The organism is [Clostridium] citroniae WAL-17108 (assembly GCF_000233455.1).
Lineage (GTDB): Bacteria > Bacillota > Clostridia > Lachnospirales > Lachnospiraceae > Enterocloster > Enterocloster citroniae.
The window spans coordinates 1,426,772-1,510,969 of sequence record NZ_JH376420.1 but is presented as its reverse complement, the minus strand read 5'-3'; the positions used below and the strand labels follow the sequence as shown (position 1 = coordinate 1,510,969).

General features: G+C 50.2%; 70 protein-coding genes, 1 other RNA gene, 2 pseudogenes and 1 riboswitch. Of the genes and pseudogenes, 56 read left to right on the top strand and 17 right to left on the bottom strand.

Features of this window, described 5'->3' with window-relative positions; genetic code table 11:
• Nucleotides 1-643: 643 nt before the first annotated feature.
• The 20 genes and pseudogenes from HMPREF9469_RS06795 (at nt 644) to HMPREF9469_RS33725 (ending at nt 23,872) form a co-directional block, all read left to right on the top strand.
• Complete coding sequence (locus HMPREF9469_RS06795) at nt 644-1,420, top strand: SDR family NAD(P)-dependent oxidoreductase (protein ID WP_007860373.1); 777 nt, start codon at nt 644-646, stop codon at nt 1,418-1,420.
• 27 nt (nt 1,421-1,447) lie between these two features.
• Nucleotides 1,448-2,878: an amidohydrolase family protein gene (locus HMPREF9469_RS06790; protein WP_007860372.1), complete on the top strand. Its 1,431-nt coding sequence runs from the start codon at nt 1,448-1,450 to the stop codon at nt 2,876-2,878.
• A gap of 27 nt (nt 2,879-2,905) precedes the next feature.
• A complete protein-coding gene (locus tag HMPREF9469_RS06785) occupies nt 2,906-4,099 on the top strand; it encodes an ABC transporter substrate-binding protein (RefSeq protein WP_007860371.1) in 1,194 nt (397 codons plus the stop codon).
• A gap of 67 nt (nt 4,100-4,166) precedes the next feature.
• Complete coding sequence (locus HMPREF9469_RS06780; RefSeq protein WP_007860370.1) at nt 4,167-5,042, top strand: branched-chain amino acid ABC transporter permease; 876 nt, start codon at nt 4,167-4,169, stop codon at nt 5,040-5,042.
• A gap of 13 nt (nt 5,043-5,055) precedes the next feature.
• Entirely contained in the window at nt 5,056-5,955 is a 900-nt protein-coding gene (locus HMPREF9469_RS06775) for a branched-chain amino acid ABC transporter permease (protein ID WP_007860369.1), read from the top strand.
• Between the two features lie 5 nt (nt 5,956-5,960).
• Nucleotides 5,961-6,740, top strand: a complete 780-nt coding sequence (locus tag HMPREF9469_RS06770) for an ABC transporter ATP-binding protein (RefSeq protein ID WP_007860367.1) — start codon at nt 5,961-5,963, stop codon at nt 6,738-6,740.
• A gap of 1 nt (nt 6,741) precedes the next feature.
• The gene (locus HMPREF9469_RS06765; RefSeq protein WP_007860356.1) at nt 6,742-7,440 is read left to right on the top strand and encodes an ABC transporter ATP-binding protein; all 699 of its coding nucleotides are present in this window, start codon (nt 6,742-6,744) and stop codon (nt 7,438-7,440) included.
• A 20-nt stretch (nt 7,441-7,460) separates the two neighbouring features.
• Nucleotides 7,461-8,222 carry an SDR family NAD(P)-dependent oxidoreductase gene (locus HMPREF9469_RS06760; RefSeq protein ID WP_007860354.1) on the top strand — a complete coding sequence of 254 codons (762 nt, stop codon included), beginning with the start codon at nt 7,461-7,463 and terminating at the stop codon, nt 8,220-8,222.
• On the top strand, nt 8,219-9,070 hold the full coding sequence (locus HMPREF9469_RS06755; RefSeq protein ID WP_007860352.1) for a polysaccharide deacetylase family protein: 852 nt from the start codon (nt 8,219-8,221) through the stop codon (nt 9,068-9,070). The genes HMPREF9469_RS06760 and HMPREF9469_RS06755 overlap by 4 nt, the downstream gene beginning before the upstream one ends.
• Nucleotides 9,063-9,887, top strand: a complete 825-nt coding sequence (locus tag HMPREF9469_RS06750; protein WP_007860350.1) for a polysaccharide deacetylase family protein — start codon at nt 9,063-9,065, stop codon at nt 9,885-9,887. The genes HMPREF9469_RS06755 and HMPREF9469_RS06750 overlap by 8 nt, the downstream gene beginning before the upstream one ends.
• A 15-nt stretch (nt 9,888-9,902) precedes the next feature.
• Nucleotides 9,903-11,213, top strand: a complete 1,311-nt coding sequence (locus HMPREF9469_RS06745; protein ID WP_007860348.1) for a hypothetical protein — start codon at nt 9,903-9,905, stop codon at nt 11,211-11,213.
• Between the two features lie 395 nt (nt 11,214-11,608).
• Nucleotides 11,609-14,167: pseudogene (locus HMPREF9469_RS33735) on the top strand (alpha/beta hydrolase domain-containing protein); the annotation flags it as partial.
• 228 nt (nt 14,168-14,395) lie between these two features.
• Nucleotides 14,396-16,648, top strand: a pseudogene (locus HMPREF9469_RS33730) (glycoside hydrolase family 3 protein); the annotation flags it as partial.
• Between the two features lie 781 nt (nt 16,649-17,429).
• The gene (locus tag HMPREF9469_RS06735; protein WP_040415104.1) at nt 17,430-18,383 is read left to right on the top strand and encodes a hypothetical protein; all 954 of its coding nucleotides are present in this window, start codon (nt 17,430-17,432) and stop codon (nt 18,381-18,383) included.
• 187 nt (nt 18,384-18,570) lie between these two features.
• A complete protein-coding gene (locus HMPREF9469_RS06730) occupies nt 18,571-19,263 on the top strand; it encodes a FadR/GntR family transcriptional regulator (protein WP_007860344.1) in 693 nt (230 codons plus the stop codon).
• Nucleotides 19,264-19,330: 67 nt separating this feature from the next.
• Nucleotides 19,331-20,515: a trans-sulfuration enzyme family protein gene (locus HMPREF9469_RS06725; RefSeq protein ID WP_007860343.1), complete on the top strand. Its 1,185-nt coding sequence runs from the start codon at nt 19,331-19,333 to the stop codon at nt 20,513-20,515.
• Nucleotides 20,516-20,548: 33 nt separating this feature from the next.
• The gene (locus tag HMPREF9469_RS06720) at nt 20,549-21,886 is read left to right on the top strand and encodes an ABC transporter substrate-binding protein (RefSeq protein WP_007860342.1); all 1,338 of its coding nucleotides are present in this window, start codon (nt 20,549-20,551) and stop codon (nt 21,884-21,886) included.
• Nucleotides 21,887-21,950: 64 nt separating this feature from the next.
• The gene (locus HMPREF9469_RS06715) at nt 21,951-22,856 is read left to right on the top strand and encodes a carbohydrate ABC transporter permease (protein ID WP_007860341.1); all 906 of its coding nucleotides are present in this window, start codon (nt 21,951-21,953) and stop codon (nt 22,854-22,856) included.
• A 3-nt stretch (nt 22,857-22,859) separates the two neighbouring features.
• Complete coding sequence (locus HMPREF9469_RS06710; RefSeq protein WP_007860339.1) at nt 22,860-23,702, top strand: carbohydrate ABC transporter permease; 843 nt, start codon at nt 22,860-22,862, stop codon at nt 23,700-23,702.
• Nucleotides 23,703-23,704: 2 nt separating this feature from the next.
• On the top strand, nt 23,705-23,872 hold the full coding sequence (locus HMPREF9469_RS33725) for a helix-turn-helix domain-containing protein (protein ID WP_270279788.1): 168 nt from the start codon (nt 23,705-23,707) through the stop codon (nt 23,870-23,872).
• A 124-nt stretch (nt 23,873-23,996) separates the two neighbouring features.
• Here the strand turns inward: HMPREF9469_RS33725 and ssrA are convergent.
• Nucleotides 23,997-24,336, bottom strand: a transfer-messenger RNA (tmRNA) gene (ssrA, locus tag HMPREF9469_RS31150).
• A 230-nt stretch (nt 24,337-24,566) separates the two neighbouring features.
• Here ssrA and HMPREF9469_RS06705 point away from each other — a divergent pair.
• Together HMPREF9469_RS06705 and HMPREF9469_RS06700 are read left to right on the top strand one after the other, a co-directional pair.
• Nucleotides 24,567-25,340 (top strand): SIMPL domain-containing protein, encoded by a 774-nt coding sequence (locus HMPREF9469_RS06705; protein ID WP_007860337.1) that lies wholly within the window; start codon nt 24,567-24,569, stop codon nt 25,338-25,340.
• 126 nt (nt 25,341-25,466) lie between these two features.
• Complete coding sequence (locus tag HMPREF9469_RS06700; protein ID WP_007860335.1) at nt 25,467-26,348, top strand: DMT family transporter; 882 nt, start codon at nt 25,467-25,469, stop codon at nt 26,346-26,348.
• Nucleotides 26,349-26,487: 139 nt separating this feature from the next.
• On the opposite strand, the gene HMPREF9469_RS06695 is transcribed toward HMPREF9469_RS06700, so the two are convergent.
• From HMPREF9469_RS06695 to HMPREF9469_RS06670, 6 genes are all read right to left on the bottom strand, one after another.
• On the bottom strand, nt 26,488-27,858 hold the full coding sequence (locus HMPREF9469_RS06695) for a uracil-xanthine permease family protein (RefSeq protein WP_007860333.1): 1,371 nt from the start codon (nt 27,856-27,858) through the stop codon (nt 26,488-26,490).
• A 20-nt stretch (nt 27,859-27,878) separates the two neighbouring features.
• Nucleotides 27,879-28,826, bottom strand: a complete 948-nt coding sequence (arcC, locus tag HMPREF9469_RS06690; RefSeq protein ID WP_007860331.1) for a carbamate kinase — start codon at nt 28,824-28,826, stop codon at nt 27,879-27,881.
• A gap of 139 nt (nt 28,827-28,965) precedes the next feature.
• On the bottom strand, nt 28,966-30,159 hold the full coding sequence (gene ygeW / locus HMPREF9469_RS06685) for a knotted carbamoyltransferase YgeW (RefSeq protein WP_007860330.1): 1,194 nt from the start codon (nt 30,157-30,159) through the stop codon (nt 28,966-28,968).
• A 288-nt stretch (nt 30,160-30,447) separates the two neighbouring features.
• Nucleotides 30,448-31,764 (bottom strand): YgeY family selenium metabolism-linked hydrolase, encoded by a 1,317-nt coding sequence (locus HMPREF9469_RS06680; RefSeq protein WP_007860326.1) that lies wholly within the window; start codon nt 31,762-31,764, stop codon nt 30,448-30,450.
• Nucleotides 31,765-31,873: 109 nt separating this feature from the next.
• Entirely contained in the window at nt 31,874-33,082 is a 1,209-nt protein-coding gene (dpaL, locus tag HMPREF9469_RS06675; protein WP_007860324.1) for a diaminopropionate ammonia-lyase, read from the bottom strand.
• 70 nt (nt 33,083-33,152) lie between these two features.
• Nucleotides 33,153-33,818, bottom strand: a complete 666-nt coding sequence (locus tag HMPREF9469_RS06670) for a helix-turn-helix transcriptional regulator (protein ID WP_040415099.1) — start codon at nt 33,816-33,818, stop codon at nt 33,153-33,155.
• Between the two features lie 326 nt (nt 33,819-34,144).
• Between HMPREF9469_RS06670 and ssnA the strand changes: the two genes are divergently transcribed.
• From ssnA to HMPREF9469_RS06625, 9 genes are all read left to right on the top strand, one after another.
• Nucleotides 34,145-35,476: a putative aminohydrolase SsnA gene (gene ssnA, locus HMPREF9469_RS06665; RefSeq protein WP_007860318.1), complete on the top strand. Its 1,332-nt coding sequence runs from the start codon at nt 34,145-34,147 to the stop codon at nt 35,474-35,476.
• Nucleotides 35,477-35,725: 249 nt separating this feature from the next.
• Entirely contained in the window at nt 35,726-38,710 is a 2,985-nt protein-coding gene (gene ygfK / locus HMPREF9469_RS06660) for a putative selenate reductase subunit YgfK (protein WP_007860317.1), read from the top strand.
• A 140-nt stretch (nt 38,711-38,850) separates the two neighbouring features.
• A complete protein-coding gene (locus HMPREF9469_RS06655) occupies nt 38,851-39,090 on the top strand; it encodes a putative Se/S carrier protein (RefSeq protein ID WP_007860316.1) in 240 nt (79 codons plus the stop codon).
• A gap of 37 nt (nt 39,091-39,127) precedes the next feature.
• Entirely contained in the window at nt 39,128-41,710 is a 2,583-nt protein-coding gene (gene xdh, locus HMPREF9469_RS06650) for a selenium-dependent xanthine dehydrogenase (protein WP_007860315.1), read from the top strand.
• A 98-nt stretch (nt 41,711-41,808) separates the two neighbouring features.
• Nucleotides 41,809-42,303: a GNAT family N-acetyltransferase gene (locus HMPREF9469_RS06645; protein WP_007860314.1), complete on the top strand. Its 495-nt coding sequence runs from the start codon at nt 41,809-41,811 to the stop codon at nt 42,301-42,303.
• Between the two features lie 34 nt (nt 42,304-42,337).
• Nucleotides 42,338-43,720: a dihydropyrimidinase gene (gene hydA / locus HMPREF9469_RS06640; protein ID WP_007860313.1), complete on the top strand. Its 1,383-nt coding sequence runs from the start codon at nt 42,338-42,340 to the stop codon at nt 43,718-43,720.
• A 162-nt stretch (nt 43,721-43,882) separates the two neighbouring features.
• Nucleotides 43,883-44,185, top strand: a complete 303-nt coding sequence (locus HMPREF9469_RS06635) for a metal-sensing transcriptional repressor (protein ID WP_007860312.1) — start codon at nt 43,883-43,885, stop codon at nt 44,183-44,185.
• 44 nt (nt 44,186-44,229) lie between these two features.
• Entirely contained in the window at nt 44,230-46,740 is a 2,511-nt protein-coding gene (locus HMPREF9469_RS06630) for a heavy metal translocating P-type ATPase (protein ID WP_007860310.1), read from the top strand.
• Nucleotides 46,741-46,929: 189 nt separating this feature from the next.
• Nucleotides 46,930-47,685 (top strand): EFR1 family ferrodoxin, encoded by a 756-nt coding sequence (locus tag HMPREF9469_RS06625; protein WP_007860303.1) that lies wholly within the window; start codon nt 46,930-46,932, stop codon nt 47,683-47,685.
• A gap of 80 nt (nt 47,686-47,765) precedes the next feature.
• Here HMPREF9469_RS06625 and HMPREF9469_RS06620 read toward each other — a convergent pair whose 3' ends face one another.
• Both HMPREF9469_RS06620 and dpsA read right to left on the bottom strand, forming a co-directional pair.
• Nucleotides 47,766-48,347: a dipicolinate synthase subunit B gene (locus HMPREF9469_RS06620; RefSeq protein ID WP_007860301.1), complete on the bottom strand. Its 582-nt coding sequence runs from the start codon at nt 48,345-48,347 to the stop codon at nt 47,766-47,768.
• A gap of 14 nt (nt 48,348-48,361) precedes the next feature.
• Nucleotides 48,362-49,189: a dipicolinate synthase subunit DpsA gene (gene dpsA / locus HMPREF9469_RS06615; protein WP_007860300.1), complete on the bottom strand. Its 828-nt coding sequence runs from the start codon at nt 49,187-49,189 to the stop codon at nt 48,362-48,364.
• 191 nt (nt 49,190-49,380) lie between these two features.
• Between dpsA and dapA the strand changes: the two genes are divergently transcribed.
• From dapA to HMPREF9469_RS06575, 8 genes are all read left to right on the top strand, one after another.
• The gene (dapA, locus tag HMPREF9469_RS06610) at nt 49,381-50,262 is read left to right on the top strand and encodes a 4-hydroxy-tetrahydrodipicolinate synthase (RefSeq protein WP_007860299.1); all 882 of its coding nucleotides are present in this window, start codon (nt 49,381-49,383) and stop codon (nt 50,260-50,262) included.
• Between the two features lie 227 nt (nt 50,263-50,489).
• Nucleotides 50,490-51,551: a YedE family putative selenium transporter gene (gene yedE, locus HMPREF9469_RS06605; protein WP_007860298.1), complete on the top strand. Its 1,062-nt coding sequence runs from the start codon at nt 50,490-50,492 to the stop codon at nt 51,549-51,551.
• 15 nt (nt 51,552-51,566) lie between these two features.
• The gene (locus HMPREF9469_RS06600; RefSeq protein ID WP_007860297.1) at nt 51,567-51,773 is read left to right on the top strand and encodes a sulfurtransferase TusA family protein; all 207 of its coding nucleotides are present in this window, start codon (nt 51,567-51,569) and stop codon (nt 51,771-51,773) included.
• A gap of 240 nt (nt 51,774-52,013) precedes the next feature.
• Nucleotides 52,014-52,400 carry a winged helix-turn-helix domain-containing protein gene (locus tag HMPREF9469_RS06595; protein WP_007860296.1) on the top strand — a complete coding sequence of 129 codons (387 nt, stop codon included), beginning with the start codon at nt 52,014-52,016 and terminating at the stop codon, nt 52,398-52,400.
• 41 nt (nt 52,401-52,441) lie between these two features.
• Nucleotides 52,442-53,467 (top strand): selenide, water dikinase SelD, encoded by a 1,026-nt coding sequence (gene selD / locus HMPREF9469_RS06590; protein ID WP_007860295.1) that lies wholly within the window; start codon nt 52,442-52,444, stop codon nt 53,465-53,467.
• Between the two features lie 98 nt (nt 53,468-53,565).
• A complete protein-coding gene (yedF, locus tag HMPREF9469_RS06585; protein WP_007860294.1) occupies nt 53,566-54,234 on the top strand; it encodes a sulfurtransferase-like selenium metabolism protein YedF in 669 nt (222 codons plus the stop codon).
• 51 nt (nt 54,235-54,285) lie between these two features.
• Entirely contained in the window at nt 54,286-55,113 is an 828-nt protein-coding gene (gene yqeB / locus HMPREF9469_RS06580) for a selenium-dependent molybdenum cofactor biosynthesis protein YqeB (RefSeq protein ID WP_040415661.1), read from the top strand.
• A 2-nt stretch (nt 55,114-55,115) separates the two neighbouring features.
• Complete coding sequence (locus HMPREF9469_RS06575) at nt 55,116-56,252, top strand: aminotransferase class V-fold PLP-dependent enzyme (RefSeq protein WP_007860292.1); 1,137 nt, start codon at nt 55,116-55,118, stop codon at nt 56,250-56,252.
• A 52-nt stretch (nt 56,253-56,304) separates the two neighbouring features.
• Here the strand turns inward: HMPREF9469_RS06575 and HMPREF9469_RS06570 are convergent, their stop codons facing one another.
• The gene (locus HMPREF9469_RS06570; RefSeq protein WP_007860291.1) at nt 56,305-56,595 is read right to left on the bottom strand and encodes a DUF2325 domain-containing protein; all 291 of its coding nucleotides are present in this window, start codon (nt 56,593-56,595) and stop codon (nt 56,305-56,307) included.
• A 321-nt stretch (nt 56,596-56,916) separates the two neighbouring features.
• On the opposite strand from HMPREF9469_RS06570, the gene HMPREF9469_RS06565 reads away from it, so the two are divergent.
• The 6 genes from HMPREF9469_RS06565 to HMPREF9469_RS06540 all read left to right on the top strand — a co-directional run bounded on the left by HMPREF9469_RS06565 (nt 56,917) and on the right by HMPREF9469_RS06540 (nt 62,719).
• Nucleotides 56,917-57,426, top strand: a complete 510-nt coding sequence (locus HMPREF9469_RS06565; protein ID WP_007860290.1) for a CarD family transcriptional regulator — start codon at nt 56,917-56,919, stop codon at nt 57,424-57,426.
• Between the two features lie 88 nt (nt 57,427-57,514).
• Nucleotides 57,515-58,210, top strand: a complete 696-nt coding sequence (locus tag HMPREF9469_RS06560; protein ID WP_007860288.1) for a YoaK family protein — start codon at nt 57,515-57,517, stop codon at nt 58,208-58,210.
• Between the two features lie 212 nt (nt 58,211-58,422).
• Nucleotides 58,423-59,289: an FAD binding domain-containing protein gene (locus HMPREF9469_RS06555; protein ID WP_007860287.1), complete on the top strand. Its 867-nt coding sequence runs from the start codon at nt 58,423-58,425 to the stop codon at nt 59,287-59,289.
• 13 nt (nt 59,290-59,302) lie between these two features.
• Nucleotides 59,303-59,794 carry a (2Fe-2S)-binding protein gene (locus HMPREF9469_RS06550; protein ID WP_007860286.1) on the top strand — a complete coding sequence of 164 codons (492 nt, stop codon included), beginning with the start codon at nt 59,303-59,305 and terminating at the stop codon, nt 59,792-59,794.
• Nucleotides 59,787-62,150, top strand: a complete 2,364-nt coding sequence (locus HMPREF9469_RS06545) for a xanthine dehydrogenase family protein molybdopterin-binding subunit (protein ID WP_007860285.1) — start codon at nt 59,787-59,789, stop codon at nt 62,148-62,150. Before HMPREF9469_RS06550 ends, HMPREF9469_RS06545 begins: the two co-directional genes overlap by 8 nt.
• A gap of 287 nt (nt 62,151-62,437) precedes the next feature.
• A complete protein-coding gene (locus tag HMPREF9469_RS06540; RefSeq protein WP_007860284.1) occupies nt 62,438-62,719 on the top strand; it encodes a hypothetical protein in 282 nt (93 codons plus the stop codon).
• Nucleotides 62,720-62,821: 102 nt separating this feature from the next.
• Here HMPREF9469_RS06540 and HMPREF9469_RS06535 read toward each other — a convergent pair whose 3' ends face one another.
• Nucleotides 62,822-63,352: a hypothetical protein gene (locus tag HMPREF9469_RS06535; protein ID WP_007860283.1), complete on the bottom strand. Its 531-nt coding sequence runs from the start codon at nt 63,350-63,352 to the stop codon at nt 62,822-62,824.
• Between the two features lie 319 nt (nt 63,353-63,671).
• Complete coding sequence (locus HMPREF9469_RS06530) at nt 63,672-64,559, bottom strand: TylF/MycF/NovP-related O-methyltransferase (protein WP_007860282.1); 888 nt, start codon at nt 64,557-64,559, stop codon at nt 63,672-63,674.
• A gap of 258 nt (nt 64,560-64,817) precedes the next feature.
• Between HMPREF9469_RS06530 and HMPREF9469_RS06525 the strand changes: the two genes are divergently transcribed.
• From HMPREF9469_RS06525 to HMPREF9469_RS06515, 3 genes are read left to right on the top strand one after another with little or no spacing between them, the layout of a single operon-like run.
• Nucleotides 64,818-65,333, top strand: coding sequence for a (2Fe-2S)-binding protein (locus tag HMPREF9469_RS06525; protein WP_007860281.1), 516 nt, complete (start codon nt 64,818-64,820; stop codon nt 65,331-65,333).
• Nucleotide 65,334: 1 nt separating this feature from the next.
• The gene (locus HMPREF9469_RS06520; RefSeq protein ID WP_007860280.1) at nt 65,335-67,611 is read left to right on the top strand and encodes a xanthine dehydrogenase family protein molybdopterin-binding subunit; all 2,277 of its coding nucleotides are present in this window, start codon (nt 65,335-65,337) and stop codon (nt 67,609-67,611) included.
• A 15-nt stretch (nt 67,612-67,626) separates the two neighbouring features.
• Nucleotides 67,627-70,035 (top strand): FAD-dependent oxidoreductase, encoded by a 2,409-nt coding sequence (locus HMPREF9469_RS06515; RefSeq protein WP_007860279.1) that lies wholly within the window; start codon nt 67,627-67,629, stop codon nt 70,033-70,035.
• Nucleotides 70,036-70,044: 9 nt separating this feature from the next.
• Here the strand turns inward: HMPREF9469_RS06515 and HMPREF9469_RS06510 are convergent, their stop codons facing one another.
• Nucleotides 70,045-70,380 carry a hypothetical protein gene (locus HMPREF9469_RS06510; RefSeq protein ID WP_007860278.1) on the bottom strand — a complete coding sequence of 112 codons (336 nt, stop codon included), beginning with the start codon at nt 70,378-70,380 and terminating at the stop codon, nt 70,045-70,047.
• 112 nt (nt 70,381-70,492) lie between these two features.
• Entirely contained in the window at nt 70,493-71,374 is an 882-nt protein-coding gene (locus tag HMPREF9469_RS06505) for a TylF/MycF/NovP-related O-methyltransferase (RefSeq protein WP_007860277.1), read from the bottom strand.
• Nucleotides 71,375-71,622: 248 nt separating this feature from the next.
• Between HMPREF9469_RS06505 and HMPREF9469_RS06500 the strand changes: the two genes are divergently transcribed.
• Complete coding sequence (locus HMPREF9469_RS06500; protein WP_007860276.1) at nt 71,623-72,333, top strand: Crp/Fnr family transcriptional regulator; 711 nt, start codon at nt 71,623-71,625, stop codon at nt 72,331-72,333.
• A 205-nt stretch (nt 72,334-72,538) separates the two neighbouring features.
• On the opposite strand, the gene HMPREF9469_RS06495 is transcribed toward HMPREF9469_RS06500, so the two are convergent.
• Nucleotides 72,539-74,422, bottom strand: coding sequence for a PEP/pyruvate-binding domain-containing protein (locus HMPREF9469_RS06495; RefSeq protein WP_007860275.1), 1,884 nt, complete (start codon nt 74,420-74,422; stop codon nt 72,539-72,541).
• Between the two features lie 178 nt (nt 74,423-74,600).
• Between HMPREF9469_RS06495 and HMPREF9469_RS06490 the strand changes: the two genes are divergently transcribed.
• Both HMPREF9469_RS06490 and HMPREF9469_RS06485 read left to right on the top strand, forming a co-directional pair.
• Complete coding sequence (locus HMPREF9469_RS06490; RefSeq protein ID WP_007860274.1) at nt 74,601-74,984, top strand: BlaI/MecI/CopY family transcriptional regulator; 384 nt, start codon at nt 74,601-74,603, stop codon at nt 74,982-74,984.
• A complete protein-coding gene (locus HMPREF9469_RS06485; protein WP_007860273.1) occupies nt 74,977-77,703 on the top strand; it encodes a M56 family metallopeptidase in 2,727 nt (908 codons plus the stop codon). Before HMPREF9469_RS06490 ends, HMPREF9469_RS06485 begins: the two co-directional genes overlap by 8 nt.
• Here the strand turns inward: HMPREF9469_RS06485 and HMPREF9469_RS06480 are convergent.
• Complete coding sequence (locus tag HMPREF9469_RS06480) at nt 77,675-79,117, bottom strand: alanine/glycine:cation symporter family protein (protein ID WP_007860272.1); 1,443 nt, start codon at nt 79,115-79,117, stop codon at nt 77,675-77,677. The two genes, HMPREF9469_RS06485 and HMPREF9469_RS06480, sit on opposite strands and share 29 nt — an antisense overlap.
• A gap of 146 nt (nt 79,118-79,263) precedes the next feature.
• A riboswitch (glycine riboswitch) is annotated at nt 79,264-79,361 on the bottom strand.
• 132 nt (nt 79,362-79,493) lie between these two features.
• Entirely contained in the window at nt 79,494-80,408 is a 915-nt protein-coding gene (locus tag HMPREF9469_RS06475; RefSeq protein WP_007860271.1) for a DMT family transporter, read from the bottom strand.
• Between the two features lie 102 nt (nt 80,409-80,510).
• Here HMPREF9469_RS06475 and HMPREF9469_RS06470 point away from each other — a divergent pair, with 102 nt between their 5' ends.
• From HMPREF9469_RS06470 to HMPREF9469_RS30575, 5 genes are all read left to right on the top strand, one after another.
• The gene (locus tag HMPREF9469_RS06470) at nt 80,511-81,173 is read left to right on the top strand and encodes a cyclic nucleotide-binding domain-containing protein (RefSeq protein WP_007860270.1); all 663 of its coding nucleotides are present in this window, start codon (nt 80,511-80,513) and stop codon (nt 81,171-81,173) included.
• A gap of 223 nt (nt 81,174-81,396) precedes the next feature.
• Nucleotides 81,397-81,936, top strand: a complete 540-nt coding sequence (locus HMPREF9469_RS06465; RefSeq protein WP_007860269.1) for a DUF4489 domain-containing protein — start codon at nt 81,397-81,399, stop codon at nt 81,934-81,936.
• Between the two features lie 29 nt (nt 81,937-81,965).
• Entirely contained in the window at nt 81,966-82,547 is a 582-nt protein-coding gene (locus HMPREF9469_RS06460; RefSeq protein ID WP_007860268.1) for a DUF4489 domain-containing protein, read from the top strand.
• A 24-nt stretch (nt 82,548-82,571) separates the two neighbouring features.
• Nucleotides 82,572-83,321: a hypothetical protein gene (locus HMPREF9469_RS06455; protein ID WP_007860267.1), complete on the top strand. Its 750-nt coding sequence runs from the start codon at nt 82,572-82,574 to the stop codon at nt 83,319-83,321.
• A gap of 292 nt (nt 83,322-83,613) precedes the next feature.
• Nucleotides 83,614-84,198, top strand: a 585-nt coding sequence (locus tag HMPREF9469_RS30575; RefSeq protein ID WP_007860266.1) for a collagen-like domain-containing protein, incomplete at its 3' end; no start/stop codon positions are given.

Sequence of the window (84,198 nt, the reverse complement as noted above, 5' to 3'; positions counted from 1 at the left end):
GAAAAACGGCATGTCAGAGATGGAGCGGGGCTGTTGTCAATAGAACCGTGGAATACCGAAGCAGGCGGCACGGCCGCCTGTGAGGATATGCCGCGAAAGTCTATTGACATAAGCCCACGGATTATCCTGTCCAGCAGAAAAGGGGCAACTGCACCCTTTTCCTGCCTTCCGGCGAGGATGGGTTCGGGCAAAGCCCGAAATCGGGTCAAGGGACGAGTCCCTTGTGGGGGTTGGGGCAAGGCCCCAAGATCTTAAAACCATTAATATCTGCAATTTTCAAGGTTCGGTTGAGCCTATTTTTTAGACTCCGTTTTTTCATAGATTACTTGACACTACCGTGTAATGGCGGTGTTGAAAAAACATCTGACGCAAGGGTGACCCCGGCGGACATTTTTGACAACTTTTTTTGTATTTTACAGACCGCGGTCTGCATAAAAGTGTATAAACAATACACGCAATGAATATATATACATCCCCCTCACCGTTAAAAATGCATAACAATTACATGTTTTTAACAGGTAAATTGAATAATATTAACACTACAGACTGAAATACAGGATTTTTATATAGTAATGTCCAGATAAAATCTGTTTTTTTTATTAAAATAATACTATCAAAATATCTAATTTGCAAGGAGAAAAATATGGAGACAAGGGTCATTGAACAAACTATGTATAATTATTTCAAGTTAGTGGGAAAAACAGCCATTGTCACTGGCGCTGGAAACGGCATTGGGAGAGGGATCGCAAAGGTTTTGGCCGGACTTGGGGTAAATGTGGTTGCATGTGATATTGAAAAAGAAAATGTGGAAGATGTTGTGGAGGAGATCACATCCCAGGGGCTTTTTGCAGTGGCTGTTTACTGTGATGTAAGAAAATATGAGGACATACAGAACGTGATCCGGACAGCTGTAGATACATACGGAACCGTGGATATCCTTGTAAATGACGCAGCCGGCTGCGGCGGAGGCGTGACCATTGACGATATTACGGAGGAGGAGTGGATGCGCCTGATCGAACTGAACCTGAACAGTGTTTACCGCTTCACCATGTCCGTCCTGCCATTGATGAGGGCGAAAAAAAGCGGAAAGATCGTAAATATCAGTTCAGGGGCAGGAATTGTAGGAGACTTTTCAGATCCCCATTATGCCGCGGCAAAGGGGGGAGTGATCGCATTTTCCAAGGAGATCGCCCATGAAGTTGCCAAGGACCATATTAATGTGAACTGCGTTGCACCCGGGTTGGTGGATACAAGGATGGCCAGGATCAGGCCATGGGAAGATGAGATCGCCGACACCCTTTGGCACAGGGTGGGACAGCCCGAGGACATAGCCTACGCTGTGGCATATATGGCATCGGCTGCCAGCGATTATTGTACCGGACAGGTACTTTCGCCCAACGGCGGCGCCTGGATGCAGTAAGCGGTCCGTTGACCGGGCAGGCGGAATATGACGGTAGACTATCTGTTTTACAATATGATCGTGCTGACCATGGCGGATCCGGCCGGATGCGGTATCATACCCAATGGCGCCGTGGCGGTAAAAGGGGACAGGATTGCCGGTGTTGGTGAGAACGGGGAACTGATAAAGCATTACTCAGCCCACCGGTATATAGACGGGCGGGGAAAACTTCTGATGCCGGGGCTGGTGGATGCACATATGCACACGGGTGTCAGCATTTATAAAGGATTTGCCCAGGATACGAAAAACTGGATGAGCGATTGCGTATTTCCGCTAAAGGGGGCCCTTTCAGCAGAATCCAGAAGGGCCGGTTCCATGGTCATGATAGCGGAGGCCATCAAGGCTGGCACCACAACAATGGTTGACAGCAATGAGGACATGCTTTTATTTGCGGATAACCATGTGCAGGCCGGAGTCAGGGCCCAATTGTCCCATACGGTCCATGGGCTGCCTCTTGGCCGGGCTGTGATTGGGGATGATGAGCTATATCCTCTGGAAGATGATTTGGAGCAGGAATCTCTAAAAAACTGCAGAACGCTGATCACAGAGTACCATGACAGCCATAATGGCCGCATTACCTGCGGATTATGTCCTCTGGGACTGGACCGTGTATCAAGGGAAACCCTACAGATTATGAAGGAAATGTCCGACAGGGAAGGGTTTCCCATTCATCTCCATCTGGCCTGCGGGGAGAGGGAGGTAAAGCAGATGCAGATGCGGTATGGAAAAAGGAGCATTTCCTTCCTCCATGAGCTGGGGCTGGTCAACCGCAGGCTGATCGCTGTTCACCTGTCAGTGGCGAGTGAAGATGAGATCCGGTTTCTGGCCGGACAGGGGGCAGGGATGGTGCTGTGTTCAGGAAGTGAGGCCATTGTGGACGGGAATGTTCCTCCTGCCTTTGAATTCAGCAGGTACAGCCCCCGCCTTGCCATTGGTTCAGACCAGACCTCAGGTGGTAATTCTTCCAATCTTTTTTATGAGATGAAGATCGGAGCCCTGCTCAATAAGTGCAGGTTTAAAGATCCCTCCCTGTTCCAGGCATGGAAGATGCTGAGGCTGGCTACCATAGACGGGGCAAGGGCAATGGGTATGGGCCATGTCATAGGATCCCTGGAGCCGGGAAAAAAGGCGGATATGATCATGTTGGATCTGGAAGTGCCCCAGATGACACCCCTTGTCTGGGATCCGGTGTCCAACCTGATTCCCAACCTGGTATATGCTGCCAACGGCAGCGAGGTACAGCTGTCCATGGTTGACGGAAGGATTATAATGGAGGACAGAATACTGTTAAGTATCGATGAAAAGAAGATTATACGGGAAGCGCAGCAGGAGGGAAGAAAACTCCTTGAACGGGCAGGTCATAAGCTTCTTGAGAAGAACAGCATGATACAAAAGCTGAAAAAGGAAAATAAATTGTAAGATGAGCAGAGAAAGGGCGGGGACAATATGAAAAAATTACTGAGTATTGGTTTGGCAGTCACAATGGCGGTTTCCCTTACCGCGTGCGGCGGAGAGAAAAAGGCAGCGTCCGGAGGCGCTGATGGGGAGACTATCCGTATCGGTGTGGTGTGTCCTCTCACAGGTGAGTCTTCATTATTTGGGGATGTTCTGTCACAGACCGTGCAGCTGCTGGCAAAACAAAAGAATGAGGCAGGCGGCCTGCTGGGCAAGCAGATTGAGATCATGGTCTATGATAACCGTGATGATGCGGTGGAGACCACCAATGCAGCGAGAAAGGCTATCCTTAACGATAAGGTGGTTGCTTTTATCGGAACGGATTCCTCCGCCACCACACTGGCGCTTGGGGAAGTGGCGGCTGAAAATGAGATTCCCTTTATTACCAGTATTGCCACAAACTCCAAGGTTACCACAACAGATGACGGGGAGGTGCGTCCATGGGCATTCAGGGCCTGTCTGTCCGATCCGCAGAGCGGTGCCATACTTGGGCAGTATGCGGTGAATGAATGCGGTTTTAAAAAGATTGCGGTCATCTATGAGATCGGAAGCGATTTTTCCATTGGAGTTACCAATGAATTTACCCAGACCGTGGAGAACACAGGCGGTGAGATCGTGACAAAGGAAGCGTATAACACAGGGGATGTGGATTACCGCGCCGTACTGACAAAGATCAAGAATTCAGGGGATTTTGACGCCCTGTATATTGCGGCGGGATATTATAAACAGATCGGTCTGATCGCCAACCAGGCAAGGGAGCTTGGGATCGAGCAGCCGTTCCTGACAACAGAGGGCGCCATGTCCAGCGATCTGTTTAACATTGCGTCCGATTCCGTGGAGGGCATGATCTATAACGTGGCAGTGGACACTGCATCTGATCATGTACATGGGCTGCTGGAAGATTTCCAGGCGGAATGGGGATATGATCCGAGCCTGAATGTAGGACCGGACTGTTATCTGGCATATGATGCGTTCCAGCTCCTTACCGGTGCGATCGAGAAGGCAGGGGAAGCTGATCCAGCCAAGATCAGGGACAGCCTGGAGAACACAACGGAACTTCAGGGATTGACCAGCTCCATCACATTTGATCCCAAGACCCATCTGGTATACCGCGAGGTTCCCATTTACCAGATTAAAGACGGCGGATTTACCAAACTTGGCCTTTTCTCACCGGCTATCCAGTGACAGGATCCCCATAACACCATGGCGCATGGCCCGTAGGCCGTGCGCCGTTTAGAAGGAGGTAACTTCCTTGTTTATACAGCAATTAGCCAATGGACTGTCAGTGGGAAGCGTATACGCGCTGATGGCAGTCGGATATGCCCTGATTTACAGCCTGCTGAACTTTACAAACTTTACCCATAGCATAACGGTTACGATTGGCGCATTTACCACATTCTTTTTTCTTACATATGCCATGCAGGATCTGCTGGCAGGAATTATCGCAGGAATCATAGCGGCAGCGCTTTTGGCAGCGGTGATTGAATTTGTCGCATACCGCCCTTTGCTTAAACGAAACGCAAGAAGGGTCTATCTGATGATCATCGGACTTGGGATCTCTGTGATGGGAGATAACCTGATCATCATTGCATTTTCTGGCAGGTTCAGAATATTTCCGGTGAATTTTCCCTCTGAAAGCATAAAGATCATGGGGGCCAATGTGGGTCTGGTGGACATGCTGATTTTTCTTGTAAGCATGATCTCACTTCTGGTAGTGGAATTGATCATACGCAAAACAAAGCTTGGGCTGGCCATAAGAAGCGCGGCCTTCAGCCTGGAGGCCACCTCTCTCATGGGAGTTGACACATTTAAGCTGATCCTCTCCATTTTTCTCATTGCAGGGAGCCTGGCCGGTGTTGCCGGTACCCTTTTGGGGGCCAAATATACGGCCTATCCTTCCCTGGGCACTTTTTATACAAACAAGGCCTTTATATGTGCGGTGTTCGGAGGACTGGGCAGCCTGCCGGGAGCAGTTGTGGGAGCGCTGGTGCTGGGGGTTTCGGAGGCAATGATATCCGCCTATGTGTCCACCTCGCTGAGAGACTTGTTTGCGTATTTTCTGCTAATAGTGATTTTGCTGATCCGTCCATCCGGGCTGATGGGCAAGTCCAGCGAAGATAAAGCATAAAGGAGGCGGAAAAGTGGAGTATTGGTTAGGTGTTGCGACATTAGTCGGTATCTATATGATCGCTGTTTTGGGCGTGTCAATTCTTTGCGGCTTCACGGGAATGTTCTCCATGGGACATGCCGGTTTTATGGCCATCGGGGCATATACTTCCGCCCTTCTGACAAAAAACTTTGACATGCCGGTTTTTCTGGGAGTGATCGCAGGCATGGTGACATCCTCTGTTATCGGAGCCATTATCAGTTATCCAACGCTGAAGCTTCGCGATGATTATTTTATCATTGTGACCCTTGGGATCGGAGAGGCGATCAAGCTGATCATCCAGAATGCGGCTTCCATAACAGGAGGGGCAAGAGGGCTGGCGGACATACCCAAGGGTTCTAATTTTGTAAATGTCTGGATCATAGTGGTGATCACAGTTATTGTTTTAAAATCATTTATCAATTCCCGCCACGGCAGGAACTGTGTTGCGGTCCGGGAGGAGGAGCTGGCCGCCCAGTCCGTGGGGATCAATGTATTCCAGTATAAGATGGAAGCCATGGTGATCAGCTGCGCGCTGTGCGGCTGTGCGGGAGCGCTTTTGGGGCATTACATGCATTATCTTCAGCCCAACATGTTTACAATGGTCAAGTCGGACGAGCTGGTGATCATGGTGATCCTGGGCGGAAGGGGAAGCCTTACCGGTACGATCCTGGCAGGTCTTCTGATGCTTCCGCTGCCGGAACTGCTGCGGTTTGGCTCTGCTGAGCAGTGGCGTATGGTGCTGTACGGATTCCTTGTGGTGATCGTGATCCTGTTCCGCCCGGCCGGCATCATGGGCACACGCGAACTGACCATGAATGATCTTAAATCGCTTGTTGGCTGGGTGAAAGGAAAATTCAGCAAAAACAGCCTGAAAATTTCAAGAAAGGAATAGGATCTATGGAGAATTGTGAGTATGCCTTGGAAATCCGGGATGTGAGCAAACGGTTTGGCGGAATCGTGGCAACCGACCATGTGAATATAAAGGTGAGGCAGGGACAGATCTTTGGTATCATCGGCCCCAACGGAGCCGGGAAGACCACTCTGTTTAATATGATCACAGGCGTTTACAAACCCACGGAAGGAGATGTAATGCTGTACGGCAGATCCATTGCCGGGAAGCTTCCCTATGAGATCGCCCGCAGCGGCATAGCCAGGACCTTTCAGAATATCCGCCTGTTTGGGGATTTAAGTGTGTATGAAAATGTACATATCGCTTATCAGAAAAACATGACCTATAATTTTTGGGAAGGCATTATAAAAAACAGGAAATACAAAGAGGAAGAAAGAATCTGCGCAAACCGGTGCGAGGAGACGTTAAAGGATATGGGGCTTTGGGAGATACGCGGCCATCTTGCAGGTAATCTGCCCTATGGTATGCAGAGAAGGCTGGAGATCGTGCGCGCCCTGGCCACATCGCCCAGGATCCTTTTGTTGGATGAGCCGGCGGCAGGTATGAATGAGGATGAATCAGCAGTACTTGCAGGCATCATCAGGGAGATAACCAGGAAAAATAAGGAGATCACCATACTGGTGATCGATCACCATATGGATGTGATCATGAGCGTATGTGATGAGATGACGGTTATCAATTTCGGCAGACAGCTGGCTACCGGGGGACCGGAGGAAATACAGGGTAACCAGGAAGTGATCGATGCGTACTTGGGAGTAGGTGACTAATATGTTGAAAATAGATAATCTCACATTCAGCTATGGAAAGATCCAGGCATTAAAGGGCGTCAGCTTTGAGGTGAAACAGGGAGAGATACTCTCCATTGTAGGGGCAAACGGCGCGGGCAAGTCAACGCTGCTAAAATGCATTGCCGGACTGCTGAAACCACAGGGCGGGCAGATTTCATATAACAGCGAACCCCTCCCAAGGTCTGCCAGCGCGGTTGTGGCAAAGGGAATTGCCCTGGTTCCGGAGGGAAGGTGGATCTTCCCCAACCTGACCGTGGAGGAAAACCTTCTCATGGGTGGATACCTGGTTAAAAACAGGAAAGAGGGACTGGAAAAGGCATACAGTATGTTTGGCAGGTTAAAGGAGCGGCACACACAGCGGGCCGGCACCATGTCAGGCGGGGAGCAGCAGATGCTGGCCATTGCCAGAGGACTTATGTCTAATCCTAAAGTACTTGTGTTAGATGAGCCGTCTTTGGGGCTGGCGCCCCTTATTGTAAATGAAGTGATTGAATATATTGATGAGATCAATAAGCAGGGGGTAACCATACTGCTGGTTGAGCAGAATGCCCGGAAAGCGTTAAAAATCGCTCATCATGCCTGTGTAATGGAACAGGGAAAAATCGTGCGTTATGGAACCGGAGATGAGATCGCCCGTGACGAGAGCGTGGTTGCGGCATATCTTGGCAGAAAAAAATAACAAAAAAGCGAGGGAATATAATGAAGGACTACTTAAAGATAGCGGGAAAGACAGCAATCGTGACTGGATCAGGCCGAGGCATAGGCCGCGGGGTGGCGGCAGGGCTGGCCTCCTATGGCGCAAAGGTTATGGTGGCGGATATCAATGACGAAAATGGCGTAAAGGTCAGGGATGAGATCATAGCAGAGGGAGGGGTTGCCGATTACTGCCACTGTGATGTGTGTAAGATCGGGGACATCAGGAATCTGGTGGCAAAGACTGCGGAGAAATTCGGCACCATTGATATTCTGGTCAATAATGCCGGAGGAGGAGAGCCGCCCTGTGATTTCTTTACCATCACAGACGAGCGCTGGGATCATTATATCAGATTTAACCTGTACAGCGCATTTTATATGATCAGGGAAGTGTTCCCCTATATGAAGGAACAAAAAAAGGGGAAAATTGTAAATATTAGCTCCGGCTATGCGATCGGAGGGGGAGATTTCTGCGCACACTATGCTTCCGCAAAGGCCGGTGTCATTGGCCTTACCACCTCCATTGCCAAAGAGGGAGCCCCTTACGGAATCAATGTAAATGTGATCCCTGTGCCCACAACAGATACGCCGGGGCTCAGGGAGGCTGATTTTGAGCTGGTAGGGGATGAGATTCCCCTGATTCCACTGGGACGGATCGCAGTGCCTGAGGATATTGCCAACACGGTGTTGTTCTTGGTGTCTGAATCCGCGGACTACGTGACAGGGCAGATTGTGGCTCCCAACGGAGGCAGGAGGATGCTGATATGATTTGGCCCAATGGTGCAAAATGTGCGTTTAATCTGGGCTTTGACCTGGATGGGGAAACCATCTGGCGCAACAAGGCCAGAAGGCTGCCGGGGGGCGCTGCATTTATCAAAGGGCCATCCATCGGGGCATATGGTCCTAATAAGGGAGCGGCCCGGATTTTGGAGATCCTGGAGGAGTTTCATTTGAAGGCCACCTGGTTCATTCCAGCGGTGATGATCGAGGAACACCCGGGGATTGTGGGGCAGATACTGGACAGGGGCCATGAGATATCGCATCACGGTCTGGACCACACGGGCAGATATGGGGACACGTTAACAGAACAGCAGGATACCATTGGAAGATGCCAGGACATTTTCCTGAAATATACCGGACGCAGGGCCTTTGGCATAAGACCTACCGGGACTCTGCTGCCGGAGACGGAAAAATGGCTTTACAATGGCGGCGGCTTTTTATATTCAAGTGCGGGAACCAGCGGAGAGGGCAGAGGATACTATTACGTTGATGGGGAGAAAACCGGTGGGATCAATGTGCCATGCCGGGATGAACAAATGGATGATTACGTGCAGACCGTGCTGCATTCCTATCCCGCAGTGCTGGAGGGGATGCCCAGGATCGCTTCCTATGACGTGGTTTATTCCAACTGGATCAGGGAAATAGAGGGCATGGTCAGATTCGGGACCACAGGTTCCTCCGCCTTTCATCCACAGATTGCCGGAACGCCGGGGAGGGCGGTCATGTTGGAACGGTTCTGCAGTTATTTGGCGGACAACCGGGATGTGTGGTGCGCCCCCTGCCTGGACATAGCAAAGTATCATAAAACAGCATTGGAGGTTGAACATCATGAGTGATCATACGAAGATCTGGCCTGAGGGCAAAAGCTGTGGGGTGATGGTCAGCGTGAACCTGGATGCGGAATTTTATGGAAGGATCTTTTATCCGGACGTGGATGTGGATGACGGGGACATCATGCGTCTGGGAAAAACAGGAATGGAATACGGACTTCCAAGGCTGCTGGATACATTGGAGCGTTTTGGTGTCAAGGCCACCTTTTTTATACCCGGAGCCGTTGGGGAGCGTTACCCGGAACAGGTAAAGGAGATTGCCCGCAGAGGGCATGAGATTGGATGTCATGGGGACCAGCATGAAATCCTGGGATGCCTTTCACGTGCCCAACAGGGCACGGTGCTGCAAAGGGCCGGAAAAAAGCTGGAAGCTTTGACAGGGAAACAGATCAAGGGATTCCGGATGCCTGAGGGGGAGATGAATGAGGATACCCTGATGGTTCTTAAGGAGTTGGGATACGAATACAGCAGTTCCCTTTCAGACAATGATATTCCTTATATCCACGGCTGCACCGGATTGGTTGAACTTCCCATTCACTGGGAGCTGTTTGACCTTCCCTATTTTACATTTGCATTTGATCCCCCCATTCCCCCCGGACAGGCCCGCTCCGCATCCATGGATGAGGTACTGAAAAACTGGATCTATGAGTGGGAAGGCGCCAGGCGCTGGGGAACGCTTATGAATATACAGTTGGATCCCCAGACGATCGGTGAACAGGGCCGTATTTTTATACTGGAAGAGCTTTTGAGCAGGATACAGAAGGAACCGGGAGCGTGGATCGCAACCGGGGAAATGATCGCATCCCACATGAGAACGATATGAGAAATGGAGGCTTTTATGTCTGAAGCAGCATTAAATGCAATGGCACAGCAGTATCTGGATCTTACACTGTGCAAAAGCAGATATGATGATATCGATATACAATGGTACACGGAAGGCCCCTTCTGGCGCAGGACCAGCATGCGGTTTTCCAGGGATTATAAGATCCTGCCGGATTATGAGATTGCTGATTTAAAACACGGAAAAACGCTGGAGGATATTCTGGATGAGTCCCAACACCTGGCGGAGAACCTGAAGCTGTTTGAAAAGACAGCCCCGCCGGAACAGCTGCAGCGAACAGGATACCTCATTGACCATGTGATTGCCTTGAACACCCGTACCCGGATGCTGATGGGGGAGAAAATGGGCTTTGATGAGATGACCGGCAGATTATACGACCTGGTGGCTCCGGAGTATGATTATCAAAAATTTGATGATATCCTGGACCGGATGGGTCAGGCGCTTCCGGGAGCGGGACCGGCCAGGGATAAGGTCCTGGAATTTAGAAAAAGGATCTCCATCCCCAGGGAGAGGATACTGGACGTAATGAAGAAAACCACCGGGGAATTTCATACCATGTCCATGAACAGGATGACCTTGACCGGAAACAGTATGCCCCGGGTAAGGGTGCGTGACTATCCAAATCCGGATATGGCGTTCCTGTCCATTCTGTTTGGCTATGATTATAACCACCTGGAATATGAGAGGAATTTTAACCTGAATTATCCATGGACGGTTGACAACGTTATTGAGTGTATCGGACATGAGATGGAGCCGGGCCATCTCACTTATTATGAGAAGCGCACCCAGACCTATATTGACACGTGCTGGCCGGAGATGGCGGTGGTACAGCAGTTCTCCTCTTCCTCCGCATTTACGGAAGGCTCTGCACGGTTTGTGATCTCCATGTGCTTTGACCACTCTGATACAAAGAAGACAGACTTTGAGAGGGAGGTTATCTTTGGCACGGCAGGGTTGGACAAAGCTCTGGCAGGATTAATGCCGCTGTGGCATGAGTACTGCGAGATCGCAGGCTATGGGAAACTGGAAGTCACACGAAACATCTGGGACCGGCGGTGGACAGAGCATGAAGCAGCGGAATTTCTGAGAAAATACGCGATTGTGGATAAGAATGCAGAAGATGACATTGTTAACCATCTGGCAGCGGATGATGGCCATTTTGTCGCCCATGACTATGCCCGTGATGTGGTAAAAGAGTATTTTAATCACATAACAAAGGATGTGGACGCCCAGTGGACGCTTTACGAGAAACTGTGCTGCGGGCATATGAGTATGAGGGGGATGGAGGATAAGACGTTGAGGGTATAGCAGGTAAATGAATGGAACGAAAAAGTAAGCGGACAACCACTGTGGTGGTCCGCTTATTTGAGTTTTAAAAGCAAAGGATATTTTCTGAGCCGTATGTTCCCTGGGTTCCGATACTTTCCGGTTTTGTTGTGACGGAAAATTATATAATGGTACGTATTAGAATAAATGCCTAATTAAATTCATAGTAATACGTAAAAAAAATACAAAAAGACAAAATAGTACTAGAAATGTTAAAAACTTACTATTTATTATGTATGAAAATCTTTATATAATATTTATAAATGTTAACATTTTGTTAATACGAGTATGGCCAGACCGTATTTTTATTTGTACTTCATTCCTTAATCGCGAAAAGGATGAAAAGCAAAGATTAAGAAAGGGGTAAGAAAAGGTTTATGAAAAAAAGATTAAAACCAGTTATGGCTTTAGTTCTTGCCGCTTCTATGATGGGATCAAGTCTAGGAGTAGGAAACAGTGTTGCAGCAGGGGGGGGGGGTATAAAACCCTTTAATTCTTACGCTGAAGAGATTGAAAGAGAAGAAGATAATACATCAGACACCGATAATCCAGAAACACCAGACACCGATAATTCAGAAACACCAGAAACAGATAACTCAGAAACACCAGAAACAGATAACCCGGAGACACCGGATACAGATAGTCCGGAGACGCCGGGCACGGATAATCCGGAGACACCGGACACGGAGAACCCGGAGACGCCGGACACGGATAATCCGGAGACGCCGGACACGGATAATCCGGAGACGCCGGACACGGATAATCCGGAGACGCCGGACACGGATAGCCCGGAGACGCCGGATACAGATAATTCGGAGACGCCGGACACGGATAGCCCGGAGACGCCGGATACCGATAACCCGGAAACACCGGACGCTGATGATCCGGACAAGTTAGAAGAGGAAACAGGAGAGAAAGATGCAATCAAGGGTGCAGGTGCATCTGCCTCTTTAAGCTTAAAGGAAGAAAAGACCGCTACTCCCAGCGAGGCCACAAAGGCTACTCCCAGTGAAGCCAGCCGTAATAATTCACTGGATGATGAGATGCTGGAAAGGGTAATTACTACATATAACAATACGCCTGCTTATGAGGAGATCGCTGAAACAGATGACAGTTTCATGTATCTAAGCCAGAAAAACGGAAGAACAAAGCAGGATATTGGTTTTACTGATAAATATAATTATAAAGAGACAGAGTATTTCCTGAAAGGAAAAGCGCATGTCTATGATCTGGAAGACGACCATAAAGTGGTGACTGCAACATCCAGCAATGCAACCAGACCAAAGGAGCAGGATTATGTAAACAGGGTATTTGTGTATATGCCGGAGGATCCAGCTGATTTTAACGGTGTGGTTTTTGTGGATATACTGAATGCCAGCAGTAAAGTGGATCTACCCGATATTTGGCGCAGAAGTTACGATTATTTTATGCGGAATGGATATGCCTATGTGGGAATCACTTCAAAATACTGCAATGTGGAATCTCTTAAGAAATTTGATTCCAAGCGGTATGCAGAACTGGAATGGGGCACCAGCAGCCTGAATGATGACGACAGGAACGGTTTGTTCTGGGATATGTTAGGTCAGTTAGGCGTTATGCTAAAGCAGCAGGATTGTGATCTGTTGGGGGGAAATACGGCGGACAAGGTATTCCTCATGGGGCAGTCGCAGTCAGGTATGTATCTAAACACGTTTGTTAACTGCTTTGGACAAGCCAATGCAGTGGGAATAGATTATAATTCTGATGAGGGGGAGGGAGATGCTGTTTTTGATGGCTTCGTTAATGTAGTCGGAGCATTTGCGGACTCAGCCCTTAGCAGCGGCGGTAAAACCCGAAGCTTTGCCGCACCGTATGATTCTCCAGTGCCATATATATTGGTGGAGGGAGAGAATGATTACAGTGCCTGCGTTAAAATAAATCCCAATTATATTAAAGAAGACGGCGATGAGCCGGGAGAGAATATGTACCGCCATTACGTGATCGCAGGCGGAGCCCACTCATCCAAGATTTTCCCTCCGGACCTGACGGATGAACTTCAGATCCAGGCAGGGCGTCCGGCTGGGTATTATCCGGCAATGAAGACAGATAAGGATACAGGGCGTCCCAATACAAACACGGACCTTAATATGGATTCCTATGTCAACTCTGTTTTGGCAAACCTCATTGAATGGACGGATGGCGGGGATATGCCGGCCGGTTTCCAGGCTGATGATATTGACCTGGATGCAAGAGATGACTATGGAAACCTGACAGAGGGTATTGTTCCTCCCCAGATCACGGTGCCTGTAGCAAAGTATTATGGGGGCGTTAATGGAAACTACTCTACAGACGGCGGCTCCATGGTATATATATCCAGAGAGGAATTGGAAGATCTGTATGCAGATAGGGAGGACTATCTGGATCAGTACGAGTCCGCTTTGGATGATGCGATTGCAGAGGGCTACCTGATAGAGGAAGAACGTGAGCGTATGATGTCCATAGCGGAAAATCAGCCCATATTTGGATATCGCCCTTCATGGTTTACTAATATTGAAGAATCCATGAAAAGTGAGCCTTCCATTAAGATGGTAGGTGATGTGGAAGAAAAAGACGGATATAAGGAAATGACCTATAAAGTGAGCGGTACTGCCAATATCTATGGTGTATTGCTGGAGGATATCCCTTATATCAGAAAGCCTGCCCAGGCATATACCAACTATATCAGGGTTTGCATACCGGATAATTTTAATGGCAAGGCAGTGATTGGACTTATATCTAATAATGATACGGAGTTTGATATAACAAAACTGAAAGCCAAAGGAATTGCCTATATTGGCATTACGGCAGATGCAGATGCGGCTGAGAAGTATGGATGCAGCTGGAAGGTTTTGGAGAAGGAGGCAGACCCGACAAGACAGGAGAACGGCCTGATCTGGGATATCATCAGCCAAACCGCCTCCTTAGCAGAGGAATTATTAGGACAGAATCCTTCCAGGCTGTACCTTGGAATCAAGAAGGCGGATAATTCATGCGCATATACATATACGAATGTATTTAAGCGTTTCTATGGTTTTAAGGTGGATGCAGTAGGTGTGGATGGACTTTATGAAATAGCTGAGCCCAAGAAGCTTATGGTGCTTAACGATATTGATTCCACGATTCCTGTAGCATCACAAGATTCAGTTGTGGCATGGTATGACAGTATTATTTATAGGGAAAACGGCAACGGACCAACCATTGGCGCCACTGCGAAGAGCATTATTGAGCAAGACGGTATGTACTTCAAAGATTCCAATGGTAATGGTATCCTGGATGTGTACGAAGACTGGCGGGAAGATGCTGAAACACGAGCAAAAGATTTAGTTGAAAAGATGACGATCCAGGACAAAGCAGGAATGATGGTTATTAATTCCAGAGGTATGGGTATCAATAGTTCCGATCCTGACGAGGCAACCGGCCTGTTGGATGAAACCTCCAACACGGATGACATGTCTTCCGAAATTTTCGGTGTGTCACGCACACTGGGCACAACGGAAGCAATTGTGGACTGGGGGCTGAGGCACTTTATACTCCGTCAAAATCCGGAACCCGAGGATATGGCTTCCTGGATCAACCAGATGAATCTGGTGGCAGAAAAGACAGAACTGGGAATCCCGGTTGTTGTGGCTTCTAATTCCAGAAATGAAAATGGACAGATGACGTTTGGTATGAATGATGCGTCAGGCGTATTCTCCACATGGCCTGGCACATTAGGCCTGGCGGCAGCGGTTATGGGAGATATTGCCCGTGGAGGAGATGCGGGTCTTATCAGCCGCTTTGCAGAGATTGCCAGAAATGAATGGGATGCGTCAGGCTTAAAGAAGGGATATATGTACATGGCAGATACCATGACAGATCCCAGATGGCAGAGGACCTATGGAACGTTTGGAGAGGATCCTGAATTGATCAGCGATATTATTGGAAGGCTGGTAGATGGATTCCAGAACGGTTCGGATGGTGTGCAGGCAGATGGTGTTGCCCTGACTGTAAAACATTTCCCAGGAGGCGGTGCAAGAGAGAACGGTTTCGATCCCCACTATTCACAGGGACAGTGGAATGTATATCAGACGGAAGGCAGCTTGGAGAAATATCACCTTCCGGCATTTATCAAGGCAGTGGAAAACCGTGTAGCTTCTATCATGCCATATTATGCAAAACCGGCAGCTGAAAAGAGTGAAACACAGTATGACCTGGAAGGAAATCCCATTGACATGGTTCCTGTAGGGTTTGCGTTTAATAAGGTATTTATCAACGATATCCTCCGTGAGCAGATAGGACATGAGGGATATGTAAACAGCGACAGCGGTATTACCGGCAATATGTGCTGGGGAGTTGAGGAACTGGATGTTCCTGAAAGAAATGCATTGGCGATCAATGTGGGAACAGATATCATAAGTGATACAAATGATGTTAATTCGATCATTGAAGCTTGGAACAGAGGCGCTGATGGCGGAAAATCCGACTATTATACGACTGAAGGTGTAGTTCCTGCAGGTTATGAGGTGGCGGATGTGACATTAACAACAGCAGCGCTTGACCGGTCCAATGTGCGGCTGTTAAAAGAAATGTTTGATCTCGGTCTTTTTGAGAATCCATACCGCGATCCGGATACTGCTCAAGAGACGGTAGATAACCAGGATAACTGGGATGAAGCATATGAGGCCCATCAGAAATCAGTGGTTCTCTTAAAAGATGGGGAAGGAACCCTTCCATTGACTGCTGATAAGCTGACAGGGAAGAAAGTTTATATCCAGTACTTTGGACAGAGCAATTCGGCCAGCACAACTTCAGAGCTTCAGAGAAGCATTATGTCCGGGGATTACAACATCAGCCTTACCAACAATTATCACGAAGCAGACTATGCATTACTGTTTGTCAATCCATCCTCCGGCAACTATTTCTCTGCAACAAAGGGGTACCTTGAGCTGGATATATGTACGGATAAGATCGTCCATGATGTGGATGATGAAGGGCGCCCGGTGGCGGACACTCATACGGAATCCACTATTGAGAATGTAGAATCCATCAAGGCGATCTCAGAGGCAGTAAGAGCGAACGGCGGTAAAGTTGTGACAAATGTAAACTTTACCCTGGCCTGGATGTTGGGTAATGTAGAACCTTATTCAGATGTGGTCCTGGCTGGTTTTGATACCCTGACAACGGCAACCATGGATGTAATCACAGGTGTCTATGAGCCTACCGGCAAGATGCCCATTACCCTTCCAAAGGACGACAGTGTGATCGCTGTCAATGCGGACGGTGTGTGCATATCTCCAAATGATGTGCCTGGCTATGATAAGGATCAGTATATGCCGGCATCCATGAAAGATGAGAACGGAAAAGCTTACGCATACAAAGACAGTGAGGGCAATTATTACGAACTTGGTTTTGGACTTACTTATGTGGACGATAATGAGGAAGAACCGGTTGATCCTACCCCGGGTGAGAACGGCGGCAATTCTGGAAGCAGTGGTTCCGGCGGCTCCGGAAACGGCGGCAGGGTTTATACTTCCTCATCCAATACTCCGGGTGCTTGGCATCAGGACGAAAAGGGCTGGTGGTTTGAGTTTACAGATAAGAGCTGGCCTCATGGAGAGTGGAGACAGTTGGTATGGAATAATGTGGTAAGCTGGTACTATTTCCATGAAGACGGTTATATGGCAACAGGCTGGTTTAGGGACGGAGATCATGTGTTCTATCTCCATCCATACTCTGACGGAACCCAGGGATATATGTATGTGGGCTGGCATCAAATTGATGGAAAGTGGTATTACTTTAACGAGGTTTCCGATGGAACATTAGGCAAACTGTTAACAAATACCTGGATCGATGGCTGGTATGTAGACAATGATGGCGTTTGGAACGGGGAACAGCGAAATAATGAATAAAAGATAAACAGCGGGGTGACTGAGAGCAATCTTCAGTCACCCTGCTGTTGGTGTGCAGTCTTCCGGCAATGGCGGCAGGAAAAAATTCCAAAGCAGCGGAAGCCGGGGGATTCGGCATCTAAAAAGGGCGGGGCGGTTTGACTTTTGCCATTGGTTCAGATATAATAAATTCACTTTATGCAATGCACCGGCCTGCTAACTTAGGGATATGGTTCCCTGTGTCAGCAGGCAAGATGCATTCTATGGGATAAGGTCATTGTTACAGAATTTTTGACTGTGATTTATGGGGGTAATGGTGGATCGCTTAGATAAAAAGATAGTTTATTTAAAAAGAGCGGCGTTTATAAATGGACTGCTTACCATTCTGGCTGCAATGGTCAGTGAGTTCCTGTCATCAATGGTAGGTCAGCCTTACATACTGGAGATGGGGCAATGCCCCATATGGTATGAGTCTTTGGCCGGAACAGCGCTTATGCTGTTATATTTCCTGCCTGACAGCAGCGTGAGGAAGAATCGGGCCATTGGCCTGATATATGCATTAACAAGTGTATTGGCGGCAATATTTTCCGTGTTATTATATTTTTGTATGATGCTTCCGTCCCCTGACCACGTCATGTTATGGGTGGTATATTTTATCCTGTACATAGTCCCATTGGCGGTGATCAGCTGTCTGGCAATGGCGGTCATGGTTGATAAGTCAGAGGTTTTACCGGAGGATGAATATAAGGGGAAAAGGAAAATACCGTCCAAAGTAATTGCCGGGCTGATTGCCATATCAGGCTTAGTTGTCACTTTCCATGCATTTATGCGGTATGAGCAGCCGGAAGATCTTACCGCATGGCAGCGGCGTGAACTGGCAAATTCCGGCGTGTCCATGTTAATGCCGGGTAATTCTGAAGAAGGGGATAAGTTTTATGATACAACCGGTGTGATGCATGTGATCACCGGTACGGGAAGACGGATGATCGTGGTAATGTTTGAGGGAGAGCCGGGCGATTATCCTGAGACGGATGATTATGTGAATGAGATCATAAGCGAAGAGACATATACGATTGATGGAATAGAATATACCAGAAGTGTTGAGAAGAACATCAATAAGGACTATAAAATGATCGCCTATATGAATGGCATAAGCTTTGAATATAATAACAAAGTATATATGGCCATGGTCATAACAGGGCGCACAAATGCTGCGCTGAAACGCGATATTGATAAAATCCTGGGCATGTTTGAGATACAAAGATAAGGGGAAAGATCCTCTTGGCTGAGGTGTGATAATAAAAATTATTGCACAATAATGACTGCTATAATTTGGGAAAAGCAGATAAAAAAGTATTTATATTGTGGAATATATTGACATTTTGATGAGAAGATAGTATATTGAAAAAAATAATTATGTGTAAATTGTGCGATTTACATTGAGAGGACAATATATGCACCGTAAAATACAAAGGGTTTCATTGCAGTCTGAAATAACAAAATATATTCAGGATTACATAAAGGAAGAAGGACTGATAAGAGGTGACAAACTTCCCTCACAAGGGGAAATGGTTGAGATAATGGGGGTGAGCAGGACCTCCTTGAGAGAAGCCATAAAAACTCTGGAGGCGCAGGGGTTACTAGAAGTACGGAATGGAAAAGGCGTTTTTGTCGGATCTAATTATGGAAATGATTTTATCCAGTTGTCAATCGGTTTTCACAAAGAGAAAGAGCGGCTTTTGGAAGCATTGGAAGTGCGCCATGTATTAGAACGTGAAATCATTAAAATGGTTGTGAGGAGAATAACGGAAGCGGAGATTTCTGAGTTAGGTCAAATCACAGATATTTTAATGGATAAATTTTATAAGAAAGAAGAAAAGCGCAACGAGGACCGGAATTTTCATTATAAGATTTATATGTGCTGCCATAACAGTGTGATGTATCAAATGATGACAACTCTAAGCGACTTATTTGATGCTTTTTGGAATGATCCACTGGACATAGAAAATCCATTTGAAGAAGGTATGCCGTACCATTTAGAATTATATAAGGCCATAAAAGACCGGAATTTAAAGCGAGCTCTGAATGCGAATGAAGAGATCATCAAAGATATACGGAGAGAGTTAGAAAATGCAGGTATTAAATAGTTTTTAATTTAAGCTATAATATAGCATATAGCACATAGAATATACCTTACAAAGAAAGGAAAGAAAGATGACAGATCAAAGTAAGTATTTGGAAGACTCAAGATTGATTGAGACCCATTATGGAGAGGAATATGAAAATTATTACAATGCAATTGTGCCGCCTGTCTTTTTGAATTCATTAAATGTATTTCCATCTATTGATGCATATTTTGACAGTGATAAAAATGACAAGCATGTTTATGTGTATGGGAGGGTGCAGAATCCTACAGTTAGAATTCTGGAAGATAAGATCGCGGCATTGGAACATGGTACCAAAGCATTTGTGTATTCATCCGGTATGGCTGCGGCGACAACCGCTGTAATGTCCGTATGCCATGCGGGCGCCCATATTGTCTGTGTCAGAAATGTATATGGACCGCTAAATACGTTTCTTACCCAGTATTGTAAAGAATATTTCCAGATGAACGTAACATTTGTAAAAGGTGATCTTATTGAAGAGTTTGAGGATGCTGTTACTGATAATACCGATTTGATTGTACTGGAGAGTCCTTCATCAATCGTGATGAGTTTGCAGGATATATCCAAGGTAGTACAGATAGCCAGAAAACATAATGCAAAAACCTATATTGATAATACGTACTGTACACCGATTTTTCAAAATCCGTTAGATTTGGGGGTAGATATAGTTATGCACACAATGTCCAAATACATAGGCGGACATAGCGACATTATAGGTGGTGTTTTAATTGCAAACGATGAGGATTTATTAAAAAAACTGATGCTTCATAGAGAATTGTATGGAGGCATATTAGGACCAATGGAGGCATGGCTGGCAATCCGGGGATTACGTACAATTGAGGTCCGTCTAAGGCAGCATGAAAAAAATGCAATGGCAGTTGCTGCATTTTTAGATAAGCACCCCAGGGTAAAAACCGTAAATTATCCAGGCTTACCGTCCTTTCCACAATATGATTTGATGAAAAAACAACAAAAGGGTAATTGTGGTCTTATGAGTTTTGAAATTGACAGTACGATGGAACAGACAAAAAAGTTTTGTCAAGCGCTTTCAATATTTAAAATCGGGGTATCATGGGGTGGCTTTGAAAGTCTGGTGGAGATGCCATATGCAAGAATGACAGATCAGGAAGCTTCATGGCTGGGGGCCTCTGCTAATATTATACGCATACACTGCGGACTGGAAGGAGATGACCTATTGATCGCGGATTTGGAGAAGGCCTTTTCAATCTTATGATAACAAAAACAAAAATGAAGGAGGATATAATGTATGAAGAAGATGGTTGCAACAATGTTAACGTTAGCAATGGGTGCAGGAATGTTGACAGGATGCGGGGGATCGGCAGTTAAACAGGAAACAGACAGTATGAAAAGAGAAGAAAACATTGTTATTACAATGGTTGAATCTCTGACCAGTCCGGATCGAACTGCTATTATCCGTGAAATTGCAGACAAGTATGAGCAGGAACATCCCAATATATCCATTGAAATTATTTCTCCGCCACTGGAAAATGCCGATAATAAAATCACACAGATGCTGATGAGTGGATCAGGAGTAGATATTGTGGAGACAAGGGATTTGACGATCACACAGTATGTGAATAACCAATGGATCCAGCCACTGGATCAATGGCTGGATCAATGGGAAAATAAGGATACCTTAACCAGCGCAGCCAATTCGGCTATTTATAAAACTGGGGATAAGGCATATTTAATCCCTTATGGGTTTTTATGGAGAGGACTATATTGCAGGGCAGATTGGTTTAAAGAAAACGATCTTGAGTTGCCTAAGACCTGGCAGGATATTCATGACGCAGGAGTAGAATTAACTGATTCAAGTAAGAACCGGTTTGGCTTTGCATTCCGTGGCAGCACATTGGGACATCAGTATGCGGATACTGTGATATGGAGTTATATTGGAACAGATCTATTGGCAAATCCGGATGCAGGATATTATTTGAAAGAGAAAGAGGGGGAAACGATCTTTACGTTGCCGGAAACAAAAGAAGCACTGGAATTCTATAAATCTTTATATACAGATTGCTCTCCAAAGGACTCAATTGCATGGGGATTTGCGGAGATGGTTCAGGGTTTTGTTGGCGGAACAACAGCCATGCTGATACAGGACCCAGAGGTCATTGCATCTTGTGAAGCAGATATGAGTGAAGAACAGTGGGAATTAATCCAGTTTCCGGTAGGTCCATCAGGACAGGCGGTTTTCCCAAATGGATTTGCTGGCTGGGCAATGACTTCATTTACAGAACATCCGGATGAGGTATCAGACTTTATACTGTATCTGTCTAATCCCGAAAATAACACATATTTTGCAAAAAATTATGCTACAATTCCAATTCATTCCAATGCACCTGAGCTTGACAGTTTTTTCAAAGAGGGTAGATTCTCAATCTATATGGACATGGCTGAAAAGGGGGAGGTTTATCGCTGTGCTACTCAACCAATGATGTATAACGCATATGCCACCTATAAAACGAATGTGGATACGATGTATCAAAAGTGGTTAACTGAGGAAATAAGCACGGATGATCTATTGGAGTGGCTGGATGATTTTTGGAAGGATGCATATCAGCAGGAGGGAAGAAAGTATTAAACATAAACCCGGGAGAGGTGAAAATTACCTCTCCCTCATATAGGAAAAAGGAGATACGGAAAAGATGAATGGTATTGGTAAAATGGAACGGAAAAAAAGAGCGTACATTATCCTATTACTTATCCCTTCTATTGTTCTTCCAATGATTTTTACATATTATCCAATGATTAAAGGAAGTATTATGGCTTTTCAAAGCTATAATCTTATGGATATAGGAAATATCCGATGGATCGGATTCGGTAATTTTAAAAAATTGTTTATGCCGAATGCGAGTAATTCGTTTTATGTGATATTAGGAAATACTGTAAAGTGGGTTTGCGTTTCATTGCTTTTTCAGTTTTTGATCGGTTTTGGTGTTGCTCTTTTACTCAAGAAAAAGTTCAAGGGATCCGGAATTTATCAGGGTTTAGTATTCTTTCCCTGGGCTGTTTCGGGATTTGTCATTGGTATTATATGGCGATGGATGTTTAATGGTACATCAGGTGTGATTAACGATATTCTAAGCCGTATAGGAATTATAAGTGAGCCGATTGGATGGTTGGCCGATAAAAATACAGCTTTATTATCTTGTATTGTAGCCAATATATGGTATGGAGTTCCATTTTTTACAATTATGATTACCGCAGCATTAAGAGGCGTCTCCGAAGATTTATATGAGGCAGCCAGTGTGGACGGTGCCAGCGCATTTGGAAAGTTCTGGAATATCACAGTGCCATCCATTCAATCCGTTTTATTGCTGACTGTATTAATGAGGACAATATGGATTTTTAATTTTCCCGATTTAATATATTCAATGACACAAGGTGGGCCAGCTGGTTCGTCCCATATTGTCACTTCGTATATGATGCAATTGGTCCAGAGTTTGGATTATGGTTTAGCTTCTTCTGTTGGATTATTATCCATTTTATTCTTGATCATCTTTACCATAATCTACTTAATAGCCACTAAGCGCATAAATTCGGAGGATTAAGGCATGGATAGAAAATATAGTAAGTTTATTCTGGATTTTTTTAAATATGGCGTTTTATTATTATTTTTGGTAATTGTCATGTTCCCCTTTTTTTGGATGCTGGTGACTTCATTAAAGGGCAGTCAGGCAGAGATTTATGCATTTCCGGTTCAATATTTACCACAAAAGCCCAGCCTGGCTAATTATATTTCAATGTTATGGAAAGGCAATTTTGGAAGGTATATGAGTAATTCCCTTTTGGTGTCAACTGTTGCAGCAACCTTTGCGAGTATGATTGGAATTGGTGCGGGTTACATTCTTTCAAGATTTAAATTCAGGTTGAAAAGTCCATTGTTGTTATTTTATCTAATTACGCAGATGATTCCCACGTTTATAATGTTGCCATCGTTATATCAAATGCTTTCAAAACACCATATGCTAAATAATATATGGGTGATGGCATTGTTGTATACAAATATGATGATTCCGTTTTCGGTGGTTACATTAAGAGGTTTTTTTGACGGAATTTCTTCAACATTAGAAGAAGCAGCATGGATTGATGGTTGCAGCTATGGTGCGGCACTAAGAAAGATTATCATACCTGTTATGAAACCAGGAATTGCAGCAACATTTATATTTGCCTTTATTAATTCCTGGAATGAGTTATTTATGGCAATCATGTTTATTGATAAGGATAAGTATAAAACAATCCCGGTAGGGTTAAATGCTTTGATTTTGAAGTACGACATAAAATGGGGAGAAATGGCAGCTGGAACAGTAATGGCATTAATACCCACAATACTACTATTTTCTGTTGCCCAGAAATATATGATAGAAGGGTTAACTGCAGGGTCCGTTAAAGGATAGGTGTGCTTAGAAACAGGGGGATATATCAATTGATCAAAAAAGGGATTGACAGTCGGATGATTTATAATTTGAAACATAATCAAAATATAACCATGCTTACAGCTGAAAAGCTATGCAGGATCATTAAATGTGAGCTTCAAGATATTGTAGAGTTTGTGGAGGAAGAATAGAATCGTGATCGGGAGTAATGAAGGAATCTGGAATCTACTCACACAACAGACATGCCAGTAATGCTCCTTCTAAAAAGAAAATGCCGGAAACCCTTATAAAATAAGGATTATCCGACATTATCCAGCATGGAGCTGAGGGGAATCGAACCCCTGTCCGAAAACCAATTCCCTGTTCTTCTACTATCATAGTCCTTTATTTGACATTCCCTCCACCATCAGAGAAAGGACACCCGGATGGCTTTAGTAGCTTCATGATACGACCCTATGCTCAAAGCTTTGCATAAGTCGTTTCTCACATAGTCGATGCCAGGTTCTTAAAGTGTGAGTGCTCTAAGGCTGACAGCTGCCATTAGGCAGCGTAAGCTAATTCGTCGTTAGCGTTTATATTTATTTTTGCCATTTAACCCATCGCATGGGGATAGCTTCACCAGCTGCATGACCCCCGTCGAAACCAGTACAACCCCTGAATGATCAGAAATACATAGGACTGGTATGCTAACGAATCGTGCGCTTCCTACATAATAGCAGTTTCTGTGGTAACTGTCAAGGGCGGCCGGCGAAATAAATTCGTAGAAACTTTGTAAACAAAATCCACCTATTATTTAAGAGAAAAGAAATACCATCATCTCCACTTTCTGGTAATATAGGGATAACAGATAATATCTTTCGTCAACCGGAAGAAAGGGAGGTAATTATGAAAATGAACATGAAGAAAACAGCATATGCGGCAGGATTGACAGCAGCTATGGCAGCGGTGACCTTTGGCCTGGGAGGCTGTGCAGCCGGGACACAGTTCCCGGATACTTTAAAGGTACAGAACGTGGACAGTACCGGCAATAAGATCACGGTCACAGGCAGGGAAGAGGTAAAGGTAGTGCCGGACATGGCGGAGATCGAATATTCCATTTACAGCAGCAAGGATACGGCGGCAGCGTGCCAGGAGCAGAACAACAAAGATTTAAGTGCGGCCATTGAGACATTAAAGTCCCTGGGCGTGGAGGAAAAGTCCATCCAGACCTCTTCCTACGGCCTGAATCCTATCTATGACTGGAATTCATCCAATAAAGAGGTGACCGGGTATGAGATGACCACCCGTTTGACCGTGTCGAATATCCCCATTGACAAGGCAGGAACCATTATATCCGAATCAGTGGCAGCAGGAGTGAACGGAATCGATTCAGTGAGCTATTTCTCCAGCAACTATGATGCAAGCTACCAGGAGGCTTTAAAAGGAGCCATGGCCGTGGCAAAGGCCAAGGCGGATGCGCTGGCAGAAGCCAGCGGGAAGAGCATTGTGGGCGTTGCCCATGTGGAGGAGTTTGGATATGACCCCTATGTGAGAAATTCATCCTTCAGCGGAGCCGGTGCCGCAAAAGCGGAGACCATGGCTGCCGCAGCAGATATGGCGGTCATGCCCGGTGAGGTCAGTGTGGAGGCCCAGGTGACAGTGGATTACGAGATTCAGTAATCTGATAAAAATAACAGCGCTGGAAACGATTTTTCTGGCGCTGTTTTATATTGATATTTTCCAGCAAATATATTATGATTTACAATGTTGGCCCTGGATCATATCAATCAGGGGACAGGAGAGTAAATGATGAAAAACCGAATCGGTTATCTATACCTGGTGATTACCACTTTTATCTGGGGAAGCGTATACATAGCCAGCAAATATGCCCTGGAAACCATGGGACCGGTAACGGTGCTCTGTGTCCGTTACGTGGTTGCGGGAGCGGCTTTATGCATTCTGCTGAAGGTTAGAAAAACAAGGCGCCCCATAGAAAGGGGACACTGGAAATATATCTGGATCGTGGGCGGTCTGGGCTATTTTGTTTCCATCACATGCCAGCTGGTGGGGACAAAACTGCTGGACGCGTCCCTGGCATCTCTGATCAATGGAATGAACCCCATTACCATCTCTCTGCTGGCAGCCATTTTCCTCAAGGAGAAGATACAGAAAAAGCATATTGTAAGCATCTGCATATCCATTGTGGGCGTATATATCATCCTGGGGATTGGAGGAGGCTCTATCAGTATGGCAGGGGTTCTGGCCTCTGTGTGCTCCGTCCTGTTGTGGTCCACAGCTTCCGTGGCTATCAGAAAGGTTTCAGGCGGATATGACCCGGTACAGATCGCCCTCTATGGGTTGGGGATCGCCCTTATTTTCACCGTTCCCGCGGCCATTGTGGAATCAATGGGGCAGCCTCCTGTTATTAACAGGACAGCGGTTCTGTCCTGTATCTACCTGGGAGTGGTGGGAACAGCAGTGGCCCATACACTGTGGAATATGGCCCTTAAGCTTCTGGATGCCAGCGTGTGCTCCATGTTTTATCCTCTTCAGCCCCTGACTTCATCCATCCTGGGAGTGCTGCTTCTCCACGAAGTGCTTACCTGGAATTTTGTGGTGGGCGGTGTGCTGATCTGCGTGGGAGTGGTGGTTAGCGTGATGGAAAAGCGAACTGCGCCAAAGGGGTGATGTGGCTGCAATGGCTGCAGTATAGGAAAAGTAGGCAGTATAGGAAAAATGGGAAAAAGAACAAGAAAAATGCCCCCGGCCGTGCAGATCAGGCCGGAGGCATTTTTCTTATCATATATCACCATTACAATTATGAGGATTAATTCTTTTTAGCCGCTGCATTCTCCTTTGGAAGGATTACATTCAGCAGGATTGCCACACAGGTTGCAACCACAACAGGGGACTTGCCAAAAATGGTGGTGGCCCAGTCAGGGAATGCTGCCAGGGAATTGGCTGCCTGTGTAACGCCCATTCCTAATGCAACGGAAAGGCCTACGATTGAGGTGTTGCGGTAATTCATGTCCTCTGTCATGACTAATTTGATACCGGTCATGGCAATGGATGCAAATACTGTGATGGTTGCGCCGCCCAGTACACACTGGGGAATGGTGGTTAAAATAGCTGAGAACTTGGGAATCAGGCCTGCAACCAGCAGGATGACGGCTGCCATTCCAAGAACGATGCGGTTGATTACCTTGGTGGTTACTACAATTCCTACGTTCTGGCTGTAGGTGGCGGTTGGAAGTCCGCCCAGCACAGCGCCTATGATATTGGAGATACCGTAACCCACAATACCTCCCTGAAGCTCCTTGTCCTCCGGCATACGGTCCATGGAGCCGGTGGTGGTTGCGGAAAAGTCACCGATTGCCTGGATCGAGTTGATGGCAAATAAAAGACCGATGGCAACGCAGGAAGATGGGTCAAATACAACTCCAAAGTGCAGCGGGGTTGGGAACTGGAAAAGTCCGGCTGTTGCAACGCCGCTAAAGTCAACCAGTCCAAAGCCCAGGGCAACAACGTAACCAACGATAACGCCAATGAGGATGGAAGCCAGCTTTAATATGCCTTTGGTGTAATGATTTAAAACGGTAACTACGGCTAAAGTAATCAACGCAGTTGTCCAGTTCTGCCATGAGCCAAAGCCCAGTTTGCCGATCTCGCTTGCCAGAGGTTTGCCTGCTCCGCCTGCCATGTAGTTGACAGCAGTGGGATATAAGGAAAGACCAATGGTGAATACAACCGTACCAGCGATCAACGGCGGGAACAGCTTACGTATCTTTTTAATAGAAAAGCCAACAATAATTGCCACTATGCCGCCGACAATCTGGGCGCCTAATATCATCGGAACCCCCAGTCCGCTTTCATGGCCTGCAATGGCCTGCATACTGGGGACATAAGCAAAACTTACACCCATGATGACCGGAAGAGCGGCTCCTATATGGAGGCTGTTTTTGTTTCCAATTGGAAAAAGCTGTAAAAGAGTGGATAAACCTGCAACTACTAGGGCTGCCTGGATTAAAAAAACTTTATCAGTGGGATCTAACCCTGCTGCTCCTGATACGATAATGGCGGGGGTTACGCACCCCACGATTGCGGCCACCACATGCTGCATTGCAAGTGGGAATGCCTGAGAAAAACTGGGTTTTCCATAATAGTCAAATAAAGCTGATTGATTACCGGCCTGATTCATATATGAGTTCCTCCTTAGGATTATTGATGAATGTGAGTTCCGGTCAGTCCTTGGATTCCCTCTTTTGCTTTTTCAAGCAAGGTTATGAGTGCAGTACGTCCATCTTTGGACTCTGCGAATTTCACAGCGGCCTGAACCTTTGGCAGCATGGAGCCGGGGGCAAAATGTCCCTCTTCCATGTATACATGGGCCTGGTCCGGTGTGAGATTATCCAACCACTTTTCTTCCGGTTTTCCGAAGTTGATAGCTACCTTTTCCACTGCAGTGAGGATGATTAAGAAATCAGCGTTCAGTTCCTCTGCTAACAGTTCACTGGCAAAGTCCTTGTCGATAACGGCGCTGGCGCCCTTTAAATGGTTGCCCTGACGGGTAACCGGGATTCCGCCGCCGCCGCATGCGATGACAAGCTGACCCGAGTCAACCAGGGAGCGGATAGCGCCGATTTCAACAATTTCAGCAGGCTTTGGAGAAGCGACCACACGCCGGTAACCGCGTCCTGCGTCCTCCTTCATGATGTATCCGTATTTCTCGGATGCGATCTTGGCCTGTTCCTCGGTCATGAAGTGGCCGATTGGTTTGCTGGGAGTGTCAAATGCAGGATCTTCTGCATCCACACGTACCTGTGTGATCATGGTAGCAACCGGGATATTGTACATCTCGCGGTTGTAGAGTTCCTCTCTCAGTGCATTCTGAAGGTCATAGCCGATATATGCCTGGCTCATTGCAACACAGACGGAGAGGGGAGTGTTAGGCTGGTTTGCGTCTTCGCGGCTCAGCGCGGCCATGGCATTGTTGATCATGCCCACCTGCGGGCCATTGCCATGGGCTACGATGACTTCGCAACCTTCTTCAATGAGGTCCACAATAGCTTTAGCGGTAATCTTAACAGCTATCATCTGCTCAGGAAGTGTGTTGCCAAGAGCGTTGCCGCCCAATGCGATGACAATACGTTTTTTCTTGTTTTCCATAGTGAAATTCCCCTTTATAGGCGGGATATGAGGGTATCCCGCATTGTTATTTGCACAATACAACTTATTTTGGAGACAAAAAGGGCTGCAGGACCGTTGTCCGGCAGCCCCTACAATGTACTACGAATGAGTTTGGGATTTATTTAAATACTCTAGGAGTTCCTTTTTCTTCCAGTTTCTTTAAGATTTCAGCTGGATCTGCAAACTTAGCTAACATGATCATAGCAGCGATCACATATGGCTTGTAGCTGGCTTCCTTGTACAGAGGATCACGGTAACGGTCAAATACAGATGCCTCAACCTCGCCGTCCTTGCAGCTTACATCATTGATGTCAGCTGGTAAGCAGTGCAGGTACAGAGCTTTTCCGTCCTTGGTGGTCTTCATCAGTTCTTCGGTACAGCACCAGTCTTTGTGCTCTGCGTTCTGAGCCAGCAGTTCTTTCTCCAGAGCCTTGATGCCATCGGAATCACCCTCTGCGTACAGATTGGTTCTCTTTTCCATAGCGGCAAATGGAGCCCAGCTCTTTGGATATACGATATCAGCATCCTTGAATGCGTCAGCCATGTCGTGGGATACACGGAAGGATCCGCCGGTCTTATCAGCGTTCTTTTTCGCAACTTCCTCAACCTCAGGCATGATCTCGTAGCCTTCCGGATGAGCCAGAACAACTTCCATACCCATACGTGTCATCAGGCCTACAACGCCCTGAGGAACGGAGAGCGGCTTGCCGTAGGAAGGAGAGTAAGCCCATGTCATAGCTAACTTCTTGCCCTTTAAGTTCTCTACGCCGCCGAACTCATGGATGATGTGCAGCATATCAGCCATACACTGTGTTGGGTGGTCAATATCGCACTGTAAGTTAACCAGGGTTGGTTTCTGCTCCAGGATACCATCCTTGTGGCCCTGAGTAACAGCGTCAACTACTTCGTGCATGTAGGCATTTCCCTTGCCGATGTACATGTCATCGCGGATACCGATCACGTCAGCCATGAAGGAGATCATGTTAGCTGTCTCACGAACAGTCTCGCCGTGAGCTACCTGGCTCTTGCCCTCGTCCAGATCCTGAACTTCCAGACCTAACAGGTTACATGCGGAAGCGAAGGAGAAACGTGTACGTGTGGAGTTATCGCGGAATAAGGAGATACCCAGGCCGCTCTCAAATACCTTTGTGGAAATATTGTTCTCTCTCATATAGCGCAGAGCATCGGCAACGGTCCAGACAGCTTCCAGTTCTTCGTCTGTTTTCTCCCATGTGAGGAAGAAATCGTTCTCGTACATTTCCTTAAAGTTGAGCTTGTTTAACTTATCAATGTAATCCTGTAATGTTTTCATTTGATTGACTCCTTTTATTATGTTTTATATTAATTTTTGGGGTACCGTTTGGATGCCTGGGCCTGGAGTTCTTCGGCGGCTTTCAGCATAAGCCGCCGAAATCCCAACAGGTCACTAGGACTTCATGGAAAATGGTATACGAATGAGCAGAGCGAACATAAAATGCCCTATGCTTTTTGGCCGCCCCGCAGGCCAAGAAGATGGCACTGCGGACCAGAGGGAGGCACCACACTGAGTGGCGGCCGGCAAAGTCGCCCTGCGGACAATAATCTAAATTAAGAGAAACAATTACTTGCAGTAAACAGTTGGCAGTGCTGCATAAACGGCTGCACATGTAACCAGATCCTGCTTCCAGGTGATCTCGTTGGGAGCATGAGCCTGAGCCTCAGCGCCGGGTCCAAAGCCGATACAAGGAATACCGTTACGTCCCATGATGGAAACGCCGTTGGTGGAGAAGGTCCACTTATCTGTCAGAGGACGGGCTTTTCTCATCTCTTCGGTAGCAGGTACGCCGATACGCTCATTGCCGAACAGGTTCTTATAAGCATCTTCCAGAGCCTTGGTTACATCATGATCCTCCGGGATCACCCAGGTTGGGAAGTAGCACTCGATTGGGTATGTAAGTCCCTTGTAGGAAGGACGGGAATACTCATACATGGAAACGGTAACGTCATCGCCATACTTCTGAACAGCAGGAAGGGCACGGATCTCATCCAGGCAGCTCTCCCATGTCTCACCGGCTGTCATACGGCGGTCCAGGGATACGGCGCAGGAGTCAGCAACCGCACAACGGCTTGGGGAGGTAAAGAAGATCTCGGAAACAGTAACAGTACCGCGTCCTAAGAAGTTAGCTTCCTTCCACTCAGGGTTGAACTTCTCATCTAACATCTTTACAAGGCCCTTAACTTCCTTGTCATCAGCAGCATCGTTCTCATTCAGCGCACGCACATCCTGAAGAATGTCAGCCATCTTGTAGATCGCATTGTCGCCGCGCTCAGGAGCGGAACCGTGGCAGGAAACACCCTTAACATCTACACGGATCTCCATACGTCCTCTCTGGCCGCGGTAGATTCCGCCGTCAGTAGGCTCTGTGGATACAACGAAGTCAGGGCGGACCTTATCTTCGTTGATGATATACTGCCAGCAAAGACCATCACAGTCCTCTTCCTGAACCGTACCGGTTACCAGAACCGTGTACTTGTCGCTTAACAATCCCAGATCCTTCATGATCTTAGCGCCGTAAACAGCACTTACAATACCGCCGCACTGGTCAGACACACCGCGTCCGCCGATCTCTGTCTCGTTCTCATACCCTTCATATGGATCAAAGTTCCAGTTGTTCTTGTTTCCGATACCAACGGTATCAATATGTGCGTCAAAACCGATCAGGGTCTTGCCTGTTCCCATGTAGCCTAATACATTGCCCATTGGGTCGATCTCAACCTTGGTGAATTCCAGTTTCCTCATCTCTTCAGCGATGCGGTCAATGTGTGCCTTCTCATCGCAGCTCTCGCCCGGGAACTTAACGATATCGCGTAAGAACTTGGTCATATCCTTCTCATAATTCTGTGCAGCTTCTTTGATTTTTGCGTAATCCAGACTCATTGTTTTCATTTCCTCCATATATATACTGTATTTATTAGTGGTGGTGCCGCCTGGCGGGGTGGATCCCAGGGCAGCGGTGGTGATTGGGTTTTTGATGATGATTGGGTGATTATTTATCGAGACCTTTCCATACAATGTTCTTGTAACGGTCAGGATCCGTATCGCCTTCAGTGGAGAAGAGCAGGACCTTGGAATTCTCATCCAGTCCAATGTCGCTTCTTAAATCCTTGTACTCATCCATGGTCATCATGGCTGCCAGTGCGCCGAATGGAGCAGCGCCGGACTCACCTGAGGTAACAGGTGCATCGCCCTTGATGGGAGCGCCCAACATGCGCATACCTGTGGCAGCTACCCAGTCGGGAGCGGCGATGAATACTTTTACATGGTTCTTTAAGATATCCCAGGAAATGGTGTTTGGCTCGCCGCATGCAAGACCTGCCATAATGGTCTCCATATCGCCGTCCACAATGCGGATGGCGCCGTCTCCGGCAGCCGCTCCCTTATAGAGGCAGGCAGCAGCTTCCGCTTCCACAACCACGAATGTGGGAGGGTTGTCAGCGTAAAGGTTGGAGAAGTATCCCACAACAGCGCCTGCCAGGGAACCAACGCCTGCCTGTACGAAAATGTGGGTTGGGCGCTCACAGCCGTATTCCTTTAACTGCTCGCCGGCCTCCATGGCCATGGTGCCGTAGCCCTGCATGATCCAGGCCGGAATCTCCTCGTAGCCGTCCCATGCGGTATCCTGTACGATCACGCCTCTCTCTGTCTCATCCGCTTCCTTAGCTGCCAGACGGACACAGTCATCATAGTTCATCTCCTGGATGTCTACCTGCGCGCCTTCCTTGGCAATGTTCTCAAGACGTGTCTGAGTGGAGCCCTTAGGCATATGTACAACGGCTTTCTGTCCTAAACGGTTGGCTGCCCATGCAACCCCGCGTCCGTGGTTTCCGTCTGTGGCTGTAAAGAAGGTTGCCTGGCCGAATTCCTTTTTTAACTGGTCAGAAGTGAGGACGGAGTAGGGAAGTTCAGAAACATCCTTGCCGGTCTCGCTGGCAATGTAGCGGGCCATTGCAAAGGAACCGCCCAGCACCTTGAATGCGTTCAGGCCAAATCGATAGGACTCATCTTTCAGGAAAACATCTTTTACCCCCAGATACCCGGCCATGTGATCCAGCCTTGTAAGTGGTGTCTTGGTGTACTGAGGAAAGCTTTCATGGAAGGTCCTGGCCTTCTTTATCTCCTCAAGTCCCATGATAGGCAGGTTTTTATCATCTGTCTTTGGCATATGATTGACCGCCCATAGAATCTTCTGATCCATTTTACATAATCCTCCTTGTATGTGCGTTGATTGATTTTATATGTTCATGTTATGTGTTGCCGTCATCAGGTCAGCCGTTCTTGTCATCGGACTTGCGGCTGTTTACGTCAATGTAGCTGTACAAAGTGAATTTGGAGATTCCGAAGTACTTGGAAACCTTATCTCCTGACTTGGTAATAAGGAAAGCGCCCGCATCATTTAAGAACTGGATGGCGGTTACCTTTTCTTCCTTATTCATCAGTGCGGCAGGCTTTCCTATGAGAGCCACCGACTGTTCGATCAGGGTGTCTAACAGGTCATTGACATTGTGGACGATCTGCTCGGGCTGCTGTTTCACATCCGCTTGGGGTTCGGTATCGATGAGCGCCTTGATGGAGCGGTCCACAGTCATCAGTCCGGTTATATCGTAATTGATGGAAAGCAGGTAATCAATGGATGTGCCCTCCTTATTACGAATGTAAAAGGTGCTTGATTTTAATATCTTGCCGTTGGATGTACGGGTCAGGTATCCAAGATGGTCTTTTAAGGTAGCCGGGTCCTTGTGAAGTGTTTCTAATACTACTTTGGAGGGACCGTCCCCTTCCCGGCGGTTGGTCACGTGCCCGTTATTAATATGTACAACGGAGTGTTCCAAGTCATGCTTTTCCAGGTCGTGGATCACAATTTCACAGTCTGGTCCGAACTGTCTCGCAAGGCCATCTGCAAGCTGTTTCAGCAGGTCTAGTGTGTATGACATAGCTTTCATCTTCCTTTCCTCGGACTCTTCAAATTATGGTTACTTTGTACAATAAACATTTCGCTAATTTGTGATGCGTTGTTTATGATTCCATCATAGCACAAAAAAAATGAATTGCAAGAGGTTTTTACAAAAAAATTTAGAATATCTAAAAAATTTTGCATTTTATGCTTGCAAATGAGTTTATAAGGTGTTAGTATAGGGTTACAGGAAGTCCTGTTCTATCTTATTAAAGTTTATGAATTTAATAAGGCTTTTAGGACAAATTGTTTCACACTGATACATACAATTTATAAGCATTTTATAAAAGAAAAGGAGAAGAGGCTATGTTAGTGATCGGGAACGGACGTCTGGTGACAAGGGACGCTGAAAATCCATTTATTGAAAACGGTGCCGTGGCAATGGATGGAACAGTCATCAGTAAGGTTGGAACACTGGAGGAGATCAGGAAGGAATTTCCTGAGGCTGAATTTATTGACGCTAAGGGGGGCGTCATCATGCCGGCGTTCATCAATACCCATGAGCATATCTACAGCGCCATGGCCAGAGGGCTTTCCATCAAGGGCTACAATCCCAAGGGGTTTCTGGATATCCTGGACGGAATGTGGTGGACCATTGACCGCCACCTGACCAATGAGCAGACACGCCAGAGCGCAAGGGCGACTTATCTGGATTCCATTAAGAATGGTGTGACCACTGTATTTGACCACCATGCAAGCTTTGGCGAGATCCACGACAGCCTGTTTGCAATAGAGGATGCCGCTAAGGAGATGGGGATCAGGACCTGTCTGTGTTATGAGGTTTCCGACAGGGACGGTATGGACAAGGCAAAGGCGGCTGTTATGGAGAATGCGGCATGGATCAAACATGCGTTGGCTGACCAGACAGACATGTTTGCCGGCATGATGGGTATGCATGCCCAGTTTACCATCTCAGATGAGACCATGGAACTGGCGGCAGCCAACAAGCCCGCCGAGGTTGGATACCACATCCATGTGGCTGAGGGGATCGAGGATCTTCATGACTGTCTGAAAAAGTATGGCAAGAGGATCGTGGACCGTCTCATGGACTGCAATATTTTAGGAAGCAAGACACTGTTGGGCCATTGTATCTATGTGAATCCCCACGAGATGGAGCTGATCAAGGATACGGATACCATGGTTGTACATAACCCGGAATCCAACATGGGAAATGCATGCGGATGCCCTCCCACCATGGAGATCGTACACAGAGGTATTTTGACCGGTCTTGGAACAGACGGCTACACCCATGATATGACAGAGTCCTTTAAGGTTGCGAACGTGCTGCACAAGCATCACCTGTGCGATGCCAACGCTGCATGGGGAGAGGTTCCCCAGATGCTCTTTGAGGGCAATGCAAAGATTGCAAACCGTTACTTTAAAAAGCCCCTGGGAGTGCTGAAGGAAGGTGCTGCTGCTGATGTAATCGTCACGGATTATATCCCCTTAACCCCCATGGATGCTTCTAATATCAACGGGCATATCCTGTTCGGCATGACCGGAAGGAGCGTGGTCACCACTGTATGTAACGGCAAGGTCCTGATGAAAGACAGGGAGCTGGTGGGCATGGATGAGGAGAAGATCCTCTATGAAGTTAGGGAAGAGGCTAAGAAGCTGGAGCGCTCCATCAACGGTTAAGCTTGAAGGTAAATGAGGAACCGCCTTCCAGGGATGGATAGGCTTTCCTCTATATAAAAAAATGCACAGCATGTATAATTTAAGTAGACAATGATTGCAGGGCGGCGGGATTTAGCACCTCAGGACGGACAGTCCTGGGCGGCTTGGCCGGATGGAGGAGATTGTATCCGGTGCTGGGACCTGGTCTGGTGCTTATAATAAGGTAAGCCCCCGGTAAAAAACGGGGAAAGGCAAGGAGGATAAGATAAAATGAGCGATATTATGACACCGATTCCATTTGGAAATCTGATGAACTGGATTCTTAAGGAGCACGAGAAAGGTGCTGTTTTTGGGATCAAGAGACCGTTTGTTGCAGACCAATCTAAGAACTATGAGATATTCGGCCGTAAGCTGGAGACACCCTTTGGCCCTGCGGCAGGACCCCACACCCAGCTGACCCAGAACATTGTAGCCGCATACGTGGCAGGCAGCCGTTTCTTTGAACTGAAGACCGTACAGAAGCTGGACGGCGAGGACCTTCCCGTTGCAAAGCCATGTATCAAGGCGGATGATGAATGCTATAACTGTGAGTGGTCCACAGAGCTGTACGTGCCCCAGGCATTTGACGAGTACGTGAAGGCTTGGTTTGCATGTAAGGTACTGGCAAAGGAATACGGCCTTGGCGCAATGGACGGATTCCAGTTTAACATGTCCGTTGGCTATGACCTGGACGGCATCAAGACAGAGAAGATCGACAAGTTTATCGAGGGAATGAAGGATGCTTCCGCAGCCCCTGTATTTAACGAGTGCAGACAGTGGCTCCTGGATCATCTGGACCGTTTTGAGAAGGTGACTAAGGAAGATGTGGAGAGCATTTCACCGGAGGTGTGCAATTGTATTACCCTTTCCACCCTGCACGGATGTCCTCCGCAGGAGATCGAGCGCATTGCCCGCTACCTGATCGAGGAGAAGAAAGTACATACATTCATCAAATGCAATCCCACCCTTCTGGGCTATGAGTATGCAAGGAAGCTGATGGATGACATGGGCTACGACTATGTTGCATTCGGGGATTTCCACTTTAAGGATGATCTGCAGTATGGGGATGCGGTTCCCATGCTTCAGAGACTGCAGGCCCTGGCGGATGAGAAGGGGCTGGAATTCGGCGTTAAGATCACCAATACATTCCCGGTGGATGTAAAGCAGAACGAGCTTCCAAGCGAAGAGATGTACATGTCCGGAAAGTCCCTGTATCCATTATCCATGTCAGTTGCCATGAGACTGGCCAAAGACTTTGGCGGAAACCTGCGCATCTCCTATTCAGGCGGCGCTGATTACTTTAATATTGAAGATATCGTGGACGCGGGCATCTGGCCTGTAACCATGGCAACCACCATGTTAAAGCCCGGCGGTTATGAGAGGCTGGAGCAGATCGGACAGATCTTTGCGGGCAAGGACGTTGCTGCATTTGAAGGTGTGGACGGGGACAAAGCCGCTGCACTGGTAGAAGCTGTGAAGAACGACAAGCACCATGTAAAGGCGGTAAAGCCCCTTCCGTCCAGAAAGATCAAGAAGCCGGTGCCCCTTACGGACTGTTTTGTGGCTCCCTGCCAGGAAGGCTGCCCCATCCATCAGGATATCACCAGATACCTGCAGCTTGCAGGAGCAGGTGAGTTTGAGCAGGCGCTGGAGGTCATCCTTAACAAGAACCCACTTCCGTTTATCACCGGTACTATCTGTGCCCATAACTGTATGAGCAAATGTACCAGAAACTTCTATGAGAGCCCTGTGGATATCAGAAGGACTAAATTAGAGGCGGCAGAGGGCGGCTTTGAGGCAGTGATGGCCAAGTTTGAGAAACCGGCTGTGACCACTGACAAGAAGGCGGCTGTGGTAGGCGGAGGACCAGCAGGACTGGCAGCGGCTTATTTCCTGGCAAGAGGCGGCATGAAAGTCACTGTTTTTGAAAAGGAAGAAAAGATGGGCGGCGTTGTCCGCAATGTGATCCCGGGCTTCCGTATCTCAGATGAGGCAATTGACAATGACGTGAAGATTGTTGCGGCCATGGGCGTGGAACTGGTCACTGGAAAAGAGATCACATCCGTTGATGAATTAAAGAAAGAATATGATTATGTGGTCCTGGCCGTGGGCGCTTCCGATAAGGGGATCCTTAAGCTGGAGGCAGGGGATACCATGAATGCGCTGGATTTCCTGGCACAGTTTAAGGCCACGGACGGAAATGTGGAATTAGGAAAGAACGTTGTGGTTATCGGCGGCGGCAACACAGCCATGGATACCGCAAGGGCGGCCAAGAGAAATAAAGGCGTTGAGAAGGTTTCCCTGGTATACAGAAGAACCAGACGTTATATGCCGGCTGACGAGGAAGAACTGGTAATGGCAGTGGAGGACGGAGTTGAGTTTGCGGAGCTTCTGGCCCCTGTTAAGCTGGAGAACGGAAACCTGTACTGCAAGAAGATGGTTCTGGGCGAATTTGATGCCAGCGGACGCCGCGGTGTGGTGGAGACGGATGAGATCGTGACCGTTCCCGCTGACACTGTGATCGCAGCCGTAGGTGAGAAGGTGCCGGGCGCGTTCTATGAGGAATGCGGTATTGTTCTGGACAGCAGAAGACGTCCTCAGGTAAACCAGGATACACTGGAGACCTCTGTAAAGGGCGTGTACGTGGCTGGTGACGGCCTCTTCGGACCGGCAACGGTTGTGGAGGGCATCCGCGATGGCAAGGCGGCAGCTGAGGCCATCATTGGAAAGGTTCTGGCAGAAGACCTGTTCAAACAGTCTGATGCAGATACCATCTATGGACGCAAGGGCAGGCTGGCGGAGGAAAATGACCAGATCATTGACAGTACCAGATGTCTGTCCTGTAACAGCTACTGTGAGAATTGTGTGGAAGTATGCCCCAACAGGGCTAACATTTCCCTGGTAGTGCCGGGAATGGATAAGCACCAGATCATCCATGTGGACTATATGTGTAATGAGTGCGGCAACTGTAAGAGCTTTTGCCCATGGGACAGCGCTCCTTATCTTGACAAATTCACCCTGTTTGCCAATGAGGCGGATATGGAGAACAGTAAGAATCAGGGCTTCACGGTAACAGATGCGGCGGCAGGCACATGCAAGGTAAGGCTTCAGGGCAAGGTGACGGATTATACGGTCGGCTCCGCTAATGAGGATGTACCGGAGGGGATCCGGAAGATAATTGCAGCTGTGATCAATGATTATTCCTATATGCTATAAATAAAAAAATGAGTTCCCATATAAATATGGGAACTCTGTTATCACAAGATTGTTAAAAAAGTAACGTTATTCTCGCGCGAGAATAGAGACAAAAGCTTCTGTCAGGAACAGAGTATGACAGTGGGACGAGGTGTTTCCGTATGGCAAGGGAAAAGGCAGAAAAGGTGGTATTTACGTTCCACACCACAACCATGGCTATGAAAATGGAACGGAGCGCAAAAGAGTCCGGGAGTCCGGGGCGGCTCATACCTGTCCCACGGCAGATCAGCGCCGGATGCGGCATGGCCTGGAGCGCCCCGGCCGGTGACAGGGAAACGCTTGAAACGCTGATCCGGGAGGCCGGGATAGAGACAGAGGGGACTTATAATCTTTTTTTATAAAGCTATTTGCGATGGAACGTGAAGGCAGGAGGTAAAGATGGGAGAGAACTATAGTTTTACAGTAAACGGTGTGATGCGCAGCACCAGCGAGGATAAACCGCTGCTGCGCTATTTGCGGGAGGACCTTCATCTCCATTCGGTTAAGGACGGATGCAGTGAGGGGGCCTGTGGTACGTGTACGATCGTGGTAGACGGGAAGGCGGTTAAATCCTGTATACTGACCACGAAGCGCGCAGTGGGTAAGAACATCATCACCACAGAGGGGTTAAGCGATGCGGAGAAGGAAGCCTTTGTGTACGCTTTTGGCGCAATGGGATCCGTGCAGTGCGGGTTCTGTACTCCCGGTATGGTAATGGCCGGAAAGGCGCTGATCGACAGGGTTCCGGATCCCACAGAGGAGGAGATCAAGTTTGCCCTGAAGGGAAATATCTGCCGCTGTACCGGATATAAGAAGATCATAGAAGGGATCCAGCTGACAGCAGCGATCCTGAGAGGGGATGCAAAGATTGAGGAATCCCTGGAAAAAGGGGATTCTTATGGCGTGGGAGAGCGCGCATTCCGTCTGGATGTGAGGGAAAAGGTGCTGGGATATGGTGAATATCCGGGAGATGTGGAGATGGAGGGAATGGTATATGCCTCCGCAGTGCGTTCCAAGTATCCCCGGGCCAAAGTGCTGGATATCAATTTCCAGGAGGCCATGGCACTTCCGGGCGTACTGGCTGTGCTGACAGCCGAAGACGTGCCCAATAATAAGGTGGGGCATCTCCAACAGGACTGGGACGTTATGATCGCAAAGGGTGACATCACCCGGTGTGTAGGCGATGCCATATGCCTGGTAGTGGCTGAGACAAGGGATATCCTGGAAGATGCAAAAAAACTGGTCAAGATTGATTATGAGGAACTGACACCCGTATGCTCCATCCATGAGGCCATGGCTGAGGATGCGCCAAAGGTGCACGAAAAGGGAAATCTGTGCCAGAGCCGCCATGTGACCCGCGGAGATGCAAAGAAAGCGCTGGAGAATTCCAAGTATGTGGTGACCCAGACCTATACCACGCCGTTTACAGAGCACGGATTCCTGGAACCGGAATGTGCTGTGGCATTCCCGTACAAGGACGGTGTTAAAGTCTACTCCTCAGACCAGGGCGTGTATGATACCCGCAAGGAGATATCCATTATGCTGGGCTGGGATCCGGACCGCATTGTAGTGGAAAATAAACTGGTTGGCGGCGGCTTTGGCGGAAAAGAAGATGTTTCCACCCAGCATATTGCCGCACTGGCTGCATTAAAGGTACAGAGACCTGTTAAGGTGATTTTCTCCAGACAGGAATCCATTAATTTCCATCCGAAGCGCCACGCAATGGAAGGAACATTTACCCTGGGATGTGATGAGAACGGAATCTTCACAGGCCTTGACTGTGAGATCTATTTTGACACAGGTGCATATGCATCTCTGTGCGGGCCGGTGCTTGAAAGAGCCTGTACCCATTCCGTAGGACCATACTGTTACCAGAACACGGATATCCGCGGATTTGGTTATTACACCAACAATCCTCCGGCAGGAGCCTTCCGGGGATTTGGAGTATGCCAGAGTGAATTTGCCCTGGAATCCAATATCAACCTGCTGGCTGAAAAAGTGGGCATTTCCCCCTGGGAGATCCGTTACCGCAACGCCATTGAACCGGGCAAGGTGCTGCCCAACGGCCAGATCGCAGACTGCTCCACCGCACTGAAAGAAACACTTCTGGCAGTTAAGGACGCATATGAGAGTAATCAGGGCAGGGCCGGAATTGCCTGTGCCATGAAGAATGCAGGTGTGGGCGTGGGCCTTCCTGATAAGGGACGCGCAAAGCTGAAAGTCCATAACGGCAAGGTGGAATTATATGCAGCTGCCTCCGATATCGGCCAGGGATGCGCAACCGTATTCGTACAGATGGTGGCTGAGGTGACCGGGCTTAAGAAGGAACAGATTAAGAACATGGGCGCCAATTCCGAGGTTGCACCGGATTCAGGAACCACCTCCGGTTCCCGCCAGACCCTGATCACAGGCGAGGCGGTCAGAATGGCTGCAGCAGATGTTTTAGAGGCGCTGAAGGAAGCGGGCGGCGATATGTCCCAGCTGGAGGGAAGAGAGTTCTTTGCGGAATTCTTTGACCCCACCGACAAACTGGGAGCAGATGTGCCCAATCCCAAGAGCCATGTGGCTTATGGTTTTGCAACCCATGTGGTGATCCTGGATGATGAGGGAAAAGTAAAAGAAGTATATGCGGCCCACGATTCCGGCAAGGTGGTGAACCCGATCTCCATTCAGGGACAGATCGAGGGCGGCGTGCTTATGGGACTGGGCTATGCCCTGACAGAGGACTTCCCGTTAAAGAACGGTGTTCCCCAGGCCAAGTATGGCACACTGGGTCTGATGCGTTCTACCCAGATTCCGGATATCCACGCCATCTATGTGGAGAAGAAAGAACAGCTTCCATTTGCATACGGCGCAAAAGGAATCGGAGAGATTGCTACCATTCCCACGGCTCCGGCCGCCCAGGGCGCTTATTATGCCATGGATCATATACTGCGTACCAAACTGCCAATGGAGAATACATTCTATAAGAAAAAGAAATAAAGACATTTGCCGGGCCAGATACACCCTGCCGGGCAGTGTAAAAGGACAGCGAAAGGCGGACACCCCGCTTTTCGCTTGTTCCACATAAGGAGGGAAAGATGACATCTATGGATGAAACAATAGAGTTCCGCTTTGCCAGACGTGGCGATGTGCCTCAGATACTTACTTTTATAAGGGAACTGGCTGACTATGAGGGGATGCTGGACCAGGTGGTCGCCACGGAGGAGCTGCTGACCAAATGGCTGTTTGAAAAGGAGAAGGCCGAGGTCCTTTTGGGAAGCTGCGGGGGAAAGACCGTGGGATTTGCCCTGTTCTTCCACAATTTTTCCACCTTTTTGGGCAGGGGAGGCATTTATCTGGAAGATCTGTATGTCTGTCCGGAGTACCGGGGCCGTGGATATGGCAAAGCATTTCTGATGCAGCTGGCAGCCGTTGCAGTGGAGCGGGGATGCGGCCGTCTGGAATGGTGGTGTCTGGACTGGAATAAGCCCAGTATTGATTTCTATCTGGGTATGGGAGCAAAGGCCATGAGTGACTGGACCGTGTACCGTATTGACGGGGAGCGGCTTCAGGAAATGGCGGATGAGGCATAACTTGTGTAGATCACAGAACAGGAGAGTGAGGAAGATGAAACAAGTATTAAAAGGCGGAACAGTGGTGACCGGCAGCGGCAGCTTCCGGGAGGATGTGCTGATCCATGGGGAAAAGGTGGTTGCAGTGGGAAGCCCGGAGGAGATTGAGCGCCTGACGGACCGGGATACCGGTGTGGTGGATGTGGAAGGCTGTCTGCTGTTTCCGGGATTTATTGACGCGCACACCCATTTTGACCTGCATGTGGCAGGTACTGTAACAGCGGATGATTTTGCTACAGGCACTAAAGCAGCTGTCAGGGGCGGCACCACCACCATTGTGGATTTCGGCACCCAGTATACAGGGGAGAGCCTGGCGGACGGATTAAGGAACTGGCATGAAAAGGCGGATGGGAAATGCTCCTGCGATTATGGCTTCCACATGTCCATTTCAGACTGGAACCCGTCTGTGAGCAGGGAGCTGGACGATATGATGGAGGAGGGAATTACCTCATTTAAGCTGTATATGACATATGATACCCAGGTGGATGACAAGACTATTTTTGAGATCCTGCGCAGGTTAAAGGAAGTGGGCGGTATCACCGGGGTGCACTGTGAGAACAGCGGAATGATCGCGGCCCTTCAGGCAGAGGCCAAGGCAGCCGGAAAGATGGGAGTGGAAAGCCATCCGGCCACCCGCCCTGCGGCAGCGGAGGCGGAGGCCATTGACAGACTGCTGCGCCTGGCAGAGGTGGTGGACATTCCTGTGATCGTGGTTCATCTCACCTGTAAGGAAGGCTATGACGTGATTATGGAAGCCAGGAAAAGGGGACAGAAGGTCTATGCGGAGACCTGCCCGCAGTACCTCCTTATGGACGACAGCCTGTATTCTCTTCCGGGCATGGAAGCAGCTAAATATGTGTGTGCCCCGCCTCTGAGGAAAAAGGAAGATTCACAGTGTTTGTGGAATGCCCTGGCAGACGGAACCATCCAGACGGTTTCCACGGACCACTGCAGCTTTACCACAGAGCAGAAAGCCCTTGGCAAGGATGACTTTACCAGGATACCGGGGGGGATGCCCGGAGTGGAGACCAGGGGAACCCTGTTGTATACATACGGTGTGGATGGAGGAAGGATCACACAGGAGAAGATGTGCCAGCTGCTCTCAGAGAATCCGGCCAAACTCTATGGAATGTACCCGGTCAAGGGCGCCATCGCCCCTGGCAGTGATGCTGACATTGTAGTGCTCCGGCCTGGCGTGGATGATGTGGTGACAGCCGGGGACCAGGTGCAGAACGTGGATTATGCGCCGTTTGAGGGCACAAGGCTGACAGCCCGCATTGAAAGCGTATTCCTGCGGGGCAGTCAGGTGGTGAAAGACCATCAGGTGGTGGTTGAAAAGGCCGGCAAGTTTGTGAAGCGGGGAAAATATAATTTATAGTCATAAAAGCGCTTATGTACGCAGCTGATCACGTGCATAAGCGCCTTTTTTTATGAAAAAATAAAAAAAGGCTTGCAATATACCCCGTCAGGGTATATAATCAGCTTGTAAGCAGATACCCCATTGGGGTATATAAAAATACAACAGACAGGAGAATGCAAAGTGGAGAAGGAAACATGCTGCTGCCATAAAACAAAGGAGCGTTCAGGGCAGGAATATAAAAGCCTGATCAACCGGTTAAACCGGATCGAAGGTCAGGTGCGGGGGGTTAAGAGCATGGTGGAGAAGGATGCGTACTGTACGGATATCCTGGTACAGGTGGCGGCTGTGAACGCAGCGCTCAACAGCTTCAGCAAGGAACTGCTTGCCAGCCATATCCGAAGCTGTGTGGTAAATGATATCCGGGACGGCAAGGAGGAGACCATAGACGAGCTGGTGGCCACCATCCAGAAACTGATGCGTTAGAGATCTGAAGGATTGCTTTTAGATAGAGAAAGGAGATGTGCAATATGGAACAATATACAGTGACAGGCATGAGCTGTGCGGCCTGCAGCGCCAGGGTGGAAAAGGCAGTGGCCAAGGTGCCGGGCGTCACTTCGTGCTCGGTCAGCCTGCTGACCAATTCCATGGGCGTGGAAGGAAGCGCGTCCAGCCAGGAGATTGTAAAGGCAGTGGAAGCCGCAGGGTATGGTGCGGCTGTGAAGGGGGAGACGGCAAGTAAGCCCTCTGCGGGTGACACCGATGACATGTTAAAGGACAGGGAGACACCTGTTTTAAAGCGCCGTCTGTACTATTCCCTGGGATTTTTGATCGTCCTTATGTATTTTTCAATGGGGCATATGATGTGGAACTGGCCGGTTCCCGCTTTCTTTGCGGATAATCACGTGGCCATGGGGCTTTTGCAGCTACTTCTCACCGGTATTGTCATGGTGATCAACCAGAAGTTTTTTATCAGCGGTTTTAAGGGGCTGATACATAGGGCTCCCAACATGGATACGCTGGTGGCTCTGGGATCAGGGGCTTCCTTTGTTTACAGTGTGTATGCACTGTTTGCAATGACGGATGCCCAGGTGAACGGGGACATGGCCGGCGTCATGTCATACATGCATGAATTTTACTTTGAATCAGCAGCCATGATCCTGACCCTGATCACAGTGGGAAAGATGCTGGAAGCACGCTCCAAGGGCAGGACTACGGACGCCTTAAAGAGCCTGATGAAGCTGGCGCCCAAGACAGCCACCCTGAAGGTGGACGGCGTGGAGACGGAGGTTTCCATTGACCAGGTGAAAAAGGGGGATATCTTTGTGGTCCGGCCGGGGGAGAATATCCCTGTGGACGGGATCGTGCTGGAGGGAAGCAGTGCGGTGAATGAGTCCGCTCTGACAGGAGAGAGCATACCGGTGGACAAAAGCGCGGGTGACCAGGTTTCCGCAGCCACAGTGAACCAGTCCGGTTATATTGTGTGTGAGGCATCCCGGGTGGGGGAGGATACCACGCTGTCCCAGATCATACAGATGGTAAGTGATGCGGCGGCCACCAAAGCGCCCATTGCCAAGGTGGCGGACCGGGTATCCGGGGTATTTGTGCCGGCCGTGATCGCCATTGCGGCTGTGACCATGCTGGTATGGCTGATCGCCGGAGAAAGCATTGGATTCGCCCTGGCAAGGGGAATCTCCGTGCTGGTCATCAGCTGCCCCTGTGCCCTGGGACTGGCAACGCCGGTGGCCATTATGGTGGGCAACGGAATGGGAGCAAAGCACGGGATCATGTTTAAGACAGCCGTTTCCCTGGAGGAGACGGGAAAGATGGAGATCGTGGCCCTGGATAAGACAGGAACCATTACCAGCGGCGAGCCCAGGGTAACGGATGTGATACCCGCGGAGGGTATCACGGAACGGCAGCTGCTGGAGCTGGCATTCTCCCTGGAGAAAAAGAGCGAGCATCCCCTGGCAAAGGCGGTGCTTGTAAAGGCCGGGGAGCTGGGCATCCGGGCACAGGAGGTAAGTGATTTTAAGGCCCTTCCCGGCAACGGATTGTCCGCAGTTTTGGAAAACCGCCTTTTATGCGGCGGCAACTTTACATTTATCAGCAGCCAGGCTCAGGTGACCGAGGAGATGAAGACCCAGTCCGAGCGGCTGGCGGAGGAAGGAAAGACGCCTCTGTTCTTCAGCCGTGACGGCGTGATGGCCGGCATCATTGCCGTGGCCGACACCATGAAGGAAGACAGCCCTCAGGCCGTAAAGGAGCTTCAGGACATGGGAATCCATGTGGTGATGCTTACCGGCGACAATGAGCGCACGGCCAGGGCAGTGGGAAAACAGGCCGGTGTGGACGAAGTGATCGCAGGCGTGCTGCCGGATGGAAAAGAGAGCGTGATCCGCTCCCTGAAAAAGAAGGGCAGAGTGGCCATGGTGGGCGATGGCATCAACGATGCTCCGGCCCTTACAAGGGCTGATATCGGTATTGCTATTGGGGCAGGAACGGATATTGCCATTGACGCGGCGGACGTGGTGCTGATGAAGAGCCGTTTAAGGGATGTGCCGGCCGCGATCCGTATGAGCCGGGCAACTCTTCGCAATATACACGAGAACCTGTTCTGGGCATTCTTTTACAATGCAGTGGGAATACCTTTGGCAGCAGGTCTTTGGTATCCGGTGTTTGGATGGAAACTGAATCCCATGTTTGGAGCAGCGGCCATGAGTCTGTCCAGCTTTTGTGTGGTGACCAACGCGCTCCGGCTTAACTTTTTTAAGATGTATGATGGCTCAAGGGATAAAAAGATCAAGGTAAAAAGAAAGGAAGAAAAGAAAATGGTAAAGACAATGAAGATTGAAGGAATGATGTGCGGACATTGTGAGGCCAGGGTAAAGAAGTGCCTGGAGGGCCTGGCACAGGTGGAAGAGGCGGTGGTAAGCCACGAGGCGGGCACGGCAGTGGTGACCCTGAACGGGCCGGTGGATGACAGTGTGCTGAGGAAGACGGTGGAAGACCAGGATTACAAGGTTTTGGATATCCGGTAAAGGTGCTCTTGTCCACTGGGGGTGTATAAGTATATTGCGTGGCGGGGAAAACAGTTGCCACGCAATATTTTTAGTTTTAGGCGCTGCATCACATGGATGAAAAGCGCTTGCCGGGATCATTTCCGGGATTACATATATTTGTACTGTTCTGCCAAATGTGATAGAATAATAATTATTGGAGGTGGCAATATGAAGAACATAACAGCAGTCTATTTTAGCCCTACGGGAGGAACCAAAAAGGCGTGTATGGCGCTGGCATCAGCCATGTCACAGGATGTGAAGGAGGTGGATCTCTGCACCTCTGACTGGGAATGGACATTCGGCCCCGGGGATATGGTGATTGTGGGGATGCCGGTGTTTGGCGGCAGGATCCCCGGATTTGCGGCAGAGAAACTTAAGCATTGCCGTGGAAACGGGGCAGTGGCGGTGACCGCTGCGGTTTACGGCAACCGGGCGTTTGAGGACGCCCTTTTGGAACTGGACGACTGCCTGAAGGCGCAGGGGTTTCGGATCGCGGCCGGAACGGCTCTGCTGGCAGAGCACTCCATGGTGGGGGATATAGCATCAGGCCGCCCCGATGAGCAGGACATGGAGGATATCCGGTCATTTGCGGCAAGGATACTGGATAAGCTGCAGGAGGAGGGCTGGCAGGAACCTCAGGTTCCGGGAAACCGCCCTTACCGCGACTGGAAGCAGATGCCTGTGGTGCCGGTTACTAATGATTCCTGCACGGCCTGCGGCCGGTGTGCAAAACTGTGTCCCGCAGGAGCCATACCCCTGGATGCCCCTGGCACAACAAAGGCAGACCAATGCATACTCTGCATGCGCTGCGTATCCGTCTGTCCCACCCGGGCCAGAAGCCTTCCGGCCCCGGCCCTTTTAATGCTGGAGCAGAAACTGTCCCCGGTAAGGGATATAAGGCGGGAGAATGAGCTGTTCTTGTAGGCTTATCTCTCAGGCTTTCCCCGAAAGCCTGCCCTGAAAGCCTGCCCTGAAAGCCTGTTCCGAAAGCCTGCCCTGCGGGCTTAACCCTGGATGACCGGTTGGATCTGCCTGCCCTCCAGGGCTTCTTTTAATGTGTTTTCAATCAGCCCGGTGCGTGCAATCATGGAACTGGGTTTTTTTACCGGGTCATCCTGGCCAAAGGGGACAAAGTAAATGTTTTTTGAATTAAACAGTTCCCCTATATTTTTAAAGTTGATTCCCAGGGCATCGTTGGTGGACACGGAGATGACAAGGGGCTTGGCGTTTCTCAGATGGGCCTTTGCAGCCATGAGCACAGGGGTATCCGTGATCCCGTTGGCCAGCTTAGCCAGGGTGTTGCCTGTGCATGGGGCAATGAGAAGGATATCCAGATATGCCTTGGGACCAATGGGCTCCGCGTCCTCAATGCGCAGGATGGGATCATTTCCCGTGATATAGGTGATCCGGCTGATGAATTCACCCGTGTCCCCAAAGCGGGAATCCATGGTCTGGACATTTCCGGAGATAATGGGGTGGAGGATGGCTCCGGTTTCCTTCAGCTTCAGGATTTCCTGTTCTATTTTTGCAAAGGTACAAAAGGACCCGGTGATGGCCAGGCCAATGTGTTTTCCTTTTAATTCCATTGTAAACTCCTTTCTTACAGATGGTCCATAACCGCCTGGCACAGGATCCTTGCAGAGGTCATGGGGGAATAAATGCCGGGCAGCCCCGGGCACAGCTTTGCCCTGACAGCGTGTTTACGGCAGGTGTCAAAATCCACGCCCCCGGGAGCTGACGCAATATCAATGACAACGGCATCCGGCTGGATGCCCATGGCCAGCGGAGCGTCCAGGACCATGGCAGGTATGGTGTTGAATATAAAGTCAAAGGTATGGATATGGGGATCCAGGTCTTCCAGCAGCAGGGTGTCATAACCATGGCAGAAGGCATGGGCCAGTTTGTCTTTGCAGCGTCCGGCAACGGTTACCCGGGCATCCATGCCCTTTAATTTAGCGGCCAGAGCCTCGGCGCACCTTCCCCACCCGGTTACCAGGCAATTGCTTTGGTGAAGGTTCATGGGGCTTAGGGAAATGGCCTCGGCAATGGCGCCTTCGGCCGTGGCAACGGCATTTTTGCAGGCCACCTCATCCATTTTCATAAAATCATAAAAGGGAACACCTGCGGATACGCAGTGTTCCTTTACAGCAGCGGGGATGTTTCCTCCAAAGAGGACGTGACCTTGTCTCAGATGCTGCAGAAAACGTTCTATTTCCAGTCCGGAAAGCCGGTTGTGGGAATGGATGTTTTTCTGGTCCTTGGTAAATGGGACCGGGCAGAGGATAATATGGGAATGCTCCATTGCTTCCTGCAAGGAGAAAGAGAGGTCGGTTTCATAATATAGGGATATTTCATGGCCTGCCTGTTTCAGGAAGCGGGCCATGTAAAGCTGTCTGGGGTCGCCCCCCAGAATGAGGAATCGGTACATCAGATTCTCCTTTCATCTCGTCTCCCTTCCGCAGATTCCACAGCGCTGTTAAAAGGCCCCTGGGGCTGGCTGGAAGAGATTTGATCCATAGTTTTTTATATGTCTGAAGGAAATAAATGGTGAATGGTACCAATGAGGAATGTTTGTCATATTTTTAATAATATAGATTATGAATTGAAGGACAGATGCTTATGAAGCGCAGTATATTTGAAGGAAGTGCAGCGGCCGTGGTCACGCCCATGGATGAATACGGAAACCTGGACCTGGATGCCATGGGCAGGCTTTTGGACTGGCTGCTTGAGGAAAAGACAGATGCCATTGTGGTAAATGGGACCACAGGGGAATCCGCCACCCTGGATGACAATGAGAAGATGGAAGTGATCGGCTTTGTGATCCGGCATGTGAACGGGAGGGTTCCCGTGATCGCGGGTACGGGAAGCAACTGTACCGAGCACGCGGTAAAGCTTTCCAGGGAGGCGGAAAAACTGGGGGCAGATGCCCTGCTGCAGGTGACTCCCTATTATAACAAGGCATCCCAGGAGGGGCTGGTACGGCATTTTACCCAGGTAGGCGACCATGTGGGGATTCCCATGATCCTTTACAATGTGCCCAGCCGCACGGGCGTGACCATACAGCCTGAGACTTACCGGATCCTGTCTGAACACCCCAATATCAGGGGGGCCAAGGAAGCGGGCGGAAACATGTCAATGATTGCAAAGACAGCGGCCCTGTGCGGGGACGGATTTGATATTTACTCGGGAAATGATGACCAGACCATACCCATCATGGCACTGGGAGGCAAGGGTGTGATCTCCGTGCTGGCCAACATCATGCCCAGACAGACCCATGACATGTGCAGACTGTTCCTGGAGGGTAAGCTGGAGGAGAGCAGGAAAATGCAGCTGTACCTTCTGGACATCATGGAGGCGCTGTTCTGGGATGTGAACCCCATTCCCGTAAAAGCCGCCCTGTCCATTATGGGGATGTGTATGGACAGCTGCCGCCTGCCTCTCACACCCATGAAGGCCGGTGAGAAAGCAAAGCTGGAGGCGGTGATGAAGCGGTACCGGTAAGCGGTTCCTTTGACCGCGGCCCGGCCTTATAAGCCCTGTCTCATAGGTGAAAATCCCTTTGACATGGGTGGAAGGATATGGTATATTTTAAAGGTAAAGAGAATAACAGTTTGGAGCTTTCCATGAAAAGATAAAAAGCCGGCTATGACCAGAGTCCCAATATGGTCATGCCGGCTTGTTTATTAAAAGCGTTATTCTTTGAAAAATATAACGAGTGGAGGAAGAAAATGGAGAGGAAATGGGATGGAAAAGTAATGTTATTGGTTTGGGGAGGGCTGTTGGGGCTGGTTGCGGCCGTGCTTGCCTTTATGGGCAATCCGGGGAATATGGCGTTTTGTATTGCCTGTTTTATCCGGGATATAGCGGGAGCTGCAAAATTCCACACCGCAGCGGTGGTGCAGTATATGAGGCCGGAAATCGTGGGGCTTGTGGCAGGTTCCTTTGCCGTGTCAATGGCGGCTAAGGAATACCGGTCCACATCAGGCTCCTCTCCCATGATCCGGTTCCTACTTGGAATGGTGACCATGATAGGCGCCCTCATATTCCTGGGATGCCCGCTGCGGATGGTGCTGCGCATGGCGGCCGGTGATCTGAATGCTTATGTGGGACTGGCTGGGTTTGTTCTGGGAGCGGCTACAGGATGCTTTTTCCTGAAAAAGGGATTCAGCCTGGGGCGGGCATATGATACCAGGCCGGAGAGCGGATACATACTGCCGGTAATCCTTGTTGTTATGCTGATCCTCAGTGTTACCACCACATTGTTTGCAGTGAGTGCCGAGGGACCGGGAAGCATGCACGCGCCTGTTCTGATCTCGCTGGCCGGCGGACTTGTATTCGGAGCCGCTGCACAGCGGGCGAGAACCTGTTTTGCAGGCGGGATCCGGGACGTGATCCTTATGAAGAATTTTGATCTGCTCACCGTGATCGCAGGATTGTTTGTTGTTATGGCAGTGTACAATCTGGCCACGGGCGGTTTTAAACTGGGATTTGAAGGACAGCCGGTTGCTCATACCGAGGCTGTGTGGAATGTGCTGGGAATGTATGTGGTGGGATTTGCAGCCGTGCTGGCCGGAGGCTGTCCGCTGAGACAGCTGATCCTGGCCGGACAGGGATCAGGAGATGCTGCAGTCAATGTGGTGGGAATGCTGGCAGGAGCTGCGGTCTGCCATAATTTCGGACTGGCATCCAGCGGAACGGGCACCACTGCTGCGGGCAGGATCATGTGCGTTGTTTGCATTGTATTGCTGTTTGTTATTGGATTTTCATGCAAAGGAAAACAGGGAAAGTAGGAAGGGGAGGATCGTATGAGTGAGATTGATGTAAGAGGGCTTTCGTGCCCGGAACCGGTGCTGATCGTTATGGATGAGATGGACAAACATCCTGGTGTAAAACTGACCGTATTGTCTGATGCGGCCCATACCAGGGACAACATTGTGAAACTGGCAAAAGAATACGGAAGGGAAGCCGCCGTGGCCATGAGAGGCAGGGATATTGAGATAACCATTTTTTGAGATGGAGGCAGCCGTATGTGCTGACCATGTTTCCGTTGGATCAAGTGCTGTTTTAAGAGGAAAAACCATTTGCATAATGGACTGAATCTGCTATAATAGAAGCAGTGAAAGAATAGCAGTTTGGAGCTTTATGCGTATAAAAGTGAAAGCCGGCATTGGTCATTGTCTTATGAATGGCAGGTTCGGCTTTTTTCTTTGGAAACGTTATTCTTTTGAAAATATAACCAAGGAGGCCGCCAGATGAAACAGAACCAGCCGAACCAAGATCATCTGCACTATGGCATATCACTGAAACTGTATTTTGAAAACAAGGCATTTGGCCCTGGAATGTCCGCACTGCTTCGGGGAGTGGAGGAGACAGGATCCCTCCAGGGGGCTGCACAGGGCATGAACATGGCCTACAGCAAGGCATGGAAAATGTTGAAGGAGTCTGAAAAGGCATGGGGATTTCCTCTGACGGAACGTGAGACCGGCGGTAAAGATGGAGGAGGTTCCACCCTTACCGTCCAGGCGGTCCGGCTGCTGGAGGCATATGACTCCTTTATGAAGGAGGCCAGGGAGGAGCTGGACCGTTTGTTTGAAAAGCATTTTTCACAGGATAGGGTAGAGAAACTTAAAAACAGTTAAATGAGTCCCTTTGCCGGGGCTTATAACAAGGAGGAAGGAACGTGAAACAGGAAGAGATCGTATTTTGTAAAGGGGGAGGGTGTACGGCCAAGCTTGGACCGGGAGCGCTTGCAAAGGTACTGGACAAACTGCCCAAGACCTATGACCCCAATCTGCTGATCGGCTATGAGGGGTCGGATGATGCGGCTGTCTATAAACTGACGGATGATCTTGCCATGGTCCAGACGCTGGATTTTTTCCCTCCCATGGTGGAGGACCCATATATTTTCGGGCAGATCGCGGCAGCCAATGCCCTGAGCGATATCTATGCCATGGGCGGTGATGTGAAGACAGCCCTTAATATTGTGTGTTTTCCTGAGGCCATGGATCTGAATATACTGGGAAAGATCCTCTTAGGCGGCAGTGAAAAGGTAAAGGAAGCAGGCGGTGTCCTGGCAGGGGGCCACTCCATTGCGGATGCGGACGTGAAATACGGTCTGTCCGTTACCGGGACCATTCATCCGGACAAGGTGTTTGCCAACAGCGGATGCCGGGAAGGGGATGTGCTTCTTCTCACCAAGCCTCTGGGCGTGGGGATCGTGTGCACGGCTTCCAGGGTAGGGGAAAAGACCGGCGCTGCCATGGATCTGGCTGTGAAGTCCATGACCAGCCTGAACAGGTATGCCTCAGAGATCGTAAGGAAATACAGGGTCCACGGCTGTACGGATGTGACAGGCTTTGGTTTCCTGGGACATCTGTGCGAGATGCTGGGAGACAGCTACACGGCTCTGATCCATAAGGACAGGATTCCCTTTATACCGGGGTGTGAGGCGTATGTGGAGGAGTTCTATATCACGGCGGCCGGGCAGAGAAACCGGAACCATGTGGGGGCCAAGGTGGAGTTTGTGGACTGCAGTTTTGCCCTGGAGGAAATCCTATATGATCCTCAGACGTCAGGAGGTCTTCTTGTATCCATGGAACGGCAGGATGCAGACAGGGCGCTGGAGGAGCTTCGGGGCCTGGGCTTGCCCTGTGGCATGGTCGGGGAGATACAGGCCAGGGGTGAAAAGGCAGTGGTTGTGAGTTAAGCAGTGACCGTGGGCCTGCAGAGCCAAAGGCGAAAAGGCAGTGGCCGTGGGCTGACAGGGAGTAGGGCGGCAGATAGTAAGAGAGGAAGGAAAAGCATATGAAATTAGACGAACGTGGCAAGCAGTGTCCGTTGCCGGTAATCGATACAAAAAAGGCACTGGACAGCAGCAGTGACGGGGAAATCGTAGAGGTTTTGGTGGACAACGAGATCGCGGTCCAAAATCTGCGCAAGATGGCGGACCACAAGGGGCTTGTGTCATCCTATGAAAAAATCGGCGACAGGGAGTTTCAGGTAAAGATTACGGCCAAAGGCCGGGAAGCGGGGGAAACCGAAGATCTTAAGTCCCGGTCAAATGAGGGAGAGGCAGACGGATCCATGGAAGAAAACAGTTCTTTGGACGATATTGCCTGCCAGCCGGACAGCAGAAGAAAGGGCATGGTCGCGGTCATCTCCTCCAATCTTATGGGTCAGGGGGACGAGACCCTGGGCGGGATCCTGATGAAGGGGTTTGTATACGCATTGACGCAGCAGGACAACCTGCCTGAGGCCGTGCTTTTGTATAACAGCGGCGCTTATCTTTCCTGCGAGGGCTCTGATAACCTGGAGGATCTAAAGGAGCTGGAAGCCCAGGGAGTGGAGATACTTACCTGCGGCACCTGCTTAAACCATTATGGGTTGGGAGACAAGCTGAAGGTGGGCGGCGTCACCAATATGTATGAGATCGTGGAGCGTATGACAGGAGCAAGGCTTCTGGTGCGCCCCTAAGGAGCATGGACCAAACATGCTCTAACACATGGAAGGATATGAATTGAAATGATGACAGACAGGAAGAAACAACTGATCGTGGTAAGGGGCGCGGGAGATATTGCCACGGGGACCATACACCGGCTACACCGCTGCGGCTACCCCGTGCTTGTGCTGGAAACCGGGTTTCCCTCAGCGATCCGCAGGTGCGTGGCTCTGTCGGAAGCTGTATATGACGGAACTGCGGAAGTGGAGGGGGTTACCTGTATCAAATGCGCCGGCTATGAGGAAGCGTGTGCCGTGCTGGAACAGGGAGATGTTCCGGTCATGATCGATGAGACATGCCGGGTGCTGGAACAGGTGAGACCCTGGGCCCTGGTGGATGCCATACTGGCCAAGAAGAATCTTGGGACCACAAGGGATATGGCGGACAAGACCATTGGGCTGGGCCCCGGATTTACTGCAGGACAGGATGTGGATCTTGTGATCGAAACCATGAGGGGGCATAATCTGGGCAGGATCATTGGAAACGGAACGGCTGAGCCCAATACCGGCATACCGGGCGTCATAGGCGGCTTCGGAGCGGAACGTGTCATCCATTCTCCGGCCAGGGGGATTTTCTTTGGAAAAGCCCTGATCGGCGATATGGTGGAGAAAGGACAAAGGATCGGAACCATTGTCACCGGCCAGGGGGAGGTGTCTGTGGAAGCATCCCTCACAGGTTTGCTGAGAGGGATCATAAAGGATGGATATCCTGTGGTCAAAGGATTTAAGATCGCAGATATCGATCCAAGAAAAAGCGAGTATGAAAACTGCTTTACCATTTCGGACAAAGCCAGATGCATTGCAGGCTCTGTTCTGGAAGGTCTGCAGATGCTGGAAATGAAACAGGGGTATTGATCATGATCTATTTAGATAATGCGGCGACATCATATTACAGGCCGGATACCGTGGCCGAGGCAGTGGCCCAGGCCATACGGACCATGGGAAACTGTTCACGGGGCGCCTATGAGGCCGCCCTTACAAGCGCCAGGGCCGTGTATGGGACAAGGGCTCTGGTGTCAGAACTGTTCCATGGGGAAGGTCCTGAGCAGGTTGCCTTTACCGCCAACTCCACAGAGAGTCTGAACATAGCCATAAAAGGAGTGTTGGAGCCCGGGGACAGGGTGGTGGCCACGGTTCTGGACCACAACAGTGTTCTGCGTCCCCTCTATGAGATGGAGAGACAGGGCGCAGAGCTGGTAATTGTGGGATGCACGGATGAAAAGGACAGGGGATGCCTGGATTATGGGGCCATGGAGGCGGCTATCCGGCCGGGGACCAAGGCAGTGGTGTGCACCCATGCCTCCAATCTGACAGGCAACCTGGTGGATATCCGCAGGATCGGCGGGTGGTGCAGGAAGGCAGGAGCCCTGTTTATTGTGGATGCTTCACAGACAGCCGGGGTATTTCCCATTGACATGGAACGGGATATGATCGATATCCTTTGTTTCACCGGCCATAAGGGGCTTATGGGCCCCCAGGGCACAGGGGGGATGTGCGTCAGGAAGGGAGTAGGGATCAGGCCGCTCCTGTCCGGCGGGAGCGGTATTAAGACGTATTCCAGGACACATCCGGACAGTATGCCCACGGCACTGGAAGCCGGAACCCTGAATGCCCACGGTCTGGCAGGACTTCGGGCCTCCTTGACCTATATCAGGGAGCAGGGCGTGGATGAGATCCGGGAAAAGGAGATCGCGCTGATGCGGCGTTTCTATGACCAGGTAAAAACCATTCCCGGCGTACGGATCTACGGCGATTTTGAACAGGAGCAGAGGGCTGCCGTGGTGGCCCTGAACCTGGGGGATGAGGATTCAGGGGAGGTTAGCGATTATCTTGCCCAGGAGCACGAGATCTATACCCGCTCGGGCGGGCACTGTGCCCCTCTCATGCACGAAACCCTGGGAACCAGGGAACAGGGGGCTGTCAGATTCAGCTTCTCGCATTTTAACAGGGAGGAAGAAGTTGACATGGCCTGTCTGGCTCTCAGGGCTTATTAAGGGGGCTGTTGGGCGTAAGGCGGCTTAAGGATATCAGGACTTAACCAGAGTGTTATCCGGCACAGACCGCGCATTTTTCCTCAAGGATCTCTGTGAGGGCTGTGCCGCTGCTGGTGTGGCAGCGTACAATCTCCGTACCGCTTCCCACCTCGTCCAGGGCGCAGCGGATCATCTTATGGGAGACCGTGTTGGTGAACAGAACAAGAAGGTCCGGTTTCCCGATCTGTTTGTCCAGGCTGGCGCTCATCTGGGTAAATACCTTTGCTTTGCATTTGTAATTCTTACAGATCTTTTTGTACTGACTGACCATGCGGTCGTGTCCTCCGATAATGACAACGCTCATAAAAATTCCTCCTACTTATTTGTGGTGATCCTGTATAATGGGCGTCATATTCCATATAACGCTTGCTGCATGTGGATAGGTGTCCCAAATAGTTAGCTTAAACTAACTCATGAAAATATCATACAATATAGCCATGGAAATGTCCAGCCCCTTATTTGAGAATGTTTATCACAACCGGCGCATAGAATAGATCTTAGTTGTGTTTTCACAGCCAAAAACATATGGGGGAAGAAGGATAGGTTTACATAAATCAAAAAGTGTGCTATACTATATAAATACCCCGTAAACAGTTGAACAGAACGTGTTCAGAAAGGTGGGACTTTGTTCAAAAAAGGAGCGAATATCCTCTATGGAACAGTGGGCGTATGCCAGATAGAGGATATATCTAAAACTGATTTCTCAGATAACGACAGACTGTACTATTATCTTGTACCAAGATTTGAGAAAGAGACCACGATCTACATTCCGGTAAACAGTGATAAGGTAAAGATGAGGGAAATTATGACCCGTCAGCAGGCGGAACGCTTTGTGACGGCCTGGCCCTCTGTACAATGTAAAAAGTATGCCAGCGACAGGGAAAGACCGCAGGCGTACAAGGAAGTACTCCAGTCCGGCGACTGCCTGGAGCTGGCATCCATGATCAAGGAGATCGCCAACATGGAGCAGTCCCGCAGGGGCAATGGAAAGATGCTGTCCATAAGGGAGAGGGATGGTGTGAAATGTGCCCGTAAGCTTTTGTTCGGGGAACTGGCGGCTGCCCTTGATATCCATCCGGAGGAGGTGCCGGATTATATCCAGGACCAGACCGGATGCAGCACCGGAACGATATGATTATTTTATATTTCATTTTTCCGTGACCTGTGGTAGAATCTTGAGTTGGAAATAACAGTGACCGAACTCAGGAAAGGTGGCAGGTGAGATGGAAAAAAGGATCTATACCCGTGGACAGATGTCGGAGGCTGTTTCAACGGGTATTTTTCTGACTTTATCCGGCGGATTTCAGGATGCTTACACGTATTATTGCAGAGGCGGTGTGTTTGCCAATGCCCAGACAGGCAACATTGTCCTTATGGGAAGCCATCTGGCTTCCAGGGAGTGGGGGATGGCTTTCCGTTACATGGCGCCCGTGGCGGCATTTGCCTGCGGCGTATATATGGCCGAACACATCCGGCGCCAGCATAAGCATAACCGGCAGTTCCACTGGAGGCAGATGGTGGTGGCCATTGAGATCATCCTTTTGTTTCTGGTAGGATTTATGCCGCAGTCTATGAATATGGCTGCCAATATCGCGGTATCCTTTGTGTGCGCCATGCAGGTCAATGCGTTCCGCAAAATTAAGGGAAGTCCTTATGCCACCACCATGTGTATCGGGAACCTGCGCAGCGGTACGGAGCATTTTTACACATACCGCCATACAAAAAGCCCGGAGAGCCGCGATCAATGCATCCGGTACTATGGGGTGATTGTTATTTTCCTGGTGGGTGCCGTATTGGGAGCCGTGCTCACCGCCCGGCTGGCTGAGAAGACCATATGGGTCAGCTGCGGCCTGCTTTTGATCAGCTTCCTTATCATGTTCCTGCAGGAGGACATGGGGGAACGTGAGAGGACACAGTAAGGGGCCGGCAAAACCATAAGATATATGTTAAAAGCACACGGGAGGGCAGGTGACTGCCCTCCTGATGTGCTTTTATCTTACTACACCTGTAACAATTGCAACATATGTGATATACACTTCTGGCATGTTCCTTCATTTCCCACTACAATCAAGCTACAGGGAGAACGTAACCATTAACAGGCAAAAACGGAAATGTAAGGAGGAAAATGTAAATGGTATTACCTCAATTCGAGTATCTGGCTCCTAAGACCATAGGGGAGGCATGTAATCTGCTCCTTGAGCTTGGAAGCCCGGCAAAAGTCATGGCAGGAGCAACGGATCTGATCCCGCCCATGAAAGACAAAGCGATTTCGCCGGAGTATCTCATTGATCTGAAGAAGATCCCGGATCTGGATTATCTGGAATATGATGAAAAGGAAGGGTTAAAGATCGGCGCACTGACAACCCTGCGCACCATTGAGACCTCACCTTTGGTAAAAGAAAAGAACCCGGCTGTGGCCCATGCCGCCAAGGTAGTGGCTTCCACACAGATCAGGGCAAAGGGCACCATGGCGGGAAATATCTGCAATGCTTCCCCCTCCTGTGACACGGCGCCCAACCTTTTGGCCCAGGGGGCAAAGATCTTAGTACAGGGGCCCAACAAGGACCGTATCATTCAGGCGGAGGATTTTTTCCTGGGTGTAAAGAAAACCTCACTGGAACCGGGGGAGATCGTAACAGGGATTGTGATCCCGCCCCTGGCAGAGAATGAAAGGGCTGCTTACATAAAACACGCTGTGAGAAAAGCCATGGATCTGGCCATTATCGGTGTTGCGGTTAAGATCAAGGTGGAGGACGGCATATGCACGGATGTGCATATCGCCCTGGGCGCAGTGGCAGCCACACCTATCCGCGCCCCCAAGGCAGAGGAGGCTCTGATCGGCAAGGCCCTTACCGATGAGGTTATTGTAAAGGCATCGGAGGAGGCCATGGATTCCTGTCATCCTATTTCTGATATCCGTGCATCAGCCGAATACCGCAAGGATATGATCCGTGTATTTACCAAGCGTGCCGTCAGGCAGGCCATGGAATGTTTATAGGGAGGGCAGGAAAATGAAGCATAGTATAAGTTTAACCGTTAACGGAGACTGCGTTGACGCCGTTGTGAAAGATAACCTGACACTGCTGGATTTCCTTCGTGACCAGCTGTTTTTAACCGGTACAAAAAAAGGATGTGAGGAAGGGGAATGCGGCGCATGTACGGTTATGCTGGACGGGAAACCGGTCAATTCCTGCTGTACCCTGGCCGTGGAGTGCGATGGCCATGACATTATCACCGTGGAAGGCATTGCAGAGAACGGAATGCTCCACCCCATCCAGAAGCAGTTTATTGAAAAGTGGGCCATGCAGTGCGGTTACTGTACCCCGGGCATGATCATGTCCGCCAAGGCATTGCTGGATGTTAACCGTCATCCCACGGAACTGGAGATCCGGGAAGCCATTGAGGGCAACCTGTGCCGATGTACCGGCTATGCCAAGATCGTGGAGGCGATCCAGGCTGCCGCCGCACAAATGAACTGGGAGGAGGAATCAGAGAATGCATAAAGACTGTGACAAACATTATTTTAAAAAGCCGGAATTCTACCGTCTCACCGGTGAGAATCATTATGTGAGGATTGACGCGGAAGACAAAGTGACGGGCCACGGCCAGTATGTGGGCGACATCATGTTTCCGGATATGCTGACCGGCAAGATGGTGAGAAGCCCCTATGCCTCGGCCAGGATCCTTTCCATTGACACCAGCGAAGCCGAAAAGCTGCCGGGTGTAAAATGTATCCTCACGGCAAAGGACTTTGAGTGGAAGTCCTTGGTGGGCAACGGAGAGTTTGCCGCTGAATTTGCAGACAAGGAAGTACTTTGCTCCGAGAAGGTCCGCCAGGTAGGGGATGATGTGGCGGCAGTGGCGGCAGTGGATGAGGAGACGGCCCAGAGGGCGGTTGACCTGATCAAGGTGGAGTATGAGGTGCTTCCGGGTGTATTTGATCCCTTTGAGGCCATGGAGGAAGGCGCTCCCGAGGTCAACTGGGAGGGCAAAGGACTTCACAATATCGGTATGCAGTCCGTGATGAAGGCGGGCACGGACATTGACCAGGAGTTTGACAACGCGGGCTATGTACAGCACAGGGATTACAAGACCCACCGTATGGTCCATGCGGCCATGGAGCCCCACGGCGCGGTGGCCACGTTCAGAAACGGCACCTATACCATCTGGATGTCCACGCAGATGTCCTATGTGGACCAGTTCTGGTATGCCCGCTGCCTGGGCGTGGGGGAGAACCAGGTGCGCGTGATCAAGCCGCTGGTAGGCGGCGGATTCGGAGGAAAGCTGGATTCCTATTCCTTTGGACTCTGCGCTGCCAAGATGTCGGAACTGACCGGACGGCCTGTGCGTATGATCCTGTCCCGTGAGGAGGTATTCCAGACCACACGTAACCGCCATCCCATCTATATGCACATTGACACTGCCTTTGGCGCGGACGGAAAGCTGCTGGCGAAAAAATGCTACCATGTGCTGGACGGCGGCCCCTACGGCGGTTCCGGTGTTGCGGCCTGCGCCCAGTCCACACTGTGGGCCAACTTCCCATATAAGATGAATTCCGTGGATTTCCTGGCAAGACGTGTGTACACCAACAACCCGTCAGCCGGTGCCATGAGGGGCTACACGGCGTGCCAGGTGCATTTTGCCCATGACCTGAATATGCAGTTTGCAGCGGACCAGATGGGGATCGACCCGGTTGAGTTCCGTAAGATGAGCGCGGCGGACCCTGGATATGTGGCTCCCGCGGGGCTGGCTATTACCAGCTGCGCTTACAAAGAGACTTTGGATACGGCTGCCAGGGAAATTGGCTGGTATGATAAAAAGGATCAGATGAAAAAGGGCGAGGGCATTGGCTTTGCCGGAACCGGATTTGTATCCGGAACCGGATTCGCGGTGCTGGAAGCTCCGAACCAGAGTTCTGCGTGCGTGACACTGCGCATGAACAAGCGGGGCATGGCAACTCTTTACATTGGTTCCCATGATATCGGCCAGGGCTCAGATACGGTCATGACAGCGATCGTGGCAGAGGAACTGGGCCTTCCCATGGATATGGTAAAGACATTCATGTCCGATACCTTCCTGACACCCTGGGATTCCGGTTCTTACGGAAGCCGTGTTACCTTCCTTGCGGGAAATGCTGCCCGCCGCGCTGCCGTGGATGCAAAGCGCCAGCTGTTTGAGGTGATCGCTCCCATGTGGGGTGTGATGCCTGAAACACTGGAGTGTCTGGACGGCAAGGTGATCAGCAAAGAGAACGCAGAGCTTCAGATGCCCATTGGGGACGCCATGTTTAAGTATATGACCGTTAAGGGAGGCGATGAGCTGGTGGGTATCGGCTCATATTACCACCGCACCGACAATTCCCAGTACAATGGTACCAATACCACCAACTACGCGCCGGCTTACAGTTTTTCCACAGGAGCGGCCCATCTGACCGTGGATGAGGAGACAGGCGTGCTGGATATCGATGAGTTTGTATTTGCCCATGACTGCGGCCGCGCCCTGAACAAGAGGGCTGTGGAAGGCCAGCTGGAGGGTTCCATCGGCATGGGACTTGGATATGCGGTCTACGAGCACAACGTGACCAAGGAGGGCAAGATATTAAATCCTAATTTCCGTGATTACCGTCTGCCAACCGCCCTTGACATGCCGAAGATGCGTACCTTTTACGATTTTACACCGGATGAGGAAGGACCTCTGGGTGCAAAGGAAGCAGGGGAAGGCTCGGCAGCGCCGGTGGCGCCTGCCATTGCCAATGCGGTCAACATGGCTACCGGTGTATATTTTACGGAGCTTCCACTGGATCCCGAACATATCTGGAGAGCGCTCCATGGACTTAAGGATGACAGGAATTCCAAATAAAGGGCCGGCGTGACCTTCATTCAGGGGATAAACCCGCCGCAAAGGTGGGGGCCGAGGAGACTCCGGGAGTACACCTTAGAAAAGCGGAGGTTGACTTTGTCAACAAAAGAAGGCGGCTCTATGCCGCCTTTTTAACATTACGGGGATTGCACTGCGGCGGAAGGGAAGATGCCGCTGAAGCGACCGTCCGCAGGCGGAGAAGCCTGCGAGCAGGATTCTTTGTTTCATTCAGTACAGGAACTCTGCCCCAAAGGCAGGGAAAAGAACAAGTAAAGGGGAGAATGTATATGGGACACCAGTTAAAGAAGATGCGCCTGCCGGGCGGTATGGAAGCGGAAGAGAGGGCCTGCGGGGATTATGTCTGTCGATACTGTAAGGGAAAGGCCACGGCCTGTAACTTCGTAGCGGATATGTGCCTTCAGGTATATGCCCGCCACAACGGGCTCTGCGGCGCCTATGTTGAATCCGATCAATATGTGGGATATGTTACGGACTGTACGACCTGTACCTATGAGGGACTGGCCGGGGACTGCCGGTTTGGGGATCAGGGATCAGCCGCCCACGGCTGACTCTCATACCGGTGACAAAATAACAGCCGGCGGGAAACAGGTATTTCCCGGCGGCTGTTGTCTTTGTACCAGCATCAACTGTGACGGCAGTGACAGCAGGAATCATGCATTCACGTTCTGGGGTGAATGGGGGGATTTCAGCTCCCCCACGGAGGAGCGCGCGATTTTTATGGCGGCTTTTGTCACAAAGAACGCAAATATGTAGCTTATGATAAACATAATAGGCCAGTCGTGTATCACGCTCTGGGTATATACTGCTGAAACACTGGGGATAAAGCCGGCTGCAGCGGCTGCCTCTATCTCCGGATTGTTAAAGACATTGACAGCGGTGAGCACAAGGGTGGCCGTGGTGTTAAAGAACAAGGTGGCCACAAAGTTTTCAAGGAGTACATGGGGCAATGTCTCGGGCTTCAGCCCCATTTTCCTGCCAAGGGCAAAGGACCAGTCCGTGAGGGGAAAGATCATGCCTGTCAGGGAGATCACAAGGAATGCGGTTCCCCAGTTCTTAACCAGCAGCGGCACTGTGAATGTGAGTTTGTCTACGAAGATTGCCGAGGTGGCCATGATCAGGGAGATGCAGATGGCTACCACGGATGATATGATCATACCAAAATGATTTTTGTAAAAATTCATAAAATACGTCCTTTCTGGTCTTTAATACAAAGCTTGGCGGTATGGATCCGCCATTCGATTTCTTTACAACCAGGGTTGGATAGCCGATACAAAGCGCTGCACAGGCCGGCAGACCTGTATCGGTGTTTCGTTTATACCCCCTAAATACTTTCTTTTCCTATCCCTCCTTAATCGTGGTGAACCAATGATGGACACCGTTTTATGGCGGCGGGCAGCGCCCTTTACCATCCATAAATGCGGTTAAAAACCAGGAGAACGCACAGGGTTTGTTTTCAGCCGCATCCTTTGCCGAATGAGATCATGGGTGCACAGGATTGAGTTACGGGTGCACGATCATAAGGGTGTCATCCAGTCCGCCAGCAGGCAGCATCAGAAGGGCGCCGTATTTGGCTTCCAGGTCCTCCACTGCCTTGGCAACGCCTCCGTATCCCACGTGGCGGCCTCCCTTTAGCAGGATAACGCCGCCCCGGGCCATGCGCGGAAAAAAGAATTCCAGTCCGGAAAAGGTGGGGTTGTACAGGCAGGCATCCATATAAACCAGCGCAAATGTCTCATCCTCCATGTCAAAGGCGGTTTCAGGAAACCAGCCCTTTTTAATGATTACCTGTTCTTTTACCGGCATGCGCTCCATCAGTTTTTCTTCGTCCGCACCGGAGAACTGGCCGGCTTCTGCATTGGAACATGCGAGCTCCTGTTCTTTGGCGGTATCCCTTGGGTCAAATCCCTCAAAGGTGTCAAAGAGATAGAGCCTGCGGTCAGGCATCAGGGCATTGAGCTGCCAGGAGGTATCTCCGCGGTAACATCCCAGCTCCGCCACATTTCCCTCTATGCAAAGGCCTGTAAGCCGGCGGCAGATACGGCGCAGAACATTGCAGGTGGCGGAAAACTGCTGGCAAAGGTCCCGGATAAAGATGATGTCGTTTAAAAATCCTGCCCGGATCGCCATGTATTGCAGTGCATGGCTTTTCTCAGGGTCCGTGGTGGCGATGACAATGATATCCGGCTGAAGGGCCACAGCCAGGTCAATGGGCATCACAGGCATGCCCTGGATCTCCTCCTTTAGCTCTCCTTTTTCCAGATCGGAGAATACGTTCCAGGTTTCAGCCCTGGTATCTCCCAGACCCACCAGTTTCATTTCACGTGGATTCAGCATATCCGCCACAGCCATCCCCATACTGTCGGCTCCAAGAATTACAACGGTCTTCATTTTCCAGCCCTCCTTGTCATCTATTTAACAATATTGTAGGGCGGCCAGGGGGAAAGGGCAAGTAGTGCAGGTCACACCTGATGCTATATTACATTTGTTGTTTGGCTTTCATCTGTAACCTGCCATACTTAATTATGGGGAAATGAAATGATATCATAGAAACATGATCTGACACATCCGGTGTGACGGGGAAACGGCCGGAAATACGGTGTACTCTCGGAATCTCCTGGAGTACACCACGAAAAACAGGAGGAAACTATGGACAAGGTTTCAATATGGATTAACGGGGTTGAGCGGAAATTTATCATTGGCGATGCGCAGGGGTGCGTCAAGCCTTCCGAGACGCTGGTCCACACGCTCAGGGACCGGCTGGACCTGACCGGCACCAAGATCGGATGTGACCACGGGGCATGCGGAAACTGTACGGTCATTTTAAACGGCGATCCGGTGGCATCCTGCATGATCTTAACGGCCGACTGCCAGGGGGCAGAGGTGACCACCATTGAGGGCCTGGAGGACCAGGACACAGGGGAGCTGAGCATACTACAGCAGGCATTTGTGGACAATTCCGCGTTCCAGTGCGGATTCTGCACTCCCGGCATTGTGATGTCCGCAAAGGCGCTTTTAGACAAAAATCCCGATCCCACCAGGGAGGATATCAGGGAGGCGCTGTCCGGCAATTACTGCCGCTGCATCAGCCATTACCAGGTGGAGGCTGCCATTGAGGACGCCATCAGGAGAATGAAGGATCTCAGAGCAAAGGGGGAGGCATAGTATGGGAGACAACAATTACAGATACATAGGCAGGCATGTAAACCGTGCAGACGGACGGGAGCTGATCTCCGGCCGCCGCCAGTTCATCGATGATGTCCGTATTCCCGGCATGCTCACGGCCAGGGTACTGAGAAGCCCTTATCCCCATGCCAATATCGTGGACATCCACGTAGAAAAGGCAAAGGCCCTTGCGGGAGTTAAAGCGGTACTGACTTATAAGGACGCCCCTGACTGGAAATGCGGACTGCCGCAGCACAGGAGAGTGCTGGACCGCAGGGTGCGTTTCACTGGGGACAGTGTGGCGTTGGTGGCTGCAGAAACCCTGGAGGCCGCTGACGAGGCATGCAAGCTCATAGAAGTGGAATATGAGGAGCTTCCCTTTGTATTGGACTGCGAGGAGGCAATCAAACCGGAGGCACCCCAGCTCTATGAGGAATTTCCGGGAAATGTCCTTCCAAAAGTCACACCATTTTCAGAGGAGCCCTTTAATCAGATCCATGTGGGGGATGTTGAGAAGGCCTTTGAAGAAGCAGCCTATGTGGCGGAGGGATATTACTGCTATGACAAGCTGCCACACCCCCTTCCGCCTGAATCACCTGGTGTGATCGCGCAGTGGACCAGTCCCAGCGCGGTAACCCTTTATTATAACGGCGGCGCACCCCATCTTCAGAAGTTTAACACGGAAGCATCCATTCCGGGGGTGGCGGTGCGGGTGATCGCATGCCATTCCGGCGGTTCCTACGGCAGCAAGCAGCTGATCCCCCATCTGGCCCTTCAGGCCATTGCCCTTGCACGTGAGACGGGCAGGGCTGTAAAGCTGATGATGGACCGTACGGACCATATGCTGTCCTATGAACTGCGCCAGGGAAGCCGTATCCGCGGCAAGGTGGGGATCACAGAGGATGGTATCATAAGTGCCATACAGGGCATGTGGTATATTGATTCAGGCATGTCCTCCACCTATGCCCAGGCAATGACCGCGGTAGGGCTGGGGGAAGCCCAGGCATTCTGCGGAAAATGCAAAAACTGGGATCTGGATACCATGCTGATCGCGACCAACCACAGTTCCCAGGCCCCCATCCGCGGTTTTGGCGGCCAGGAGTTAAAGGGCGCTTTGATCCCGCTTGTATGTACCGCCATCCGGGCAGCCCATATGGACCCCTATGAGGTGTTTAAGAAAAACTTTGTAAAGGCAGGGGATTCCTACATATGGCGTGATTACAAGTGGTGGGAGGTGCGTTCCGTGGACTTTACCGCCGCGTTTGAGGAGTCAGCTGCCAAATTTGGATGGAAGGATAAATGGAAGGGATGGGAGGTTCCCACCTGGGTCAGTGAAGACGGAAAGCGTGCCATCGGCGTTGGCGTAGGGGTGCACGGCAATGCGGATATCGGGGAAGACCCTACGGAGGGATTTGTAAAGCTCCATCCCTTTGGAAGCGTGACCGTGGAAATGTGTATCGGAGAAACAGGAGGCGCCCAGCGCCATGCCATCCAGAAAATGGTTGCCGAAGTCATGAAGGTTCCCTTTGACGGTGTCCAGCTGGTGAATTCCGATACCCACGGCACAGGATATGATGCGGGAATGATCGGTTCAAGGGGAACTATTACCATGGGAACCTGTGCGGTCAGAGCTGCCAATGATGCCAGAAAGAAGCTGCTTAAGATGGCGGCGGAGAAACTGCACATGGGTGTGGATGACCTGGATACGGAGGATTTTCTGGTATTCCCCAAGGCTGATCCGCAGATGCGCCTGCCATGGATCGCTATTACAGGAACACCTGAGATGACCATCACCGGCATGGGACTTTACCAGCAGAACTTTGACAAACCCAACTTTGCCCTGTACTTTGCGGAGGTGGAGGTGAACCTGGAGACAGGGGAGGCAAAGCTGCTCCGTGCCCTGGAGGGTACGGATGTGGGACAGATCATTGACCCGGTGAATGTGCGGATGCAGGCTGAGGGATCCTTTGGCGCAGCGGGCGCGGATACAGCCCTGTTTGAGGAAATGGTCATGGACAAAAAGCTGGGCCGGTTTGTCAGCGGCAATATGATTGACTATAAATGGCGTACCTTTAATGAATTTCCGCCTTTTGACACGGTGATCCTGGAGGGACAGTTTGACACGGAATCCTTCCACGCATTGGGATTTGGTGAGATCAGCGGTTCACCCGCGCCCTCCGCCATCCTGATGGCAGTTTCCAATGCCATTGGAACGGAAGTAAAGGAATATCCCACCACGCCCACCGTTGTGTTAAAAGCCATGGGAAAGATCAAATAGAGAGGGAGGTATACCATGAAACAGTTTGAGCATGTAACTGTATCCAGCTTTGAGGAAGGGGCGAGGATCTTAAAGGAGGGCAAGGGAAAGCGTCAGGCCATGGCCGGGGGCTCGGATCTGCTTGGTATCTATAAGGACGGGATCCTGAAAACACACCCTGAGACAGTGGTGAATCTGAAGCAGATACCGGAATTTGACACACTTGAGGAAACGGACGGCTGGCTGGACATCGGGGCCGGATGCAAACTGAACAGGATAGCCGGGGACCGGGCAGTGAAGGATCTGTGCCCTGCACTGGCAGAGGCCGCCTATTCGGTTGCTTCCCCGCTGATCCGTTCCATCGGCACCGTGGGAGGAAATATATGCCAGGACGTGCGATGCTGGTACTACAGATACCCGGATACCATGGGAGGAGCGCTGGACTGCAAGCGAAAAGGGGGCAAAACCTGCTATGCTATCAATGGGGAGAACCGCTATCATTCCGTGTTTGGGGGAATGGCCTGTCATGGTTCCCCATGTGCCGGATCCTGTCCGGCGGGTACCGATGTGCCGGCTTATATGGCAAGACTGAGAAACGGGGACTGGGATGGGGCTGCCAGGATCATTATGGAGTATAACCCCATGCCCATGATGACCTCCCGTATCTGTCCCCATCCTTGCCAGGACGACTGCAACCAGTGTACATACGGCGACAGTGTGAACATCCATGGGGTGGAGCGGTCCCTGGGAGATTATATCCTGGAACACGCCGACATCTACTATGCAGCCCCGGAACATGGGACAGGAAAGACGGTCTCCATTGTGGGCGCAGGGCCGGGCGGATTGTCTGCAGCCTATTATCTGCGCAGGTCCGGCCACCAGGTGGTGGTATATGACCGCATGGAGAAGGCAGGAGGTGTGCTCCAGTACGGCATTCCCCACTACCGCCTGCCAAAGCATATAGTGGATGCATATGTGAAAGCGCTGGAACATATGGGAGTAGAGTTCAGGCTTGGCGTCCACGTGGGAAAGGATATCACCTTAGAGGAGATCAGGAAAAACTCCCACAGGGTGTACGTGGGGACCGGCGCCTGGAAACAGCCTGTGCTGGGTCTGGAGGGAGAGAACCTGACCCAGTTTGGCCTGAACTTCCTGGTGGAAGTCAACACATATCTGGAAAAGGCCATTGGAAGCCAGGTACTTGTATGCGGGGGCGGAAACGTGGCAATGGATGTGGCCCTTACCGCAGCCAGACTGGGAGCTAAGCATGTGAAGCTGGTCTGCCTGGAGCAGGAACATGAGATGCCTGCCACGCCGGAGGAGGTTGCAAGGGCAAAGGAAGAGGGGGTGGAGATCTATCATGGCTGGGGCCTGGGAAAAGTGGTCACGGACAAAGACAAAAAGGTCACCGGCCTGGCAGCTAAAAAATGCCTGTCTGTTTTCAACGGGGAACACCGCTTTGCCCCTGTATATGAGGAGACGGAGCAGACATTCATCGAGGCAGATACCATCATATTGGCAACCGGCCAGAGGGTGGACCTGGATTTCCTGGGAGAGCGGTTTGGGGAACAGCTTAAATCCGCCCGAGGGCTGATCGAGGCCGACCTGGAATCCTTCCGGACAAAAGAGGAGGGAATCTATGCAGGCGGAGATGCTGTTACCGGACCTGACATTGCCATCCGCGCCATCCTTGCGGGGCGTGTGGCAGCTGCGGGGATGGACCGGGAGCTGGGAGAAAAGGGAAGGATGATGCCAGGAGGGGATCCTGTTTCGGATGCCGGTTCGCCCCAGGCGGATCCATGGCTGCACTTTGACCCCAAAGCAGTGGAAGAGGAGGCGGCCCATAAGCTGGCGGAGGTTTCCCCGGAGGAGAGAACGCTGACAGGGGAGGACACGGCTTCCTTTGACCGGGAAACGGCCCAGGCCGAGGCGGGGCGCTGTATGAACTGCGGCTGTTATGCGGTGAGTCCATCGGATATAAGCCCGGTGCTTGTGATGGCAGGAGCAAAGATCATAACAACAGAGCGCACCTTGACGGCACAGGAACTGCTGACAAGGGAACTGACCGTACAGGATATCCTGGAACCGGGGGAACTGGTAAAGGAGATCCGGGTACCAAAGCTTAAGGGTGAGATGCATTATGATAAAAAGCGTGTGAGAAATGCCATTGATTTTGCTATTGTTTCCCTTGCGTCCTGCCTGGAGGTAGGGGATCATGTAATAAGGGATGCCCGGATCGTGTTTGGAGGCGTTGCGCCAATACCGTACCGTATGCCGGAGGTGGAGGAGTTCCTCAGAGGAAAAAGGGTGACGGAAGAGATGGCAGAAGAGGCAGCCGCGCTGGCTGTTCGGGATGCTGTTCCCATGGGGAAGAATGAGTACAAATTATTCATGATAAAGGAGCTGCTGGTAAATGCTGTCTTAAGGGCAGACAACAAACAGTAAAGGGAAAATTCAGTCCGTGATGAAGGGATAAAACTGTCCGTCATCACGGACTCCGGCTTTCCTCATCCTCAGGCTGGTGCTTAGGATGATATCCCTGCCGGTACAATCAAGATTGATCCACAGGGGATAAAAGCCCTCTTTCCATGTAAAAAGATGCAATACCTCATTGAAGGTACAGGTCCTCTGCCTTGGGAGAAAGAGAAGTCTCATCATATCATCTGCAGAGGAGTAGTTTTTGTTTTTCTCCATAACAGGGCACACGGTGAAAAGACGATGCTGGTAATCCTTTATGCCCATGTGGGTGCAGGCATGGATGAAATGCTGTTTGAAATCAATGTTGTCCATTTTGTCCCTCCAGATATGTGCCGGTCAGGAAGATGAGCCGTCCTGAACTGTTACTGTCTGTATTAAAAATACACTATAAGACAAACAAAATCAAGTAAGAAAATGCGGCCGTTTAAGGCCGCACGATCACAGCGCTTCCATGAAGGTCGCAAAGGGGGACCAGTACAAGAGGATGGCGGCATTTCTCATAGTCCTCAACCGCCTGGCGTGCTCCCTGGAAGCGTTCATTGTTATAATCATGGAGAAGGATCATGCCTCCGGGGGACAGACGGGGATAAAAGTACTCCAGCCCGGATAAAAGGGGGGCGTAGAGGTCTGCATCCAGACTGACCAGTGCATAGTTCTCATCCTCCAGACCCTGTGCAGTTCCCGGAAAATACCCTTTACGTATCACTGCGTTTTGGGGAAACGGAAGACGGTTCAGTACGGCTGTTTCACTTGTATCCGAAAATTCACCCTTTCTTGCCCGGGAACATCCAAGGGCTTCCTCCTTCTCAATATCCCGCGGATCAAATCCCTCAAAGGTATCAAACAGATACAGCCTTCTGTCAGGAAACAGCGCGTTCAGTTTCCAGGCGGTATCCCCTTTATAGACCCCCAGCTCCGCTATATGGCCGGGGATTTTCTGGCAGTGAAGACGCTTGGCCATCTGCTTTAAGGTAGCGCTCCTTATGTCAAACTGCTCATAAAGGTCCCGGAGAAGAATAAATTCTCCGTGGAAACCAGAGTGGACCGCCTGGCTCTTTAACTGTCCGGACCGTGCCGGGTCCGTAACGCCCGTGATGATATAGTCAGGTTCCAGGCGCACTGCCTGGTCCACGGAAAGAATGGGAACATCTGCCGGGAATCCCCTTTCCTGTTTCTCTGTTTTGTTTAAATGATAGAGGGACGGATCATTATCTCCAAATCCCACTAATTCCATATATTCCGTATTAAGAAGCCTGGATATCCCCCGTCCAAACTGGCCCGCGCCCAGGATGATGACAGTTTTCATCGTTCCCTCCCATTGGTCTTCCGCCTTTTCAGGCGGTGATTATATTCTCTCTGTATAACATAATACTGGAAACTGTAAAAGAAATCAATGCTACCATTATAGCACTTACATCACCTGTAAATATTTGATATAATGTAGCATATACTACTGGTTGTTAAAAACATGACAGTGTTATAATATTGTTAAAACGAAACGGGGAATTTTGGGGCTGTTGTAGTGAAAATTCACAAAAAGAGAGGGTGGATTGGGTGAATCAAGTACCGAGTGCTGCTGTGCAGATGCCGCATGCAAACTTTGTCTCGCGTCTGTTGTATCTTCCAAGGGGAATATCCAGGCTGGAAAAGCTGGGACAAAAGAAATCATTTCCCAAGAACCATATGCTAGTCCAGGCGGGAACCAGGACCAACTATTGCTACATTGTAAAAAAGGGCAGGGTGGCTGCCTTTGAAACCACTGTGACGGGGGAGGAGAGGATCTATAATTTCAATGAAAGCAATTCCCTTGTTCTGGAAGGAAACCTTCTCTTTGACCAGGAATCCCCTGTGAATTTTAAGACGGTCCAACCGTCAGAATTAGTCTGTATCACCAAGGAGATGCTGCTGGAGGGGATTGCCGGCGATCCGCAGCTGGCCATGGATATCATGGAATCCCTTTCCACCAAGTTCCTGTCCGCAATGGAGCAGGTACGGCATACGAATTTTCACAATGCCGGGTGGAAAATCTGCGATCTCCTTCTTATTTTTGCGGAGCACTACGGCGTGCCCTATGACGGGAAGATCCTGATCAAGGAAAAGATAAGCCAGCAGCTGCTCTCCAACCTGCTGGGAATAAACCGCGTTACGGCGGTGAGGGCCATCAAGGAGCTGAAAGAGATGGCGCTGATCGAACAGATCAATGGATTTTATTGTATCAGGAGCCTGGAGCAGCTGAAGCGGCACCAGGAGCGGATCTGCCAGTGATTGTGATTCTCCTCTAAAAAGCCCGCACAATACCGGAAACTAAGGGAACCTGATTCTGGTTCTTGATTTTCTTCCAAGTTCTGTTTTATAGTATTAAGAACCTGGAGTGTCTGGTTGAACAGATTGAAAAGGGCCGCCCTCCTCTGCGGGAAATCATGAAAGGTGAACTGGTGGAGCGGAAATCCGTCCGCGGGCTGGAAGAGACTTAGTCATTGCAGCCTGCGGCGCCCCTGATCCGGCAAACTGCGCGCCCTTCCTTGGAATCCAGGGTCAGGGTGGCGCGGGATCCGCTGACATCATACAGCTTTACAATGTCTGCCAGTTCCTCCTCCTGGGGCCACAGCTCCTTCAGAATCTCAGGACATCTGGCCAGCAGGCCGGGCTGGTAAAGGCGGGTCTTACTGTTGTCGTTGATAGCGCCGTAATAAACGTCTGCCTCCACCATGTCCTGGAACATGTGGCTTCCGTAGGACAGGTCGGGATGATAGCCGGCTTTGTCATAAGCCACCTCGCAGATGGCATTGAACTGGCTGATCTCTGAATAGACCACCGGAACTCCAAGTTCAGGGGAGGAGGTTCCGATCCGTCCCGGAACAAGAAGCATCAGCTTCTTGTCCGTATCCTCAAAATGCTGGTTGATCCGGCTGATGAGCCGGGCCACGTCCGGCTTTTTTGCATATGGGTATTCATAGTATTTCTGGGGATCCACCCACACGATATAATCCATGGTTTCTTCCTTGGAGCGCCGCATGGAGGTCCTGCGCACATCAAATAAAAGCTGATGGTCCACACCCTCAGGTATATGGACCTGTTCCGAAAGAGCAGCCTGCAGGGGGCGGCACTGCAGCAGATTCAGGCGCCATATCCCTTCCTCCGGGCTGGTAATGGCAAATTCCACATCCACCGGCCGTTCATAAGCTGTTTCCAGCATTTTCATCAGATCGCGCATCATATGTATAAAGTCTAAGTTGTCCACCAGTCCCTGACAGTCCGCAAAATATACCTTTCGGTAAATATGCCGCTGGGCCAGCATGTCCTCCGCCTCCGTATCATGGCTTAGGACCATTTTTCCCTGCCATTTTGGAAGCAGTTCTATGATCTGCTCCAAGGGTTTGGTACAGAGCTGTCCGGCGGTAAAGTCCAGCACATCCACCTGGCGCTGCGAGAACTTATGCCTCTCAGCCATGGTGGTGCGCAGATTGGCCTGGGCGCGGTCCAGGCATATAAGCCGTGGGTAATCCCCCGGAGTCCGTTCCACCGCCCTGGTCCCAAGCCCCATGACCATGCGGAGCATACCGGCCTCCGGGTTCAGCTGTTCCATCCATTTATAGGGATTGTAGGAACAACCCATGCCTGCAGCCACCGGCAGATAGAAATCACCGTACGCCTGTCCGGCCACGGGCTGGATCAGCAGGGCCATCTGTTCATCCACATCCAGTAAATGGCGTTTCCTGCGGTATTCAATGGCCTGCTCGTTCATTACGCTGGCATATACCCTGCGCACCGCGCATTCCAGTTCCTCCAGCCGATCTTCCTTTGTACCCTGGTTCATGCAGAAAACGGATTCATATTTTCCTGAAAAGGCATTTCCGTATCCATCCTCCATGATGCTGCTGGAGCGCACAATGATGGGGGTGGACCCATAGTGGTCCAGCATTTCTCCCAGCTCTTTAAGTATATCATCCGGAAGGCGGCCGTTTTGCAGCCTGTTTGTCAGCTCGTCCGTTTCCTTAAAATCATCTTTTTCCAGTCTGTGCCGCGCTTTTAACTCAGAGCAGCGGTTCAGGACCAGATACCTGTAAAATACATCCGTACCGATAAAAAAAGAATCGTGAGGTTCCACGTAGGCCGCGTAATCCGCCATCATAAGTTCGATCAGCTTTCTGGCCACAAGAAGTCCGCAGGCTTTGCCGCCAATGACGCCTCCGCCTATTTTCCGGTCCCACACATGTCTGAAATCATCATCTGTAAAATGTTTCAGGATCAGCTGCTCCATGTGGCTTTCCGTTGTCATGATCTGGTTGCAGATGCATTTGCGTTCTTCTCTTGTTAAATTTTCTTTTATTAAGATCTGTGGATAGTCTGCCATTTGCCATCCTCCTGATAAGGTAGTGTTTGTCTTACTATTATAACAGAAAAAAGGCCGGATGGAAGAAAATTGATCATTTCTATTGACATATATCCTGTATGGATCTACAATTTAGTATACAAATGTATACTAAATTGTAAGTAAAGCAATAAAAGGTACGGATAAAGGAGATCTGCATATGGATAAGATCAATCTATCGGACGGGGAATGGAAACTGATGAACCTGCTGTGGCAGAACCCGCCCAAGACCATTACCCAGCTGACAAAGGAGCTGGAGGAACTGACCGGATGGAAACGTAATGTGATCATTACCATGCTGAAACGTTTGGAGGCCAAGGGCGCCATCCGCCACCGGGAAGGAGAGCGGGCCAAGCTGTTCTACCCGGCGGTGGACAGGGAAGGGACTGTCCTGGAGGAGACGCGGGGATTTCTGAACCGGGTATTTCAGGGCAGCTTCAGCCTGATGGTTAATGCCATGGTAGATTCCAGGGAACTGTCCGATCAGGATATAGAGGAGCTGAAGGAAATCCTGGAAAAGGCAGAGGAGGAGAGGCATGATTGAGACACTTATTACCTCCTCGGCTCTTATTGCGGGAATCTGCCTGCTGCGCCTTTTCCTGAAAGGGAGGATCAGTCCCGGAATACAGTATGGAATTTGGGCTACAGTGGCACTGCGCCTTATGATCCCTTGGTTTTCTCCTTTGTATTCCTGGTTTAGGACCATTGAAAGTCCATTCAGTGTGATGAATGCGGCGGATAACCTGCGTGAGATGGCAGCTGTCCGGCCGGTAGCGGAACCTCTTTTAGATAATCTGGGCACAGGGCAGGTGATTCCCTATGCTGTCCCGGTAACCGTGGCTGGGAGGGCCGCGGGCCATGACTGGAATCTGATCATTCTCACGCTGTGGATATTGGGAGGAATCCTGCTGTTTGCCCGCATGATGTGGACCAACCTGCATTTTTCATGGAGCCTCTATATGCGGAGGGAGCGGTATCTGGGGGATACATATGGGATCACAAAGCTTCCCGTTTACTGCGTTCAAGGTCTCAGTACCCCATGCTTTATGGCGTTTCTCTGTGACCGGGCCATCTATATCCCTTGGGACATGGCAGAGGATGAGGGGAGGCTGCGCCATATTTTGATCCATGAAGACTGCCATGCCAGCCACCATGACCATATATGGAGTATGCTGCGGTGTATCCTGCTGTGCTATTACTGGATCGATCCGCTGGTCTGGGCAGCGGCTTTTTTATCCAAGAGGGACAGTGAACTGGCCTGCGATGCGGCTGTGGTACGCCGGCTGGGGGAGGGAGAGAGAATCGCCTATGGCAGGACCCTGATCAGCCTGATGGAAAAGAGGCGGCATAGGGCAGGGGTCCTGAATGTTTCCCCGGACATGTGGAATGGGAAAAGGGCTGTGAAAGAACGGATCGCCATACTGGCAAAACACCCGGTGACCACCAGGGTGATGGCCTGCATCCTGGTCCTGATCCTGACGGTTCTGGTGGTCTGCACCTATACGGGAAAACAATCCCAGTCTGACATCACTGCACGCACCGAGGCGTGGGCCAATGCTTTTTGCGGCAGGGAGGGGAACACCCTTAAGGACATGTTTGATCCGCAAGATCCTGACGGGTTTTATAAAATGGACCAGGTCCAGTCACAGCCGGGGGATCCGGCGATCGGTTTTGGCTGGTCCAGTCCATGGCCCATGGATCAGTTGTACGAAACAGAGACAGAAGGCAGCCGGTCGGAGATTACCTATTATGCCATGACGTCAGATCCCCACCGGTGGGTTTGGAAAGAGCACCTTACCTGGAAACAGGAAGATGGGATCTGGTATGTGGAGCAGGAGACATTGAAGGAATATGACAGTATTCTATCTGCCCGGGAGTTTTATGAGGCGTATGGACGGGGAATCGCAGGAACCCCTATGGATTACCGGAAAGACGGAATGGCAGAAATCCTGAATGAACATGCCGCCTCGGACCCGGTGTTGGGGGATCTGAGATATCCCGACCTGGCAATGGAGTATCTGCTGAATCTCCACGGCGGAAAGGGTACGGTAGTGGAGAACTTGGACACGGCGGCGGAGGACACGGGGACGGCGGCGGCGGACATGGGGACGGCGGCGGAGAGCAAAAGTAAGGTGGTGGTTTATACATTTCCGGACAAGAGCAGGGCGGCTGTCACCATGATACAGCCCTTTGGAGGGGAAGGAATCTGGATACCGGAGGAGCTTACGGAGATTCCGGAATCAGCTTTGGATAAAAGAGAGGATGGGGAGAGCAGTCCAAAAGAAAAGGCGGAACGGGCGGAGCGAACGCCAGAGGGGGCGTTGGATGGGACGTTAAAGGGAACGGAAGATGGGACGGATCGGATTTCAATGGATGACGTCCTTAGGCTGGCCGGTGTGACGGATGCCGCGTCACTTGCAGAATGGACGAAGAACTTTCCGGAACCGGACAGGGTGGATGGAGACGAGGATGAAAATTCCCTTAACCGGGTGGAACATTATCCGTTTGTCCATTTGGATGAACCGTATGAGATCCAGGTATCCTATGAGACCAGGTCAGGCGATCTGGATTACATCAGCCTGCAGCGTCTGACCACAGGGGAATGGCTGAATCTGTACCAGACTCCGGAAGCTGTTAAAAAGTATGGAATAAAGCTGGCGGACAGAGGGGAGATAGAGGTTTTTTTTGCCACTCACAGGAAGATGTCTGATTACCTGACCTACCGCCTGCCCGGTGAACTTTCAGATGGAGATTATATGGAAGCCCTGGGAAACAGCAGCGGAGGAAATCTGTTCCTTACCTCAGATCAGGCCGCCCAAAGACGGCTGGAGGATTTGAACAGATATGTGGATACCTCTGCAGTCCCTCAGGAATGGAGATCAGCCGGAGCGGTACAGCGGTTTACGGGAGACTGGCTTTACCGGAGATTTGAACAGGGGGAACTGATGGAGATCGGGTATCCGTGGAACCATTCCATGTTTATCAGCGAACCGGTATCCGTCATTGACTGCGAGGTCCCTGCCCTGCTCATACTTGTAAGCCATGATATGTACACATCTGCATCCCTCACAGATGCAGAGGCTGAGCACGGCCCCATACCAGAGGAGGACAGGACTTCCCGCATGTGGTATATATTTTTTGCAGAATCGGACAGTGATGAGATGTATGCCATCTCACTGAACGGGGATCTGTATCATGAATCGGATCTGCTTAAGATCGCGCGGACCGTTCACTTTACAGAGAATGCCTGGACAAAGAAGTGAGGCAGGATACACGGTCCTTTTGAAAGAAACGTTTGGTCTCATCCGTTACCACACCGCTCAGTGCAAACAGCGCGATCATATTGGGCAGGGCCATAAGGCCGTTGAATATATCAGCAATGGTCCACACGGCCTTTACTGTCATGTATGGCCCGATGAAAACAGCAAAGATATACAGCCAGCGGTATGCCTTGACCACCTTCATGTTGCCGCCGGTGAGGTATTCCAGGCACCGCTCGGAATAATAATCCCAGCCGAGGATGGTGGTAAAGGCAAAGAACACCAGGCAGAGCATTAACAGGAATGAGGAGACAATGGCCGGAAGAGGAAGGCCGCTGTTAAATGCATAGTTTGTGATGGCCACTCCGGTCAGACCCTCCACCTGCCATGCACCGGTGAGCACGATGGATAGGCCTGTCATGGTGCAGATCACAATGGTATCAATAAAAGTGCCTGTCATGGAAACCAGGCCCTGGCGCACCGGCTCCTTTGTCTGGGCAGCTGCAGCGGCAATGGGAGCAGAGCCAAGTCCGGCTTCATTGGAGAAAATGCCTCTGGCAATCCCTTTTTGCATGGAAATGATCATGGTGCCCACAATACCGCCCGTGACGGCAGATGGGTTAAATGCGCCTGTTACAATGGTCACAGCTGCCTGAGGGATAGCGGACAGGTTGCACAGCAAAAGGGCAACTGAGAGAAGGATATAGACCACGGCCATAAAAGGAACGATCACCTGGGATACATTGGCAATGCGCTTGATTCCCCCAATGAGGACCAACGCCACGCACACGCTGAGGATCAGGGACGCGATGACCACGGTCCAGGAATAGGTTCCGATCCCTGGAATGGTCACGGTCCAGGACTGATTGGGATCAAAAAAATGATTCACTGCTGAGGAGATTCCATTGACCTGGGAAAATGTCCCGATTCCAAACAGACCCACACAGACGCCAAAAAATGCAAAGATCCTGGCCAGCCACTTCCAGTTTGCGCCCATTCCACGTTCAATATAATAAAACGGCCCGCCCAGCACATGGCTGCTGTCATCCACCACCCGGTACTTGACCGCTAGTAGCCCTTCCGCGTATTTGGTGGCCATTCCAAGAAATGCCGCCAACTCCATCCAGAACAGGGCGCCCGGCCCGCCGGCGGCAATGGCAGTGGCCACGCCCACAATATTGCCTGTTCCAATGGTGGCTGAGAGGGCGGTACAGAGGGCTCCGAAGGAGGTCACCTCCCCTTCGCCGTTTTCTTCATTTTTAACCATCCATTGAAGCGCCAGTGGGAGCCTGCGGATCTGAAGAAGGCCAAGCCTTGCTGTAAGCAGGATGCCCCCGGCCAATATGAGGACCATAAGGGGAACGCCCCATACCAGATCATCGATTTGTTCAAGTACCTGATTGATTGTCTGCCACATGTTTTAATTCCTCTTTTCTGCATTGATTGTTCAACATTAAAAACAGCAAAAAAATGAGACTGCCTCCAGTCTTCTGGAATCAATCTCACGTAACGGAATCAGGGAATAGGGACCCATGGAGGTCCTGAATGCGTACTGTATCATTCAAATCTTTCTCTGTCCTTTTGCCTGAGAGATTGGTGCGCTCTGCGCACTTTGCACCTTCGGCCCCCGCACTGAAGCGGGTTTCTCCAGAGTTACATCCGTCCATAGTCTTTTTCCGCCGGTGCGGAAGCCTGAGAGTGTTACTCCTTCGGCAAGCCATTGCTTTTTCCTACGAACATCATCTGTTGTTTTTTGTTGACGGTATCAAAAGTATCATATGATAGGCCGGTTGTCAATAGGATTTTCCGTTTGGTTTTCTGACCGCGGACACATGTTCGTAAACCAGATTGAACACCATGCCGGCCGCAACCACAATGCCCCCCACAAAGGAGGTGCCGGGGTAGGTGTTTTTTGAACACAGATCCAGAAGGATTCCTGTAAAAAGCTGTCCTACAAAGGTCAGAAGCGTAAGACGGAAGGCAGATACCCTGGGAACCGTGATATTGCAGAGCAACACCGTGGAAACACCCAGGATCCCTCCGCAGTATATCCATGCCTGAGTTGAAAAAACAGACGGACAGGAGAGATCGGCAAATGCTGCAGGATCCCGCATGATGACCAGGGCGGCGACCACGATCGTAATGGGAAGGCCCACCAGGTGGTTTACAAGGGAACCCTGAAGATCGCCTGTATGCCGGGCCAGGCATGCATTTACGGTACGTGAAAGTACCACTGAAACACCTGCCGCCAGGGAAAAAAGAGCGGCGCAGGCAGCGGAACCCACGGTACGGTCCATCATGATAAAGATGCCAAATAGAGAAAAGCCAAGGCCGATAAAGGATTCCCTCTTAAAGGGATGCTGCTCCATGCCAAACAGACCCAGGCAGTCAGTGGCCAGGGACGCTGCGGTCTGGCCTAACAGTCCCAGTGCAACAATGCTGGTCATGCTGATCTTTCCGAAGGCAAAATTATTAAAAACAGTGGTCAGGACGCCGATTGCGCCGCCCAGATAGATCCACAGGGGCTGATGCTGCCTGGGCGGAATCCGTTTTCCCTGTGCGGCGCACAGCACAAATGCAAATACCACCCCCACTATATGGATGATAACAGCAGCCACAAAAATCCCGTAGTATTCTGATAGACCTCCGTTGATAAATACCATTACGGCAATGACCACCCCGGTTAAAAAAGACAATGCGTGATACATTTTCCCACCTCCCTGCCTATATTGTACTGTGAGATATTGACAGCTGCATAGGACATATGTCATACTAGTCAAAACCTGTATCATGTATAATGAAAGGGGAAAATGATGCAAAGAAAGCCTTTATCGGACCAACATTGTGTGAAACTGGCCGAATATGGATTACAGGCCATTCCGCTGGATTCCTGCGTATGCCTTAAGTTTCATGCAGGGGAAACTATTTTGCAGGAGGGAATGCCCATCACATACCTGTTTGTGGTGGTATCGGGCAGCGCAAAGGTCTGCTCCACTGCCAGGAACGGCAAAAACCTTGTGCTTTGTTATTATATTTGCGAAGGTCTGATGGGAGATCTGGAACTGATGACAGATACCTATATTGCCACCACCAGCATTGTGGCTGTGACGGATTTTGAATGCATTGCCATACCTTTTCAGCGCAATGCCCTTTACCTTAAATCCAATGTCCGGTTCCTAAACAGGCTTGGGAGTGAACTTGCACTGAAGTTGATACGCAGTTCACAAAACTTTGTGTCCGCTTCCCTGTATTCGGGGGAAGAGCGTCTCTGTGCGTACATCCTTCAAACTTCCCACAATGGGATCTTCAGCGATATCCTTACCGATACAGCCTGTTCCGTGGGGATGAGTTACCGCCATATGTTCCGTCTTTTGAACCGTCTTTGTGAAGACGGGGTGCTGGAAAAGCGGGAAAACGGATACAGGATCCTGGACAGGGAGTCATTGGCTGAAAAGGCAACGGAATTTTTATAAATGAAACGAAAAGACAGGATAAAGGCAGGAAAAAGCAGGATCCTGTCTTTTTTGTTGGAGAAAAACAGGCGGCCGATCAATTTTTTGAACATGCCTTAAGGCGGATGGGGGAAAGAAAAAGAAAAAAGTCAAGCCAGTCACACTTTTGTCCGAATTTAATATATTATACTATACCAAATCGGTATTAGAAAATATAGTAATGCTAATTTAGTGGAGGTTCATTATGAGCGATACAAATTATAATAATTGTGAGAGTGAAAATAGAGAGTCCTGTTATGAGTGCAAATGCTGCTGCGAGTGCGACAGGCCCCAATATCTTCCTCCTAACAGGACCCTGTTAAAGTGCGGCTGTCCTGGTGCTGTTACCCTTCCTCTGGCTACCATAGCAGGAACCAACTTTACAGTGGCTTCTGTGAACGTGGATACAAGAGGATTCCGCAAACCATGCATCAAATTTGAGTTTGCAAGCAATATCGTAACCACTGCAGGCGTACTGACCCTTAACCTGCAGATCTTCAAACAGTGCAAGAACCAGCTGGTTCCTATTCCGGTAGGTCCCGTATGGACGTTCTCACGTCTGGTAGCTGTTACTGAGAGCAATGCCTTTACGTTCTTTGTTTGCGACTGTGATATCTGTGAGGAAGAATGCTGTAACTACAGCGTGGTTGCAACTGTTGCAGGCGTGGCAACTGTTGGTGTTACTTCCATCAACAATGCAACTCTCTCTGCAATTGTAGTTGACAACGGGTGCGGCTGTAAATAAATTGATTCCATGAACAATGAGGAGCGGCTATGTATAACAGTAATTTCAGACGCTGTGGGTTTGGGTGCTTTGGAACAGGCAGGTGCAGACCCCAATCGAATTATCCCATGAAGAACCGTGTTGAGTCACGCCCAGGGCGTGATGTCAATGGCAGTGTGTGTTCCGGCAATGGACATGAGAACAGCAAAAGGTTACTGTTAAAGAGCTCCTCATTTGGGGGACTGGTTTTGCCCGAAGGCATGGCGGGGGAGGCCACGTATCATGTGGCTTCCCTGAATCTGGATACATCCGGCTGTAAGGATTTTCTGGTGCTTTTAAATTTTTCATGCAATATAACAGCCAATGTATCCGGTTTTCATTTAAGGTTTCAAATGTTTAAGCAGGAGAAATGCCAGCCGTTTCCTGTTCCCGTCAGCTCCGGCGTACTGTATACCAGGGCAGTGGCCAACACAGGATCCGATTCATTCACATTGTCGGCATGTGACCGTGATTCAATGAAAAGTCCATGCTGCAGCTACAGTGTGCAGGTGGAGGTGGCAGGTATAAGATCCGGCGGAACAGGGCTGATTGCAAACCCGGTCCTGATTGCTACCATCATGGAAAATAATTAATCTATCTGATAGGAGGAACTCCCTATGGAGGCACAAAAAATAAAAGAATATAACGTTTCCCGTATGTCGATTGAGAAAAATGTTATAAGCTGGGAAGGCCATGCGGTACGGCTTCCGGGAGTTGTCCGCATATGGGTGGGTGATAGTCCTAGAAGAACATTTCCAATCAGTATGGTACTTATCCTTCTTATGATCGCGCTGTCCGGACCGGGGATCGTGAACAAGGCTGTCATGCTGGCGGTCCTGGGCATATACATGGGCATTCATCTTAGATCCGGGAAAAAAACGGATACGCAAACAGGCGGAAAGGATCATGTATATCTGGAACTCTGCAGTGGGATGGTCTGTTCATTTGAGTCGGGAAGCGAATCCTTTGCCATGGAGTTTTATGAGGTGTTAAAGCATCATATGGAAGGGGATGCAGGTATGGCCCACTGTGAGATTGTTTTTGAAAACGGCGGTGAGATCATTAACCAGACAAAACAGGAAGAACCTGAAAAAGCATCCAGCGTCCTGGAATTGAATGTATCTGGGGGACTGAATGGCCAGATCGTGCAGGAATTGAAAAGGCTGTACGGCAGCTATACAAAGAAAACAGATACCAACAGCGAAGTGCTGTTGCTTATAAACGAAGCAGCCAGCCTGATGGAGAAAAATGACAGGGTTGGGTTAAAGTCTGTTTTTGAGAAGTTCATTACACTGGGCTTGATCAATGACTGTAATGAGCTGGGATTGGATTCCCTTCTTCAGGAAATAAGAGCCACCATTTATTAGGATATTAGTTATCATACATTTACAGCCTCTGCAGCCATCAGGATTTACCATGGCGGCGGAGGTTCTTTGCTGTGGGAGGCAGAAGGGGCATTGCACCTTAGCGGCCTGTCCGTCATATAGTAATATAGAGCTGACAAGCATCCCCACTTATTTTGAAAATATCCCCCGGATTGCAGGTATGCAGACAAAATACGGCGGATAGTAAGGCTGGATCTTATGAGCCATAAAGAGAGGTCAGCTATGCAGGATAGGCTTTCTAAAAGCGAAAATCTATGAATAAGGAGCAATCAATATGAATGAATTAAACAGACCAGGATACGAAGGTAATGTTCCATTCAGCAGAAACCGATGCAGCAAATCTGCGGCAGATATGTGCAGCTCATGCGGCTGCGGCGGCTGTAACTGCTGCTGCGGCCGTGGAGCAACCGGGCCGACCGGGGCAACCGGGCCGACCGGGGCAACAGGAGCAACCGGGCGGACTGGGGCAACCGGGGCGACTGGAGCAACCGGGGCGACTGGAGCAACCGGGCGGACTGGGGCAACTGGGCCAACCGGGCTAACCGGGGCAACAGGAGCAACCGGCCCTGCTGGTCCCACAGGGCCTACTGGAATAACCGGGCCAACAGGAGCAACCGGCCCCACAGGAGCTACGGGAACCACTGGAGCAGCCGGTCCTATTGGACCTACTGGAATGACAGGCCCCACGGGAGCAACTGGCCCCACGGGAGCGAATGGAGTGACTGGGGCAACCGGAGCCACGGGAGCAACTGGTCCCACGGGAGCAGATGGAGGAATAGGCCCCACCGGTCCCACAGGAGCGGATGGAGTAACGGGTCCTACAGGGGCTGCCGGAACAACAGGAGCGGATGGAGCAACC

Bases quoted from the DNA above. Each gene is read 5' to 3' on its own strand.
- HMPREF9469_RS06730 (WP_007860344.1), top strand. From the start codon at position 18,571: ATGCACCGTAAAATACAAAGGGTTTCATTGCAGTCTGAAATAACAAAA.
- HMPREF9469_RS06795 (WP_007860373.1), top strand. From the start codon at position 644: ATGGAGACAAGGGTCATTGAACAAACTATGTATAATTATTTCAAGTTA.
- HMPREF9469_RS06625 (WP_007860303.1), top strand. From the start codon at position 46,930: ATGAAGAACATAACAGCAGTCTATTTTAGCCCTACGGGAGGAACCAAA.
- HMPREF9469_RS06785 (WP_007860371.1), top strand. From the start codon at position 2,906: ATGAAAAAATTACTGAGTATTGGTTTGGCAGTCACAATGGCGGTTTCC.
- dpaL (WP_007860324.1), bottom strand. From the start codon at position 33,082: ATGGATCAGAAGATTCTATGGGCGGTCAATCATATGCCAAAGACAGAT.
- HMPREF9469_RS06770 (WP_007860367.1), top strand. From the start codon at position 5,961: ATGGAGAATTGTGAGTATGCCTTGGAAATCCGGGATGTGAGCAAACGG.
- HMPREF9469_RS06700 (WP_007860335.1), top strand. From the start codon at position 25,467: ATGATGAAAAACCGAATCGGTTATCTATACCTGGTGATTACCACTTTT.
- yedF (WP_007860294.1), top strand. From the start codon at position 53,566: ATGAAATTAGACGAACGTGGCAAGCAGTGTCCGTTGCCGGTAATCGAT.
- HMPREF9469_RS06710 (WP_007860339.1), top strand. From the start codon at position 22,860: ATGGATAGAAAATATAGTAAGTTTATTCTGGATTTTTTTAAATATGGC.
- HMPREF9469_RS06725 (WP_007860343.1), top strand. From the start codon at position 19,331: ATGACAGATCAAAGTAAGTATTTGGAAGACTCAAGATTGATTGAGACC.
- ygeW (WP_007860330.1), bottom strand. From the start codon at position 30,159: ATGAAAACATTACAGGATTACATTGATAAGTTAAACAAGCTCAACTTT.
- HMPREF9469_RS06595 (WP_007860296.1), top strand. From the start codon at position 52,014: ATGAAACAGAACCAGCCGAACCAAGATCATCTGCACTATGGCATATCA.
- HMPREF9469_RS06465 (WP_007860269.1), top strand. From the start codon at position 81,397: ATGAGCGATACAAATTATAATAATTGTGAGAGTGAAAATAGAGAGTCC.
- HMPREF9469_RS06645 (WP_007860314.1), top strand. From the start codon at position 41,809: ATGACATCTATGGATGAAACAATAGAGTTCCGCTTTGCCAGACGTGGC.
- HMPREF9469_RS06630 (WP_007860310.1), top strand. From the start codon at position 44,230: ATGGAACAATATACAGTGACAGGCATGAGCTGTGCGGCCTGCAGCGCC.
- HMPREF9469_RS06545 (WP_007860285.1), top strand. From the start codon at position 59,787: ATGCATAAAGACTGTGACAAACATTATTTTAAAAAGCCGGAATTCTAC.
- HMPREF9469_RS06485 (WP_007860273.1), top strand. From the start codon at position 74,977: ATGATTGAGACACTTATTACCTCCTCGGCTCTTATTGCGGGAATCTGC.
- HMPREF9469_RS06530 (WP_007860282.1), bottom strand. From the start codon at position 64,559: ATGAAGACCGTTGTAATTCTTGGAGCCGACAGTATGGGGATGGCTGTG.
- HMPREF9469_RS06455 (WP_007860267.1), top strand. From the start codon at position 82,572: ATGGAGGCACAAAAAATAAAAGAATATAACGTTTCCCGTATGTCGATT.
- ygfK (WP_007860317.1), top strand. From the start codon at position 35,726: ATGAGCGATATTATGACACCGATTCCATTTGGAAATCTGATGAACTGG.
- HMPREF9469_RS06535 (WP_007860283.1), bottom strand. From the start codon at position 63,352: ATGAATTTTTACAAAAATCATTTTGGTATGATCATATCATCCGTGGTA.
- HMPREF9469_RS06655 (WP_007860316.1), top strand. From the start codon at position 38,851: ATGGCAAGGGAAAAGGCAGAAAAGGTGGTATTTACGTTCCACACCACA.
- HMPREF9469_RS06550 (WP_007860286.1), top strand. From the start codon at position 59,303: ATGAAGCATAGTATAAGTTTAACCGTTAACGGAGACTGCGTTGACGCC.
- HMPREF9469_RS06670 (WP_040415099.1), bottom strand. From the start codon at position 33,818: ATGTCATACACACTAGACCTGCTGAAACAGCTTGCAGATGGCCTTGCG.
- HMPREF9469_RS06460 (WP_007860268.1), top strand. From the start codon at position 81,966: ATGTATAACAGTAATTTCAGACGCTGTGGGTTTGGGTGCTTTGGAACA.
- HMPREF9469_RS06475 (WP_007860271.1), bottom strand. From the start codon at position 80,408: ATGTATCACGCATTGTCTTTTTTAACCGGGGTGGTCATTGCCGTAATG.
- HMPREF9469_RS06755 (WP_007860352.1), top strand. From the start codon at position 8,219: ATGATTTGGCCCAATGGTGCAAAATGTGCGTTTAATCTGGGCTTTGAC.
- HMPREF9469_RS06695 (WP_007860333.1), bottom strand. From the start codon at position 27,858: ATGAATCAGGCCGGTAATCAATCAGCTTTATTTGACTATTATGGAAAA.
- HMPREF9469_RS06540 (WP_007860284.1), top strand. From the start codon at position 62,438: ATGGGACACCAGTTAAAGAAGATGCGCCTGCCGGGCGGTATGGAAGCG.
- hydA (WP_007860313.1), top strand. From the start codon at position 42,338: ATGAAACAAGTATTAAAAGGCGGAACAGTGGTGACCGGCAGCGGCAGC.
- HMPREF9469_RS06520 (WP_007860280.1), top strand. From the start codon at position 65,335: ATGGGAGACAACAATTACAGATACATAGGCAGGCATGTAAACCGTGCA.
- HMPREF9469_RS06515 (WP_007860279.1), top strand. From the start codon at position 67,627: ATGAAACAGTTTGAGCATGTAACTGTATCCAGCTTTGAGGAAGGGGCG.
- HMPREF9469_RS06790 (WP_007860372.1), top strand. From the start codon at position 1,448: ATGACGGTAGACTATCTGTTTTACAATATGATCGTGCTGACCATGGCG.
- HMPREF9469_RS06525 (WP_007860281.1), top strand. From the start codon at position 64,818: ATGGACAAGGTTTCAATATGGATTAACGGGGTTGAGCGGAAATTTATC.
- ssnA (WP_007860318.1), top strand. From the start codon at position 34,145: ATGTTAGTGATCGGGAACGGACGTCTGGTGACAAGGGACGCTGAAAAT.
- HMPREF9469_RS06745 (WP_007860348.1), top strand. From the start codon at position 9,903: ATGTCTGAAGCAGCATTAAATGCAATGGCACAGCAGTATCTGGATCTT.
- HMPREF9469_RS06575 (WP_007860292.1), top strand. From the start codon at position 55,116: ATGATCTATTTAGATAATGCGGCGACATCATATTACAGGCCGGATACC.
- HMPREF9469_RS06750 (WP_007860350.1), top strand. From the start codon at position 9,063: ATGAGTGATCATACGAAGATCTGGCCTGAGGGCAAAAGCTGTGGGGTG.
- HMPREF9469_RS06555 (WP_007860287.1), top strand. From the start codon at position 58,423: ATGGTATTACCTCAATTCGAGTATCTGGCTCCTAAGACCATAGGGGAG.
- HMPREF9469_RS06765 (WP_007860356.1), top strand. From the start codon at position 6,742: ATGTTGAAAATAGATAATCTCACATTCAGCTATGGAAAGATCCAGGCA.
- HMPREF9469_RS06490 (WP_007860274.1), top strand. From the start codon at position 74,601: ATGGATAAGATCAATCTATCGGACGGGGAATGGAAACTGATGAACCTG.
- HMPREF9469_RS06600 (WP_007860297.1), top strand. From the start codon at position 51,567: ATGAGTGAGATTGATGTAAGAGGGCTTTCGTGCCCGGAACCGGTGCTG.
- yedE (WP_007860298.1), top strand. From the start codon at position 50,490: ATGGAGAGGAAATGGGATGGAAAAGTAATGTTATTGGTTTGGGGAGGG.
- HMPREF9469_RS06720 (WP_007860342.1), top strand. From the start codon at position 20,549: ATGAAGAAGATGGTTGCAACAATGTTAACGTTAGCAATGGGTGCAGGA.
- arcC (WP_007860331.1), bottom strand. From the start codon at position 28,826: ATGGAAAACAAGAAAAAACGTATTGTCATCGCATTGGGCGGCAACGCT.
- HMPREF9469_RS06470 (WP_007860270.1), top strand. From the start codon at position 80,511: ATGATGCAAAGAAAGCCTTTATCGGACCAACATTGTGTGAAACTGGCC.
- HMPREF9469_RS06680 (WP_007860326.1), bottom strand. From the start codon at position 31,764: ATGAGTCTGGATTACGCAAAAATCAAAGAAGCTGCACAGAATTATGAG.
- xdh (WP_007860315.1), top strand. From the start codon at position 39,128: ATGGGAGAGAACTATAGTTTTACAGTAAACGGTGTGATGCGCAGCACC.
- HMPREF9469_RS06480 (WP_007860272.1), bottom strand. From the start codon at position 79,117: ATGTGGCAGACAATCAATCAGGTACTTGAACAAATCGATGATCTGGTA.
- HMPREF9469_RS06760 (WP_007860354.1), top strand. From the start codon at position 7,461: ATGAAGGACTACTTAAAGATAGCGGGAAAGACAGCAATCGTGACTGGA.
- HMPREF9469_RS06735 (WP_040415104.1), top strand. From the start codon at position 17,430: ATGGTGGATCGCTTAGATAAAAAGATAGTTTATTTAAAAAGAGCGGCG.
- HMPREF9469_RS06510 (WP_007860278.1), bottom strand. From the start codon at position 70,380: ATGGACAACATTGATTTCAAACAGCATTTCATCCATGCCTGCACCCAC.
- dapA (WP_007860299.1), top strand. From the start codon at position 49,381: ATGAAGCGCAGTATATTTGAAGGAAGTGCAGCGGCCGTGGTCACGCCC.
- HMPREF9469_RS06570 (WP_007860291.1), bottom strand. From the start codon at position 56,595: ATGAGCGTTGTCATTATCGGAGGACACGACCGCATGGTCAGTCAGTAC.
- HMPREF9469_RS06560 (WP_007860288.1), top strand. From the start codon at position 57,515: ATGGAAAAAAGGATCTATACCCGTGGACAGATGTCGGAGGCTGTTTCA.
- HMPREF9469_RS06715 (WP_007860341.1), top strand. From the start codon at position 21,951: ATGAATGGTATTGGTAAAATGGAACGGAAAAAAAGAGCGTACATTATC.
- yqeB (WP_040415661.1), top strand. From the start codon at position 54,286: ATGACAGACAGGAAGAAACAACTGATCGTGGTAAGGGGCGCGGGAGAT.
- HMPREF9469_RS06505 (WP_007860277.1), bottom strand. From the start codon at position 71,374: ATGAAAACTGTCATCATCCTGGGCGCGGGCCAGTTTGGACGGGGGATA.
- HMPREF9469_RS06495 (WP_007860275.1), bottom strand. From the start codon at position 74,422: ATGGCAGACTATCCACAGATCTTAATAAAAGAAAATTTAACAAGAGAA.
- dpsA (WP_007860300.1), bottom strand. From the start codon at position 49,189: ATGTACCGATTCCTCATTCTGGGGGGCGACCCCAGACAGCTTTACATG.
- HMPREF9469_RS06705 (WP_007860337.1), top strand. From the start codon at position 24,567: ATGAAAATGAACATGAAGAAAACAGCATATGCGGCAGGATTGACAGCA.
- HMPREF9469_RS06620 (WP_007860301.1), bottom strand. From the start codon at position 48,347: ATGGAATTAAAAGGAAAACACATTGGCCTGGCCATCACCGGGTCCTTT.